90 protein-coding genes, 2 pseudogenes and 1 riboswitch (2 of these 93 only partly in view) are annotated in these 115,343 nt (G+C 72.1%); of the genes and pseudogenes, 28 read left to right on the top strand and 64 right to left on the bottom strand.

Features of this window, described 5'->3' with window-relative positions; all coding sequences use genetic code 11:
• Positions 1–2,017, bottom strand: the 5' portion of a protein-coding gene (locus ACIODU_RS16955; protein ID WP_401768220.1) for a polynucleotide kinase-phosphatase. Its footprint begins 281 nt before the window's first position; only the first 2,017 of its 2,298 coding nucleotides appear in the window; its start codon is at positions 2,015–2,017; its stop codon lies off the left edge, out of view.
• 186 nt (positions 2,018–2,203) lie between these two features.
• On the opposite strand from ACIODU_RS16955, the pseudogene ACIODU_RS16950 reads away from it, so the two are divergent.
• Positions 2,204–2,803 (top strand): annotated as a pseudogene (locus tag ACIODU_RS16950) (DinB family protein).
• Positions 2,804–3,086: 283 nt separating this feature from the next.
• Positions 3,087–4,274: a serine hydrolase domain-containing protein gene (locus ACIODU_RS16945; RefSeq protein ID WP_401768218.1), complete on the top strand. Its 1,188-nt coding sequence runs from the start codon at positions 3,087–3,089 to the stop codon at positions 4,272–4,274.
• A 111-nt stretch (positions 4,275–4,385) separates the two neighbouring features.
• Here the strand turns inward: ACIODU_RS16945 and ACIODU_RS16940 are convergent, their stop codons facing one another.
• The 9 genes and pseudogenes from ACIODU_RS16940 to ACIODU_RS16900 all read right to left on the bottom strand — a co-directional run bounded on the left by ACIODU_RS16940 (position 4,386) and on the right by ACIODU_RS16900 (position 14,098).
• Entirely contained in the window at positions 4,386–4,796 is a 411-nt protein-coding gene (locus tag ACIODU_RS16940) for a hypothetical protein (protein WP_401768216.1), read from the bottom strand.
• Positions 4,793–6,940, bottom strand: coding sequence for an integrase (locus ACIODU_RS16935; RefSeq protein ID WP_401768214.1), 2,148 nt, complete (start codon positions 6,938–6,940; stop codon positions 4,793–4,795). Before ACIODU_RS16935 ends, ACIODU_RS16940 begins: the two co-directional genes overlap by 4 nt.
• Positions 6,937–8,313 carry a hypothetical protein gene (locus ACIODU_RS16930; protein WP_401768212.1) on the bottom strand — a complete coding sequence of 459 codons (1,377 nt, stop codon included), beginning with the start codon at positions 8,311–8,313 and terminating at the stop codon, positions 6,937–6,939. The genes ACIODU_RS16935 and ACIODU_RS16930 overlap by 4 nt, the downstream gene beginning before the upstream one ends.
• Before the next feature lie 58 nt (positions 8,314–8,371).
• Entirely contained in the window at positions 8,372–8,668 is a 297-nt protein-coding gene (locus ACIODU_RS16925) for a hypothetical protein (protein WP_401768210.1), read from the bottom strand.
• Positions 8,665–10,197, bottom strand: a complete 1,533-nt coding sequence (locus ACIODU_RS16920; protein WP_401768209.1) for a site-specific integrase — start codon at positions 10,195–10,197, stop codon at positions 8,665–8,667. The genes ACIODU_RS16925 and ACIODU_RS16920 overlap by 4 nt, the downstream gene beginning before the upstream one ends.
• 28 nt (positions 10,198–10,225) lie before the next feature.
• Positions 10,226–10,531, bottom strand: a pseudogene (locus ACIODU_RS16915) (AAA family ATPase); the annotation flags it as partial.
• Entirely contained in the window at positions 10,528–12,165 is a 1,638-nt protein-coding gene (locus tag ACIODU_RS16910; RefSeq protein ID WP_401768207.1) for a 3' terminal RNA ribose 2'-O-methyltransferase Hen1, read from the bottom strand. The gene ACIODU_RS16910 and the pseudogene ACIODU_RS16915, both read right to left, overlap by 4 nt.
• Positions 12,166–12,252: 87 nt before the next feature.
• Positions 12,253–13,164, bottom strand: coding sequence for a homocysteine S-methyltransferase (mmuM, locus tag ACIODU_RS16905; protein ID WP_401768205.1), 912 nt, complete (start codon positions 13,162–13,164; stop codon positions 12,253–12,255).
• 10 nt (positions 13,165–13,174) lie between these two features.
• Positions 13,175–14,098: an LLM class F420-dependent oxidoreductase gene (locus ACIODU_RS16900; RefSeq protein WP_401768203.1), complete on the bottom strand. Its 924-nt coding sequence runs from the start codon at positions 14,096–14,098 to the stop codon at positions 13,175–13,177.
• A gap of 186 nt (positions 14,099–14,284) precedes the next feature.
• Between ACIODU_RS16900 and ACIODU_RS16895 the strand changes: the two genes are divergently transcribed.
• Positions 14,285–15,886, top strand: a complete 1,602-nt coding sequence (locus tag ACIODU_RS16895; protein WP_401768201.1) for a helix-turn-helix domain-containing protein — start codon at positions 14,285–14,287, stop codon at positions 15,884–15,886.
• 128 nt (positions 15,887–16,014) lie between these two features.
• On the opposite strand, the gene ACIODU_RS16890 is transcribed toward ACIODU_RS16895, so the two are convergent.
• The 4 genes from ACIODU_RS16890 to ACIODU_RS16875 form a co-directional block, all read right to left on the bottom strand.
• Complete coding sequence (locus ACIODU_RS16890) at positions 16,015–16,632, bottom strand: DUF6099 family protein (RefSeq protein WP_401768199.1); 618 nt, start codon at positions 16,630–16,632, stop codon at positions 16,015–16,017.
• A gap of 144 nt (positions 16,633–16,776) precedes the next feature.
• Positions 16,777–17,127: a nucleotide pyrophosphohydrolase gene (locus tag ACIODU_RS16885; RefSeq protein ID WP_401768197.1), complete on the bottom strand. Its 351-nt coding sequence runs from the start codon at positions 17,125–17,127 to the stop codon at positions 16,777–16,779.
• A 102-nt stretch (positions 17,128–17,229) separates the two neighbouring features.
• Complete coding sequence (locus ACIODU_RS16880) at positions 17,230–17,625, bottom strand: cell division protein SepF (protein ID WP_356423535.1); 396 nt, start codon at positions 17,623–17,625, stop codon at positions 17,230–17,232.
• Positions 17,626–17,795: 170 nt separating this feature from the next.
• A complete protein-coding gene (locus tag ACIODU_RS16875; RefSeq protein ID WP_401768195.1) occupies positions 17,796–19,985 on the bottom strand; it encodes a glycogen debranching N-terminal domain-containing protein in 2,190 nt (729 codons plus the stop codon).
• 126 nt (positions 19,986–20,111) lie between these two features.
• Between ACIODU_RS16875 and ACIODU_RS16870 the strand changes: the two genes are divergently transcribed.
• The 4 genes from ACIODU_RS16870 (at position 20,112) to ACIODU_RS16855 (ending at position 24,523) form a co-directional block, all read left to right on the top strand.
• The gene (locus ACIODU_RS16870) at positions 20,112–21,167 is read left to right on the top strand and encodes a LacI family DNA-binding transcriptional regulator (RefSeq protein WP_401768193.1); all 1,056 of its coding nucleotides are present in this window, start codon (positions 20,112–20,114) and stop codon (positions 21,165–21,167) included.
• A 154-nt stretch (positions 21,168–21,321) separates the two neighbouring features.
• Positions 21,322–22,566, top strand: coding sequence for an extracellular solute-binding protein (locus ACIODU_RS16865; RefSeq protein ID WP_401768191.1), 1,245 nt, complete (start codon positions 21,322–21,324; stop codon positions 22,564–22,566).
• Positions 22,567–22,571: 5 nt separating this feature from the next.
• Positions 22,572–23,636, top strand: coding sequence for a carbohydrate ABC transporter permease (locus ACIODU_RS16860; RefSeq protein WP_401768190.1), 1,065 nt, complete (start codon positions 22,572–22,574; stop codon positions 23,634–23,636).
• Positions 23,633–24,523, top strand: coding sequence for a carbohydrate ABC transporter permease (locus ACIODU_RS16855; RefSeq protein ID WP_401768188.1), 891 nt, complete (start codon positions 23,633–23,635; stop codon positions 24,521–24,523). The genes ACIODU_RS16860 and ACIODU_RS16855 overlap by 4 nt, the downstream gene beginning before the upstream one ends.
• A 102-nt stretch (positions 24,524–24,625) precedes the next feature.
• Here ACIODU_RS16855 and ACIODU_RS16850 read toward each other — a convergent pair whose 3' ends face one another.
• The 10 genes from ACIODU_RS16850 to ACIODU_RS16805 all read right to left on the bottom strand — a co-directional run bounded on the left by ACIODU_RS16850 (position 24,626) and on the right by ACIODU_RS16805 (position 35,659).
• Positions 24,626–24,880 (bottom strand): hypothetical protein, encoded by a 255-nt coding sequence (locus tag ACIODU_RS16850; RefSeq protein ID WP_356423519.1) that lies wholly within the window; start codon positions 24,878–24,880, stop codon positions 24,626–24,628.
• A gap of 142 nt (positions 24,881–25,022) precedes the next feature.
• The gene (locus ACIODU_RS16845) at positions 25,023–26,156 is read right to left on the bottom strand and encodes a glycoside hydrolase family 19 protein (RefSeq protein WP_356423516.1); all 1,134 of its coding nucleotides are present in this window, start codon (positions 26,154–26,156) and stop codon (positions 25,023–25,025) included.
• Between the two features lie 190 nt (positions 26,157–26,346).
• Positions 26,347–28,455 (bottom strand): penicillin-binding protein 2, encoded by a 2,109-nt coding sequence (mrdA, locus tag ACIODU_RS16840; RefSeq protein ID WP_401768185.1) that lies wholly within the window; start codon positions 28,453–28,455, stop codon positions 26,347–26,349.
• 157 nt (positions 28,456–28,612) lie between these two features.
• On the bottom strand, positions 28,613–29,143 hold the full coding sequence (locus ACIODU_RS16835) for a hypothetical protein (RefSeq protein ID WP_401768183.1): 531 nt from the start codon (positions 29,141–29,143) through the stop codon (positions 28,613–28,615).
• Positions 29,144–29,284: 141 nt separating this feature from the next.
• Positions 29,285–30,250 carry a YihY/virulence factor BrkB family protein gene (locus ACIODU_RS16830; RefSeq protein ID WP_356423509.1) on the bottom strand — a complete coding sequence of 322 codons (966 nt, stop codon included), beginning with the start codon at positions 30,248–30,250 and terminating at the stop codon, positions 29,285–29,287.
• An 88-nt stretch (positions 30,251–30,338) separates the two neighbouring features.
• A complete protein-coding gene (locus ACIODU_RS16825) occupies positions 30,339–30,620 on the bottom strand; it encodes a MerR family transcriptional regulator (RefSeq protein ID WP_401768286.1) in 282 nt (93 codons plus the stop codon).
• A 244-nt stretch (positions 30,621–30,864) separates the two neighbouring features.
• Positions 30,865–31,587, bottom strand: coding sequence for a transglycosylase SLT domain-containing protein (locus tag ACIODU_RS16820; RefSeq protein WP_401768181.1), 723 nt, complete (start codon positions 31,585–31,587; stop codon positions 30,865–30,867).
• 4 nt (positions 31,588–31,591) lie between these two features.
• A riboswitch (cyclic di-AMP (ydaO/yuaA leader) is annotated at positions 31,592–31,749 on the bottom strand.
• A gap of 692 nt (positions 31,750–32,441) precedes the next feature.
• Positions 32,442–33,800, bottom strand: coding sequence for a M14 family metallopeptidase (locus ACIODU_RS16815; protein ID WP_401768179.1), 1,359 nt, complete (start codon positions 33,798–33,800; stop codon positions 32,442–32,444).
• 208 nt (positions 33,801–34,008) lie between these two features.
• A complete protein-coding gene (locus ACIODU_RS16810) occupies positions 34,009–34,935 on the bottom strand; it encodes a DUF3048 domain-containing protein (RefSeq protein WP_401768177.1) in 927 nt (308 codons plus the stop codon).
• A gap of 82 nt (positions 34,936–35,017) precedes the next feature.
• Positions 35,018–35,659, bottom strand: a complete 642-nt coding sequence (locus ACIODU_RS16805) for a CoA-transferase (RefSeq protein WP_401768175.1) — start codon at positions 35,657–35,659, stop codon at positions 35,018–35,020.
• Between the two features lie 104 nt (positions 35,660–35,763).
• Between ACIODU_RS16805 and ACIODU_RS16800 the strand changes: the two genes are divergently transcribed.
• Positions 35,764–36,342 (top strand): hypothetical protein, encoded by a 579-nt coding sequence (locus ACIODU_RS16800; protein WP_401768173.1) that lies wholly within the window; start codon positions 35,764–35,766, stop codon positions 36,340–36,342.
• Positions 36,343–36,427: 85 nt separating this feature from the next.
• Here the strand turns inward: ACIODU_RS16800 and ACIODU_RS16795 are convergent, their stop codons facing one another.
• From ACIODU_RS16795 to ACIODU_RS16780, 4 genes are all read right to left on the bottom strand, one after another.
• Positions 36,428–36,844, bottom strand: a complete 417-nt coding sequence (locus tag ACIODU_RS16795) for a peptidase inhibitor family I36 protein (protein ID WP_401768172.1) — start codon at positions 36,842–36,844, stop codon at positions 36,428–36,430.
• 118 nt (positions 36,845–36,962) lie between these two features.
• Positions 36,963–38,279 carry a sugar efflux transporter gene (locus ACIODU_RS16790; RefSeq protein ID WP_401768170.1) on the bottom strand — a complete coding sequence of 439 codons (1,317 nt, stop codon included), beginning with the start codon at positions 38,277–38,279 and terminating at the stop codon, positions 36,963–36,965.
• A 91-nt stretch (positions 38,280–38,370) separates the two neighbouring features.
• Complete coding sequence (locus ACIODU_RS16785) at positions 38,371–39,555, bottom strand: glycosyltransferase (RefSeq protein ID WP_401768168.1); 1,185 nt, start codon at positions 39,553–39,555, stop codon at positions 38,371–38,373.
• A gap of 124 nt (positions 39,556–39,679) precedes the next feature.
• On the bottom strand, positions 39,680–40,597 hold the full coding sequence (locus ACIODU_RS16780; protein WP_401768166.1) for an aminoglycoside phosphotransferase family protein: 918 nt from the start codon (positions 40,595–40,597) through the stop codon (positions 39,680–39,682).
• 142 nt (positions 40,598–40,739) lie between these two features.
• Between ACIODU_RS16780 and ACIODU_RS16775 the strand changes: the two genes are divergently transcribed.
• The 3 genes from ACIODU_RS16775 (at position 40,740) to ACIODU_RS16765 (ending at position 45,489) form a co-directional block, all read left to right on the top strand.
• Positions 40,740–43,916 (top strand): amino acid adenylation domain-containing protein, encoded by a 3,177-nt coding sequence (locus ACIODU_RS16775; RefSeq protein WP_401768164.1) that lies wholly within the window; start codon positions 40,740–40,742, stop codon positions 43,914–43,916.
• A 95-nt stretch (positions 43,917–44,011) separates the two neighbouring features.
• Positions 44,012–44,437, top strand: coding sequence for a RidA family protein (locus tag ACIODU_RS16770; RefSeq protein WP_401768162.1), 426 nt, complete (start codon positions 44,012–44,014; stop codon positions 44,435–44,437).
• A 44-nt stretch (positions 44,438–44,481) separates the two neighbouring features.
• Positions 44,482–45,489: an alpha/beta hydrolase fold domain-containing protein gene (locus ACIODU_RS16765; protein WP_401768160.1), complete on the top strand. Its 1,008-nt coding sequence runs from the start codon at positions 44,482–44,484 to the stop codon at positions 45,487–45,489.
• A 117-nt stretch (positions 45,490–45,606) separates the two neighbouring features.
• Here the strand turns inward: ACIODU_RS16765 and ACIODU_RS16760 are convergent, their stop codons facing one another.
• The gene (locus ACIODU_RS16760) at positions 45,607–46,842 is read right to left on the bottom strand and encodes a helix-turn-helix domain-containing protein (protein ID WP_356423829.1); all 1,236 of its coding nucleotides are present in this window, start codon (positions 46,840–46,842) and stop codon (positions 45,607–45,609) included.
• 324 nt (positions 46,843–47,166) lie between these two features.
• Between ACIODU_RS16760 and ACIODU_RS16755 the strand changes: the two genes are divergently transcribed.
• The 5 genes from ACIODU_RS16755 to ACIODU_RS16735 all read left to right on the top strand — a co-directional run bounded on the left by ACIODU_RS16755 (position 47,167) and on the right by ACIODU_RS16735 (position 52,113).
• Positions 47,167–47,409, top strand: a complete 243-nt coding sequence (locus ACIODU_RS16755; RefSeq protein WP_401768158.1) for a hypothetical protein — start codon at positions 47,167–47,169, stop codon at positions 47,407–47,409.
• A gap of 243 nt (positions 47,410–47,652) precedes the next feature.
• Positions 47,653–48,717, top strand: coding sequence for a glycosyltransferase (locus ACIODU_RS16750; RefSeq protein ID WP_401768157.1), 1,065 nt, complete (start codon positions 47,653–47,655; stop codon positions 48,715–48,717).
• Between the two features lie 61 nt (positions 48,718–48,778).
• Complete coding sequence (locus ACIODU_RS16745; protein ID WP_401768155.1) at positions 48,779–49,582, top strand: phytanoyl-CoA dioxygenase family protein; 804 nt, start codon at positions 48,779–48,781, stop codon at positions 49,580–49,582.
• Positions 49,583–49,607: 25 nt separating this feature from the next.
• Complete coding sequence (locus tag ACIODU_RS16740) at positions 49,608–50,642, top strand: polysaccharide deacetylase family protein (protein ID WP_356423468.1); 1,035 nt, start codon at positions 49,608–49,610, stop codon at positions 50,640–50,642.
• A gap of 187 nt (positions 50,643–50,829) precedes the next feature.
• A complete protein-coding gene (locus ACIODU_RS16735; protein ID WP_401768153.1) occupies positions 50,830–52,113 on the top strand; it encodes a D-arabinono-1,4-lactone oxidase in 1,284 nt (427 codons plus the stop codon).
• 41 nt (positions 52,114–52,154) lie between these two features.
• Here the strand turns inward: ACIODU_RS16735 and ACIODU_RS16730 are convergent, their stop codons facing one another.
• The 10 genes from ACIODU_RS16730 to ACIODU_RS16685 form a co-directional block, all read right to left on the bottom strand.
• Positions 52,155–52,946, bottom strand: coding sequence for an SDR family NAD(P)-dependent oxidoreductase (locus ACIODU_RS16730; RefSeq protein WP_401768151.1), 792 nt, complete (start codon positions 52,944–52,946; stop codon positions 52,155–52,157).
• A gap of 220 nt (positions 52,947–53,166) precedes the next feature.
• Positions 53,167–54,402, bottom strand: a complete 1,236-nt coding sequence (locus ACIODU_RS16725) for an MFS transporter (RefSeq protein ID WP_401768149.1) — start codon at positions 54,400–54,402, stop codon at positions 53,167–53,169.
• Positions 54,395–55,897, bottom strand: coding sequence for an FAD-dependent oxidoreductase (locus tag ACIODU_RS16720; RefSeq protein WP_401768147.1), 1,503 nt, complete (start codon positions 55,895–55,897; stop codon positions 54,395–54,397). Before ACIODU_RS16720 ends, ACIODU_RS16725 begins: the two co-directional genes overlap by 8 nt.
• Entirely contained in the window at positions 55,894–56,337 is a 444-nt protein-coding gene (locus ACIODU_RS16715) for a hypothetical protein (RefSeq protein WP_401768146.1), read from the bottom strand. The genes ACIODU_RS16720 and ACIODU_RS16715 overlap by 4 nt, the downstream gene beginning before the upstream one ends.
• Complete coding sequence (locus ACIODU_RS16710) at positions 56,337–57,773, bottom strand: aspartate aminotransferase family protein (protein ID WP_401768144.1); 1,437 nt, start codon at positions 57,771–57,773, stop codon at positions 56,337–56,339. Before ACIODU_RS16710 ends, ACIODU_RS16715 begins: the two co-directional genes overlap by 1 nt.
• Positions 57,766–59,208 carry an NAD(P)/FAD-dependent oxidoreductase gene (locus tag ACIODU_RS16705; RefSeq protein ID WP_401768142.1) on the bottom strand — a complete coding sequence of 481 codons (1,443 nt, stop codon included), beginning with the start codon at positions 59,206–59,208 and terminating at the stop codon, positions 57,766–57,768. Before ACIODU_RS16705 ends, ACIODU_RS16710 begins: the two co-directional genes overlap by 8 nt.
• Positions 59,205–60,179, bottom strand: a complete 975-nt coding sequence (locus ACIODU_RS16700; protein WP_401768140.1) for a glycosyltransferase family 2 protein — start codon at positions 60,177–60,179, stop codon at positions 59,205–59,207. Before ACIODU_RS16700 ends, ACIODU_RS16705 begins: the two co-directional genes overlap by 4 nt.
• A gap of 23 nt (positions 60,180–60,202) precedes the next feature.
• A complete protein-coding gene (locus tag ACIODU_RS16695) occupies positions 60,203–60,961 on the bottom strand; it encodes an alpha/beta fold hydrolase (RefSeq protein WP_356423446.1) in 759 nt (252 codons plus the stop codon).
• Positions 60,958–63,000: a non-ribosomal peptide synthetase gene (locus ACIODU_RS16690; protein ID WP_401768139.1), complete on the bottom strand. Its 2,043-nt coding sequence runs from the start codon at positions 62,998–63,000 to the stop codon at positions 60,958–60,960. Before ACIODU_RS16690 ends, ACIODU_RS16695 begins: the two co-directional genes overlap by 4 nt.
• A gap of 152 nt (positions 63,001–63,152) precedes the next feature.
• On the bottom strand, positions 63,153–64,403 hold the full coding sequence (locus ACIODU_RS16685; protein ID WP_401768137.1) for an MFS transporter: 1,251 nt from the start codon (positions 64,401–64,403) through the stop codon (positions 63,153–63,155).
• Between the two features lie 128 nt (positions 64,404–64,531).
• Here ACIODU_RS16685 and ACIODU_RS16680 point away from each other — a divergent pair, with 128 nt between their 5' ends.
• Both ACIODU_RS16680 and ACIODU_RS16675 read left to right on the top strand, forming a co-directional pair.
• Entirely contained in the window at positions 64,532–65,272 is a 741-nt protein-coding gene (locus ACIODU_RS16680) for an SDR family oxidoreductase (RefSeq protein ID WP_401768136.1), read from the top strand.
• A 97-nt stretch (positions 65,273–65,369) separates the two neighbouring features.
• Entirely contained in the window at positions 65,370–66,728 is a 1,359-nt protein-coding gene (locus tag ACIODU_RS16675) for an aspartate aminotransferase family protein (protein ID WP_401768134.1), read from the top strand.
• An 88-nt stretch (positions 66,729–66,816) separates the two neighbouring features.
• Here ACIODU_RS16675 and ACIODU_RS16670 read toward each other — a convergent pair whose 3' ends face one another.
• From ACIODU_RS16670 to ACIODU_RS16660, 3 genes are all read right to left on the bottom strand, one after another.
• Positions 66,817–67,266: a hypothetical protein gene (locus ACIODU_RS16670; RefSeq protein ID WP_401768132.1), complete on the bottom strand. Its 450-nt coding sequence runs from the start codon at positions 67,264–67,266 to the stop codon at positions 66,817–66,819.
• Positions 67,267–67,437: 171 nt separating this feature from the next.
• Positions 67,438–68,346: a UTP--glucose-1-phosphate uridylyltransferase gene (locus ACIODU_RS16665; RefSeq protein WP_401768130.1), complete on the bottom strand. Its 909-nt coding sequence runs from the start codon at positions 68,344–68,346 to the stop codon at positions 67,438–67,440.
• 69 nt (positions 68,347–68,415) lie between these two features.
• Entirely contained in the window at positions 68,416–69,306 is an 891-nt protein-coding gene (locus tag ACIODU_RS16660) for a TauD/TfdA dioxygenase family protein (RefSeq protein ID WP_401768283.1), read from the bottom strand.
• A 204-nt stretch (positions 69,307–69,510) separates the two neighbouring features.
• Here ACIODU_RS16660 and ACIODU_RS16655 point away from each other — a divergent pair, with 204 nt between their 5' ends.
• Both ACIODU_RS16655 and ACIODU_RS16650 read left to right on the top strand, forming a co-directional pair.
• Complete coding sequence (locus ACIODU_RS16655) at positions 69,511–70,350, top strand: glycosyltransferase family 8 protein (protein ID WP_356423434.1); 840 nt, start codon at positions 69,511–69,513, stop codon at positions 70,348–70,350.
• Positions 70,347–71,237: a glycosyltransferase family 2 protein gene (locus ACIODU_RS16650; RefSeq protein ID WP_401768128.1), complete on the top strand. Its 891-nt coding sequence runs from the start codon at positions 70,347–70,349 to the stop codon at positions 71,235–71,237. The genes ACIODU_RS16655 and ACIODU_RS16650 overlap by 4 nt, the downstream gene beginning before the upstream one ends.
• Positions 71,238–71,377: 140 nt before the next feature.
• Here the strand turns inward: ACIODU_RS16650 and ACIODU_RS16645 are convergent, their stop codons facing one another.
• The 3 genes from ACIODU_RS16645 to ACIODU_RS16635 form a co-directional block, all read right to left on the bottom strand.
• The gene (locus tag ACIODU_RS16645; RefSeq protein ID WP_401768126.1) at positions 71,378–72,631 is read right to left on the bottom strand and encodes an ATP-grasp domain-containing protein; all 1,254 of its coding nucleotides are present in this window, start codon (positions 72,629–72,631) and stop codon (positions 71,378–71,380) included.
• 63 nt (positions 72,632–72,694) lie between these two features.
• Positions 72,695–73,906: an acetyl-CoA carboxylase biotin carboxylase subunit family protein gene (locus tag ACIODU_RS16640; RefSeq protein ID WP_401768125.1), complete on the bottom strand. Its 1,212-nt coding sequence runs from the start codon at positions 73,904–73,906 to the stop codon at positions 72,695–72,697.
• A gap of 79 nt (positions 73,907–73,985) precedes the next feature.
• Entirely contained in the window at positions 73,986–75,170 is a 1,185-nt protein-coding gene (locus tag ACIODU_RS16635; RefSeq protein ID WP_401768123.1) for a cytochrome P450, read from the bottom strand.
• A gap of 152 nt (positions 75,171–75,322) precedes the next feature.
• Between ACIODU_RS16635 and ACIODU_RS16630 the strand changes: the two genes are divergently transcribed.
• Positions 75,323–78,331 (top strand): type I polyketide synthase, encoded by a 3,009-nt coding sequence (locus tag ACIODU_RS16630; RefSeq protein WP_401768121.1) that lies wholly within the window; start codon positions 75,323–75,325, stop codon positions 78,329–78,331.
• A 232-nt stretch (positions 78,332–78,563) separates the two neighbouring features.
• On the opposite strand, the gene ACIODU_RS16625 is transcribed toward ACIODU_RS16630, so the two are convergent.
• Positions 78,564–79,817: an MFS transporter gene (locus ACIODU_RS16625; protein WP_401768119.1), complete on the bottom strand. Its 1,254-nt coding sequence runs from the start codon at positions 79,815–79,817 to the stop codon at positions 78,564–78,566.
• A 137-nt stretch (positions 79,818–79,954) separates the two neighbouring features.
• Here ACIODU_RS16625 and ACIODU_RS16620 point away from each other — a divergent pair, with 137 nt between their 5' ends.
• Positions 79,955–81,925 carry an alpha/beta hydrolase family protein gene (locus ACIODU_RS16620; RefSeq protein ID WP_401768118.1) on the top strand — a complete coding sequence of 657 codons (1,971 nt, stop codon included), beginning with the start codon at positions 79,955–79,957 and terminating at the stop codon, positions 81,923–81,925.
• 43 nt (positions 81,926–81,968) lie between these two features.
• Here ACIODU_RS16620 and ACIODU_RS16615 read toward each other — a convergent pair whose 3' ends face one another.
• The 10 genes from ACIODU_RS16615 to ACIODU_RS16570 all read right to left on the bottom strand — a co-directional run bounded on the left by ACIODU_RS16615 (position 81,969) and on the right by ACIODU_RS16570 (position 93,898).
• A complete protein-coding gene (locus ACIODU_RS16615; protein WP_401768117.1) occupies positions 81,969–82,832 on the bottom strand; it encodes an HAD family hydrolase in 864 nt (287 codons plus the stop codon).
• 1 nt (position 82,833) lies between these two features.
• Complete coding sequence (locus tag ACIODU_RS16610; RefSeq protein ID WP_401768115.1) at positions 82,834–83,739, bottom strand: ABC transporter permease; 906 nt, start codon at positions 83,737–83,739, stop codon at positions 82,834–82,836.
• A gap of 3 nt (positions 83,740–83,742) precedes the next feature.
• Positions 83,743–84,636, bottom strand: coding sequence for an ABC transporter permease (locus tag ACIODU_RS16605; protein ID WP_401768113.1), 894 nt, complete (start codon positions 84,634–84,636; stop codon positions 83,743–83,745).
• A complete protein-coding gene (locus ACIODU_RS16600; protein ID WP_356423406.1) occupies positions 84,633–85,637 on the bottom strand; it encodes an ATP-binding cassette domain-containing protein in 1,005 nt (334 codons plus the stop codon). The genes ACIODU_RS16605 and ACIODU_RS16600 overlap by 4 nt, the downstream gene beginning before the upstream one ends.
• 61 nt (positions 85,638–85,698) lie before the next feature.
• Positions 85,699–86,970: an FAD-dependent oxidoreductase gene (locus ACIODU_RS16595; RefSeq protein WP_401768111.1), complete on the bottom strand. Its 1,272-nt coding sequence runs from the start codon at positions 86,968–86,970 to the stop codon at positions 85,699–85,701.
• 55 nt (positions 86,971–87,025) lie between these two features.
• Entirely contained in the window at positions 87,026–87,307 is a 282-nt protein-coding gene (locus ACIODU_RS16590) for a hypothetical protein (RefSeq protein ID WP_401768109.1), read from the bottom strand.
• The gene (locus ACIODU_RS16585; protein ID WP_401768107.1) at positions 87,297–87,830 is read right to left on the bottom strand and encodes an NUDIX hydrolase; all 534 of its coding nucleotides are present in this window, start codon (positions 87,828–87,830) and stop codon (positions 87,297–87,299) included. The genes ACIODU_RS16590 and ACIODU_RS16585 overlap by 11 nt, the downstream gene beginning before the upstream one ends.
• Positions 87,831–87,843: 13 nt before the next feature.
• A complete protein-coding gene (locus ACIODU_RS16580; RefSeq protein ID WP_356423395.1) occupies positions 87,844–88,740 on the bottom strand; it encodes an aminotransferase class IV in 897 nt (298 codons plus the stop codon).
• Positions 88,741–88,812: 72 nt separating this feature from the next.
• Entirely contained in the window at positions 88,813–91,353 is a 2,541-nt protein-coding gene (locus ACIODU_RS16575; RefSeq protein ID WP_401768105.1) for a glycoside hydrolase family 3 N-terminal domain-containing protein, read from the bottom strand.
• 253 nt (positions 91,354–91,606) lie between these two features.
• A complete protein-coding gene (locus tag ACIODU_RS16570; RefSeq protein WP_356423389.1) occupies positions 91,607–93,898 on the bottom strand; it encodes a glycoside hydrolase family 3 N-terminal domain-containing protein in 2,292 nt (763 codons plus the stop codon).
• Between the two features lie 337 nt (positions 93,899–94,235).
• Between ACIODU_RS16570 and ACIODU_RS16565 the strand changes: the two genes are divergently transcribed.
• The 3 genes from ACIODU_RS16565 to ACIODU_RS16555 all read left to right on the top strand — a co-directional run bounded on the left by ACIODU_RS16565 (position 94,236) and on the right by ACIODU_RS16555 (position 100,682).
• On the top strand, positions 94,236–94,853 hold the full coding sequence (locus ACIODU_RS16565) for a TetR/AcrR family transcriptional regulator (RefSeq protein ID WP_356423386.1): 618 nt from the start codon (positions 94,236–94,238) through the stop codon (positions 94,851–94,853).
• 721 nt (positions 94,854–95,574) lie between these two features.
• Positions 95,575–97,755 carry an RNA ligase family protein gene (locus ACIODU_RS16560; RefSeq protein ID WP_401768103.1) on the top strand — a complete coding sequence of 727 codons (2,181 nt, stop codon included), beginning with the start codon at positions 95,575–95,577 and terminating at the stop codon, positions 97,753–97,755.
• The gene (locus tag ACIODU_RS16555) at positions 97,755–100,682 is read left to right on the top strand and encodes a poly(A) polymerase (RefSeq protein ID WP_401768101.1); all 2,928 of its coding nucleotides are present in this window, start codon (positions 97,755–97,757) and stop codon (positions 100,680–100,682) included. Before ACIODU_RS16560 ends, ACIODU_RS16555 begins: the two co-directional genes overlap by 1 nt.
• A 153-nt stretch (positions 100,683–100,835) precedes the next feature.
• Here ACIODU_RS16555 and ACIODU_RS16550 read toward each other — a convergent pair whose 3' ends face one another.
• The 3 genes from ACIODU_RS16550 to ACIODU_RS16540 form a co-directional block, all read right to left on the bottom strand.
• Positions 100,836–101,801, bottom strand: a complete 966-nt coding sequence (locus ACIODU_RS16550) for an LLM class flavin-dependent oxidoreductase (protein ID WP_401768099.1) — start codon at positions 101,799–101,801, stop codon at positions 100,836–100,838.
• A 110-nt stretch (positions 101,802–101,911) separates the two neighbouring features.
• A complete protein-coding gene (locus tag ACIODU_RS16545; RefSeq protein ID WP_401768281.1) occupies positions 101,912–102,565 on the bottom strand; it encodes a hemerythrin domain-containing protein in 654 nt (217 codons plus the stop codon).
• Between the two features lie 134 nt (positions 102,566–102,699).
• Entirely contained in the window at positions 102,700–103,605 is a 906-nt protein-coding gene (locus tag ACIODU_RS16540) for an AraC family transcriptional regulator (protein WP_401768097.1), read from the bottom strand.
• Between the two features lie 304 nt (positions 103,606–103,909).
• Between ACIODU_RS16540 and ACIODU_RS16535 the strand changes: the two genes are divergently transcribed.
• From ACIODU_RS16535 to ACIODU_RS16525, 3 genes are read left to right on the top strand one after another with little or no spacing between them, the layout of a single operon-like run.
• A complete protein-coding gene (locus tag ACIODU_RS16535) occupies positions 103,910–104,737 on the top strand; it encodes an FAD binding domain-containing protein (RefSeq protein ID WP_401768095.1) in 828 nt (275 codons plus the stop codon).
• 15 nt (positions 104,738–104,752) lie between these two features.
• On the top strand, positions 104,753–107,527 hold the full coding sequence (locus tag ACIODU_RS16530; protein ID WP_401768093.1) for a molybdopterin-dependent oxidoreductase: 2,775 nt from the start codon (positions 104,753–104,755) through the stop codon (positions 107,525–107,527).
• Positions 107,524–108,195 carry a hypothetical protein gene (locus tag ACIODU_RS16525; protein WP_401768092.1) on the top strand — a complete coding sequence of 224 codons (672 nt, stop codon included), beginning with the start codon at positions 107,524–107,526 and terminating at the stop codon, positions 108,193–108,195. The genes ACIODU_RS16530 and ACIODU_RS16525 overlap by 4 nt, the downstream gene beginning before the upstream one ends.
• A 50-nt stretch (positions 108,196–108,245) precedes the next feature.
• On the opposite strand, the gene ACIODU_RS16520 is transcribed toward ACIODU_RS16525, so the two are convergent.
• From ACIODU_RS16520 to ACIODU_RS16500, 5 genes are all read right to left on the bottom strand, one after another.
• Positions 108,246–109,088, bottom strand: coding sequence for a phosphate ABC transporter ATP-binding protein (locus ACIODU_RS16520; protein ID WP_356423367.1), 843 nt, complete (start codon positions 109,086–109,088; stop codon positions 108,246–108,248).
• A gap of 41 nt (positions 109,089–109,129) precedes the next feature.
• Positions 109,130–110,050 (bottom strand): sortase, encoded by a 921-nt coding sequence (locus ACIODU_RS16515; RefSeq protein ID WP_401768091.1) that lies wholly within the window; start codon positions 110,048–110,050, stop codon positions 109,130–109,132.
• A gap of 89 nt (positions 110,051–110,139) precedes the next feature.
• On the bottom strand, positions 110,140–111,606 hold the full coding sequence (locus ACIODU_RS16510) for a hypothetical protein (protein ID WP_401768089.1): 1,467 nt from the start codon (positions 111,604–111,606) through the stop codon (positions 110,140–110,142).
• 99 nt (positions 111,607–111,705) lie between these two features.
• Positions 111,706–112,668 carry a hypothetical protein gene (locus tag ACIODU_RS16505; protein WP_356423358.1) on the bottom strand — a complete coding sequence of 321 codons (963 nt, stop codon included), beginning with the start codon at positions 112,666–112,668 and terminating at the stop codon, positions 111,706–111,708.
• Positions 112,669–112,943: 275 nt separating this feature from the next.
• A protein-coding gene (locus ACIODU_RS16500) for a hypothetical protein (protein WP_401768088.1) crosses the window boundary here: on the bottom strand, positions 112,944–115,343 show its 3' portion. Its footprint extends 117 nt past the window's final position; the window shows 2,400 of its 2,517 coding nt (coding positions 118–2,517); the start codon falls outside the window, past its right edge — the gene reads right to left on this strand; the stop codon is at positions 112,944–112,946.

Below are 115,343 nucleotides of genomic sequence, written 5' to 3'. Positions count from 1 at the left end.
GGGCCTGGAGCGGCTTGACGACCATGCCCTCGCCGCCGCGCTCCGTCATCTCCAGCCACCAGTCGGTGCCCGAGCGGACCGAGTCCTCGTCGCCCGTGTCCACGATCAGCCGCCGGGTGACCTGGAGCAGGCCCGTGGGGTCGTGCTCCACCAGCCGGTCCAGCCAGGCGAGCTGCTGGTCGTGGGGGACGGCGGCGAGGCTGCGGCCCCGTACCGCGAGCAGCTGGAACGGCGCGAGCCGCGCACCCTCCAGGCCGTCCGTGGTCCAGCAGTAGCGGCGGTACGCCTCCGTGAACGCGGCCGCGTCGACGGCCCGTTCGCGCTGGGCCGCCAGCAGTCCCGCCGCGTCGACGCCCCGGGCCACGGCGGCCTCCAGCGCCTCGGTGACCGCCGGGAAGGCGGCGCCGGCGGCGGCGCCCACCGCCGCGTACTGGGTACGGAGCAGTCCCGTGGCCTTGAGCGACCACGGCATCAGCTCGGCGTCCAGCAGCAGCCAGTCCGTGTCGAGTTCCCGCCACAGCCCGGCGGCGGTGACGGCGGTGCGCAGCCGCTCCAGGGCCTCCTCGGTGACCCCGGGGTCGTCGAAGAAGGGCCGTCCGGTACGGGTGTGGAGCGCGCCGGTCGGTCCGCGCACGCCGAAGCGCGCCTCGGCGGCGGCCGCGTCGCGGCAGACCAGGGCGACCGCGCGGGAGCCCATGTGCTTCTCCTCGCACACGACGCGGGTGACCCCGTCGGAGCGGTACTGCGCGAAGGCCTCGGCCGGGTGTTCCAGGTACCCCTCCTCGTCCGACGTCGCGGTGGGCGACATCGTGGGTGGGAGGTAGCCGAGCAGGCGGGGGTCGACGGCGAAGCGGCTCATGACCTCCAGGGCGGCCGCCGCGTTCTCCTCCCGTACCGCGAGCCGCCCCATGAGGCGCGTCTCCACGATCCGCTTGCCGTGCACGTCGGCGAGGTCGAGCGGCCGGCCCTCCCGGCCGCCCGGCGCCTCGGTGACGAGCGGCTTGGCCGGTTCGTACCAGACCCGCTCGGCCGGTACGTCGACCAGCTCGCGCTCGGGCCAGCGCAGCGCGGTCATCTTCCCGCCGAAGACCGCGCCGGTGTCCAGGCAGATGGTGTTGTTGATCCACGAGGTGTTCGGCACGGGGGTGTGGCCGTAGACGACCGCCGCGCGGCCCCGGTAGTCCTCGGCCCAGGGGTAGCGCACGGGCAGGCCGAACTCGTCGGTCTCGCCGGTGGTGTCGCCGTACAGCGCGTGCGAGCGCACCCGGCCCGACGTGCGGCCGTGGTACTTCTCGGGGAGCCCCGCGTGGCAGACGACCAGCTTGCCGCCGTCCAGGACGTAATGACTGACCAGACCGTCGATGAACCGCCGCACCTCGGCGCGGAACGTGTCGTCCTCCCGCTCCAGCTGCTCGATCGTCTCGGCGAGTCCGTGGGTGTGCTGGACGTTGCGCCCCTTGAGCCAGCGGCCGAGCTTGTTCTCGTGGTTGCCGGGGACGCAGAGCGCGTCGCCGGACGCGACCATGCCCATGACGCGGCGCAGCACGCCGGGGCTGTCGGGGCCCCGGTCGACGAGGTCGCCGACAAAGACGGCCGTACGCCCTTCGGGGTGGTGGCCTTCCACGTAACCGAGGGTGGTGAGCAGGGTGTCCAGCTCGGAGCGGCAGCCGTGGATGTCACCGATGATGTCGAAGGGTCCTGTGAGGTGCCTGAGGTCGTTGTAACGGCGTTCGAGGACCACCTCGGCGTCCGCCGCCTCCTGCTCGCTCCGCAGGTGGTGCACCTTGCGGAAGCCCTCGCGTTCGAGGCCGCGCAGCGAGCGGCGGAGTTCGCTCCGGTGCCGCTTGATCACGTGGCGGGGCATGCCGGCGCGGTCCGGGCGGTCGGCGTTGCGCGCGGCGCAGACCTCTTCGGGCAGGTCGAGGACGATCGCGATGGGCAGCACGTCGTGCTCCCTGGCGATCCGTACGAGCTGGCGGCGGCTCTCCTGCTGGACGTTGGTGGCGTTCCCTGTCAAGTTCTTCTGTTCAGAGTCACTTCAAGGCTGGACGAGAGCCAAGAGACTACTGGAGCGCCGCCTGGAGCCGAGTGAGAGTCGACTCGCCCTGGGCGGTCTTGGGTGTCGCGAAGTAAGTCCTTGAAACGGCATCCCGTTTAGTCCCGTAGAGCCCGGCTGTCAGTACTGAGTGGAAGACTGCCAGGCATGATCGAACCGAATCCGAAAGCGGATCTTCTCCGATACCTGCAAGACGGGCGTGACGCCCTGTTATGGAAGCTCAACGGGCTCTCGGAATACGACATCCGCCGCCCGATGACTCCCACGGGCACGAATCTCCTGGGGTTGGTCAAACATATCGCCAGTGTGGAATTGGGGTACTTCGGCGACACTTTCGGGCGGCCGTTCTTCGACGAGGAACCGCCGCCCTGATGGTACACGGAGGACGCAGAACCCAACGCAGACATGTGGGCCACTGGCGACGAGTCGCGCGAAGAGATCATCGGGCTGTATCGCCAAGCGTGGGATCACTCAAACAGCACGATCGCGACGCTGGCGCTCGACGCGATCGGGCACGTCCCGTGGTGGCCGGTGGAACGGCGAGAGGTGACGCTGCACCACATCCTGGTGCGCGTGATCTCCGATACTCAGCGGCGTGCCGGCCACGCCGACATCGTGCGCGAGCTCATTGACGGGTCCGTCGGGTACTTGCAGGGCAACGACAACATGCCACCCGGTGACCAAGCATGGTGGGAGGACCATCGGCGCAGAGTGGAGCGCGTGGCGCGAGAAGTCGGCAACAGCTGATCTCGCCCTGCTGCCGCCGACCCCGCCGCCTGTGGGGTCGGCCACGCGTCGTCGCTTACCACGCCGAAGGGCTCGTCGTGCCAGCGCCAACTGGCGGTGCCGTCGTTGTGGATGTGCAGCATGAACTCGCTGCCCGGCTTGCCGACGGGAGCGCCTCCACCTTGGCATCCTCCTGCTGCCGGCGGTGCGGCATGAATCGAGCCTGGTACCGGGGGATATCCCCCATCCCTATCCTGGGGTGCACCGGATCGTCTCCGCCCGGGGGCGGACCTAGCGTTTGGCCATGACTTCGATCTCACGCACGCGCCTCGCATTGATACTGGCTACCGCCATGCTGCTCGCCGCCGAGGGGGCCACCGCCGTAGCCCGGCCTGCGGATTTCTCCGCCGCAGACCAGTTGCGCCGGGACACCGAGGCGATCCACGCCCTCGGTATCAGCGGCGTGCAGGCCCGCGCGATCGCACCTGACGGTCGGCAATCGGTCGCCACCAGCGGCACGGCCGACCTGCGCACCGGCCACCCTGTCTCCTCCGACGGATACTTCCGCATGGCCAGCACTGCCAAGACGCTGGTCGCCACCGTAGTCCTCCAACTGGAGGCTGAGGGCAGACTGTCCCTGGACGACACGGTCGACCACTGGCTGCCAGGAGTAGTGCGAGGTGACGGCAACGACGGCAGCCGGATCACGATCCGCCAACTGCTCCAGCACACCAGCGGCATCTCCGACGACGGCATGCCCGGATATACCACGCCGGAGGAGTACTACCAGCAGCGCCACGACGTCTACCGCCCCGAGCAGCTGGTCGCCCGTGCCATGGCCCACGCGCCGGACTTCCCGCCCGGCGAGGACGAGAACTGGAAGTACTCCAACACCGGCTACGTCGTGCTCGGCATGATCATCCAGAAGGCCACCGGTCACCCCGCCCACCAGGAGATCGAAGGCCGCGTCCTGCGCCCGCTCGGCCTCGACCAGACCCGGTGGACCGGCACCTCCTCCTCACTGCCCCGGCCACATGCCCAGGGCTACCAACTCTTCGGCCCCGGCTCCCTGGTGAACGTCACCGATCAGGTCGCGGTGGACCACGAGACCTCGTTCGCGACGACCACGCGGGATGAGAACCGCCTCCTCCGCGCGCTGCTCTCGGGCCGCCTGCTGCCGCCGCGGCAGCTCGCCGAGATGAAGCAGACCGTTTCCGTGAGCGCGGACGTCCAGCAACTGTGGCCCGGCGGCCGATACGGGCTCGGCCTGGTAGAACGTCCCCTGACCTGCGGAGGAACCTACTGGAGCCACGAGGGCGGGGACGGCGGCTACATCACCCTCAACGGCGTCACCGACGACGGCCGTCGGAGCGCCGTGGTCTCCATGTCCGAGGCACGCGGCGACACCCCGGAACACATACTGGCCCAGGAGAACGCCGCCAGCACCCTGATCGACAACGCGCTGTGCGCCGGGGGCCGCGGCACCTCGTGAGCCAAGGCGTCCGGGCGGCCCGTGGTACTCATGTCCTGGGAAGTCCTCGGCGCCTCTGAGACGGTACGACCGTTGGGTGAGCTGGCTGGCGGCGGCGACATCACGGGCCCGTCAGTCTGCCGACCGGGGGAACGGGACGACGTTGTCGGGAGCGGGCGCGCGTCTCGTTTGCTCGTCACTCTGTTGGGCGAGGACGGCGCTGGCGAGCGTGAGCCTGGTCACCTGTTGGCGGAGCTCCTCGATCTCGGCTCTCTGATCGGCGATGGCCGTCTTGAGCTTGGCGACGGTTTCCCGGAGTCGTTTTTCGGTCTCCGGGACTTGGTGGGTCTCCGTGCGGACGCGTTCGTAGAACTCGTTCTTCAGGTCGACGTGCCGTTTGAGGAGAGCCATGCGGTGGACGTCGGCCTCGGCTGCGAGGGCAACGATGGTGAGGCTGCCGTTGGAAGCGGTGGCCTGTCCGGTCAGGAGCCGGTCCATGGCCTCGCGGATACGCACACGCTCGTCGTGGTGCTGCTGGTTCATGTGAGGGCCTCGGCAAAGTGCGCTGTGCTGTCGTGGGTGTCGGCGGTCTCCCGGAGGCGGTCGGCGTTGGTCCGCAGACGTTTGCTGACCGGGCCGGGGGCGTGGGCAGCGAACTGGTCTAGTTCGTCCGCGCGTTCACGGAGAAGCCGGGCGTGAGTGTCGGTGCGGACGGTGTTTCCGCAGCCGGGTCGGCAGTCGTACTGCCTTGGGGCGGTCGCGCCGGGCTCTGGTTCACACAGAGCGTTGTCGTGCTTGAAGGCGCAGATCAGGAGCGCGTCAGGGTTGTCGTAGAGCACGATGCCGTCGCGGGCGAGAAAGGCGCTGGCCTTCCTTGCGAAGGTGCGGGGGACGATGCGGCCCTCGAAGCGGGGGGTATGGGCAGCGGCGGTCAGGGCTCGGCGGGCTGCGGGCCCGGACACCTTCTCGCCGGCGGCGACGCGGTCACGGAGCCGGGCGGCGGTGTCGGCGGCGGCGAGGGCGGTTTCGACGTCGAGGATTGCGTGGATGCCGCGACGGCTGCGGGCGCCGTAGCCGCTGGATGTACGGGCATCGAGGACGGTGCGCATGTGCCCGTACTGAATGGCCAGCGCGACCAGTCCCCCGGGGCGCCGGGCGACATGCCAGGCCAGCGACCTTCTGAACCGGCTCAGTCCGATCGCGCCGTGCGGGTCCTCGGGGATCATCTGGTCGGATAGGCCCTGTACTTCGGCCTCACGGTTCGCCCAGTCCACGAAGGACTCGATGCGCAGCGTCAAGGTGGACTTCTTCAGCGCGCCCGCGTGGCCGTGGCGGGCCTGAAACTCGTGGTGGGCGGTGCTGAGGAGAAGCTCTCCGTCGGGGACCATGCGCTCCAGCACGCGGATGGCGTGCACCACCGGTGCGATCGCGTCCCAGGGCACTTGGCGGACTTCACCGGCGGAGCTGTGGTTGCCGTCGTCGTCGGTGACGTTCTTGTAGTGGTGGCTGTGGATCAGGTGCCGTCCCTCGGTTCCGTCGACGGCGGGATCGGGGTCGGGACAGCAGCCGGCCCGCAGCCCCTGCACTTCCTGTGGGCGCATCCCGGTCAAGTAGAGCAGGGTGATCGTCGCGGCCGTACCCAAGTGCCGCATCAACTCTGCGGCCTCGTTGAAATCCATGTGTTCGCGCCATGGCTCACCGTTGATCCGCCCTGTGACCGACACCCGCAGGGGACAGGGCCCTGGCTGTGCTGCGGCGATCTCCGCGAGGCCGTACCGATCTACGACCCGCGAGACCTGGCTGTGGCTGGCGCCGGTGAGGGCGGCGATGTAGGTGCGGGCCACCCGAATCTCGCTTTTCACCGAGTTGGCCGGTAGTGGGGTACCGGCCCGCGCCATCGGCAGCAGCCATTCCTCCAGCGCGGCCCAACTGGCTCGCGTGGCCTTGTTGGCAGCGGCAAGGGCAGCCAGACGGCAACGTTCGGCCCACGCCGCCAGGATGTCGTCGGCGAATTCGTCGACGAACCGCATGGCCCAGACCAGCAGCGGACCGAGAACCAGCGGGTCCAGCGGCTCCGTCGTGTTCTCCCCGCCGACGGCCGTGCGGGCTGCGGGAAGGAAATCGTCGACTCCTTCGGTCTCCCACGGAGGCCGAGTGATGCCCGAAGGACGGGCGCTGAGCTGGTCGAACGCCCATAGGTTCGCCAGACGGACGCAGATTATCGCCGCGGTGTCGCGGGACACCTGGTGCAGACGCTCACGCGCATAGGCCCGCCACTCCATCTCGGTGCAGCCACCCAGGCTGGTGATCTGGCGCTCGTGCAGCCAGCGGGCGAGCCGCATCCATTCCAGGCGGGTGGAAAGTCGCTCCGGGCCTCCCGACCGGGATCGGGCCTGGACGCCGCGGGTTTGGAGATAGGTGGGCCTCAGCTCGCCGTTGATCATGGTCCAGGCAGCCAGTTTCATCTGGTCACGCAGGGGTTCCGGGCAGTTCTTCCAGTGGAGCTTGACCAGGCCGGTGCCGGGGTTGTCAATGAGCGGGGCCATGGACCAAATGGCGTCCTGGTAATGGGAGTTCGGATGCGTGTTGCCGGGACTGATCCACTCGGGCAGCACCACGGGGCTGTCCGGGGCGGGCATGGCGAGGACGTACGTGTCGATCTCGGCAGCGGCGCCGACGGCGGTCATGGGGTGAGTTCTCCTTTCACCAGCAGGTGGACCAGGGTGCGGTCCTCGTCGTTCACGCGGGCGAGCGCCGCGTTCCAGGCCGCCGGGCCGACCTTGTCGCGCAGGTCTTCAAGGCGGAGCGCGTGCTGGTTCCACCGCTCGTGCCAGGAACGATCAGGCAGGACGGATCGGAGGCTGTGCAGTTTCTGGTGCAGGTGTGCGAGCCGGGGGTGATGGCCAGGGTGGACACGGGCGTTGGGGCAGGCCAGGCAGAGCAGGAAGTCCGCCCCGCAGCCGCCCTGCGCGTCGGGCCAAGGGCTGGCCGTCTCATCCGCGCAGTCCGCGGTCACGGTCTGCTCGTGGCCGGGGTCCGGGGCATCGGCGATGTCTCCGGCGAACACCACGGCCTGGGCCTGTTCGAGGGCCTCGCGGGCACCGGCCTCGAAGACGCTCTGTGAGGCGCGCTGAACATGCTCGTCGGGCAGCACATAGATGCTCTGGTGGGTGCCCTGCGTGTGCTGTAGGGGGCGGCCTTCCCGCCTCACCGTTGTCCTGCGGGTCCGTTGGAACGGGGCTCCGCCCAGTCCGTGCGTGATCGCCCAGAGCTGGGCGTCGCCGTTACCGATCCCGAAGGACAACGGGCCCACCGGGCGAAGCCGTTCCGTGCGCTGGTGCCGCCGCTTGGGGTAGTGCATGCGCGCGACCATCAAGAAGTCGGTGCCAGGCGCCAGCCGGGCGGCCAGAGCACGACCGTGCGCGGTGGCCTCCAACGCCTGAGTGATCAGTCTGCCGACGGAGTCGGCCCCGGAGTCGGTGGCATTTTCCGTGGAGAACCACCAGCCTCCGCCCTGCCTGCGCTTTTCGACCTGAACCTGGTAGGTCACCGTGCTCGTCGTTCCGGCCGACGGAGCCGTAGTCGGCGCTGGGAGCCGGTCGTAGACGGACAGATTCCAGCCGAACCGGTCGGTCAACAGCACAGCCAAGGCCGTGAGTTCGGAACGGGACGGAAACAGCCTGCCCCATGTGTGCTCCGGGCTGGTGCCACCCAAGAGGCGGCGGTCCTTCAGGCTCTCCGTGCCACTCGGCGCGACCGTGTGCGGGACGTAGCCGGTATTCGCGAGGTGGTCGAGGACCTGGCCGAGGCGCCAGTCACGGCTGCCCTCCGCCAGGTCACCGGCGCGCCAGCGCTCCAGCAGACGTGTGTTCTCGCGAATCCGCAGCAGAGCGGTCCGGAACTGCCGCTGTGCCGCCAGCAGCACCCGCTCCCGCTCCTCCTTCCCGTAGGACTGCTTGATCGGCACCGCCTTGGGAATGCGCCGGGCCAGTTCCTCTCCCACCGTCCCGGCGGCCAGCCGCGGATCCGCCCTCAGCAGCGGCCGGACCTGACGCAGCACACTCTTGCCGCTGTTGGTACCGATGTGCCTCGCCGCCAGCGTTTGAGCATGGCCGCGGTCAGATCCCCCGATCTTCCGGAGGATGCTCCAGCTCGGAGATGAAGCGCGCGAACGCCTTCACCGTGACCCAGGACGCTCGCGCGGTCTCGTGGCTGTTCCAGCCCGCGGATCGGGCGGCGAACACCATTGCCAACGACCGTTGCATCGGCTCGGCGACCGGCAGCTCGGCAAAGTCGAACGCCATCTCGTATCCGGCCTTGTTGACCACCGTCACCACGAGCCCGTCGGGAGCCAGCGGCGGCTCGGTGCGGTGATCGGCCGGCGGCAGGACGGCCCGCCGTCCCCGCCCACTCACCGGGCCGCCTCCAGGACCGCCTCGATGTCCTGGATGCCCTGCGACTCCCGGGCCAGCCTGGCGAAAACATCGTCCAGGTCCTCGACCTGCTGTTCCTCATCACCGGCGGGCTCGGCCGCGGCCAGGATCGACTCCAGTTGCAGGTGTGCGACAGGCGCGAGGTAGTGCCGTTTCGTCACCTCCACGTCCGCGTGCCCCAGGAGGGTCTTCACCAGCCACCACGGATCGCCGAACAGCAGGGCGAAGTCCCGCCGGTCCGCGGCGGTGAGTCCGTAGCGGGTCTCCATCAGCTGGTTCAGCAGGACCAGCATGTAGAGGGCCATCGAGTGGCGCGCGGCATGCGGCGTCGCGTACGGACTCTTGCCGCGTACTTCTGCCAGCCGGAAGTCCCGCTCGGCCTGCCGTTCTTGCACGGTGAGCAGGACTTCCTCACAGCGCAGGTTCGCCGCCCTGAACACGCCGTTCCACCGGTCCGGGGCCATCGGCAGGCCCTGCTCGGTCAGCCACAACCACGCCGGCTCCGGCCCGTCCGGACCCTCCAGGAACAGCCACTGCCGCTCGCGCCAGTCCAGGCGGCTGAGTTCCTCACCGCCGACGACGCCGTCCGAGTCCACCCACTCGATCTTCGGTTTCAGGCCCCGCGTCACCTTCGTGACCAGCCGCATCATGGACAGCCGCTCATAGCGGCCTTCCGCCTGGGCGCGCTGCACCGCCCACGCGCGCTCCGACTCGGCATAGGCCTCGACCTGGCCGACCGCGTCCACCGACGCGTAGAAGACCCGGCTCTGCTTCGACCGGGTGACCGCCGCGGCGACCTGACCATGGCAGAAGCGGCCGAACCGCAGGCGCTGGCTGGGCAGTTCGAAGGTGAGCAATGAACCGCCCTCCTGCCGACGCAAGCCGGAACTGAGCAGCAGTTGGACGAAGCTGGTGTTGCGTGACTCCGTCCGAGACTCCCACCCCGCCGCCTGCACGCCGGTACGGCTGTGGCCGCGCAGCCCGATGTCCGACCACAAGCCCCAGGTCCGCGGTGTCAGCCACATCACGCGCGAGCTCACCGAGTCCGCGGCCCGATCCTCGCGCCGCACGATGTCCACTGGCAGCGGGGACACCTTGGCCCACCGGAACAGCTTGGTGAACGCGGCCGACTCCCGGTTCCATTTCGTCCCACCGATCCGGCGCGGATTCTCCGGAGCCCGGCATCTCCAGTGCCGATAGTCCGCCAAGTCCTGCCGCGTCGCCCGCCTCCACGGAACTCCGCGCGAGGACAGGAAGGTCAAAAGCGGCCGGATATCCGTCGCGTAATTCCGCTTGGTCTCCCGCTCCAGATTCCTGAATTCGGCGGAGCGGACGAAATCCAGCAGATCCCGGTCCACCGTGCCATCCGGCGCCACGAACACCGGATCACCCGGCCTCAGCCCTATCCGGGCGACCGCACTCGGCAGGTCCTGTACCCCGAGGACACCGTCAGTCGGCAGCGTCCCCCACCGGCCCGCATCCGGCACTCGCACCACGTACCACTCGCTCAACTACCGCCTCCTCTGATGCTTGAACACACTCAATCATCAGGGAAGTGGCGTCCACGACGGTGAGCCGGCCGGCCGCGAGCCGCTTGCCGACGATGTAGTGCAGGACGTCGAAGGCGTCGCCGCTGGCGCTCTGGTCGTTCTCGTCGTCGGCGACCAGGCCGCGGCAGAAGTCGGAGGAGACGACCTCGGTGGGCTTGAAGTGGCGGGCGGCGAAGGTGGATTTGCCGGAGCCGGTGGCGCCGATGAGGACGACGAGGGAGAGGTCGGTCACCGGGAGGGTCCGCCGGGCGCCGGTGGCGGGGGCGGGGGCGCGGTCGGTCGTGGTGCCGCTCATGCGGTCGGTCCCTTCTCGGTGGTGGGGGTGTCGGTGGGGGTACGGAGGGTGAAGACGGCCATCTGGGTGGGCGGTCCGACCTCGGGGTCGTCGGGGCCGACGGGGACGTACGCGACCGTGTAGCCGTGCCGCCCCGCCACCCCTTCCGCCCAGTCGCGGAACTCGGCGCGGGTCCACTCGAAGCGGTGGTCGCTGTGGCGTACGTGCCCGGCGGGCAGGGTCTCCCAGCGGACGTTGTACTCGACGTTGGGCGTGGTCACGACGACCGTCGACGGCCTGGCCGAGCCGAACACCGCGTACTCCAGGGCGGGCAGCCGGGGCAGGTCGAGGTGTTCCACGACCTCGGCGAGCACCGCGGCGTCGTACCCCTTGAGCCGCTTGTCCGTGTACGTCAGGGAGCCCTGCGTCAGGGTGACGCGGGCCGCCTGCCGTTCGCCGAGGCGGTCCAGCTTGAGCCGGCGCGCGGCGATGGTCAGGGCGCGTACGGACACGTCGACGCCCATGACGTGCGTGAACCGCACGTCCTTGAGCAGCGCCTGGACCAGCTGGCCCTGACCGCAGCCGAGGTCGAGCACGGTGCTCGCGCCCGCCTCGCGCAGGGCGGCGAGGATCGCCTCGCGGCGCTGGTCGGCGAGGGACGGCTCCTTCGTGTTCGTGGTGAGGGCGGGGGCGGGGGCTGGGGCGGCGTCGGGCGCGGGCGCGGCTTCCGGCCCGGCTTGGGGCAGGGGCGCGGCTTCGGGCGCCGGTGCGGTGTCCGGCTGTACGGTGCCGTCCGCGCCGTCCCCGCGTGCCTCGCCGGCCTCCCACTCCTCGTCCGGGGTCTCCAGGACCGCGTTGTCGAGGGCCTCGACGTCGAGGTCGTCCGCCTCGGCCAGCCTGACCAGCTCCAGGCGCTCCATGGCCCGCCGGGTCAGTCCCCAGCGGCGGGAGAGGTAGCGGCTGGTGATCAGCTTCTGCTCGGGGTGCTCGGCCAGCCAGCCCTCACCGGCCCGCAGCAGCTTGTCCACCTCGTCGGGCGCGACCCAGTAGTGCTTGGCGTCGTCGAGCACCGGCAGCAGGACGTACAGCTGGCGCAGTGCGTCGGCGAGCCGCATCTCGCCCTCCAGGACGAGGTGGACGTAACGCGACTCGCCCCACTGCGGAAACGTCACGTCCAGCGCGACGGGACGCGCCTCGACGGACGTCCAGCCGAGCGGCCCGAAGAGCCGGCGGACCAGCTCGGCGCCGCCGCGCGCCGGCACGGCGGGCACCTCGACGCGCAGCGGCAGCGGAGTCGCGGCGCGCTCGGGCAGCGCCCGGCAGTCGCCGCGCAGGGCGCTCTTGAACACCGTGCTCAGCGCGACCGCGAGCAGCGAGGAGGCGGCGTACGGCCGGTCGTTGACGTACTGCGCGAGCGCCGCGTCGGGCGCGCCGCCCCGGCTCTTGCCCTTGCCCCGCCGCACCAGCGCCACGGCGTCGACCTCCAGCAGCAGCGCGGCGGTGCACCGCTCCGCGGTCGCCTCGGGATAGAGCACATGGGCGGTGCCGTGCGCGGTGGAGAACGCCTGCGCCTTCTCGGGGTGCTTGTGCAGCAGAAAGCCGAGGTCGGTCGCGGGACGTTCCGGGGTGCCGGTCGTACTGATCGTCAAGAACACCCGGTTGAGTATTGCCTGCTCGCGGCGGTACGACGAGAGGTTTTCCGTGCTGGACCGCCCGGGTCGGCCCGGTCGGAGGCGGCCCGGTCAGAGGCGGAGGCGGCCGGGTCGGAGGCGGGCTATCGCCTCGGGGCCGACGCGGCAGCAGCCGCCGATCAGGCGGGCGCCCGCCGCGCGCCAGGCGCTCACCCAGGACGGGTCGAAGGTGGCGTCGCCGCGCCAGGTCCGTGCCGCCGCGTCCCACTGTTCACCGCTGTTGGGGTAGACCACCACCGGCTTGCCCGTCACCTTCGCGGCGATCTCCGTCGCGCGGTCCACGGCGGCGGGCTCGCAGCAGTTGACGCCCACGGCGACCACCTGGTCGTTGCCGGCCGCCAGGGCGAACGCCTCGGTGAGCGGCTGCCCGGCCCGGGTGCGCTCGCCGTCGGCCTCCACGGAGTACGAGAGCCAGACCGGCACCCCGCAGCCCTCGGCCGCCGCCAGCAGGGCGCGCGCCTCGTCCTCGTCCGGCACGGTCTCCAGGGCGAGCACGTCCGGCGCCGCCGCGGCGAGCGTCTCGATCCTCGGCCGGTGGAAACGCTCCAGCTCCGCCACCGACAGGCCGTACCGCCCCCGGTACTCGCTGCCGTCCGCGAGCATCGCTCCGTACGGGCCGACCGAGGCGGCCACCCACACCTCGCGCTCCACCCCCGCAGCCGCCCGGCGGGCCAGGCCGACGCTGCGGGCCAGCAGCTCCGCCGCCGCGGCGCGGTCCGTACCGCGCCGCGCGAACCCTTCGTACGTCGCCTGGTAGCTGGAGGTGATGAGCACCTGTGCGCCCGCCCGCACGTACGCCGCGTGAGCCGCCGCTATCTCCTCCGGTCCCTCGGCGAGGAGCCGCGCCGACCAGAGGGCGTCGGACAGGTCGCAGCCCTGGGCCGCGAGCTGGTTGGAGAGGCCCCCGTCGAGGACGAGCGTCTCCCCGGCGAGTGCGGCGGCGAGCGGACGGGCGGGCTGCACGGTGACTCCCTCAGTTCAGCTGGGACTGGACCTGCGCGGAGATCAGCTCCAGGTGGTCGAGATCGTCCAGGTCCATGACCTGGAGGTAGAAGCGCGAGGAGCCGACGGCCGCGTACTGCCCGATCTTGTCGACCACCTCGGCGGGCGAGCCCGCGAGCCCGTTCGCCTTCAGCTCGTCGACCTCACGGCCGATGGCGGCGGCCCGGCGGGCCACCTCCGCGTCGTCCTTGCCGACGCAGACGATCAGCGCGTTCGAGTACACCAGTTCGTCCGGGCCCCGCCCCGCCTCGGCCAGGGCGGTCCGCACCCGGCCGAACTGCGTGGCCGTGTCCTCCAGCGTGGCGAACGGAATGTTGAACTCGTCCGCGTACCGCGCGGCCAGGCGCGGGGTGCGCTTCGCGCCGTGCCCGCCGATGAGTACCGGCAGCTTGGCCTGGGCGGGCTTGGGCAGCGCGGGCGAGTCGGTCAGCTGGTAATACGTACCGTCGTACGAGAACGTCTTGCCGGCCTCCGTCTCCCACAGCCCGGTCACGATGGCGAGCTGCTCCTCGAAGCGGCCGAACTTCTCCTTGGGGAACGGAATGCCGTACGCCTGGTGTTCCTCCTCGAACCAGCCCGCGCCCAGGCCCAGCTCCACCCGGCCGCCGGACATCTGGTCCACCTGCGCGACCTGGATGGCCAGCACCCCGGGCAGCCGGAACGTCCCGGCCGTCATCAGCGTGCCGAGCCGGATCCGCTTGGTCTCGCGGGCCAGCCCCGCCAGGGTGATCCACGCGTCCGTGGGGCCGGGGAGGCCGTCCGCCGACCCCATGCGCAGATAGTGGTCGGACCGGAAGAACGCGTCGAATCCGAGGTCCTCGGTGGCCTTGGCCACGCTCAGCAATGTCTCGTAACTCGCCCCTTGCTGGGGCTCGGTGAAGATGCGGAGATCCATGCCTTCATCTTCGCAGGGCCGCTGCTAGGGCCCGCACCCTCCCCGAACGCGCTGGTCCGGGCCCCGTACGCGGTGAGTGCCGCCGCCCGGTGCGGGGCAGAAGTCCCCGGGTGAGGACAATCGGTGTCCTGCCGTGGCGGGTTTCCAGGGCCCGGCACGCCGACCGGCGAGGCGAAGGGGCACGGCGTGGGTGTGCGAGCGGTACGGTCCCCGGATTCCCTGCGCGCGGCCGACATCCTCACCATGCACCGGCTGGCCCGCAAGGGGGACGGCGTGCGGCCGCTGCTGCGCTGGCTGGGCCGCCGGACGGGGTGCTGGGCCGGGCTGGTGGACACCACCGGCGCCGTACAGGCCTCTTCTTCACCGGAGCACGACTCCGAGACGGTCGGCCTGGTCGCCGACGGGCTGCGGGAGATGCGGGAGCGGGGGCTCCGTACGTTCCTCGCCGGCTCGTCCCCGGAGCGCTCGGGGGCGCTGCTCGCCGTCGACCTCCCCGGGGACCGGCCCGGCGCCGAGCCGTCCGGGCTCGTCCTCGCCGTGATCGGCCCCGACCCCCTCGCGACGGCCGCCCCGGCCGACGCGGGGCCGCTGCTCGGGCTCTCCTGGTGGGCGAAGGAGACCGAGCGGACCCGGCGGCGCGTGGAGGTCGCCGACGCGCGCGGACGGGAGGCCGTGCTGCACCTGCTGATGTCCGGGAACCTCACCACGGCGCACCAGATGGCGGGCGCCCTCGCCCCGCGCCTCTACGACCCCGCCCGCTTCCACGTGGTCGAGTGCGGCCGCGACCGGCGGGCCGAGACGATCCGGGTCTGCGCCGAACTCACCGGGGGCCGGGCGTGGATCGTCCGGTGTCCCGTCTACTCCGACCACGTGCTGGTGGTCGCGTCGACCACCCCCGTCCCCGCCGGCGCCCGCCCGCTGGAAGCCGCGCTCACCGCCGAGATCGAGGGCTGCGTGGTCGGGACGGGCGACGCGCTGGCCCTGCGCGACACGGCCGTCGGCTACCAACAGGCCTTCCACGCGCTGGCGGTGGCCCGTGGCCGCCCCGAGCGCTGGGCCCGGTTCGACGCCGCGCTCGGGCTGCCCGTCGTGGTGGGCCGGCCGGGCCGCGCCTGGGCCGACCATCTGCTGGCGCCCCTGACGCGGTACGTCCCCGCCCGGGTCGCCGACCCCGACAGCGCCACACTGACCGACACGGTCCGGTCGTGGCTGGCCTTCTCGGCGGCCGCGACCGAGCACCTGAAGATCCACCGCAACACCCTGGCCTCGCGCCTGCGCCGCGTCGAGGCACTGCTCGGCCTGGACCTGAGGCTCGTAAGCGATCAGGCGAAACTCGACCTGGCCCTGCGGATCGGCGCGCTGCCCCACACGACGGAGCACGAGCCGGCGTACTCCGAGCACGAGCCGGCGGACGCGCCGGACGGGGTGGAAGCGCGGGACGCGGCGGACGGGGCGGACGCGACCGGGCCGGTGCCGTCGCCCGCCGCCCAGGACCCCTTCGAGGCGCTGCTGTGCCTGCCCGCCGTACAGGAGTGGGCGCTGACGCAGCTGCGTCCCGTACGGACCGACGCGCCCACCCTGGAGACGACGTTGCGCGCCTGGCTGCGCCACGACACCCGGCTGAGTGCCACCGCGCGGGCGCTCGGTGTGTCGGTGACAGGGACGCGGAAGCGGCTGACGCGGCTCGAACAGGTGCTGCGCCGGTCGCTGCTGCGGGTCCCGAACGCGCGTCACGACCTCTGGCTGGCCGCCGCGGCCCTGAACGGACCGCCGGACAGGAACTTCTGACACCGCCGGGCGGTCCGGCTGTGCAATCCGACTCTCCCCGGTCCGCCGTACGGAACCTAGAGTCGGGCTCGTGTTCACGCCCCCCACGGGGGGTGGGGCGTGAACACCACCACACACCTCACCCCACGTCAACGGCCCCGCCCCCGCCCGTGGTCACGCCGGCGCTCCCGCTCCCGCTCCGCCTCCTGCTGTCTCTGGCGCTCCCGGGTCTCCTTCCGCGCCCGCTCCTGCTCCTGTGCGACGAGCCGGCGCAGCAGGCCCGCCACCCGGTCGCCCGCCTCGTCCGCCGCGTCGATCGCCTCGATGCACTGCCAGTACAACCCCTCCTCGTCCGTCGCACACGCCACCGCGACCAGGGCGATGCCCACCTCGCCCAGTAACTCCGCCAGCCCGGTCAGCGCGCCCCGGGCGTCGGACACCGAGGACAGCTGTCTCGCCCTGCTCCCGTCCCCGAACCGCACCTCCGCGCCGAACAACTCCCTCCCCGGGCCACCCCCGCCCGGGCCGTCGAAGCCCGGACCACCGCCGCCCGCTTCCCGGGCCTCGGGTAAGCCCCAGCCGCGTCCGCCCGTCTCGCCGAGGTCACGCGCCTCGCCCCGCAGCTCCGGCGGCCCGCTCAACGCCAGCCGGTCGCCGATCGCCTGGGCCAGCGCCTGGGCCTGCCAGGCCTCCGCGATGACGTCCCACGCCTCCCCGCTGCCGGCCAGGGCCCGCCGGGTCACGCCGATGAGCCGTTCCGCATCCATCCGCAGCCCCCGTTCGTACGACAATCCTGCCCACTCACTCCACTACCCAGAGTGAGTGAACCGCGACGGAAAGGCCAGAGGAATGCGGAAATCTGTGGACAGCCAGCTGGTTGGGGAAATCTCACTCACTCCGAAGAGTGACGATCACGGGGAGCCGGGGTCCTTCGCGGCGGATGAGGGCGGGAAACGCCCTTCATTCCGCTCGATCTTCGCGGCGAGCGCGTCCAGTACGTCGATCCCCAGCACGTCGCAGAACTGGAGCAGATACGCCAGCACGTCCGCGACCTCGTCCGCGACCCGGTGGGCCGACTCCGGGTCCTCCATCACCCGCGCCGACTGCTCGGGGGTCAACCACTGGAAGATCTCTTGCAGTTCGGCCGCCTCGACGCTCAGCGCCGCGACCAGGTTCTTGGGCGTGTGGTACCGCCCCCAGTCCCGGGCCACCGCGAACTCGGCCAACCTGCGCTGTAGTCCCGCCACATCCTGTTCTGTCACGGACCCAGGTCTACCACCGTCACCCCGGCCGGGCGGCACCGGTCAGGGCGGCGGCCGGACCGCCACGGCCCCGGAAGGACCGCCACGACCCCGGAAAGATCGCTACGGTCCCGGAACGGCCGCCGCCGCGATCCCCTCGACCTCCGTGCCGACCGGCGCCAGCAGGAAGACGTTCTTGTCGACGCGGTGCATCCCGCTGCCGAGGCCGAAGACCACCCCGCTGCTGAAGTCCAGGATGCGCTTGGCCACGTCGAGTTCGGCGCCCGTCAGGTCCAACAGGACCGGAATCTGGGCGATCAGGTGGTCGGCGACCTCGCGCGCGTCCGCGAAGACCTGCACCCTCAGGACGACGAACCGCCGGTGCTCGACGCGGGGTTCGGGCTGCACGGCGCGGTGGTCGACCCGCGAGGGCCACTCGTTGCGGCCGCGCAGCGGGACGACCTGCGCCAGGCCTTCCCACTGCTCGTCGGTGACGTCATATCTCTCGTACCTGCTCACCGGACCACCCCGCCCGCGCGTCGCGTCTGCATCCGGACATCCTCCCGCTCCTCACCCGTTCGGCCCATCAGCGACACGGCTCTGTCGGTGATCGACTCCACGGGTCCCCCGGAACGGCCGGACTCCCGGCCGTCGAGAGCGGAGTGCCCCGCACCGCGGCCCGGAAACCCTCAACGCGGGGTGACCTGCTCGCGCTTCACCTCCAGCCCCGCCGGAGCGTCGATACGCGCGGTCCCGTCGGCGGCGACCGCGATGTCCAGCCTGCCGCCCGCGACGTCGAAGCCCTCGACACTGAGCGGGCGGTACGCCTCCGCGAAGGCCGGCGCGACCGTGACCGTACCGCCCGGGACGTCGGCGGAGAGGCCCAGCACCGACTGGAGTACGAGGACGGACGAGGCGGCGGCCCAGGCCTGCGGCCGGCAGGACGCGGGGTAGGGCGCGGGGACCGCGTCGGTGGCCGTGCCGTGCCCGGCGAAGAGTTCGGGGAGGCGCGCGTCGAAGCCGGCGGAGGCGGTCAGCAGACCCGCCGCGAGCGGCGCGGCCGCGTCCGGGAATCCGGCCCTGACCAGCCCGTGCACGGCGATCGCGGTGTCGTGCGGCCAGATCGAACCGATGTGGTAGCCGTACGGGTTGAACCCCACGGAGTCGCTGCTCAGCGTCCGCAGGCCGTGGCCCGAGTCGAGGTCCGGCGCGCTGATCCGCGCGGCGAGCAGCGCACTCTCCTCGTGGTTGAGCAGACCCGTGCCGAGCAGGTGCCCGAAGCCCGAAGTGACCGAGTCCACCGGCCGTTTGCCGCGGTCGAGGGCCACCGCGGGGTAGGGACCGCGCGCGTCCTCGACCCAGAAGCGCTCGCGGAAACCGACGCGCAGCCGCTCGGCCCACTCCTCCCAGCGGTCCGCGCCGGGACGGCCGAAGGCGCGCAGCAGGTCGGCGCCGCCGCGGGCCGCCTCGTACGCGTACGCCTGGACCTCGCACAGCGCGATCGGGGAGTCGGCGAGACGGCCGTCGCGGTGCCTGATGGAGTCGCCGGAGTCCTTCCAGCCCTGGTTGGCCAGTCCGCGCCCGGTCAGGTCGATGTATTCGAGGAAGCCGTCGCCGTCGGCGTCGCCGTACTCGCTCATCCACGCGAGGGCGGACTCGGCGTGCGGCAGGAGCTGTTCGACCTGCTCGGGGGCGAGGCCCCAGCGCCAGGCGTCGTGCAGCAGCGTGATCCACAGGGGCGTGGCGTCGACCGTGCCGTAGTAGCAGGGCGGCAGCGCGAAGGTGTCGTCGAACCGCTGGGCGGCGCGGCGCACTTCGTGCAGGATCTTGCCCGGCTGCTCCTCGGTGTCGGGGTCGGTCGCACCGCCCTGGCGGCGCGCGAGGGTGCGCAGCGTACCGGCCGCGAGGTCCGTCCCGAGCGGCAGCAGCATCCTGGCCGCCCACAGCGAGTCGCGGCCGAAGAGCGTGAGGAACCAGGGGGCTCCGGCGGCGAGGAACTGGTCGGCCGGGTCGGCGGGATCGGTGAGGCGCAGCCGGTCCAGGTCGGCGGTGGACTGGTCGAGCCAGTGGTCGAAGCGCCGGTCCGCGCTGCGCAGCCGGGGGGTGCGCCAGGGCAGGCTGCCGGCGGGCGGCGCGGGGAACTGGTCGCCCTCGTCGTGGGCCGCCTCGCAGCGCAGGACGGCGGTCCAGGTCTCGCCGGGCGCCAGCGCGAGGTCGTACGTGAGCCGTCCGGCGGCCGGGTCGGTGGCCGTGGCGGCGGGCGTGCTGCCGAGCCGTACGGCGAACGCCTCCTGGGACCAGGCGAGTCCGTCCCCGGTGGCGGTGGCGGGCACGGGCGCGGGGCGGTGCCCTGACTTGACGCGCTCCATCGGCGCGAGGTCGGTGGTGGCGGTGACGATCAGCTTGACGCGGACGTCCTGCCGTCCCGCGTTGGTGACGTCCAGGGTCTCCGCCAGCTGTCCCGGGGTGACGTGGCGGCGGCGGCGCAGGGTGACGGCGGGGTCGGGGGTGTGTTCGCCGAGACCGCGCAGCACGGCCCGGAAGGACGCCCGTTCGGCGCCGTCGAGGGCGCCGCGCACGGGTGCGAGCGCCACCCCTTCGGCCTCGACGGTCAGCCGGGACAGGGCCCGGGTGTCGCCGTGGTAGAAGCCGTCGGCATCAGGGCTTTCCCCGGCGGGGGCGCCCGTACCCGTACCCGCTCCGGGGAGGTCGCCGATCTGTCCGTCGGCCCGCGAGATCGCGAAGCTCGGCGCGTACAGCGTCACGCGGGAGTCGTGCAGGAACGGCTGGAGACCGGACGGCCCCTGGAGGTTTCCGTCCGGCGGGCCGCCCCCCTCGACCGGCTTCGTTATGTCGTGGGTCTTGACAGTGATGTCCAAAACAGCAGAACCTCTCAGGCATTGGAGCGTTCCAAAGAGCCTAACGACGACTTCAGCTCCCTGACAACACCATTGGAACGCTCCAATAACTTCATCCACTCGCCCGCCCGGTTCCGGAGAGAACACATGGTCCGCACCCCCAACACCCCGTCGCCCAAGGCCGGTCCGGTGACCCTGGCCATGGTCGCGCGACGGGCCGGGGTCTCTCCGCAAACCGTGTCGAATGCCCTCAACTCGCCCGATCTGCTGCGCCCCGAGACCCTGGAGCGGGTGCGCAGGACCATCGACGAGATGGGCTACCGCCCGCACCGGGCGGCGCAGACCCTCCGTACCCGTTCCAGCAAACTCATCGGGTACGGAATCCGGCCCACCGCGCCGGGCGCGTCCGCCCCGGTCATGGACCGCTTCCTGCACGCCCTGTCCCAGACCGCCGACGAGGCCGGTTACCGGATCCTGTTGTTCGCCTCACCCCCGCCCGAGGGTCCTGACGCCCTCGACGGGTACGAGGAACTGCTCGATCTGCACCATGTGGACGGGTTTGTACTGAGCGGCACCGACCGGGGCGACCAGCGCCAGGCCTGGCTCCAGAAGCGCGATGTTCCCTTTGTCGGCTTCGGCCGGATGTGGGCGGGGCGTCAGATCGGTGACTGGGTCGACGTCGACGGCGCCTCGGGCACGGACGCCGCCGTCGAGCACCTGGTGGCGCGCGGGCACCGGAAGATCGCGTTCCTGGGCTGGCCGCGCGGCTCCGGCGTCGGTGACGACCGTGCGGAGGGCTGGCAGCGCGCCATGCGCCGGCACGGTCTGCCGGTACGGAGCCGGCGCGCGTACAGCGTGGACGACATCTCGTCGGCGCAGGCCGCCGCCGTACCCCTGCTCGAAGCGGGTGCCACGGCGGTGGTCGCGGCGAGCGACATGCTCGCGCTCGGCTGCTACCACGCGTTGCGGGAGCGCGAGGCCGTACCGGGTACGGACGTCGCGATCGTCGGCTTCGACGACTCCCCCACAGCCGCGCTCCTCTCGCCGGGCCTGTCCACCGTGGCCCAGCCGCTGGAGGCCGTCGGCCGCGAGTGCGTACGGCTGCTGCTGGCCCGGATGGGAGGGCCTGGACGGGCTCCCGAGCGGGTCCTGCTCGAACCGTCGCTGGTCGTACGGGACAGCACGCCGGCGTTACGCGGCTGAACAGCCGTCCCGCCGAGCCGCCACCACTGAGCCACGGGGCCCCGGCGCCCCCGCTCACCCATGCCCTCAGGGCCCCTCGAACGCCACCCCCCTCTCTGACAGCGCGCCTTCAGGGCAGCTGAGCCGCACGTTTCATCCCCCTATGGAGGAATTCATGGCCCGCCACACGGCCCTAGCCGCCCTCGCCACCTGCGCGGCGCTGCTGACCGCGACCGGCTGTTCGTCCGGTTTCGACAGCGGCAAGGAACCCGCACAGGAGAAGTCCAAGCAGCAGAGGCTGACCGTCCTGATCGCCACCTCGGGGGACGCCGAGACCCAGGCCGTCAAGACCGCCGCCGCCGCGTACGCGAAGAAGTCCGGCAACTCCGTGACCGTCGAGGTCGCCAAGGACATGAACCAGCAGCTGGCCCAGGCGTTCGCCGGGAACAAGCCGCCGGACGTCTTCTACGTCAACTCCGACCAGTTCGCCAACTACGCCAAGGGCGGCTCGCTCTACCCGTACGGCGACCAGATCTCGGACGCGGACGACTTCTCGGAGCAGCTGCGCTCCTCGTTCTCGTACGACGACAAGCTGATGTGCCTGCCCAAGGACACCTCCACCCTCGGCCTGGCGATCAACTCCGACCTGTGGAAGAAGGCCGGGCTGACCGAGAAGGACTACCCGACCACCTGGGAGCAGCTGAAGACCGTCGCCGACAAGCTCACGGGCGACGGTGTCACCGGCCTGGTGACCAGCGACGAGTACCAGCGGCTCGGTGTCTTCATGCGGCAGGCCGGCGGCTGGGTCACCGACGCGGGCCAGACGAAGATGACCGCCGACACGCCGGAGAACGCCGAGGGGCTGACGTTCGTCCAGGGCCTTCTGAAGTCCGGTTCGATGAAGTTCGCCAAGGCGGTCGACACCAGCTGGGGCGGTGAGGCGCTCGGCAAGGGCAAGGCCGCGATGACCATCGAGGGCAACTGGCTCGACGGCGGCATGAAGCTCGACTACCCGGACGTGAACTACCAGATCCTGCCGCTGCCCGCCGGTCCCGCGGGCAAGGGCACCCTCGCCTTCAGCACGTGCTGGGGTGTGGCCGCCGACAGCGCGCACCACGAGGCGAGCGTCGACCTGGTCAAGTCGCTGACCTCGGCGAAGCAGCAGCTGGCGTTCGCCGACGCGTTCGGTGTGATGCCGAGCCGTACGAGCGCGCTCACCAGCTTCGCCGAGCAGCAGCCCCGCGCCAAGGCGTGGGTCGACGGCAGCGCGTACGCGCAGGGTCCGGTCACGATCGCGGGCTTCGACAAGGTGCTCAGCCAGTTCAACACCGAGCTCCAGTCGCTGCGCACGGCCGATCCGAAGAAGATCCTGGCCGACCTTCAGCGCAACGGCGAACAGGCCATAGCGAAGGGCAACTGAGCCCGATGTCCCTCCGCCCGACAAGCTCGCGGCGCGGCGGGCGCGACCGGGACGGCGCGTGGGGCTGGCTCTTCGTCAGCCCCATGGTGCTCGTCCTCGGCTCGTTCCTGGTGCTGCCGATCCTCATGGCGCTCTGGGTGAGCCTGCTGCACTGGGACGGGCAGTCCAACCCGTTCTCCGGCCAGGCCGACTTCGTGGGCCTGGACAACTACCGCACGCTCTTCACCCAGGACGGTCTCGACCGCACGCTCTTCGCGACCGCCCTGCGCAACAACGCGTACTACGTCCTGCTGACCGTGCCGTTGCAGACCGGACTGGCACTGGGGCTGGCGCTGATCGTCAACCAGCGGATGCTGCGCGGCCGCGGCCCGCTCCGTACGATCTTCTTCTTCCCGTCCGTCACCAGCTCGATCGCCGTCGCGACGGTGTTCCTCTTCCTCTTCCAGGGAAGCGGTGCCGTCAACGCCCTGTTGTCGTGGATCGGCATCAAGGGGCCGAACTGGTTCGCCGATCCGCGCGGGGTGCTCTCGCTGATCCTCGGCGGGCTCGGCGTCGTCGAGCCCGAGCACCCCACGGGGCTGCTGGCCGAGCACTCGGTGATGGGACTGTCGTGGTTCGAGTGGCTGTCGGGTCCCTCGATCGCGATGTGCACGATCATCCTGCTGGCCGTGTGGACGACATCGGGCACGTTCATGCTGATCTTCCTCGCGGCGCTCCAGGACATCCCGCGCGAGCTGGAGGAGACGGCGGCCCTGGAAGGGGTCAACCGGCGCCAACTGCTGCGGTACGTGACCCTGCCCGCGCTGCGTCCCGTGCTGTTCCTGGTGCTCACCCTGGGCCTGATCTCCACCTGGCAGGTCTTCGACCAGGTGTACGTGATGGGCCAGGGCGCCCCGGGCAACACCACGCTCACGCCCGCGTTCCTGTCGTACTCCGCGGGCTTCGACAACGCCGACTTCGGCCAGGGCTCGGCGATCGCGTTCGTCCTGCTCGCCCTGATCCTCGTGCTGACCGGCTTCCAGCGCTGGGCGCTGCGGGAGCGCGGCGTACGCACCGGGAGGAAGCGATGAGTACCACGAGCGAGAAGCAGGGCCGGCCCGTGCTCGGGCGCTTCCCCGTATCTCTGCGGGTGCTGGGATACGCCCTGGTGGTGGGGGTGGCGCTGCTCTATCTGCTGCCGTTCGCCCTCCAGTTGGTGACCGGCTTCAAGACGGATCCGGACGCCGCGGCGCATCCGCTGTCCCTGCTGCCCACGACTCCGACGACGGCCGCGTACCAACGGCTGTTCGGGCTGAGCGAGTCCGCGGACGGGGTGCCGTTCCTGCGCTGGCTCGGCAACTCGGCGTTCGTGGCCGTGGTGGTGACCGGGGCCCGGGTGCTGTTCGACTCGATGGCGGGGTACGCGCTGGCGCGGCTGCGCTTCCGGGGCCGTTCGGTGCTGTTCGCGTTTGTCCTCGCGGTGATGGCGGTGCCCGGAGTGGCGCTGCTCATCCCGAAGTTCCTGGTGCTGAACACGTTCGGGATCTTCGACACGTACACCGGCATGATCCTGCCGCTGGTGGTGGACGCGGCGGGCATCTTCATCATGAAGCAGTTCTTCGAGTCGGTGCCGCGTGAGGTGGAGGAGGCCGCGAAGGTCGACGGGGCGGGGGTGTTCCGGATCTTCTGGTCCGTCGTGCTGCCGATGGCGCGGCCCGCGCTGATCACCCTGACAATCCTGTCGTTCCAGGGGTCGTGGAACGAGTTCACGCACTTCCTGGTCGCCACGCAGTCCGGTCAGTACGAGACGCTCACCACGGGCCTGGCCCGGTTCGTCTCGGGCGGCCTGGGCGGCGGTACGCAGTACCCGCTCAAGCTGGCGGCGGCGCTGCTGTCCACCCTTCCGGTGGCCGCGCTGTTCTTCTGCTTCCAGCGCTACTTCGTGAGCGGGGCGAACGCGGGGGCCGTGAAGGAGTGAGGCGCCGGACCCCCGCGGGGATGCCGTACGCGTGACAGGCCGGTCGGCGGGGGCCGACCGGCCTGTGCGGTGGTGGGGGGCTGTGGTGCCGGCGGGAACGGGTCAGCCGAGCAGGGCCTGGCCGTGCTTGACGACGTCCGAGCCGCCCTTCAGGACACCTTTGGCGGCGCCGATCTTCTTGCCGAGGAGCCCGTCCGCCACCGGCTTGGTCTTCTCGCCGACGGTGGCGGCGGTCTGCGCCGCGCTGCTCAGGGTGGTGCCGAAGTCGGCCGACTGCGCGGCCTGGGCGGCGGGGGCGACGGCGGCGAGGAGGGCGGAGCCCGCCGCGGCGGTGGTGAGGATTCGACGTACGTTCATGAGCGATACAACGCGCGGGACGCCGGGAGGACACGCGGCGCGGGGGTGACCGCCGCGGATTCCACCCGGGAGAACGCGGAGAGTGCGCGGCTCCCGGCGTTCCGGGGGCCGCGCACTCTCGGGGTGCTTCAGGGGTTGAGCGTCAGCAGTAGAGGTTGGCGCCCGGCGCGACACCCAGGATCTGGGTGAAGCGGTTGTAGGCGTCGACCCGGCTCTGGACCTGCGCCGGGTTCCGGCCGTCGCACTCCAGCGAGCCGTTGATGCTGCGGATCGTCTGGCCGAAGCCGGCGCCGTTGACCATCGCGTTGTGCGGGGTCATCGTGCCCGGGCCGCTCTGGGTGTTCCAGTACCAGAGACCGGTCTTCCAGGCGACGGCGGAGTCGTTCTGGACGAGCCACGGGTTGTTGAGCAGGTCGATGCCCAGCGCGTCGCCCGCGGCCTTGTAGTTGAAGTTCCAGCTCAGCTGGATCGGGCCGCGGCCGTAGTACGCGGCCTGGCCGGCGGGGCAGCCGTACGACTGGTTCGGGTCGCAGTAGTGGGGGTAGTTGGCCTGGTTGATCTCCACCACGTACACGAGACCGCCGGTCTCGTGGTTGACGTTGGCGAGGAAGGCCGCGGCCTCCTGGCGCTGGGTCGTGGTGCTGCCCGTCTTGGTGAAGCCCGGGTAGGCGCTCAGCGCGTTGGTCAGGCCGCTGTAGGAGTAGAACGAGTTCCGGTTCGGGAACATCTGGTTGAACTGGGCTTCACTGACGACGAAGCCGCCGGTGGGCGGGGGCGTGGAGCCGCCGGAGGGCGTGTTCCACTTCTGGTTGGCGCCGCCGGTGCAGGTCCAGATCTGGATGCGCGCGCCGTTGGCGGAAGTGTTGCCCGTGACGTCGAGGCACTTGTTCGCCGTCGGGTTGACGATGTCCTTGGCGCCGGAGATCGCCCACTTCTGGTTGGCGCTGCCGGCGCAGTCCCAGATCTGGAGCTTGGTGCCGTCGGCGGTGCCGCGATCGACGAGGTCGAGACACTTGCCCAGGGCGCGCAGGGTTCCGTCGCCCGCGACGGTCCACTGCTGCGCCGCGCTGCCGTTGCAGTCGTAGAGCTGTACGGCGGTGCCGTTGGCGCTGCTCGCGGCCGCGACGTCCAAGCACTTGCCGGCGATGCCGGTGATGCTGCCGACCGGGTCGGCGGCGGAGGCCGGCACGGTGAGAGTGACCGAGAAGAGAGCCGCCACGGCGAGCGCGACGGCGGTACGGGCAAGGCTGAGACCCCTGAGCGATTTTCTGATCATGTCGACTGGATGTATCCCTTCACGCCATTAAGTACGGTTCGGGGCCGAACCATTACTTGTTGAGAAGCCGTCATGGCGCAACGAGCCGCCACACGCGAAGCTTGCGACGGGAGTCAACCGGCATTGGTCTAGACTTGTCAAGGACTCAACAAACGAACACCTGTCCCGAACACCCTTCTGGCCTGCTGTTTTACGGTTTGTACGGCTCCGTCTTGGGGGCGTCGATCGCGCCGTCGGGGCCGATCTTCGGCAGCGCGGTACGGGGCTTGGGCATCAGGGCCTTCTTGAGATCCTGGTGGCCCTTCTCGTCCAGCCCGTACATCGCCTCGTAGATCTTGCGGACGGCGGGGCCGGAGGCGCCGGATCCCGTACCGCCCTGGGAGATCGTCATCACGATCGTGTAGTCCTTGGTGTACGAGGCGAACCACGACGTGGTCTGCTTCCCGTGGACCTCGGCGGTACCGGTCTTGGCGTGCATCGGGATCCTGTCCTGCGGCCAGCCGCCGAACCGCCACGCGGCCGAACCGCGCGTCGCCACACCCGCCAGCGCCTCGTCGATGTTGTCCCGGGTCGCCTTGTCCATCGGGAGCTTGCCGTCCGGCTTGGGGGCGATCTTCTTCACACTCTTGCCGTCGGCGCTGACGATCGCCTTGCCCACGGTGGGGGTGTAGAGCGTGCCGCCGTTGGAGATCGCCCCGTAGATGGCGGCCATCTGGATCGGGGTGACGAGCGTGTCGCCCTGGCCGATCGAGTAGTTGACGGCGTCACCGGCGCGCATCTTGTTGCCTTCGAGGCAGCCTTCGTACGCGATCCGCTCCACGTACGTGCCGTTCTTCTTGCCCTGCTTGCACCAGGCCGACTTGTTGGCTTTCCAGAAGTCCTGCTTCCACTGCCGGTCGGGCACCCGCCCGGTGACCTCGTTGGGGAGGTCGATGCCGGTCTCCTTGCCCAGACCGAACTGGTGGGCCGTCTTGTAGAACCAGTCGGCGGGCTTCTTCTTGGGGTTGTTGCCACCGTCCTTCTGCCACTCCTGGTGGGCCAGGCCGTAGTAGACGGTGTCGCACGAGACTTCGAGGGCCTTGCCGATGGTGATGTCGCCGTAGCCCTGGGACTCGAAGTTCTTGAAGACCTGGTTGCCGATCGAGTACGAACTGGGGCACGGATAGCTGCCGTTGAAGTCGTAGCCCGCGTTGACGGCGGCGGTCGAGGAGACGACCTTGAAGATGGATCCCGGCGCCGCCTGGCCCTGGATCGCCCGGTTCAGGAGGGGGAAGTTGGAGCTCTTGCCGGTCAGCTTGGCGTAGTCCTTGGCCGAGATGCCGCCGACCCACGCGTTCGGGTCGTACGTCGGCTGCGACGCCATCGCCACCACCCGGCCGGTCTTGGCCTCCATCACGACCACCGCGCCCGAATCCGCCTTGTACTTCGAGCCGGTGACGGTGTCGAACTGCTTGCGGGCGGTCTTCATCGCGTTGTTGAGCTCGTACTCCGCGACGGCCTGGACCCGCGCGTCGATCGACGTGATGACGTTGTCCCCGGGCCGGGCCTTCTGGGTCTTCGCCTGTCCCAGGACGCGCCCCAGGTTGTCGACCTCGTACCGGGTCACGCCCGCCTTACCGCGCAACTGCTCGTCGTACGTACGCTCCAGGCCCGAGCGGCCCACCTGGTCCGAGCGCAGGTACGGCGAACTGGTGTCCTGCGCCTTGGTGATCTCCTCGTCCGTGACCGGCGAGAGATAGCCGAGCACCTGCGAGGTGTTGGCCTTGCCCGGCGCGGCGTACCGCCGTACCGCCGTGGGCTCGGCGGTGATACCGGGGAAGTCCTCGGCGCGTTCACGGATCTGGAGGGCCTGCTGGGTGGTGGCCTCGTCGGTCACCGGGATCGGCTGGTAGGGCGAACCGTTCCAACAGGGCTGCGGCGTCTTGGCGTCGCACAGCCTGACCTTGTCCACGAGATCCTGGGCCTTCAGGCCCAGGACGCCCGCGAGCCGGGTCAGTACGGCCTTGCCGTCGTCCGGCATCTTCGTCAGGTCGGTGCGGCTGGCCGAGACGACCAGCCGCGTCTCGTTGTCCGCGAGCGGCACCCCGCGGGTGTCCAGGATCGAGCCCCGTACGGCCGGCTGGACCACCCGCTGGGTGTGGTTGTTCTTGGCCTCGTCCGTGTATTCCTGGCCGTTGCGGATCTGGAGGTACCAGAGGCGGCCGCCGAGCGTGAGCAGCAGGGAGAAGACGAGCAGCTGAATGACGACGAGACGGACCTGGACCCGGGGAGTCCGTCCCGTCTCCGGTATGTTGCTCACTCACGTCTCCCAGATCGCGCCCTGCCGGCGGCCCGGTTCGGTGGCCGGGCGGCCGATTTCCTCAAGAATCCCACAACCCGCGCCGGCGCCCGGACTCCCTTGCGGGAGCGGCCGCCTGACGATCCGTCACGTCACTTCGACCCCGCCGCGCGGACGGTCAGGCTTCCTCGAAGTAGGCGTCCAGCACCTCGTCCAGCTCCGCCGTCCACTCGTTGAGCGCGCTCCGGGCCGGCGCGTCGACGTCCACGTGGTACTGGCGGCGCGTGATCGTGTGGACGGTGACGGTGAACCGGCGTCCGAAGCGGGGAACCCCGACCTCGACCGCGCCGATCTCGTCCCAGCGGAAGTCCGCCGCCTCGTCGTCCAGGGTGAAGCGGACACCGTCGCGGTCGGCGGTGATGGAGGCGCGGCGGTCGCTGACCTCGAAGGCGGGGCCTTCGGAGGCGTCGGCCGGGGCGGCCTTGTCGGCGGTGTCGCCGGTGGGCGCGTCGCCGGACTCCGCCGCCGGTTCCGCGTCCGCCGGCGTGATGGCGTCGGAGACGGACCCGGACGCGGCCGTCAGCTCGCCGGGCCGCTCGTCCGACGGCTCGGGTGCGTCCTCGGCCGCCTGAGGGGCCGTCTGCTTCTGGGGCTTCTTCGCTTCGTGCTCCGGAGCACTCTCCTCGTCCTCAACAGGGCGGGGGACCATGAGCCCAGGGATAAATCCCGGATCAGTCCCCGCGGCGTGTACGGGCTGGCTGTTCGGATCGATGCGCTGGTCCACGGGCGCAGTATGGCCGACGAACCTGTGCGGGGGAACGCCGGGCCCCCCGCGGACCCCTCCAGGGACTCAGGGTCCGGAACCCGGGTCCGGGTGGACCGGGTCCACCATCCCCGCCCTCGCGGCCTCCAGCTGGGCGGCGAAGGCCACCCCCAGGAAGAGCGCGATCCCGGTGAGATTGGCCCAGAGCAGCAGGGCGACGAAGGCGGTGAGGGGCCCGTACACGTCCCCGAACGATCCGCTCCGCTCGACATAGAAGGCGAGCAGCCAGGTGGCCACGACCCAGAGCACCAGATGGACCGCCGAGCCGAAGGCCAGCCACGTGTAGCCCGGCTGGTCCCTGCGGGGCGACCAGCGGAAGATCACCGCCGAGGCGACCCCGGCGAGGGTCACTCCGACGGGCACCTCCAGCGGGCCCCACCAGTCGAGCCACTGCCGCGACCAGCCCAGCGCCTCCACGACGGAGTCGCCCACCGCCTCCCCCGCGACCAGGACCAGGAAGCCCAGGGCCATCGGCACGCCCGCGCCGAGCGCCAGCAGCAGGCCGCGGCCGTACTTCGCCGGGAAGGGGCGGTCGCGCTCCACTCCGTAGATGCGGTTGCAGCCCCGCTCTATCTGGCCCATGGCGGACGCGAGGTTCAGTACGGCGAACCCGAGCCCCATCCAGATCGCGACGGCGCCCGAGACGTCGGCGCCCGCGCTGCGGCGGGTGCCGTCGAGGGCCTCCTGGACGACCTCCGCGCTGGCTCCGGGAACGATCTTGGCGAGGGTCAGCTCGATGATCCGCCCGATGCTCTCGGTGTGGACGGTCGCCGTCACCCCGACCAGCGCGATGGTGAACGGGAGCATGCCGAGGACCACCTGGAAGCCCAGCGAGCGGGCCTGGCTGAACCCGTCCGCGTACCGGAAGCGGGCGAAGGCGTCGAGCAGCAGCTTGCGGCCTCCGTAGCGGCGCAGCGCCATCAGCGCCTCGTCGCCGGACAGCTCTTCCCCGATCATGTCCCGCGTCTGCGGTACGTGTACGACGGTCCCCATGGCGCCCACCTTCCCCGCGCATGATGTCAGGACACGGGGAGATCGCGGAACGGCGTCAGGAGGAGGGCCCCCAGGACCGCGGCGACCCCTATGACCGCGGCGACCCCGACGACCCGGACCCGGACGCGCGCAGCTCCTCGTTGATGCGCCGGGCCTCTTCGAGCTGGTCCTCCAGGATCACGATGCGGCACGCGGCGTCGATCGCGGTGCCGCCGTCGACCAGCTCCCTGACCCGGGCGGCGAGGCGCAGCTGGTACCGGGAGTAGCGGCGGTGGCCGCCCTCGGAGCGCAGCGGGGTGATCAGCCGCGCTTCCCCGAGGGTGCGCAGGAACGCGGGGGTGGTGCCGAGCATCTCAGCGGCCCGCCCCATCGTGTACGCGGGGTAGTCGTCGTTGTCCAGGCTGTCGGTGAGACTCCGGCTCTTCGGGTTCCGGTTCTCGTTCCCGGGCTCGCCCTGGGGCTTGTTCACACTCCGGACTCTAACCACACCAGCAGACAATGTCTACTGCGACCATAGTAGATTATCGCTCACCCGAGCGGGAGGTAGCGGACACGCGAACGGGCCCGCTCCAGGGTGCGGAGCGGGCCCGTCGGGCGCGGGTGCGCGGAGTCGATCAGTACGGACCGTTCACATTGTCGATCGAGCCGTACTTGTCGGCGGCGTAGTTGCACGCGGCGGTGATGTTGGCGACCGGGTCGTAGCTGTTCATCGACGTACCGGACACGTGGTAGGCCTGGAAGGTCGGGTCGATGACCTGGAGCAGCCCCTTGGACGGGATGCCGGCGGCGGCGTTCGAGTCCCAGTTGTTGATGGCGTTCGGGTTGCCCGAGGACTCCCGCATGATGTTGCGGTAGATGCCGTCGTAGCTGCCGGGGATGCCGTGCGCGGCCATGACGTCCAGCGACTCCCTGATCCAGCCGTCCAGGTTGTTCGCGTACGTCTTCGCCGCGGCCTGTACGGCGGGGGCGGGGGCGGGCGCGGTGGTCCTGGCGGTGGTGGCGGCGGGCGTCGCGGCCCGGCCGCCGAGGGTCAGCCTGAGACCGGGGTGGATCACCGACGGGTTGGCACCGACGGCCTTCCGGTTGTCCTGGTAGAGCTTCTTCCAGCCACCGCTCAGGGAGTGGGTACGGGCGATCTTCGCGAGGGAGTCGCCGGCGACCACCGTGTAGGTGGTGACACTCCTCTTCTCCGCGGTGACGGTGGTACCGGTGGCGGCGCTGGCGGTGTGAGCGGCCACCAGCGGAAGGGCGAGCGCGACACCTCCGGTCCCCACGGCGACAAGGCGCCGGGCGAGCGGGCTGATCCTGGAACGACGGTGCTTACCCTTGATGGGCATGACGAAATCCTCTCCGTCGCCTGCGAGGTGAGCTGTCGGGTTCGGGCTGGAGATGCCCGGCCGCACGTTCCGTGCGACTTCACCCCGAGCCGGTCCGGTGACGGATCGGCGACTTACCTGGGTCCCCCGCTCCTGCCGTACGTGAGTGGGTGAGTGTGTTTCCGGACAGCGGCAGGATTCGGCGATCCACCCGGAGTGGGGTGAACGTAAGCGAGAAAGCCGCGCCGAAACAAGTCCTGAATTCACACCGAGATCTCATCCGCGATTCAAAGCGGCCATGACCCGGTGTGCCGACCCGGGACGGGAAAGCCAACTTTCCCTGGACGTGAGGGAAGTGACCGAAACGTGAAGGAACGCGCCCGGGGCGCGACGTGACACACATCACCGTACCGACGGGATCACCCCCACCTTCACACCAGGCAGAAGGCAGCAACTCACCCGAATAGGACACATATCAGCACCCGGAAAAACGACTACAAAACGGCCACATGGGCTGCCGTCCCGTCTCGCACGACGCCCGACCGCGCTCGGAGGCCGACCGCGCTCTTCCCCTCCGCGGGACCGGCGCGAGGGGAACCGAGTTCTGCCGCTAATTGCCGGATGACGAATGGTGAGGTCGAAGTCGGCGCGACAGCACAGGTTTTGGCGAATGCCTTTCCCCCGGAGTGGCGCGAACCCCCGCTCGGCTGGGACGCCGTGCCCGACTGGGAGAGGGATCACGGAATTGCGCTGCCCGAGCCGTATGACGCACGCGGCCGCCGCGGCACGGTCGGGAGAAACCGTGGCGCGGCGGCCGGGGAGCAGGGTGGGTCAGGGGCGGGTCGCGTACGGATCAGGTACGGACCGGTCCTCGGTCAGGCGCAGTACTGGGCCTGTTTGCCGATGGAGCGGTACATGCAGTCGGCGTTCTCCACGAGTTGGAGGACCGCGTCGCGGTTGCGGGACGTCTCGCGTTCGATCACCTCGTCGGGCGGGTAGAAGCCGCCGCCCGAGGAGCCGGCCGGGTACATCTCGAAGGTGTAGCTGAAGATCTTCTGGGTGCCCCACAGCCAGTCGTCGATCGAGCCGTCCGTGATGTAGAGGTCGCTCGACTGCTCCGCCGTGTAGCCGTTGCTCGCGCCCATCTTCCGGCCGACGGCGGCGAAGGCGTCGCGGTCGTCCTGGGTCAGTCCCGGCGCGGTGTCGGCGTTGGTCCAGCCGAACGGCCAGAGCACCAGCTGACTGTACGTGTGGAAGTCGATGGCCGCCTTGATCTGCTGCTTGCCTCCGACCACCCGCGAACGGACGAAGTCGGCGACGACCTTCACCTCGGGGGCGGACTCGGCGGCCCGGCCGCGGTACGTCTCGGAGCTGGCCGTGCCCGAAGAGCCGCCGCAGCAGCCGAACTTGTAGTCCCAGTTGCGGTTGAGGTCGGTGCCGATCGCCGTCGAACCGGTGTTGGGCTGGCGGTTCTTGCGCCAGCTGCGGTACGAGCCGGAGGCGACGTCGTACTCGCCGCCGTCCGGGTTGAGGTCCGGCACGATCCAGATCTCGCGGTTGTTGACGGCGCTCGTGATGCGCGAGTCGGAGCCGTACCCCGCGCCCAGTTCCCGTATCAGGTACAACGCCATCTCGACCGTGAGGTGTTCACGCGCGTGCTGGTGGTGGGTGAACAGGATCTCGGGCTCGGCCTCGTCCGTCGCGACGTTGTCGCTGATCTTGACGGCGATGATGTTCCGGCCCTCGTAGGTCCTGCCGATCACCCGCTTGGACATGAGGTTCGGGTACTGCTGGATCCGCTGGTCGATCTCCGTGTTCATCTCCGCGTAGTTGTGGTAACGGGAGTCCGCGGAGGGGAAGTCGAAGGGCGCGACGGCCGCCTTGCCGTTGTTCCTGGCGGGCGGCGCGGGGAGCGCGGTGAGCCGGTGGCCGAGGGCGCGGAGGCGCTTGGCCTGCGTGGTGTCGGCGCTGACGACCACCGTGTGGTCGCCGACCTCGTCGATCGACACACCGGTCGCGAGGAGGGCGGTCCGGTCGGCGACGGTGGAGGGACCGTTGATGGTGTACTGCCGGATCACCTCCTCGGTGGCGGCGGCCGACGCGAGGTCCTTCGCGCCGGGCGCGCCGGAGGACGTCGCGGTGGCGGTGAGCGGCGCCGCGACGGCGAGCGCCACCAGCGCCGCGAGGGTGGCGGTCCTTCTGGCGGTCTTTCCGCCGTGGATGCGTAGTCGCATGCTCTCTCCTGCTCGCGGGGGAAGTCTGGGGGTCTCCCCATGCGACGCATCGTGGGACCCTGGCATGAACCCGTCAAGGGACGGTCTTCGGCCACCGCTTTCCGGCGGTACGGAGCGTCAAGTGGCGCGCGGGCCCGGCGAGTTCGGTTCGGGTCAGGTCGGTTCGGTTCGGTTCGGTTCGGTTCGGTTCGGTTCGGGGACGAACGCGTCAGGCCGGTTCCAGGACGATCCACGTCCTGCCCGGGTGCAGCCGCATCGTCGTGCCGCTCCCCGACCCCCCGTCCCGCGTGTACGTCGTGCCCGCGCCCTCCGAGGGCCTGCTCCACCGCACGGTGTACGACCGGCCGTCGCGCAGCACCACCCCGGAACCGCTGCCCACGGTCTCGGAGAACGGCACGAATCCGGTACGGCTCCGGAACCGCGACTCCCTGACCTTCACGCGCTGCACGATCACGTTGTCGGCCGTCCAGGGGGACTTCGTACCGTCGAGAGCGACCGTGTACCGCGACCCGTTCCACGTGAAGGTGAAGCGGGAGTGCGGCATCGACGCCGTGGTCGTGGTGTTCGCCGTTCCGCCGGACGGCGTCTTCGCGGAGAAGCGCAGCCCGATGTCCTTCGCCTCGCCCGCGCCGTCGGTGAGGCCCTTGGGATGGATGAACTCGTTGTGCGGGGCAGGCCGGTCGCGGTCCCGGAAGAAGGCGCTCGTGCCCGTCCTGGCGACGATGTCCGAATCCTCCAGCACGGGCAGCAGTTGGCTCTGCGCCCCGGAGAACGCGAGCGCCGGCCGGTCGTACTCGGCGAGGATCTGGAGATCCGTCTCGCGGGCGCTCCGTACCGGGCCGATCGTGTCCGGCAGGTGGTCGCTGTCGAAGACGGCCATGAGCCGTGAGAGCCCGCCCTCCACCTCGATGCCGTACACGAGGTCGGCGCTGTTGAGACCGACCTGCGGGCGGGCCGCCGCCACGTTGTCGATCTTCACGGCGAGCACCCGGCCCGCGCCGCCCGGCTCACCGGTGAGGACGGACGTGGACGAATCCCCGCTGCCGCCGTCGTTGTCCGACGACGAGCAGCCCGCGGCCAGCGCGACGACCAGCACTCCCGCCACGCCGGTCCCGAACACTCTTCGACTGTCCACTGACGCTCCTCAGGTTCGTACCGCCGGCCCCTCCCCCTGAGGATGATGACGCGCCGTCGCCCGCCGGGCGGGGAGCAACGCCCTACGGCCGGCCGTGGGCCGGGAGGACGCGGTCCACGTGGATGCCCGGGACGTCGACCTCGGAGCTGTGCAGCGGCTGCTTGTCCATCGCGTGCGTCTGGACGAGGGTCAGGCCGCCGGCCTTGGCCATCCTGGCGTCGGTCCCCGCCGGCCCGGAGCCGAGGGCGAGGTTGCCCGCACTGTCCACCCGTACGGCCCTGATCAGCGCGGCGTCACAGCGCAGCGCCTCCTCGCGCCGGTACTTCACGTGCCCCTGGGAGGGGTGCGACGGGTCGTCGTCCGGGCCGTCCGGGGGGATGGGGGCGAGGAAGGCGGCGATGCTGGCGTCCGCCGCCTCCAGCCGCTCGTTCAGGTCCGCCGGAGGCAGCCACCGTACGGTGATCTCCCCCGTGAGCCCTCCCGCCCGCCCGCCGTCCCCGGCGCAGGTCAGGCGGGCCACACCACCGGCCGCCAGCAGGGTGCGTACGGGTTCGCTGAGCAGCACGGCCTCGGAACACACCACGTGCAGTCCGGTCAGACCGGCCTCCCGGACCGCGTCGACCAGCGCCCACGGCAGGGTCTCGGTGTCCTCGCCGCCGATCGCCACCGCGGAGCCATGGGCGATGCCCGCGACCGCGTCGGCACCGGAAGCAGCTCTTTCCATGGCTCCAGTACACCACCGCGGGTCCCGCGCCACCTGGGGAGCGGGGCCGCGGGTGGCCGGCGGCGAAACGGGGTGATTTCCGGCTCCCTGTACACTCCGCGCTCATGGTAGGCGAGAATTATCACGATTTCTTCCTCGGATCGGCGAGTGCGGTCGGGGCATTGATCGGCCTGTTGTTCGTCGCGATCTCCGTGACCCCGAAGGCGGTCACCGGCAAGTCGGAACACCACAAGGAACGGCTGAAGGCGGCCACCGCGATGTCCGCCTTCCTGGACGCGCTCGTCGTGTCCATGGTGGCGCTGATGCCCGGCGACAACCTCGGTACGGGCTCGTCGATCATGGCGGTCGCGGGGATCCTCTCGACCGCCGCGCTCGCGGTGACCGGGCTGCGGGCGGGGGTCCTGCGGGACCCGGCCCGTCCCCTGTTCCGCTGGGCGCTGCTGATCAGCGCTTTCCTCGCCCTCTACACGATCCAGCTGGTGAGCGCCCTCCAGATCAACGGCACCGCGTCCGACGCGACGCACGTGAAGACCCACGCCATTCTGGTGATCTTCATGTTCATCATGGGGATCAGCAGGGCGTGGGAGCTGGTGGGAGGCAGTTCGCCCCGGTTGATCGCCACCTTCAGCCGTCCCGGCCCGGCGGAGCCGTCCGGCCCGGACGAGCAGGGCGACGCGGCGTGAAGGACGTGCGCGGGCCACGGTCCTGACCGAGTGGATCCCCGTCACCCGCACCGTATGCGGGTGACGGGGATCCAGGTGACGGCGGTCAGTAGACCCGTACGCTCACCGCACTGACCGTGAGGGGGCTGAGGCTTCCGGCGACGTTCAGGGAGGCGCCCGTGCAGTTCTCGCCCGCGTAGAGCGTCGCGGCCCGGGAGTTGGTGTTGACGGCCGAGAAGGCGCGGCCGGCCCAGCCGTGTTCGGCCAGGCTCACGCAGGCGCTCGTCGCCGGGGGGAGGGCCTGGACCGTGAACCGGGCACCGGCGTACCCGGCCCCCTCGAACAGACAGAGCGTGTTGCTGAATTCGCAGGAGCCGGCCAGGGCCGACTGGCCCGCCGGGGCCGCCTGGACCGTACCGGCACCCGCCACGAGCAGGAGGGCGGCGGCGGCCGTGGCGGTCAGGGCGCCGGACCGGCCGGGACGCCGGGTGCCGAGGCGGGTGAGAGCGCTGAGGGAAAGCATGGTGGTGCCCTTCTGTGAGGAGTGTGTCGGTGTGATTGATGTGATCGGCGATCAGTGTGATCGGTGATCGGTGGGGTCGTACGGAGGTACGGGGGTACGGAGGTGTCGGGCCCGGCCGTCAGTCGGTGGGCCCGGTCCCGCCCGCGCCGGTGGCGAGGAGCACCGCGGCCAGTCCCGTCAGGGCGGCGCAGACCCAGAAGACCTGGGTGTAGCCCGTCCAGGTGGCCACCGTCCCGGTGACCAGGCCGCCGAGCAGTGTGCCGGTCTTGAAGGCGCTGGAGTAGAGGGACGAGGCCACGCCCAGCCGGGAGGGCAGGCGGTCCTGGAGGATGACGACGGGGATGCTGAGGACCACGGCGGTCCAGAGCGCGTTGGGGATCTGGAGCAGGAGCAGGGCGGTACGGCCGGACGCGAGGGGCAGCAGGCAGAAGAAGACGGTGGCCAGTGCGGAGGCCGCGACGACCAGGCGGCGCTTGCCGAGCTTCTCGGAGCGGGCCCCCACCCACACCAGGGCGGGGATCTCCAGGGCGGCGCTCAGGCCGAGGAGCCAGCCCACGAAGCCCTGGCCGAGGCCGAGGTCGCGGGTGACGAAGAGCGCCAGGTTGATCTGGTACATCATGTTGGCCGTCAGCAGCAGCACAACGGCCGTGAGCAGGGCCGCCGTTCCCCGGTCGAGCCCGGCGAACGGGTTGCGGGTGGAAGGGGCGGTCGCGGCGGACTCACCGCCGGTCGGGCCGTCGGTCATGGTGCCAGTCGTGCCGTCGGCCGTGCTGTCGGCCGGCGCCGGGCGCGCGGCCGAGGGCAGGCCCCACCGGCTCAGCGCCGAGGCGACGAGCGACAGCGCGGCGGCCGCCAGGTACATCGCGGTGAAGCCCTGCCGGGCGATCAGGGTGAAGGCGAGCGGGGGTCCGATCACCCAGGACAGCGAGGTGATCGAGCGGAGGAAGCCGGTGAAGAAGGCCGCGCCCTGGCCGCGCGAGTCGGCCAGTTGCCTGCTGTACGCGAAGAGTTGGGCGAAGCTCGTACTGCCGACGCCGAAGCAGCACACCCCGGCGGCCAGCAGCAGGTAGTAGTCGCGCAGACCGGCGTAGGACAGCCCCCCGATCGCGAAGAGGAGCGTGCACAGGGCCAGCAGGCGCCTGCGGTCCCGTGCCCGGTCGGAGAGCACACCGATGACGAGGTCGACGCCGATCTCACCGACGGCCCGTCCGGCGAAGAACAGGCCGATCATCAGCGGGGTCGCGCCCACCTCGTCGGCGAGGAAGAGGCTGGCCGAGGTCGAGACCATCGCGCCCGACACCCCGACGGCTCCGGTGACCCCGACGAGCCGGCCGACCGCGCCTTCGCGGAGGAAGGACAGCCGGGCGCCCTTCGCGGCCGGGGACGCGGACGAGGCGGCGGAGACGTCGGAGGTCGGATCGGGTTCGGCGGTCATACCGGCTCTTCCTTGGTCCGGGCCGCCGGGGCGGCAGTGGGGGACGCGACAGCGGGACACACGATGCCACTCCGGCGACGGCGCCCTCCCGTCAGCCCCGTTCGGCGCCCGCCGGCGTGAGGACCTTGTGCGCGACCCGCTCCGCCTCGCGGAGGACGGCCTCCCGGTACCGCTCGCTCAGTGCGGTGACCGTGGGCAGGACGCGGCACTCCTCGACGCTCTTGTCGCCGTAGGGCAGGGCGAATCCGGCCAGCGGCAGCACGTCGAGCGGGGAGCGCGGGTCGAACAGCGCGTCGGTCTCCGGGGAGGGCCGGAGCGCCCCGCCCTCGGTCACGGCACCGACCACCAGACCGGTCCTGCCGTTGATCGTGCCCCGTACGACTCCGAGCGCGCGGCCCTTGCCCCCGGCGGCCCCGGCGAGTTCGCGCTCCACGTCCGGGTAGATCCGGTCCGTCTCCAACCAGCCGAAGACAAGCGCCAGTTCGAGGTCGAGGCGCGGCCACTTGCCGAGGTAGTAACGGTTGTTGACGTGGGCGGTGGCGCCGTTGACGGAGAGGTCCCGCGCGTGGGGCAGGTGCAGTCCGACGACGTCCTCCCGCAGGACGATCGGGGTCCCCGTCGAGGCGACCCGGAAACCCCACTCCTGGTCCTCGGGTCCCCATCCGTCGAAGCCCTCGTCGAAGAGGAGTCCGTGGCGGTGGAGCGTGTCGGCGGACAGGGCGAGGAAACCGCCCCGGGCGAACACCCAGGGAAAGCGGGCGATCGCCGACTCGTAGGCGGGCGACCAGCGTTCGTCCAGGACCTCGGTGGTTCCCGCGTCGAGCGCGGCGAGGGCTTCGCGGTAGTGGCTGAACGGCAGCGCCTCGACCACGTCCACCTGGCTGTCGACCACTTCGTCGTAGCCGATCATCTGGCCCACGACGCAGATGCTCTGGCCGTGCGCGTAGTGGCGGTCGTAGAGGTTGCGCAGGCAGTTGGGGGGCAGCACCATGTCCGCGTCGAGGAACACGTACACCTGACCCGTGGCCTGTCTGATCGCCAGGTTCCTGGCGCGGCTCAGGTTCCACTTCTCGTCCGACATGACGGTGACGATGTCGAGCCGGTCCATGAACTCCTGGCAGGTGGCGACGTACTCTCCCGAGTACTCCAGCGCGCCGACGACGACCTCGAACTCGGAGCGGTCCAAGGTCTGTTCCGCCAGCGCGGCGAACACCAGCCTGATGTTGTCCAGGCGTTGTTTGTAAGGGATCACGACACTGAACTTGGGGCGACCCATCTCTGCTCCTCGCGTGGCTGCCGGAGATCTCCCCGGGGGGAGGCGGACCCCAGCTTGGCACAATATTGCCAAGCTGGGCAAGTGCGGGGCAATCATCAGGGCCGCCCACCTCGCCGGAGCGTCGCTACCCGAGGTCCGCGATCAGTTGGTCCAGGACGTGCAGCGCGGCGGCGGCGCGTACCGGGTCCTGGTAGTACGGGTCGTCGGGCACGGGCAGCGAGCCGGCCAGCGCCCAGCCGCGACCGCGGGCCCAGGTCGCGTCGTCCACGCCGAGCGCCGCGCGGTAGACGCCGCGCACCTCGTCGGGCAGGAAGTTCCAGGCGGGCAGCAGGTCCACGGCCGGGTCGCCGGCGGCCAGCGTCCCGAAGTCGATGACCGCGCCCAGCCGGCCGTCGGCCAGCAGGATGTTCCCCGTCCCGAGGTCGCCGTGGATCCAGACCGGCGGCCCCGCCCAGGCGGGAGCGGTGAGCGCAGCCTCCCACACGGCGTTCAGCGCGTCGGTGTCGACCAGGCCCTTCATGGCCTCCAGCTTGGGAAGGACGCGCGCCTCGGACGCCAGGGAGTCCCGCTCGTCCCCCATGGGCACGCCGCGGAAAGCGTTGCTCCACTGCGGTCCCGGGGCGCCCGTGGCGTCGACCGCCTGGAGGGCGGAGACGAAGGCGGCCAGCTCGGTGGCGGCGCCGGCCGGGTCCACGAGGGCGGCGCCCGACGCGTTCTCCCCCGGCAGCCACCGGTAGACCGACCAGGAGAAGGGGTAGCCCTCGGCCGGCTTGCCCATCGCCAGCGGCTCGGAGACCGGCAGCGGGAGGTGCGGCGCGATGCGCGGCAGCCACTCGTGCTCGCGCTCCACCTGCCCCGCCCAGCACGGGAAGCGCGGCAGCCGTACGGACAGGTCGTCACCCAGCCGGTACGTCGCGTTGTCCATGCCGGGTACGGGGATCGTCGCCAGGGGCAGGTCCGCCCACCGCGGGAACTGGGCCGCGAGCAGGCGGCGCACGAGGTCCGCGTCGATGGGCACTTCGTCCGTACTGGTCGATGACACGCGTATCTCCTCGGTAGGGGGCGGGGGCGGGCCGACGGATATTGCCAAGCTAGGCAACATCATGACAACCTATCACCTCACCCATTGACATCCGTACGGCCTCCCGGCCGTACGCCGCCAGCATCCAGGGGAGTGGGACGGCGTGCAACCAGACCCGAAGTGGACCGCGGGACGGCCCGGTGCCACCCCCGACGAAGGCCTGCACGAGACGTTCGCACGGACGGCGCGGGCCCGCCCGGACGCCGTGGCCCTGGCGGGGGTCCGCCGGAGCATGACGTACGGGGAGTTGGACCGTACCGCCGACGCCTGGGCGGCCGGGCTGGTGGCCGCCGGGGTCGCGCCGGGCGCTTTTGTGCCCGTCCTGCTGCCCAGGGGGCCGGAGTTGGTGGTCGCGCTGCTCGCGGTGCTCAAGGCGGGCGGGGCCTATGCCGCGCTGGACCCGGACTGGCCGGCGCGCCGTCTGCGCGAGGCGACGGCCGATCTGGCGGCGCCCCTCGTGGTGGCCCGGTCCGCCGCCGGGACCCCCGACGGGCACGGCCTGCCGGTGTGGACTCCGCCCACCGGTCCGGTGGAGGCGCCGCCCGGTTTCCGGCCCGCCGAGGTGGCGGGCACCGACCCGGCGTGTGTCTTCTTCACGTCGGGGACCACCGGCCGGCCCAAGGGGGTGGTGACGCCCCACCGGGCGACGGCCCGCCTCTTCGCACCGGACACCTTCGCGCGCTTCGGCGCCGGTACGGTGACGCCCCTCGCGGCCCCGCCGCCGTGGGACGCGTTCTCGCTGGAGCTGTGGTCCGCCCTGCTCAACGGCGGCCGCTCGGTGGTGGTCGAGGACCCGTACCTCTCCCCCGCCGCACTGCGGGACGGGGTGTCGGTCCACGGGACGGACACTGTGTGGCTCACCAGCAGCCTCTTCAACATGATCACCGACGAGGACCCGTCGGCCTTCGAGGGCGTGCGCCAGGTCATGACCGGCGGCGAACGGCTCTCCACCGCCCACGTCAGGCGCTTCCTGCTGCGGCACCCGGGGATCGTCCTCCTCAACGGCTACGGACCGGTCGAGAGCACGGTGTTCGCCACGACCCACCGCATCACCCCGGCCGACTGCGACCTGCCCGGCGGCATCCCCCTGGGCCGTCCGGTCCCCGGCACGGCGGTCCATGTCCTGGACGGCGCCCGGGTGTGCGCTGTGGGCGAGACGGGGGAGATCTGCGTCGCGGGCGAAGGTCTCGCGCTGCGCTACCTCGGGGAACCGGCCCTCACCGAGGCCGCGTTCACCCGGGTGACGATCGACGGCGAGACCGTGCGGGTCTACCGGACCGGGGACCTCGGCGTGTGGGGCGCGGACGGGCTGCTGCACTTCCGGGGGCGGGCCGACCGGCAGGTGAAGATCCGGGGACACCGGGTGGAGCCCGCCGAGGTCGAGCGCCAGGTGGAGCGGTGCCTGCCGGCCGTACGGACCTGTCGTGTGCTGGCCAGGAAGGACGCGGCCGGTACGGCGCAGGAGTTGGTGGCGTTCTGCGTGCCCGCCGAGCCGGGGGATCCGCTGGAGGGCGCGATGGGCGTCCTCGCCGGGGCTCTTGTCCCGTACCAACGGCCCTCCCGGGTGGTCACGGTGGACGCCCTTCCGCTGACGGCGCGGGGGAAGCTGGACGAACGGGCCCTGCTGCGGCTGGTGTCGGACGCGACGGCGGGCGGGCCCGGTTCGGGCGCGGGGGGTGGGGACCCGGTGGGCGCCGGTGACCCGGCCGGTCTCGGTGAACTGGCGGATCTCGGCGACCTCGGCGACCTCGGCGACCTCGCCGATCCGACCGTGCGGGCGGTCGCCGAGACGTTCGCCGCCGTGCTCGGGCGGGCGGACGTCCCGTACGGCACCCCCTTCGTCGCGCTCGGCGGCACCTCGCTCGGCGCCGGGCGGGTCTGTGCCCGGCTGGCCGCACGGCTCCACCGCCCGGTCCCGGTCGCCACGCTGTACGAGCGGCCGACCGTCGCCGCGCTCGCCCACTGGCTCCGCACCACACCGCCGCCCGACGACCTGCCGGAGGCGCCGCCGGAGACCGGCGACACCCCCCTCACCCCCTTGCAAACCGTCTATCTGACGCGGCAGTTGCTCGCCCCCTCGGACCTGACCGCCCACTGCGTGCTGGCCTGGCTCGTGGACGGGGACCTGGACCCGGCGGCCCTGGAGACGGCGGTCGCCGAGACCCACCGGCGCCACGAGTCCTTGAGCGCCGCGTACGTCCTGGACCCCGCGCCGTACGCGCTGCTCGTGGACGCTCCCCCGCCCCGCGTCGAGATCCTGCCGCCCGCGCACACCGTCGACAGCGCCGTTTCCGTGGTACGGGCCGCGCTCTCCGCCGAACTGGACCCGGAACAGGGCGTGTTGTGGCGGACCGTACTGGTCCCGGTGGCCGGGGGGCGGGCCTCGGTGTTCGGGGTCGTGGTGCACCACGTCGTCTTCGACGGCTGGTCGGAGTCCGTCCTCGCACGCGACCTCGCGGCGGCGTACAACGCGGCGAAGGGCGGCGGACGGACGGTCGGGCCGCCGCCTCCCTCGCTGGCGGCGATCCACCAGGAACGCGCGCGCTACCGGCGGCAGGCCGCGTCGGCCGCCCATGAGGACTACGTACGGGACGAGTTGACCGGCGTACCGGATCTGCGGTGGCCGGCCGGACCGCCGGATCCGGCGCCGGGAGGACCCGGCCGCGCCGACGTGCCGCTGTCGTCCGCCGTGCTGGCGGGCGTGGACGACCTGGCCCGCGAGGCGGGCGTCACCCGCTTCGCGGTGCTGTTGTCGAACTGGGCGGCGGCCCTGGCGGAGGTGACCGGTCAGCGCGACTTCGCCGTGGGCGTCCCCGTGGCGCAGCGCGACGGGGCCCGGCTCGACGATGTGGTCGGCTGCCACATCGGCATGCTGTGCCTGCGGTTGCGCGGTGCCGCGCTGGGCGGTGGTACGGACGCCGTCCGCGCGGCCTCCCGTGTGACCGCGCGTGCCGTCGCCGCGCGGGACGTCTCCCTCGGGGAGATCCTCAGCCTGACGGGCCGGCCCCGCATCGGCCGCCCGCCGCTCTACCAGGTGCTGTTCGCGCTCCAGGACAACGCGGTCCCCCGTCTCCAACTGGACGGCGTACGGACCGACTTCCTGCGTCAGCCCTATCTGGATCTCCCGCTCGAACTGCACACCGAACTGTGGCCCGACGAGCACGGCGGGCTGCGGGTGGAGGTCTCCTTCCGCCCGGAGGCGGTGGCGGAGACCACCGCGCAGGAGATCGCCAAGCGCTTCACGGACCGGCTGCGCAGCCTGTCGCCGGGCGTGGTGTGACGGTACGGGGCCGGGGGCGACGGAAGACCCGGCACAGCCCGGCACAACAGGCCCCAGGAACAGGTCAGGAACAACGGAAGGTGAAGGACATGGTCATGAAACAGCGCCGGCTCACGCACATCTCGGCCCCGGAGGGCGTCGAGCCGAGCTCCGGCTACACCCACGTGGTGACGGGACCGGGGCGGCTGGCCGCGCTCGCCGGTCAGATGCCGTTCGACGAGAAGGGCGCACTCGTCGGCGAGGGCGACCCGGCCGCCCAGGCACGACAGGTCTTCACGAACATGCGGGCCTGTCTGGCCGCCACGGGGGCGACCTTCGACGACGTCATCAAGCTGACCTACTACGTCACCGACGTGGCGTTCGTGCCGGCCGTCCTCGCCGTACGCGACGAGTTCATCGACACCGCGCGCCCGCCGGCCAGCACCGTGGTGCAGGTCGTGGCGCTCTTCCGGCCCGAACTGCTCCTCGAAGTGGACGCGTTCGCACTGGTCGGTGACACCGCCGGCACCGCCGCGCGCTGATCCGGGAAACCACCCACGCCACGACCAGAGGAGCACCGACCACCATGACCGTGACGACCACCGCCCCACGACCACACCCCTGCACCGGGCAGATACCCCCGTTCGACGGCGAGTTGGGGGCGCCGCTGCGCGCCATCCTGGCGGAGCTGCCCATGCCGCTGACCCCCGCGCTCGTCGCCGACCGGCGGCGCAGGAGCCTGCGCGGCCGGCTCACCGACGACGCGATCCGCCGGGACGGGGCGTTCACGATCGAGGAACTGGCCGTGCCCGCGACGGCCGGCCGGCCCGAGATCCCCCTGCTGCTCTGCCGGCCGGCCGGGACGGCCGCGCCGCGCGGTGTCATCTACCACACGCACGGCGGTGGCATGGTGGCCGGCAGCCACCGCAGTACGGAGCTGACGGGCGAGCTCAACCGGGCGGAGGAGCTTCGGCTCGCCGTGCTGTCGGTGGACTACCGGCTCGCCCCGGAGCACCCGGACCCGGCCCCGGTGGAGGACTGTTACGCCGGTCTGCTGTGGCTGGCGGAGAACGCCGCGCGGCTGGGGCTGCCGGCGGACCGTACCGTCGTCAGCGGCAACAGCGCGGGCGGCGCGCTCGCCGCCGGGCTCGCCCTGCTGGCCCGGGACCGCCAAGGGCCGCCGCTGCTGGGGCAGTTCCTCCAGTTCCCGATGCTCGACGACCGGTGCGACAGCTTCTCGGCGCGCCAGATGGGCCGGGTGGGGCTCTGGGACGGGGAGTCCGACGCCGCGGGGTGGACGGCGCTGCTCGGCGACCGGCGGGGCACCGACGACGTCTCCTGCTACGCGGCTCCCGCCCGGGCGGACGACGTCTCGGGGCTTCCGCCGGCGTGGGTCGAGGTCGGGTCGGTGGAGGCGCTGCGGGACACGGCCGTCGCCTACGCGTCCCGGCTCTGGCAGGCCGGGGGCGAGGCGGAACTGCACGTGTGGGCGGGCGCCTTCCACAGCTTCGACGAGTGGGTCCCCGACGCGGTCGTCTCCCGGACGGCGCATCTCGCGCGGGTCGGCTGGCTGCGGCGCGTACTGGCCCTCTGACCAGACACTCATCCCCCCGTCCCCCACCCTGATGTTTCCGGTGGGGGACGAGGGGATCCGTTGTTCCCGGCCGTTTCCCGGCCGCCCTCGGGGGGGGTGTGCGCCGTCCCGGGGGACTCAGCCCCCGGCCGCCGGCCTGCGGCGGCGGGACGTCTCCAGCGCGCCCGCGAGGATGCGCCAGATGTCCGCCGCGAGATCGATGTTCGACGCCTGCCTGGCCTCCTCGCCCAGCTCCCTGAGCCGGCCCAGGCCCCGCTCCTCCTCGCCCTCCAGAAGCAGCAGCTGGCTGTCGAGGATGCTGAGCCTGATCCGGTCACGGTAGGTCATGCGCATGTCGTCGCAGTTGAGTTCGTCGTGCGCGGCGCGGGCGTCCTCGTACCGGCCCTCGTGGAAGGCGAGATAGGCCTGGAGCATCAGCAGCTCCTGCCGCATCACCGATGTACCGACGAGGGCGAGCGCGCCCTCCACCTCCTGGAGGTACGCCCGCCCGAGATCGGTGAGCGGCGGCTCGGTCTGGAGGCAGAGCGAGGCGGTGGCCAGCCGGAGCCGTACCCAGAGAGTGAGGTCGACCCGGCTGTCCAGCTCGTTCATCGCGCGTTCGAGGAACTCGCGGGCGCGCTCGTGGTCGCCCTGCCGGAAACGCACCGTGGCGGCCGACCAGAGCGCCTCGGTCCGCATGACCTCCGAGCCGCCGTTCTCCACCAGGGCGACCAGTTCGTCCACATGGGCCCTGGCGTCGGGCAGCCGGCCCGCCTCGGCCTCGGCCGCGACGAGTGTCTGCAACGCCGTCCCGACGTCGGAGACGGACAGCTTGCCCTGCGTGGCCAACTGGTAGGCGTGGGTGGCCATGTCGATGGCCCGGGTCACCTCGCCCGTCGCCCTCAGCAACCGGGCGAGCTGGGACTGGGCCCTGCACTGCAACTCGGGGAGCGCCAGTTCGTCGGCGATCGTGACCAGTTCCTCCAGGGCGGCCCGCTCCTCGGCGTGCTCGCCCCGGCGCTGCCAGTGCCGGGAGATGATCCACAGGGCCTGCCAGCGCAGCAGGAGATCCTCGTCCTCCGCCTGGTCCAGCGCGATGATCAGGCGTTCGACCGTCTCGTCACTGTCGGAGGAGGTCGCCAGGGACAGGGCCTGGGCCAGCGAACCACCGCTCGGCGGCACGTCGAACGCCGACCGCTCCACGGCAAGTTTCTTGACAAGGTATGTGACAACACGCTCGGTGGGTTGTCGCGCACCGGACTCCAGTCGTGACAGGTACCCGGTGGAGATTTCCTCCCCCGCCAGAGCGGCCTGGGAGAGTCGGCGCGCCCTCCTCAGCTCTTTGAGGCGACGACCGAAATAGGGCTGTTCCATCATGGCGGTCCCACTATTCACGGGGATCCAGATACACACGGATCCAGTTTTCGGCCGACGGTCGACCTCCTGCCTCAGCGTCTCAGACACCTCAGAAGAGTCACCATTATGCCTGACGGTCACTGTAGCGGCCACACTGCGTACTGACAAAGTTCCGGACCGGTTGGCAATTGATCTCCCCGGCGCGGGATCACCCTGAGTCACACTTTGGCAGATGTTAGGCAAGTACTTGCCAAACACCTTTTCCGGTTACTAGCTTTATTCCTCGTCAGCACCCGGCGTCGCAGCGCCGCCCGAGTCATCCACGGATCCACTGGAGTTCCCATGCGCAAGTTCACCGGCACCTCGTCCACCTCGGCCGTCGCGGCGTTTTTACTGACACTGCCGGCCGCCACCGCTCTCCTGGCGCTTCCGCTCGCCGCCGCGGTGGCTGACATCGACTGGCCGGGGAACGGCCTCAAGGTCGCCTCCGCCTTCGACACGACGGGCAGCATCGACTGGCCGGGGGCGAACCCCGTGGTCAACCCGGCCGGCGCCCCCGGTACGGACGACATCGACTGGCCGTAAGGCCCCACTCCGGGAGACGGGACCCCCGCCCGTTTCCCCCGTTTTTCCTGGTTTTTCCGTTTCTCTGCTTCTCTGCTTGCCTGCTTCTCAGCTTTTCCCCCGCTCCACCCGGCTCCCCAGTGCCGACCCGTCGAGGACTCTCCGGCGTCGCCGCCTCCCCCCTTCTTCCGGTTCTTCTTCCGGTGTGCCGTGCCGACCGCGCGCACCTTCCCGCTTCACCCGCCCACCTCTCAAGGAGCATCGATGTCCACTGAGCAGCAACTCCCGGTGAACACCCCCACCGTCGCGGTGATCATCCCGGCCCGTAACGGCGCCGCGTACATCGACCGCGCGCTGGCCTCCCTCGTGACCCAGACGGTCACCCCGAACGAGGTCGTCGTCGTGGACGACGGCTCGGACGACGACACCTACCACCGGGCGCGCCGGTGGGTCGACCTGCTGCCCCTCAAGGTCATCCGGTCCGAACCGAAGGGCACGTGGCACGCCCGCCGCACCGCGATCGAGGCGACCGGTTCGGAGTTCATCCTCCAGCTCGACGCGGACGACACCCTGCTGCCCGGCGCGGTGGCCGGCATGACCCAGGCGTACGCGCGGCAGCCCGGCCTCATCGCGCCCCGGCGGTTCCTGCTGGTGGAGGGCGAGACGGAGAACATCCCGCGCCCGGTCGTCGAGCGGCTGCCGGACTCCGAGGATCAGTACGTCTACATGCTGGTGCGCAACTACATCGGCGTCGGCTGCCTGTACAGCAGGAAGGACTACGAGGCGGTCGGCGGCTACCGGCCGTGCCGTTACGCCGAGGACTGGGACCTGTGGCTGCGGTTCGCCGCCGCCGGCATCCCGATCTCGCTGCCGACGGAAGCCACGTACGTCTACAACATGCACAGCAAGAACATCTCCACCAACATCGACATCGGCGCCACCGACCTGGAGATCCTGCGGCGCTTCCTCGACGCGGGGACGGAGACCCACCGCCGTACCGCCAAGCTGGCGTTCCTCCAGCGCGCGGGCATCGACTACGTCGAGGAACTCGACAAGGCCACCGTCGCCGAGGCGTCGGTGGACCTGGCCGCGCTCGGCCTGGTCGAGGACGAGCACCTCCAGGTCCGCAGGGACACCGACCTCGGGCACGTCCTCGTCGGCAGCTCGGCGGCCGGGGACGGGCAGCGGCTCGTCGTCGTGTCGCCCGACGGGAGCCAGACACGGCTCCGTTCCCTCGTGGCGGCCGGCGGAGTCCTGGAGGCCAACGAGACCGACCAGCCGTCCCTGCGCTGGGAGGGCTGCGACCTGACCTGGTTCGGCTGGCACTGACCTGCCCCGAACCCGACCACAACGCACCACAACAGATCACGACAGAGCGGAGTCCGACCTCATGACGCTAGAGACACTGACCCTCGCCGCGCCGGCTCTGGACGGCGCCGACCTCGACCGCTTCGAACGGCTGGGCTATCTGGTCCTCCCCGGTTTCCTCCCCACCGAACTGGTGTCCAAGGTCAAACCCGAAGTGGACAGCTGGGTGGACGACGGCCTGCGGACCCGGTCCATCGCCTCCGCGACCCACCCGGAGATCCACGGCGTGCCCCCGGTCATGGAGCTGGAACTCCCCGGACACGGTGAGCTGATCAACCACCGGCCCCTGCTGTCCCTGCTCGCGCAGTTGATGGGTCCCTCGTTCGTCTTCCACCACCTGCACAGTGACCGCCAGGCCCCCGGCATCGCCGGAAAGGCGTGGCACCACGACTACGAGCAGACACCGCAGACCGACCGTGCCCACAGCATGATCCACACACTGCACTACCTCGACGGGCTCTCCCCCGACACCTCCTCGCTGGTGGTGCTGCCCGGCTCGCACCACGAGGTGGCGGAGAAGACGGCCCGCGGCCACCTGGGCACGCGGGAGCTGCCCGGTGAGGTGGTCATCGACCGGCTGCCCAGCGGGTCGACGGTCGTCCTGCACTCGGCGCTGTTCCACGCCCGCCGCCCCCGGCCCGACAGCCCCGGGAAGCCGCGGTACTTCGTCGACGCCTCGTACTGCCAGACCGGGACCCTCTGGCCGCCGGTGAAGCCGTACTGGCGCCACATGCTGCGCCGGGCCGGGGAGTTGGGGCTCGACGGCGGCGGGTGGCCCGAGCTGTTCGCCGAGCGGCACTTCACCGAGTACGTCAAGCCCGTCTGAGCGGATGACATCGAGGGGGAACAGCATGCTGTACGCGGGAGTCGCCTGGAGCGCCGCCGGGTACGAGGTCGAGACGGTCGACGGGGACGGCCGGCGGATGACGTCCCCGGTGTCGTTCGACGCCCGGCGCACCGATGAACTCATCGGCTATCTGCGGGGAATGGACCACCGGCTCGTCACCGTGGTGGACAGTACGAACGGGATACTCGACGGCCGGATGATGGCCGCGGGGCTGGACGTGTACCGCGCGGACCCCCATCTCCTGCCGCCGCGGCCGGTGTTCGGCTCGGTGGGCGCCGGGGAGCTGGCGCGGACGGCGGCCCGGCGCGGGACGGTCTCCCTCGCCAGGCTGGAGAGGAACCGCGGGACGCAGACCGGCCGCGAGGAGCTGCTGGGGGAGTGGATCGCCTCGGCGGAGGCCGAGTTGGCCGCGATGACCACGGCGGGACTCTGTCTGAGCCACGGCCCGCGCGACCGGCGCGAGATCGCCCTGACCTTCGACGACGGTCCGCTGCCGCCGTACACCGGGCGGATACTCGACGTCCTCGAACGGTACGGCGTACCCGCGACGTTCTTCTGTGTCGGGATGAACGCCCGGGCGTACGGCGAGGAGATCGTCCGGATGCGGGAGCAGGGGCACGGGGTCGCCAACCACACGTGGTCGCACCCGTTCCTGCCCGATCTGACCCGGGCCCAGCTCGTGGAGCAGATCGACCGGACCGGGGAGGGGATCGCCGAGGCCGGGGGCGGTGCCGTGCCGGCCCTGTTCCGGCCGCCGTACGGGTCGCGTACGCCGGAGGTGATGGGGTGGCTGGCCGGGACCGGCGCGCGGACCGTCCTGTGGGACGTGGCGCCGGACGACTGGGCCATGCCCGGTACGGACTTCATCGCCTCGACGATCCTCGATGAGGCGCGTCCCGGATCGGTGGTCCTCCTGCACGACGGGGGCGGCGACCGGTCGCAGACGGTGGACGCGCTGCCCGCCGTCATCGAGGGCCTCCTGGAGCGTGGTTTCCGCTTCGTCCTGGTCGACGACATGGTGCCGGCCGCGGTGGTGTGACCACCGTCCACGGCAGTGGTACGACCGTCCGTGGTGTGCGTGCCCACGACCGCCGCGGACGTGTTCCTGGTGTCACCCGCGTTCCCGCCGGCCCGGTGCTCCGTACCGGGCCGGCGGGCGCGGGCCTTTTCCCGATGCGGCGCCACGCGCCCCGGCGCCGTCCGTCCCGCTCATTGGAGTCGAAGCGATGACACAGCTCGAAGCCACCACAGACCTGCCGCGGACGAACTGGGCCGGCAACGTGTCCTACGACGCCGGCCGGGTCCACCGGCCGCGCACCCTGGACGAGTTGCGGCGGCTCGTCGCGGAGCGCACGAGGATACGGGCGCTCGGCAGCGGTCATTCCTTCAGCGCCGTCGCCGAGGCGCCGGGGGACCGCGTCCTCGTGGACGGCCTGCCGCCCGCGGTCCGCCTCGACCGGCAGGACGCGACGGTGACCGTCGCCGCGGGTACGCGCTACGCGGACCTGGCGTTCGCGTTGCAGCGGGCCGGGTTCGCGCTGGCCAACCTGGCGTCGCTGCCGCACATCTCGGTCGCCGGTTCGTGCGCGACCGGGACGCACGGGTCGGGCGACGGCCGGCGCTGTCTCGCGTCCTCGGTGGCGGGGCTCCGGCTCGTGGGCCCGGAGGGCGATCTGGTGGAGCTGCGCCGGGACACCGACCGGGACACCTTCGCCGGGTCGGTGGTCGCGCTCGGCGCGCTGGGCGTGGTCACCGAGGTCACCCTCGACGTGGAGCCGACGTACGACATGACGCAGCGGGTCCGCGTCGGGGTGCCGCTCACGGAGGTCGCGGAGCGGTTCGACGACGTGTTCTCGGCCGCGTACAGCGTCAGTGTGTTCACGGACTGGTTCGGTGACGAGACGCAGGTGTGGCTCAAGGACCGGCTCGACCGGAGCGGGAACGAACAGACCGGCGGCTGGGCGGGCGGGGAGCCCGCGCGCGTACCCCTGAACCCCGTGCCCGGCATGCCGCCGGAGTTCAGTACGGAGCAACTGGGCACCGTGGGGCCCTGGTTCGAGCGGCTGCCGCACTTCAGGCCCGAGCTGACGCCGGGGGCCGGGGAGGAGTTCCAGTCCGAGTACTACCTGCCGCGCGAGGCGGCTCCCGCCGCCTTCGCGGCCCTGCGCGGCATCGGGCACCTGCTGGCGCCGGCGCTGCACATCGCGGAGGTCCGTACGGTCCGGGCGGACGACCTGTGGCTGAGCCCCGCGTACGGCAGGGACTCGGCCACCTTCCACTTCACCTGGATCAAGGACGCGGCGGCCATCACCCCGCTGATCGGCGCGGTCGAGGAGCTGCTTGTGCCGCTGGGGGCCCGTCCGCACTGGGGCAAGCTGACCTCGCTGAGCGCGTCGGAGATCGCCGCGGGGTACGAACGGGCCGTGGAATTCGGGCGGTTGGCGCGGAAGTACGATCCGGCGGGGAAGTTCTCCAACGGCTTCCTGGAGGCGCTGTTCCCCGAGGGGTGAGACCCGGGACGGCGACTGTCGTCCAGCCCCGGGCCGTCCGCTCACCGGGACGCCCGTTGTGCCTCGACGATCCGGTCGACGGCGGGGTTCGGACCACCGCGGCCGGCCGACCTCTCCGCGTAACCGGGGAACTGGCCGGCCACGGCGCAGCGCAGCCGCAGTCTGGCCGGCGCGACGTTGACCTCGCACCGGTTCTCCTCGATGGCGCGCAGGACGGCGTCCGCCACCTGGCCGGGGCTGACCGTACCGACCCCGCTCGGCACGTCGGCCCCGGTCGCGGCGAACATCCCGGCCTCGCGCACGAAACCCGGCTGGATGAGCGACACACCGACGCCGGTGCCGTGCAGGTCCTGCCGGAGGCTGTGGGAGAAGCCGCGCAGGCCGAACTTGGTCGCGGTGTAGAGGGAGGAGTACGGGGTCGCGGCCTTGCCGGACAGGGAGCCGACGAAGGCGAGGTGGCCGCTGCCCGCGCCCACCATGCGCGGGGCGAGGAGCCGCGCGAGCAGGATGGGCGAGCTGAGGTTGACGGTGAGGGCGCGCTCGATCTGCGCGGGGGTGTAGTCGAGCAGGTCGCCGCTGGCGGGCAGGGCCGCGTTCGCGAGGAGGATGTCGACGTCCCCGCAGCGCTCGGCGAGGGCGGCGACCTGCCCGGGGTCCGCGAGGTCGGCGACCACGGGACGGGCGCCGAGCTGGGCCGCGAGGGGGTCGAGGGTCGCGGCGTGACGGCCCGTCACCACCAGGCGCGCGCCCTGGGCGGAGAGTTTCTGCGCGAGGGCGCGGCCTATGCCGCCCGTCACGCCGGTGAGCAGAACAGTTGCGCCAGCGATACGCATCAGGGCGACCTCCCGGTCCGTGGTTCGGGCCTCTGCCGACGCACAGAACGATACGCACCTGGCAACTCCACGTCCATCATCTTGCCAGAACTTCCCAGGAGTTGGACGACGTACGCGCAGCTCCGGGACTCGACTCCGGTACGTGGATCGGAGGCGCCGGACTTCATTTGCCAGACGTCCGGCGCTCCTTGGCAAGGAAAGGGCATTCCGGGGAAGTGGGTCAGAGGGCCGCCTTCGTCCGGCCGGTCGCGCGGTGGATCCACAGGACGAGCGCCAGGCAGACCAGCGCGGTCGCGCACAGCAGCACCGGCACCATCCGCGGCCCCGACCACTCGATCACCCCGCCGAACGCCGGTCCCGCCGCGACACCCCCGATCATCGAAGCGGCGATGACGTACGCGCCGGCCCGCCGTGCCGTGGGCACGGTCCGGTTGAGCCAGGTGAGGCCGGTGGGGAAGATGGGGGCGATGAACAGGCCGACTCCCGCGTACGCGTAGGGCGCGGCGGCCGGGACGGTCGCCAGCGCCAGGCAGCCGACCATGCCCACGCAGCTGACGGCCACGATCACGGGCTCCGACAGGCGCAGGGTGAGGGGCACCACCAAAAAGCGGCCCACCGTCATCATGAACCAGTAGACGGAGGTGGCGGAGGCCGCGAAGGCCGATCCGTACCCGACGGTCTCCAGGTGGGTGGGCTCCCAGCCGCCCACTCCGGCCTCCACGGCGACGTGCAGGACGTACAGCGCGACAAACGCGGCCAGGACGCCGCCCATGCTGCGGCGCAGCACCGCCGCGCCCGTGGCGTCCGCCGCGTCCGCCGGGACAGGTGCGACGGGCGAGCCGCCCCGGTCGCTGACCCCCCGGAGCGAGAACAGCAGCAGCGCCGAGACCACACCGAAGGCGGCGAACACCGCCATGTAGCGGCCGGGGCCCAGCAGTCCGATGAGCGCGGGGCCGGCGACGGCGCCGATGCCGAAGTGTGCGTTGAGTACGTTGAGCATGGCGGCGCCCCGGTTCCCGAAGCCCACCGCGAACAGCTGGTTGAGGCCGTAGTCGATGCCGCCGAAGCCGAGTCCGGAGACGAGCGCGGCGAGGAGCGCGGCCGGCCAGGACGGCGCGAGGGCGAAACCCAGGCTGCCGAGCGCCATGAGCGCGTACGAGGTCCCGAGCAGCGCGCGGTTGCCCACTCTGCCGTGCACCCGGTTGAAGAGGAGGACACCGGCGACCCCGCCGGTGAAGTGGGCGCTCAGGGCGAGTCCGGCGGCGGAGGGCGTGAGCCCGTACTCCTGGCGCAGGGCGGGGATGGCGGGTCCGTACAGCGACTGGAGTGCCCCGATCAGGGCGAAGCCGACGCACGAGGCGATCAGGGCCGTCGTGCTGAACATCCGTACCCCCGGCGCCTCTTGGGGCCGGCCGGCCTCGGGTGCCGTACGGCTCGTGAGCGGCGGCTCAGTCATGGTTCCTCCCTGACGACTCGGCGTAGCGGGCGGCGATCTCGTGGGCGAAGGCCATGATCGTGCCCTGCGGGCTGATGCCCGTGACCCCCGGCAGCACACTGGCGTCGCAGATCCGCAGCCCGGTGAAGCCGTAGGGGCGGCCGTCGGTGTCACACACCCCGCCGCGGTCCGCCGCGCCCATCCGCGCGGACGCCATGCCGTGCACCGACACCAGCTCCCAGTCGGCGGGCCGCACATTGTCGCAGAAGGTGTCGGCGTCGGCCGGGGTACGGAGCGGTGGCGCCGACGACACCGGGGGCAGCAACTCGGTGGCTCCGGCGGCGAACAGCACCTTCGCCGTGGCGCGGAAGGCGTCGCGCAGGGCGGTGTGGTCGCCGGGGGTCATGCCGTGGCGCAGCAGCACTCCCCCGCCGGGCGTGGCCCGGACGCGTGCGGTGCCGTCCAGGCGTACCTGGGTGGTGTACACCCCGAGGCGGTCGAAGTCGGCGAGGAGGCGTGCGGTGTCCGCCGGTCCGCGTCCCGCCACGGCGGCGGCCAGCGAGCCCCGGGACACGTTGGACGGCATGATCAGCACGCCCCGGTCGCCGAACTCCTGGACCTGGACGGTGAAGAGGGTGCCGCGCTCGGCGCGGACCTCCTCGGTGAACCGCGCCACGGTCCGCAGATTGACGTGGAGGGCCAACTCCCGTCCCACCAGGCGCCGGTGGATGCGGCTGCGTTGCAGGAGGGCGGGGGTGCCCAGCGGTCCCGCCGCGAGGAACACCGCGCGGGCCCGGTGGACCGTACGCCCGCCGTCCGCGTCCACGGCCAGCACCCCGCGGACGGCGGCGCCGTCGTGCAGGACGCGCAGGACGCGCGTGTCGGGCCGTACGGTAGCGCCTCGCGCCTCGGCGAGGGGCAGGTAGCTGACGGCCATGCTCTGTTTCGCGCCGCTCGGGCAGCCGGTGGTACAGCGGTTGCTGTGGCGGCAGCCGCGGACCGCGCGCCGGGCGTGCTTCCAGTGCCAGCCGAGCCGGTCGGCGCCCTCCGCCAGGAGCGAGGAGTCGCGGTTGCCGTCGCCGTGCCGCTGGACGGCGACGCCGAGGCGGTCGGTGACGGTCCGCAGATGGGCCGCCAGGTCGGCGGCGCGGTAGCCGTCGATGCCGGAGTGGTCGGCCCAGCGCCGGAGGAGCGCGGGCGGGGGTTCCCACAGCAGGCCGCCGTTGACGACGGTGGTGCCGCCCACGCAGCGTCCTTCGCCGTACGGGAAGGTCGGCGCGCCGACGACGGGGATCAGTCCGCCGTGACGGTACAGCGCGCGCATGTTCTCGGCGGGTCCGGCGGCCGCGATGCGGGCGGTGTCGACCCTCGGGCCCTCCTCCAGGACCGTCACCTCCAGCCCGGCGGCGGCCAGTTCGAGGGCGGCGACGCTTCCGCCGGCGCCCGAGCCGACGACCACGACGTCCGTGTCGACGGTACGGGCCCCGCGGATCCCGCCACGGCCTGTCGCTCTCATGCCGATCCCCTTCCGTTGCCACTGCCACTGCGGTTGCCACTGCCGCTGCCGCTGCCACTGCTGCTGCCGTTGCCGTTGCCGCCCGTACGCCGGTCGAGCGCGCCGAGCAGCGCCAGCGCCGTACTCGACCGGACCACCTCGGTGAATCCGGGCAGCGCGGTGAGAGCGGCCATGCCCCGGCGCGCCTGGTCCGGGGAGGCGCGGCGCAGGGAGCGCCCGGTCCTGAGCCGGTACGCGACGGGCAGGGCGCGCAGGGCGACGGCGTATCCGGCGCGGTAGGGCAGGGGCAGGGTGCGCAGGGTGCCGAGGACGTGGTTCTCGGCGGCCGCCCGGGCGCCGGGTTCGGCGAGGCAGGGGTAGTTCCTGAGCCAGTAGGTACGGAGACCACTCGCCCGGAGGGCGCCGCGCATCGGTGTGTTGGGCAGCCGTGTGCCGGGCATCACCGCGCCTTCCCGGCGGCCGGGGCGAAGCGTTCCACCACGAAGTCCGTGAGCAGCCGCGCCGCGCCCCGGGCCAGCACGGTGTCCAGGGCCCGCAGGAAGAGCGCGACTTCCTCCTCCCCCGCCACCAGCGGGGGCGAGACCATCAGCGCGATCCGCCGGTTGGAGCCGAAGAAGGTGAGCACGCCGTGGTCCCGGTAGAGCGCGGCGATGACCGCGCCGGTGAGCAGCTTGGCGAAGATCTGGGGGTCCCCGGCCAGCGGCCCGGGCAGGATCTTCCGTACGGCGGGGGGAAGTTGGGGGCCCTGTCGCAGATACACGCCGTGCAGCGCCCCCCGTCCCGCCGTCCCGGTGATCAGCGCCGGATACCTGGCCGCGAGGTCCGCGAGGCCGGCCGACAGGAGGTCGCCGAGCTTGCGCGCCCGGCCCGGGAAGTCCTCCTCGACCGCGACCGCCACGGCCTCCAGCGCCGTCGCGGTCTCCTCGCCAAAGCCGTAGTAGGTGGTGCTGTGCAGGGTGGCGTCGCCGAGGTTGTCGTAGGCGGCGCGGAAGACCGGCTCGCGGGTGACGTACCCCGAGATGGAGGCCTTGCCCCCGCCGAACGACTTCGACATGGTCACGACGTCGGGGACCAGTCCGGGGTGACGCATGAAGTGGAACAGCTCCCCGGTCTTGCCCCAGCCGGTGTACACCTCGTCGAAGATCAGGACGATGTCCCGCTCGGTGCAGATGCGGCGCACCTCCCGCAGGAATCCGGCGGAGCATTCGCGCAGGCTGGAGGCGCTGAACGGTTCGAGCACCACCGCGTAGACGTCGCTGCCACCGCCGGTGCCGGTGTGCCGCTCCAGGGCCAGTTCGAAGGAGGCTAGGTCGTCGTAGGCGAAGGAGTCGGTCCCGGGGATCCGGGGGAAGTCGAAGTGGATCTCCGGGGAGGCGGTCAGGCTGCCCGCGCCGAGGAGTTTGCCGTGGAACGCGATGTCCGTGTGCAGGACGGTGCCCCGGCGTCCGCGATGGTATTTGTACGCGAGTTTCAGGGCGCCCTCGACCGCCTCGGCACCGGAGTTGGGGAAGTAGGAGATGTTCAGGTCGCCGGGGAGGAGCGCGGCGAGGTTGTGGCTGAGGGCCGCCACGTACGGCGAGAAGTAGTTCTTGTGCACCTCCATCCGGTGCCGCCGGCGGAACCGGTCGCGGGCGGCGAGGACGCGGGGGTGGTTGTGCCCGTGGTTGAGCACGCCCACCCCGCCGGTGAAGTCGAGGACGCGCCGCCCGTCCTTCAGCCGGATCCAGCAGCCCTCGGCGCTCTCGGCGAGGTCCCTGCCGAAGCCGAACGCGCCGATCAGGGAGACCTGACTGCGGCTGACGTACCGGCCGTAGAGGTCGTGGACCTCGCCGATGGAGAGGTCTTCCGCCTGGTCGAGGGTGAGCAGTTCAGTCACGGGAGGCCTCCGCGGCACGGGCGGCGGGCAGGGTGCGCAGGCGGTCGGCCATCAGCCGGCCGGCCGACCGGCCTTCCCGTACCGCGTAGTTGGTGCCGCGGTCCTCGGGGAACACCTGGGCCATGCTCGCCAGGTAGAGACCGGGCAGCCGGGTCTCCAGCGGGGGCATGTCCTCCCGGTAGCCGGGGGTGATCACGGGCTGGGCGTGCTCGGCGCGCCACACGTGGTAGTCGTCCACCCAGGAGCGGTCGAAGCGCGGGAACATCCGCCGCAGGTGCGGAAGGCTGTGGGCAAAGACCTCCTCGTCGCTCATCCGGTACAACTCGGCGTCGGCCGGCAGGTATTTGGAGAGGTAGACCACGTGTGTGCCGCCGTACCGGCCCGGGTCGTCCATGTTGGTGTGCTCGATCACCCCGACGTACGGGAACGACGGGTCGTTGACGTTGAGCCAGTAGGTGTCGGAGAGACGGCGGTTGTTCTCCAGGACGAGGCAGACGTTCGCCAGGTACGGGACGCGGCGCAGCTGCCGGAGCAGCGCGGGGGCGGCGGGGTGGGGTTCGGCGCCGTACGGTCCCGACTCCAGCAGGGTGGCGGCCTGTTCGGGGGCCACGGTGAGCAACACCTGCCGGGCGGAGAGGTGTTCACCCGCCGCCGTGCGTACGCCGCTGACCCGGCCGTCCTCGAAGGTGACGGAGTCGACGGGCGTATCGGTGAGCACGTCGACACCGAGCGCGGTCAGCCGTTTGTGCAGGGCGGTGAGGAGGGTCTCGCTGCCGCCGCGCAGGTAGTAGAGGGTCTCGCTGCCGGACTTGGTGCGGCTGCCGCCGCGCAGGTGCAGCTTGGTCCACATCCAGGTGGCGCCGACCTGGTCCGCGTAGTGGCCGAACTTCCCTTCGAGGAGCGGGCGCCACACCACGTCGTACACCCGGCGTCCGCCCAGCGAGACCAGCCATTCCTCGGCGGTACGGTGCTCCAGCTCGCGCCAGTCCTTGACGCGCTGGGCGCGCAGCGCGAGGAGGCCGAGCCGCAGCCGGTCGCGGAGCGGGAGCGGGGCGAAGCGCAGCAGGTCGGTGGGCCGGGAGAGACGGTAGATGGAGTTGGCGTAGAACATGCCGGTACGGGTGACGTGCGCCTCGACGGCGTCGGACACCCCCAACTCCGCGCAGAGGCGGAGGATTTCCTCGTCGGAGGCGAACCAGTGGTGGTAGAAGCGCTCGATGCGCCGGCCGCCGCCGACGTCGAAGCTGCCGGCCAGGCCGCCGATCTCGGGGTCCCGCTCGACGATCCGTACGCGGTGGCCCTGCGTGGCCAGTTCGAGGGCGGCGGACAGGCCGGTGAAGCCCGCGCCGACGACGATGACGTCCGCGGTGCCGCCCGCAGTACCGTCCGGGCTGGCGTCCTGGATGGGTGCGGGATTCCTCAACTCGCCGTTCACACGAACTCCTTGATGGGTCGTCGCGGTTCGCTGCCGTTCGCCGTACGCGGCTCGGGGGTCCGCCGGGCGACCAGATAGGGCGGCCGCCCCTGGACCTGCTGGAAGGCCGCGAGCAGGTACTCGCCGAGCACGCCGCTCGCCAGCGACTGGAGTCCGAACACCCCCAGGGGCACGGCCCGTCGGACGCTCCGGCGGGCCGCCGCCACACCCGCCGCGCCCAGCAGCGACGCGGCGCCGATGTACGTCGGCAGGCGCAGGGGCAGCGCGCTCCCGCTGGCGAGCAGACCGCTGCGGGAGAGGGCGAGCATCTTGCGCGGGGTGTACTTGGTCCCGCCCGCGAGCCGGGCGTCCCGTTCGTACTCGATGCTGGTCTCGGCGAAACCCGACCAGCTGATCGCCCCGCGCAGGAACAGGGCGCGCTCGCCCGACAGGCCGGTCAGGAAGTCGACCACCTGCCGGTCGAGCAGCCGGAAGTCCCCGGTGTCCAGGGCGACCGGGCGCTCGGAGAGTCCGGCCAGGATCCGGTAGTACGCGTACGCCGTGGCCTTCTTGAGGTGGCTCTCGCCGTGCCGCGCGGTCCTGCGCGCGGAGACCACGGACCAGCCGTCGAGCCACGCGCGCGCCATGCGCGGGATCAGTTCGGGCGGGTCCTGGAGATCGGCGTCCATCAGGACCACCGCGTCCCCGGCGGCCTCGGCGAGGCCGGCCAGGCACGCGGCCTGGTGCCCGAAGTTCCGGCTGAACCGGACGGCCCGCACGGTGGAGTCCTGGGCGGCGAACCCCTCGATGAGGGACCAGGTGGAGTCGGAGCTGCCGTCGTCCACGTAGATGATCTCGTGCGGCAGGTCCCGTACCGCGTCGGTGACGCGCCGGTGGGTCCGGTCGAGCACCTCCTCCTCGTTGTAGCAGGGCAGGACGATGCTGATGAGGTGGTCGTGGGGCCGGTCGGGGTTCCGTTCGTCGGTGGTCATGGTGCCCTCCGGGATGGGGCCGCTCAGTGCTCGGCGGGGGCTGCGACGGAGTTGAGGACCAGGGCGTACGGGGGCTCGGGGACCAGGTAGAAGTGGTCGCCGGGCACCCGCAGTTCACGGAAGCCGCCGCCGGTCAGTTCGCTCCACGGACGCCGGTCGGCGTCGGGGTCGTCGTCGCCGACGATCGTGGTGACCGGGCAGCGCAGGAGCGGTTCCGGGCGCGGGAGGTACGAGTGGAACATCTGGCTGTCGCCCCGGATGTACGGCAGGACCAGCTCCTGGAAGACGGGGTCGGCGGCCAGTTCGGGGTCGGTGCCGCCGAGGGTGATCAGCCGGGTGACGACCTCGGCGTCGTCCTCGTCGATCTCGGTGGCGGGCTCGGGGGGCGGGTAGGCGGCGTCGCGGGAGCCGGAGGCGATGAGGTGCGCGGGGGTGAGGCCACGCGCCTCCAGGGCGCGCGCCGTCTCCAGGGCCACGGCGGCGCCCATGCTGTGCCCGAACAGCACGAGCGGCAGGCCGGGCACGCCCGGGAGGGCCGCCACGGCGTCGGCGGTCGCGCGGGCGAGTTCCCGCAGGTCGGTGGGGACGGGCTCGGCGAGGCGCTCGGCGCGCCCCGGGTAGCGGACGGCGTGGACGCGGACGCCCGGCAGGTGGTGGCCCCAGTCGCGGAAGAACGAGGCAGAACCGCCCGCGTGGGGGAAGCAGACGAGCTGCCACCGGGGGTCCGCCACCGGGACGGCGCACTGCAACCAGGTCGAGGGGTGGTGCGTCGCTTCGCTCACTTCGCTGTCTCCTGTTCCGTACGCTGCCGCTGGGCCCGCAGGACGCGGGCGCGCCGGGCGGTGGCCTGCCGGGAGGCCGTGAGGACCGCGTCCGACTCCGTACCGCTGTCGCGGATCAGCGCGACCTGGGCCAGGACGGTGGTGTGCCGGAAGAGCGCGACGACCGACGGCCGCTGTCCGGTGTGACGCTCCAGGGCCTCCTGGAGCTGGAACATGGCGAGCGAGTGGCCGCCCATGTCGAAGAAGTTGACGTCCGTGGGGACGGACGTGCTCTGGAGCACGTCGGCCCAGGCGGCGGAGACGCGGGCGGCCAGCTCGGCGTCGGTGTGCTGGGCCGTGCCGGTGTCGGTGTGCTGGGCGGTGTCCGTCTCGGTGTGCCCGGCCGCGTCGGTGCCCGTGTCGGTGTGACGTCGGCCGGCGGCAGCGGTGGGGGTGTCCTCCGCCGCGCGTGCCGCCAGTGCCGTACGGTCCGCCTTGCCGTTGACCGTACGGGGAAGGTCGTCCAGCACCGTGACCCGGGCCGGGACCATCACGGCGGGCAGCCGCAGCGCCAGCTCCTCCCGCAGCGCCGCGCCGTCCGGACCCGACGGGGCGAGCACGAACGCGGCCAGTGCCGTGTCCCCGCCGACCGGGACGACGACGGCCTCGCGCACTCCGGGAAGCGCGCACAACTGAGCCTCGACGAAGCCGAGTTCGACGCGCTGGCCGCGTATCTTCACCTGGTGGTCGCGGCGGCCGACGAAGTCGAGCGTCCCGGTGTCGTTCCAGCGGACGAAGTCGCCCGTACGGTACATGCGCGCGTCCGGCGCACCCGCGAACGGATCGCCGACAAAGGCACGGGCGGTGGCGTCGGGACGGCCGAAGTAACCGCGGGCGACGCCGGCGCCGCCGACGTACAACTCCCCTTCGGCGCCGCGCGGTACGGGCCGCATCAGCTCGTCCAGTACGTAGAGCCGGGCCCCCGGCACCGGGCGTCCGACGGACACCGGCCCCGCGCTGTCGAAGCGGTGGTAACTGGCCCACACGGTCGCCTCGGTGGGGCCGTACTCGTTGACGAGGGACACCGGGTCGCCGTGTGACGCGAAGTGGCGCGTGACCAGCTCGGCGGGGAGCGGTTCGCCCGCCACGATCACGGTACGGAGCGAGCACAGCCGTTCCGCGCCCAGCCGCTCGGCGGCGTCGAGCATCACCCGGTACAGCGAGGGGACGCACAACATCTGTGTCACCTGGTGCCGTTCGACCAGTTCCACGAGCCGTTCGGGGTCCCGGACCTCGTCCGCCGTGGCCACCACCAGGCGGCCGCCCGCCGTGAGGGTGCCCCACAGGCCGGCCACCGAGGAGTCGAAGGCCAGCGGCGAGACCAGGAGGAAGACGGGCTCGCCCGGGTAGACCGTACGGCGGGCGAGGGTCGAGGCCGCCAGCTGGCCGTGTTCGACCAGGACGCCCTTGGGCTCACCCGTGCTGCCGGAGGTGTAGATGAGGTACGCCGGGTCCTGCGGGCCGACCCGGTGGGCGGGCGGGTCCGCCGCGTGCGGCCCGGGCCGGGCGGCCTCGCCCTCCGCGTCCACGAGCGGCAGCCCGAGATCCGACAGGCGCGCCCCGACCTGCGAGGTGACGACGACGGCGCCCACCCGGGCGTCGGCCAGGATGTCGGCGACCCGCCGGTCGGGGTGGGACGGGTCCACGGGGACGTACGCCGCGCCTGAGCGCAGGATGCCCAGGACGGAGGCGACCATCGCCGTCGACGGCTCGGCGACCACGCCGACCCGGGAGCCCGGACCGACCCCCCGCGCGGCGAGTCGGGCCGCGATCCGGCCGGCCCACGCGTCCAGCGCGCGGTAGCTGAGGGCGGTGTCGCCGCTGTGCACGGCGGTACGGGCCGGTTCCGTACGGGCGTAGTGCGCCACGAGTTCGTGCACCGGGGTGCGCCCGGACAGGGGCAGGGGGGCGCCCCGGCCGAGCGCCGTCAAGGCCTCCTGGTCCCTCGCCCGGGTCTCCGTCCGGCTGGGCAGCAGGTCCGTTCCAGGTGAATCCGACATCAGAACTCCTCCGCGGGTCGTCGTTCGGTCGTCGTTCGGTCGTCCATGGCTCGTCGTCCGTCGTCTGTCATGCGTCGTCTGTCATGCGTCTGTCGTGCGTCGAAAAGGGGCGCCCGAGGCACACTCTTGGCAACCCCGTGCGTACGGGCCGGTCACACGCGCCGCAGCCCCGTGCTCACCGTCACGGCCAGCACCACCAGCAGCCCCGCGAGCGTCATGGTCAGCCCGAACCCGTCCGCGAACAGGCCGACCAGCATGGGACCGGCGAGGAACCCGCCGTACGTCAGGGTGTTGACCTTCGCCAGCGCGGCGGTCGCGCTGCCGGTCTCGCCGTCGGCGGTGCCGTGGCCCACCGCGCTGAAGATGATCGGCACGATCACCGACAGCCCCGCGCCGTGCAGCCCGAACCCCACCACCGCGACCGCGGGCGTGGGGCTGAACACCACGACCGTGAGGCCGGCCACCGCGATGGCGCCGCCCCACCGGACCAGGACGGAGGGACCGTACTTCCGGTTCAGCCGGTCCCCGACCAGCCGGCCGCCGGTCTGGCAGAAGCTGAACGCGATGTACGCGAGGGACGCCGTGGCCAGGGTCGCGCCGAGTTCGTCGCGCAGGAAGATCCCGCTCCAGTCCCCCACCGCCGACTCGGACACCAGCACGACGGTCCCGGTGAGCCCGAGCACCACCACGCGGGGCGTCCAGCCGTCCCGCCAGCCCACGCGCTCGCGCTTGCCGTCCGCCTCCTTCTTGCCCCGGTCGGCGGAGCCCGGCAGCATCGAACGGCCCGCCACCGCTCCGATGGCCGCCAGTACCACGCTGACCAGCAGGAAGTGCTGGGTGAAGGAGAGGCCCGTCTTCACGGCGATGCCGCCGAGGACGGCGCCGACCATCGTCCCGATGCTCCAGGCCGCGTGACAGCTGTTCATGATGGGGCGGTCCAGGGCCCGTTCGACGGCGATGGCGTGCGCGTTCATGGAGACGTCCACCAGGCCGTTGACCGCGCCGAACACCAGCAGGGCCGCGCCGAACTGGACCCGGTCGCCGGCGAGCGCGATCCCGGCCAGCGAGAGCGGCAGCGCGACCATGGTGGTGCGCGCGATGGGCCCGCTGCCGAAGCGCGCGACCAGGGCCCCGGCCGTCTGGAGCGTGACCAGGCCGGTGACGACCGGCAGGAGGAGGAAGAGGCCGAGCTGGCCGTTGGACAGCGCGTACTCCGTCTTCAACGACGGCATCCGCAGGTAGTAGTTGGCGAAGAGCAGTCCGGCGATCAGGAACGGCGCGGGCGCCGCCCAGCGGGCACGGCCCGGCGAGACCGCCCCTCCGCTCGGGGCCGCCGGTTCCACCCGGTCCGCCTCGGTCACCGAAGTGGCCCGGTCGGGTACCACGTCCTCAGGCACGGTCATCGCGGGCCCACCTCACTGTCGGCCGAAGCACGGGGCGGCTTCGGGCACTTGAAAGCCTGTCAGGATGACAACACCTTGCCCTATAGTTGCCATCTCTGGCAATGTCGTCTCGCGAAAGGACCTCACCGATGACGAGTCCGGGTCGGGTGGCCCTGGTGACGGGGGCGAACAAAGGGATCGGCAAGGCGACGGCGCGCGCGCTGGCCCAGCGGGGCCTGACGGTCCTGCTCGGCAGCCGGAGTCTGCGCCGGGGCGAGGAGGCCGCACACGAACTGGCCTGGGAAGGGCTGCCGGTGACGGCCCTCCGGCTCGACGTCACCGATCCCGACGGGGTCGGGGCGGCGGCGGAGCACATACGGAACGAGCACGGACGGCTCGACGTCCTCGTCAACAACGCGGGCCTGTTCGTCGGCTCCCCGGCGGTGGAGACGACGCCCGACCGGATGCGTGACATGTTCGACGTGAACGTCTTCGGCGTCGTGACCGTCACCCACGCCTCGCTGCCCCTGCTGCGCCGCTCCCCCGCGCCCCGGATCGTCAACGTCTCCAGCACCACGGCCTCGCTGACCCTGACGCGCGACGGGGCCGAGCTGCCCGGCGACGCGGACCGGCGCTTCGCGTACACCAGCTCCAAGGCGGCCCTCAACATGCTGACCCTCCAGTACGCGAGAGCCTTCGCTCACGACCCCGGCCTGGCCCACCTGAAGATCAACTCGGCGTCGCCCGGCTACACCGCGACGGGCATGAACGACTTCCGGGCGCCGCGCTCCGCCGAGGAGGGAGCGCGCGTCATCGTGGACCTGGCCACCCTGCCCGACGACGGGCCGACGGGCGGATTCTTCGACGACCGGGGTCCCGTGGCCTGGTGACACCCGCTACTGATCCGCTCCCCCGACCGCATCCAGCACCCCGGACCCAGAAGGAACGCCTCCACACGCCCCCACATCCCTTGGAGTCACCAACGCCATGGACGCAACCCGGACCACCCCCGCACCCCGTCCGCCCCGTCCGCACCCCACCGCCGAGTCCCGGCCCGAAGAGGCCCGCGTCGAAGAGGCCCGGGCGCGCGACCGGCGGCACGTGTGGCACACCTGGTCGCCCCTGGCGGCCGACCGTACGGCGCTGATGATCTCGCACGGCGCCGGCCACCGCGTGTGGGACGTCGACGGGAAGGAGTACCTCGACGCCGCGTCCCTCAACTCCACGTGCGGGTACGCGCGTCCCGAGGTGATCAGGGCCATCGGTGAACAGGCCGCCCGGCTGCACCACTTCGACCTCTCGCTCGCGAGCCAGGAGCCCGCGGGGCTGCTCGCCGAACGCCTGGCCTCCTACCTGCCGCCGGAGTTGACGAAGACCCTGTTCGTCAACAGCGGCTCCGAGGGCTTCGAGGCGGCGCTCATGATCGCCTCCGCCTACTGGTCCCACCTGGGCCGCCCCCGGTCCAGGGTCGTCGGCTTCGCGCGCGGCTACCAGGGCTCCACCCTGCTCACGCGCAGCATGTCGACGCTGCCGCGCAGCCGGCACCTCCTCCGGCCGCCGCTGGACGCCACCCTGGTCGAACTGCCCCTGCCGCCGAAGGAGTTGCGCCGCCCGGAGTCCGCGCCGCTGCTGCTCGCCGCCTTCGAGCGGGCCCTGTGCGAGGACCCGGAGGACCCGCCCGCCGCCGTGGTGGTCGAGCCGTTCCTGAACGTCGGCGGCGCCATCGTCCTGCCGCCCGGCTTCCTGCGGGGCCTGCGCGAACTGTGCGACGCCACCGGCACGTTGCTGATCGTGGACGAGGTGTTCACCGCGTACGGCCGCTCCGGGCGGATGTTCGCCTCGCTGCGCGAGGACGTCGCCCCGGACATCCTCGTGTCGAGCAAGGGCCTCAGCGGCGGGTACGTACCGATCGCGGCGGTCACCGTCCAGCAGCGCGTGCACGACACGTTCGGCGAGGACCCGGTCATCGGCGGCCTGCGCTACGGCCACACCACCTCCGGGCACTCGGTGGCCTGCGCCGCCGCCCTCGCCACCCTGGACGTGGTCGAGAAGGACGGTCTGGTCGAGCGGGCCGAGCGGCTCGGGGGCGTCCTGCTCGACCGGCTGGCCCCGCTGGCCGCCCACGAGCAGGTGGTCGACGTGCGGGGGCTCGGGCTCATCCTCGTCGTGGAGACCGCGTCGCCGGAGACCGCCGCGAGCGTGGTGGTCCGGGCCAGGGAACAGGGGCTGCTGCTGCGCCAGGCCGGCCCGTCCGTGATGGCCGTACCCCCGCTGGTGATCGACGACGAGGGCGCCCGCGCGGTGGTCGACGGTCTCGCGGGCGCGCTGGCGGACACGGTCGCGTAGCCGGCGGTACGGAAGGGGCGCGCGATGGCCCCTGGGCGGCGGGTGCCGCTCAGGGGCCGACGCGCGTCTTCCCGCGGGTCAACTGCCGCTAGATGCCCTGGGACGCCATCTCGATCGCGGACCGGTAGTTGGCCGCGCCGGTGACCACACACGCCCGGTACGTACGGTTGTCCCGCACCGCCAGGAAGTAGTCCTTGACCTGCTTCCAGTACTGCCGCAGATAGCTCGGGCCGGGGAAGAACGCGGGCGGCCTCGGCACCAGCGCGAACGCGCGGGAGCATTCGAGGATCTCGTTCGTCACGGTCGAGAGCACGGCCTCGACCTCACTGTTCATGTTCCATCCGGCGGCCAGCTCGGGCGTCCAGATGGTCCCGGCCACCTCCCGCAGGTGCGCCTGCTCCTCGGGCGTCGGCTCGCTCTCGGCCCCGAACGCGACGGCCGACACGGCGGGCCCGGACGCCGACGGGTGTGCCTGCGCCGTGGCCGCCGTACCGACGGACAGCGTCGCCAGTACGGCGACGAGTGCGATCGCGGACACGGAACGGGATCTCTCCGCCTTCATCGTTCTCCCTCGGTACGTCGATGCCCGGGGCGCGCCCCCGGGCGGCACCCAAGCTGACATGTGCCGATTCGGACGGTCAACGGGGCCGAACGCGCCGTGCCGGAACCGGCCAGTCCCGGAGCCCCGCCGCCCGAAACGGACACCCCCCTAGACGACGCTCCCGGGTCCGCCCAGGTCCCGCGCGAGCCGGCGCAGGTGCGGGCCGTACTCGGGGTCGGCGAGCGCCACCGCGAACTGCGCCGTGAGGTACGCCAGCGGGTTGCCGGTGTCGTACCACGTCCCGCGCATCACCTGCCCGTACGCCGCGTGGCGCCGTGCGTACGCGTTGATGGCGTCGGTCAGGTAGATCTCGCCGGTGCGGTGTTCGTGCCAGCACCGCGTCTGTTCGCGCAGTTCGTCAATGATGGCGGGGGTGATGACGTACCCGCCGATGGCCGCGTACGCGGAGGGCGCGTCCTCGGGCTTGGGCTTCTCGACCAGGCCGGTGATCCGCAGCAGCCCGTCGTCCAGGTCCTCCGCGACCACTGGCACGCCGTAGCGGCGGGAGTCGGCGGGGTCCATCGGGATGAGGGCGAGAACAGGGCTGTTGGTCGTCTCGTAGGCCCGGATGAGCTGTTGGGCGCGCGGGACCTCCGCCACGAACACGTCGTCGGGCCACAGGACGAGCATCGGCTCGTTGTCGAAGTTGCGGGCCGCGTTCAGGACGGGGGTGCCGTTGCCGTACGGGCCGTGCTGGTCGAGGTAGGTGATGTGGCCGAGCCGGGACAGCTCGGCGACGTCCTCCACCGCGTCCGCGTAGGCCGGCTTGCCGTCGATGCGCAGCTGTTCGGCGAGGGCGGGGTTGGGCCGGAAGTGCTCCTGGATCATGCCCTTGCCCCCGGAGACCACGATGGTGATGTCCGTGATGCCGGACGCCACCAGCTCTCTGACGGTGTGTTCGATGACGGGCTTGTCACCGATGGGCAGCATCTCCTTCGGTGTCGACTTCGTCAGCGGCAGCAGGCGCGAGCCCAGGCCGGCGGCGGGAATGACGGCCCTGCGGATCGTCGTGGTCATGGGACCCTCTCGGTTCGACGGGCGGAGGCTCGGTTCGAAGGGCGGGCGCCCGGTCCGGCGGGCGGACGCTCAGGCGACACCGGCGCTGTACGTGGAGGTGTCCCCGCTCACGGTCACGCTGGGGCGGCCGTCGGTCCCGACCGGGACGGAGCCGACGACCGTGCAGCGCTCGGCGCGGCGGGCCTCGGTGCCGTAGTCGTGGATCGCGTAGTGCTGGGTCGCGCGGTTGTCCCAGATGGCCAGGTCGCCGACGCGCCAGGTCCACCGGACGGTGTGCTCGGGCCGGACCACGTACTCCTGGAGGATCCGCATCAGGTCGCGCGAGGTCTGCGGGCCGAAGCCCACCGCGCGGCGCGCGAAGCCCCCGAGGAGCAGCGACCGCTCGCCGGTCTCCGGGTGCACGTGGACGGCGGGGTGCTCGGTCTCGTACAGCGTGGAGATGTACTCCGCGCGGGCCGCGACCGTCTCGTCGGTGTAGTCGGAGTCGTTGCTGTGCACGATCCGCAGGCGGTCGGCGAGCGCGCGGAGGGGTTCGGGCAGGCTCTCGTACGCGGCGACGGTGTTCGCCCACATCGTGTCGCCGCCCACCGGCGGGACGACCTTGTTGTGGAGGAAGGCGAGGGCCGGCGGGCGTTCGACGAAGGTGAGGTCGGTGTGCCAGTGGTTGGCGCGGGTGCCCGCGCGGGAGTCGATCTCCCGTACGGCGGGGCGGTCCTTGGGGGCGCTGTAGACGGGGTGGCCCAGGGTCAGGTCGCCGAACCGGCGGGCGAACGCGGCCTGGCTGTCGTAGTCCAGCCGCTGGCCGCGGAGGAACACCACCTTGTGGGCGAGGAGGGCGCGGCGGACCTGCGCGACGGTCTCGTCCGCGAGCGGTCCTGCCGTGTCCACCCCGGTGAGTTCGGCGCCGATACCGCCGGCCAGGGGGACGATCCCCACGTCGGTCAAGGGCAGGTGGGTCATGGTCACGGTGCACGCCTTTCTGACGGTCCTCGGGAAGGGCGGGCGGGGTGCCCGACGGCAAGTTTGCCAGCCATTGCCCAACGTGGCAACGGTATCGAGCCGCCAGGGTCGCGCCATTGTGCCAAGTTGAGGCAGAACATTGCCAGGGCATGGCGCGGCTCGTAGAGTGGCGATCACGAACCCCCGAGAAGCCGAGGAGCGGTCATGGGACAGCAGGATCTCCACGTGGTGTTCGCGGTGGACCAGAACTACGTCGACGCGGCCGCCGTGGTGGCCCATTCGATCGGGGCCGGCCTGCGCGACACGAGCAGCCGCCCGGCCTTCCACGTCATCGACTCGGGACTCGGGGCCGACGGCAGGCGCTTCCTCGCCGACGCCCTGGGCCGGGTGGGGGACGTGGACCTGTACACCGTCCCCGACCGCCTGGAGATGGCCACCCCGCGCAAACACTGGACGGCCGCCACCCTGCACCGGCTGCACATCGGCGACGTCGTGCCCCGCGACATCGGCCGGGTCATCTACCTCGACGTCGACACGCTGGTGCTGGACGACCTGACGGAGCTGTACCGGTACGACCTGGCGGGCAACACCATCGGCGCCGTGATCAACGAGGTGGCGCCGGCCCGGGTGCTGACCCTGGGCGAGCGGGCGAGCCTGAGCCAGACCGGCGCCAAACCGCCCGGCTACTTCAACGCGGGGGTGCTGCTGATCGACATGGACCGGTGGCGGGCCGAGAACACCACGGAACGGTCCCTGGACATCTACCGGACGTACGGGAAGGACATCCCGACGCTCGACCAGGACATCCTCAACTACCTGTACGCGGAGCGCTGGACGCCCGTACCCGACAAGTGGAACAAGCTCATCGAGCACCCGGTCCACGGGCGTTTCGGCAGCGGCCGGCTCGACTACCTGACACGCCGTGAGGGGATCATCCACTTCATCGGCGGGGACAAGCCGTGGGGGGACGTGTTCCCCGACAACGCGCTGCGGCGGCTGTACGAGGAGTACTCCTCGGTGCTCGCCCTGACGGGTTCGTCGTGACCGTCGTCCGCCTGGTGTCGGTCGTGGGCGGGGACACCTCGCTCCTGCCGCACATGCTGGCCCACTACGAGGGGCTCGGTGTCGAGGCGTTCCACGTGATCCGCCATGTGGAGAGCGGGTTGGACCCCACCCTCGCGTCGTCCGTGGAGGCTGTCCGGGACGCGGGGCACGACTTCACCCGGCTCAGCGTCGGGCCGTGGCACGAACACCTCAACCCGCGGCTGATCCGCGAGACGATGGCAGAACACCCCGACGACTGGTGGGTGGTGGCCGACCTGGACGAGTTCCAGGTCTACCCGGACTCCCTGAAGGAGACGGTCGCCCACTGCGAGCGGCACGGATTCGACTACGTGGAAGGGGCGTTCCTCGACCGGGTGGCCGCCGACGGCTCCTTCCCCGATCCCGAACCGTACGGCTCGGTGCCGCTGTGGCGGCAGTACCCGCTCGCCGGCCTGGTGACCCTGCGGCTCATGGGCGCCCGCCCGACGAAGGTGCCGCTGGCCCGGGGCCGGGTGGAGCTGGGGTACGGGCAGCACAACAGCTGGACCGGCCGGGGCGCCCCCGCCGAGCATGTGTACGCGCAGGTGCACCACTTCAAGTGGACCGCCTCGGCGCGCGAGCGGCTGGCCAGGCGGGTGGCCGCGTACTCCTCCGGGGAGTGGCACATCAACAACGCCAAGATCATCGACGAGTCGCGGGCGTTCCTGGACCATGTGGCGGCCCACCAGGGCCGTTTGAAAGTGGACGATCCCCGACTGGACTTCCAGCGCTGCGCGTTGGAGTACGGCGACTACACGGGCTGGGCGGACCTGGCCGCGACCCTGAGCCGGCAGTACGTGGAGTTCGACGCGGCCCGGGCGGCGACGGGGCGCCGGGAGGCGGGCTGACCGGGAGGCCCGCACCCCGACTGGCCGCCCCGGGCAGGGCGCCGACCTCTCCGTACGGAAAGCGGACCGTACGGAACAGGAGGCGGCGCACTCCCCGGGGCGTTCCCGTGCACGGCAGTTGAGGAGCGGTCCCGCCGCTGTCAGTGCGCCACCGCCACCGCCGCCGGCTCCACCTCGAACGACAGCAGGGCCGTCACCTCCGCCGCCAGCTCCCGCGCCTCGCGGGGCGTGGCCGCGCCGACCACCACAAATCCGGCCCGGTCGCCGGAGTTCCGTACGGGAGCGATGACGTCCCCCGGCACCACGCCCAACTCCGCGCGCAGGACGGCCGGATGGGCCAGGACCCGCTCCCAGCCGGTCACCCCGACCAGCCGCCCCGGCTCCGGGGCGAGGAACGCGACGGCGGCGGCGCGGGTCGGGGTGAGGTCGCGGACGTGGTCGCGTCCCAGCACGTCGTCGTAGAGCAGGCCGAACAGCTCAAGGCCGGGGATGGCGTGGGACAGCAGCAGGTGGAGCCAGTCGCCGCCGGGGCGCGTGTGCACCTCGCCGAGGACGATCCCGGCGTCCGTCACCCACAGTTCGGCGTGGAAGACGCCGAAGCGCAGGTCCAGCGCCGTCAGCGCGCGGACCACCTCGTCCTCCACCTCCCGCCGTACGGAGTCGGGCAGTTCGGCGGGAAGCACATGGCCGATCTCCACGAAGTACGGCGGCGGCAGCTTCTCCTTCGCGGTGATCGCGAGCACCTTGGGGCCGTCCCGGAGGAGGACGCCCTCCACACTGAACTCCGCTCCCTCCACGAACTCCTCCACGAGGAACGGCTCGCTGGTGGGAAGTTCCTCCACGGCGCGCGGCAGGTCGGCGGGCCCGGTCACCTTCCGTACCCCGACACTGCCCATGCCGTCCCGCGGCTTCACCACCCAGGGGCCGTACGACTCCGCGAGGAACGCCTCCGCCTCCCGGAGGCCGGCGCACAGCCCTACCCGCGGCTGCCGGAATCCGGCGGCGGCCAGGGCGGCCCGGCAGGCGTCCTTGTCGCGCACGCGCCGGACGGCCTCCGGTGTGTTCCCGGGGGCGCCGGCGGCCGCCGCACACCGCGCGACACTGAGCTGTACGGGGTCCCGCAGCCCGAGGACCAGGTCGAAGGTGTCGCCGGCCGCGAGGCGTTGCCGGGCCCAGGCCTCGGACAGCACCGGATCGTCCGGGTCGACCGGGGAGACGTCGTCGGCCAGTTCGGTGACGGCGGGGGTCGCGGCGAGTACTTCGCTCCTGCCGGTCACATGGGTACGGATCCCCCGGGCGCGCGCCTGGGTCAGCGCGGCGGTGACGATGTCCAGGCTGGACGCGAGCGGGCTCGCCCCGCCGACGAAGAGCAGGTGGGGAGGGAGAGGGGTCATGGATGCTCCTGAATGAGGGCCGGACGGGGTCAAGTCGTCTGTGGACAGAGGCAGTCGGGCGTCTCAGGGCGAGGTGAGCACGCTCTGTTCCGCGAACCAGCCCGCCAGCCGGCGGATGCGGTCCGCCGTGTGCGCCTCGTCCTTGCCCTCGACCACCGCCGTCCCGGCAAAGACGCTCGACGCCTGCGCCGCGTCCGCCAGCAGGTCACCGGGCCGGGCCTGGAGGGACACGTACCGTACGCCGTCCCGGGCGGCCACCTCGTCGTCGGCCGGGCGGGACACGAGGCGGCCGGGGGCGGTGGCGAGGAAGACGTCGCCGAACCGGGTGGCGGCGGCCGTCGGGGTCGCGGCGGACGGGAGGCCGAGGACCGACCTGGCCCACTCGTCGTGCAGGTCGACGCCGTGCTGGAGGCGGATCATCTCGTCGAAGGACCCGCCCGGAATCCGGCCGCCGCACTCCCCGAAGACGAGGGTGTCGCCCTGCTCGAAGACCTCCAGGTGGAACACCCCGTCGTGGTGTCCCAGCGCCGTCATCACCCGTCCGGCGACCGCCTGCGCGCGGGTGTAGAGGTCCGGGCACTCCTCGGGGTGCTGCATCACGGACGCCACGATCCCGCCCTCGCGGATCGCGATGACGTTCTGGAGGTAGCGCCCGACGGACGTGAAGACCACCTCGCCGTCGCGCACCACGCCGTCGATGTGCAGTTCCCCGCCGTCCACCCACTCCTCGGCGAGCCAGGGCGCGCCGACACTGTCCTGCGCCAACTGCCGGGCGATCTCCTCCCGTTCGGGGTGACTGTGCCAGGTCCGTACGCCCCGGGTGGAGGAGTCGGCAAGCGGTTTGAGCACGCCGCGTACGGAGGGGAAGCCGGCCAGGTCGCGGGGGCGGACGATCACCCGGGAGTCGGCCACGGGGATGCCGGCGGCCCGGATGCGGCGCTTCTGGAGGTCCTTGTCGCGCAGGGCCAGCGCGTCCACGGGCTTCATGGGGCTGCGGGCGCCGCCGAGCACCGCCGCGTTCACCAGGGTGAACTCGAACTGGCTGGTGACGACGTCGAACCGCTCGGCGTCCAGCCCGTGGCGGACCAGGCCCGCGAGGGTCGACTCGGTGTCGGACGGGTCGTGCACGGCGACGGTGTGGGCGTCGTCCAACAGGTCACCGCGCCGGTCGAGTTCGCCCGCCGTGAGGACACAGGTCACCTCGGCGCCGAGGCGGTGGAGGGCGGTCACCGCGTCGGGCCGCCAGCCGATCAGGAGTACGTGCGGGTGGGCCATCTGGGCTTCTCCTGGGGAGGGTCGAGGGTCTGTGGGTCTGTGGGTCTGTGGGTCTGTCGGTACGGGTGGACAGGGATGGTCAGCGCCCGGCGAGGGACAGCGGGATGCTCTCGGGGCCGGCGACATGGATCGAACGCAGCCGTACGACCGGGCCGTTCAGCTCGATACGGCCGACGGTGTCGAGGATCTCGGTGAGCAGGATCCGCATCTCGGCGCGGGCCAGGGTGCTGCCGATGCAGAAGTGCTCCCCGGCGGCGAGGGCGATGTGCCGGTTCGGCGCGCGCCCGATGTCGAAGCGGTCGGGGTGGTCGAAGATCTCCTCGTCGCGGTTGCCCGACGGCACCCAGACGACCACCCGCTCGCCCGCCTCGATCCGCTGTCCCCGGACGACAGTGGGTGTGGTGACGGTACGCATGCTGTGGGTCGCGCTGGAGGTCCAGCGCAGGATCTCCTCCCCGGCGCCCGGCAGCAGGCTCCGGTCCTCGCGCAACCGGCCCAGCTCGCCGGGGTGTTCGAGGAGGGCGAGCATGCCGCCCGCGAGGGCCAGCCGGCCGTTCTCCGTCGCGCCGACCAGGTTCTCGCAGTTGAGAAGGATCTCCTCCTCGGTCAGCGGCTCACCGTCGATCGTGCCGTGGACCAGGGAGGTGACCAGGTCGTCGGTGGGGTGCTCCAGCCGTTGGTCCATCAGGTCGACGAAGTACGCCATGAAGCGGTGGTGCGCGGCCAGCGACGTATGGGCGAGGAACGCCTCGTTCGTCCATTGGAACAGGTCCTCGTGGTCCTCCGGGGGGACGCCGAGGATGCGGCCGATGACGTACAGCGAGATCCGGCCCGCGATGTCGTGGACGAAGTCGCAGGAGCCCTGTTCGACCGCGCGGGCCAGGACCGCGCGGACCGCGTCCCGCATGTACCCCTCCAGCTCGCGGACGGCCCGCGTGCTGAACCAGTCGGCCATGAGCCCGCGCAGCGCCTTGTGCCGCGGCGGGTCGGTGAGCGCCAGGGTCGTACCGCCGCCCGGGTCCTCGCCCATGGCCACGGGCCGCAGCAGGACACCGCGCGCGGAGCTGAACGTACCGGGATCGCGGTAGACGGACCTGATGTCGGTGTACCGCGTCAGCGACCAGAACGCGGGCAGGTCCCCCGCCTCGTGGTGGTGCACGGGCGCGTGCGCGCGCATCCACCGCCACACCTCGTGGGGGTCGCCGGTGGCGTGCAGTCCGGGGTCGACGAGCTGTTCTGGCCTCAGGCCAACGGTGACCGTCATGACAGGGCTCCTGGGGGACGCGTGGTACGTACGGTCCAATGTGAGGCAATAGGTTGCCACATGAGTCACAGTCAAGGCAATCTGTTGCCAACAGAGTGCTGTCAGGACACGCCCCGGCGCGGACGGCACCGCCCAGCGACCGAAGGGGAAGCATGTCCCGTGACCGTTCTCTCGACATCGCCGTCACCGGCCTCGCCGCACGGTTTCCCGGCGCGACGGACCTCGCGGAGTGGTGGTCCGCCCTGGTGGCGGGGCGCGTCCTGACGCGGCGGCACACCCGTGGCGAACTGCTCGACGCCGGGATGCCGCGGAGCCTCCTGGACGACCCGGACTTCGTCCCCGTCCATGGTCATCTGGACGACGCGGACCGCTTTGAGAACACGCTCTTCCGGGTCAGCCCCCGGGAGGCGGAGATGATGGACCCGCAGCACCGCCTGATGCTGGAGGTCGCGTGGGGGGCACTGGAGGACGCCGGGTGCCGGCCCGGGGACACCTCGGTCACCGGGGTCTTCGCGTCCGCGAGCAGCAGCGGTTACCTGCGCGCCATGGTGGCGGGCGGCGGGCTCGACCCGCTCACCCTCGAGGACGCGCTGCACGGCACCGAGCCGGACTTCATGGCGAGCCTCCTCTCGTACAAACTCGGCCTGACCGGCCCCGCGGTGGCCGTGCAGACCGCCTGCTCCTCCTCGCTGGTCGCCGTTCACCTGGCCGTGCAGGCGCTGTTGAACGGGGACTGCGACCAGGCGCTCGTCGTCGGGGCGGGCATCGCGCACCCGCAGGGCGGGCATCTCCACGTGCCGGGCGGCATCCACTCGGCGGCCGGCGCCTGCCGCCCCTTCGACGAGAGCGCCGACGGGGTGGTCGCCGGGTCCGGGGTCGCCTGTGTGGTCCTGCGCCGGCTGGACGACGCCCTGGCGGACGGGCCCGAGCCGTACGGCGTGGTGCTCGGGACGGCGATCAACAACGACGGCGCTTCGAAGGCCGGTTACTACGCGCCGTCCGTGGACGGCCAGGAGGCCGTCATCCGGGCGGCGTTGGCGGCGGCGGACGTGGACGGCGGGTCGCTCGGGTACCTGGAGGCGCACGCCACCGGGACGCGCGTGGGCGACCCGATCGAGTGGACCGCCGCGTCGGCGGCGCTCGGTGGTACGGGGGCGGGCCCGGGCACGATCGCGGTCGGCGCCCTCAAGGCCAACACCGGCCACCTGGACAACGCGGCCGGGGTCGCCTCGCTCATCAAGGCGCTGCTGGTGGTCAAGGAGGGGGTGGTGCCGCCGGTGGCGGGCTTCTCCCGGCTCAACCCGCTGCTGGAGACGGAGGATTCACCGCTGTACGTGCCCGCCGAGGCGCGGGAGTGGCGGGGGCCGCTGCCGCGCAGGGCCGGGATCAGCTCGTTCGGCGTCGGCGGGACGAACGCGCATGTGGTCGTCGAGCAGGCGCCGCCGGTACGGGGCGCGGAGACCGGCGGCGAGGAGGACACGGGTCGTCTCGTCCTGCTGTCCGCCGCCGATCCCGGGGCCCTCGCGCGGTCCGCCCAGCGGCTCGGGAGCCATCTGCGGCGTGAGTCTTCTGCACTCGGTCCCATGGTCGGGGAACCGGCCCTGGCCGACGTGTCGTTCACCCTCGCGGCCGCGCGCGCCGAGCTGCCCGTACGGCTGGCGGTGGCGGGGCGCACCGGCGCGGAGATCGCCGAGCGCCTCGCGTCCGGCGCGGGGGTCGTACGGGACGAGGTCACGACGGGCGGCCTGCCGGCCCCGGCGCTGTTCCTCTTCCCGGGGCAGGGCTCCCAACACCCCGGCATGGCACGGCCGTTCGCCGAGGCGCTGCCCGGCTTCGAGGACGCCCTGCGGGACTGCCTCGCCGCGTTCGACCCCGCGACGGCCGGAGTCGTACGCCGCGCGCTGCTGGACGAGTCGTTCCCGGCGGCGGAACTGGAGGCCACCGAGCTGGCCCAACCCGCCCTGTTCGCCGTGGAGTACGCGGCCTCGGTCGCGCTGCGGGCCCTCGGTGTCGCCCCGGCCGCCGTGGCGGGTCACAGCCTCGGTGAGATCACGGCGGCCTGTGTCGCGGGCGCGCTCGACCTGGCCGACGCGGCCCGTCTGGTGACGGTACGCGGCCGGGCGATGGCGGACTGCCCGCCGGGGGCGATGCTCGCGGTGGGCTGCGACGAGGCGTCGCTCCGTACGCTGCTCGCGGAGAGCGGGCCGGAGCTCGAACTCGCCGCGCACAACGGCCCGGAGAGCTGTGTCGTGGCGGGCACCGAGGACGCCGTCGAGGCGTTCCGTACCCGGCTGGGCGCGGGCGTGCCCACCACGCGGCTGCGGACGAGCCACGCCTTCCACTCGGCGCTCGTCGAGCCCGCGCTGGCGCCGCTGTCGGCCGCGCTCGCGGGGATCACCCTGCGGCGGCCGGTGCTGCCGTTCGCGGCCAACGCCACCGGGGAGCTGGTCCCGGCGGGCGCCCGGATCACCGCGGACCGGTTCGTGGCCCAGGCGCGCGGGACGGTGCGGTTCGCCGAGGCGATGGAGACCCTGGCGCGGCGCTTCCCGGGAGCGGTCGCCGTGGAGGTCGGCCCGGGGCGGGTGCTGTCGGCCCTGGCCGTCGCCGCCGGGCTGACACCGGTCGCGCTGTCCCCGGGCCGTACCGCCCGGCCGGGCGAGGAGGTCCTGACGGCCCTGGGCACGCTCTGGGCGAAGGGGCTGCCGCTCGCGCCGACGGCACTGAGCGGCCCGGGACGCCGCGTACACCTGCCGGGATACGCGTTCGCCGGGCCGCGCTGGATGGCCCCGGAGGCCCGTCCCCGCGAGGCCGCGCTCCCGGGGGCGCCCGGCCGGACGCCGGACGCGGCGACGACGGCGACGGCGACGGCGAACGGACAGCTGCCGGACGTACGGACCGAGGAGGCGCCGGCCCCCGCGGAGGACCCCGCGGCCGTCCTCGCCGGGCTCTGGGCCGACCTCCTCGGCCACACCGGCCTCACCGCCGACGCGGACTTCTTCGACCTGGGCGGCGACTCGCTGGCGACCACGCATCTGGCGCGCCGGATCAAGCTGCGGCTGGGGGTCTCCGTATCACTCCGCGACCTCCTGATCGGCCGCACGCTGGGCCGTCAGACCGAGATCGTCCTCGGCCTCCTCGACCGGCCGGTCGTCCGAAGCTGAACCCGGACCGGCAGCCCGGCCCGGACCTGGGCGTCGCTGAGGACGGCGGCCCCCGGGTCCGGCTGGGCGTCGCCGACCAGGAGGCCGCCCAGGACCGCCACCGTTGACAGGAGCCGTCGTCGTCCCCTGCTCCGACGGCACGCCGACTACGCCGACTCCCCCTCCGGCGCCGGGAAAACCCGGTGCCGGAGGGGGAGTGGGGTCCTGAGGTGTCGTCCGAAGGGCTGCCCCGTCAGGTACGGGCCGTCCCCGGCCGGATCAGGAACGCCAGCAGCCCCGTGCACACCAGCGTGACCACGCCCAGCACGTCCCAGTACAGCCACGCCTCGCCAGCGTCGTGGAGCATGAGGAACAGCGACCCGCCCGCCAGCGACCCCAGCGCCTCCCCCGTGGACCAGCAGACCTGCCGCAGGTGCATGACCTCCAGGCTGGAGCCCACCCCGAGGCCCGCGAACGCGGTGCTCATCATCGGCGCGAACATCATCTCGGCGAGGGCGAACACCAGGACCGCGACCCCCGCTCCGAACAGCGGCGGCAGGCCCACCCCGAGCAGCAGCATCGACACGCCGAAGAGGATGTTGGCGCGGCCGAGGACGGCGAAGGGCGTCTTCCCCGCCGCCATCAGCTTGCTGATCAGCGCCGTGACCGCCGTCTGGAACAGGACGATCGACACGGCGGGCGCGGCGATCAGCACCGAACGGGCCGCCGCCGACTCGAAGTCCCGGCCCACGGACAGCGCGAACGCCGAGTAGAACTGGGCGTACACGAAGGTGCCCAGGGTGCTCACCACCACCAGCCGCAGCATGGCGGGGGTCCGCACGACCCGCAGCAGGACCGCCCTGCTCACCGGCCACGTGCCGGAGGTGGCGGGCGGCCTGCGGTGGGACGGGATGCCGGGCAGCATGACCGCGCCGGCCGCCAGGTAGCAGAGCGCCACGAACCCCATGAGCAGCCGGGGGTCGGAGTCCGTGTAGAGCAGGTTGGCGACGAACGGCCCCAGCGTCGCGCCCGCGTTGACGGCTATCTGGAACAGGGAGAAGATCCGGTTCCGCCCGATGCTGTCGTGCACGACCTCGGCGATGAGCACCCGGGACAGTGTGAAGTGGACGCTCACGCCGGTACCGGCGAGGACGAGCAGCGCGCACAGCGCCCACGCGGTGCCGGCGTACGGCAGCGAGCCGAAGGCGACGGCGGAGAGCAGGACCCCGCCCGCCATCCCGGTGCGGTATCCCACCCGGTGCAGCCACCGGTTGAGGGCGAGGGCGGCGAGCCCGGCGGACGCGGTGTAGCAGAACAGCCCGGCGCCCACCACGGCGGTCCCGGACCCCGGCGCCCGCGCGGCGAGCAGCAGGCCGAGCACGGGGAAGACGGTGAACAGGCCCAGGCTGCCGAAGAGATGGTCGAGCGAGAGCGCGGAGCGCAGGCGGCGGGGGGCCGGCACCGCGGGCGCGTCGAGGGGGCTGAGGGTCCCCGGCCGGGGGGTCATGGCCGGTCCCCCGCCTTCACCCACCGTACGGAAAGAGCGCGTTCCGCCATGTCGATCAACTCCTTGATGGCATCGCTTGCCTGAATGCCCGACACAGTGTCAATATCTTGCCAAGCTTGTCAATCGGGAGGCAGGACATGGCACACGGACATCGGACGGCACCGTACGGAAGCTGGCCGTCCCCGCTCGGCGCCGCCGACGTCGCCCGGGGCGAGGCCCAGCTCGACTGGGTGGGTTTCGTCGGGGACGAGGTGTGGTGGACCGAGGCCCTGCCGGAGGAGGGCGGCCGCGCCGCCCTCATGCGCGGAGGTCCCGACGGCCCCGAGGAGGCGCTGCCCGGCGGCGGTTGGGACGTACGGACCCGGGTGATCGAGTACGGGGGCCGCCCCTGGCTCGCGGTCTCCGGCCGCCCCGAGGACGGCGTCGTCTTCACCCACGCCGGGGACCAGCGTGTGCACCTCTGGCGTCCGGGGACGGAGCCGGTGCCCCTCAGCCCGCCCGGCGCCTGGCAGGCCGAGCTGCGCCACGCCGACTTCGCGGTGCGCGGCGACGAGGTCTGGTGCCTGCGCGAGCGGGTCGAGGACGAGGAGGGCACCCGGGTCACCCGCCACCTCGTGGCGCTGCCCCTGGACGGCAGCGCGGCCGACGACCCTTCGCGGGTACGGGAGTTGGCGGCCAGTCACCACTTCATGAGTGGTCCCCGCGTCGAGCCGGGCGGCGACCGGGTGGTGTGGCTGGGCTGGAACCACCCGGACATGCCGTGGGACGCCACCGAGCTCATGGGAGCCGCGATCCGGGCCGACGGCACCCTGGGCGAGCCGGCCGTCCTCGTCGGGGACCGCCTGGCGGTGACGCAGGCGGAGTGGGCCGCCGACGGCTCGGGCACGCTGTACGCGCTCGCCGACCCGGACGGGTGGTGGAACGTCCACGAGCTCGCGCCGGACGGCGGCCTCCTGCGCGCCCTGTGCCCGCGCGAGGAGGAGTTCGGCGACGCGCTGTGGCGGATCGGGCTGCGCTGGTGCCTCCCGCTGCGCGACGGCACGCTCGCCGTCGTGCACGGCACGGGCACCCGCACGCTGGGCATCCTCTCCCCCGACGGCACCCTCACCGACCCGGAGGGCTTCGCCGGGGCGGGCGCGGAGTGGTTCTCGCTCGCGACCGACGGCCGGCGCGTCGCCGCCGTCTGCGCCGGGCCGCGGCAGCGCCGCAGTGTGGTCCTCGCCGACCCGGCGGACGGCAGTGTGCGGGTCGTACGGCCGCCCTCGGGCACCGCGCTCGACGCGTGGGCGACCACGCCGTACCGCCGTGCCTTCCGCGGTGACGACGGCCAGGACGTGTACGCGCACGTGTACCCGCCGTACAGCCCCACCCACACCGGGCCCGACGGTGAACTCCCGCCGTGGGTGGTCTTCGTGCACGGGGGCCCGACGAGCGGCACGCCGCTGGTGCTCAACCAGGAGATCGGCTTCTTCACCAGCCGGGGCATCGGTGTGGTGGACGTGCAGTACGGCGGTTCCACCGGCTACGGCCGCGCCTACCGGGAGCGGCTGCGCGGCGACTGGGGGGTCACGGACGTGCGGGACTGCGCCGCCGTGGCCCGGGGGCTGGTGGCCGAGGGGCTGGCCGACGCGGGCAGGCTCGCCATCCGGGGCGCCAGCGCAGGCGGTTGGACGGCCGCCGCGTCGCTGTGCGCCGAGCCGGAGCTGTACGCGGCCGCCGGGATCTACTATCCGCTGCTCGACCCGGTGATCTGGAGCGCGGGCGGGACGCACGACTTCGAATCGCGGTATCTGGACGGGCTGATCGGCCCCTGGCCGGAGGCGAAGGACCGTTACGAGCGGCGCTCCCCGCTGGCCGGCGCCGACCGTATCCGCGCGCCGTTCGTCCTGCTCCAGGGGCTGGACGACCGCGTCTGCCCGCCGGCGCAGAGCCTGCGGATGGCGGAGCGGATCGCGGAGACCGGCGGGGAGTGCCGCTACCTCCGCTTCGAGGGCGAGGGCCACGGATTCCGGAAGGCGGGCAACACCATCACCGCGCTCCACGCCGAACTGGAGCTGTACGGCGACGTGTTCGGCTTCACGCCGTCCCTTCCGGCGGCGTCCTCGTAAGCGGGGGGGCCGTACGGGGGATCCGCCGTACGGCCCCCGGGCCTCACCCGTCCAGGAAGCGCTCCAGGACCACCGCGATCCCGTCCTCGTCGTTGCCCGGGGCCACCTCGTCGGCCGCCGCCCTCACCTCGGCGGGCGCGCCCGCCATGGCCACCCCGTGCGCCGCCCAGCCGAGCATCGGGATGTCGTTCGCCATGTCCCCGAAGGCGATGGTGTCGGCGCCGCCCAGGCCCAGGCGGTGGGCGGCGAAGGCGAGGCCGGTGGCCTTGGTGAGGCCCTTCGGCAGCAGCTCCACCTCGCCGGGGCCCGCCTTGACGATCCCGACGAGGTCCCCGGCGACCCGTACCGCGACCGAGGCCAGCTCGTCCTCGGTGAGGGTCGCGTGCTGGACGTAGAACTTGCGGACGGGGTGCGCCCACAGCTCCTCCTCGTCCGCGTCCGGGACGAGCGGGGTCTCCCCTGCGAGGTCGTGCAGATAGCCGGGCGCGGCCACCACCACCCCGTCCAGTCCCGCCCGGTCGGCGGCCAGGGTCAGCGGTCCCGTCTCCGCCTCGATCAGGGCGACCGCCCGTCGGGCCAGCCGCCGGTCCAGCGTGACGGACGTCAACTGCCGGTGCGCGGCGGTGTCGTACACCTGGCCGCCCTGCCCGCAGACCGCGAGCCCGGTGTACCCGAGGTCCGCGAGGACGTGCCGGGTCCAGGAGACGGACCGGCCGGTGACGACGATGTGCCGCGCGCCCCGCTCGGTGGCGCGGGAGAGGGCGGCCCGGGTCCGCGCTCCGATCGTACGGTCGGAGCGCAGGAGCGTGCCGTCCAGGTCGGTGGCGATCAGGGTGTACGGCAACGGGTCCACGGCGTCGGTCACTTCGGCCTCCGTCGCTCGGGTACGGGGTCGCGCGCCGGTCATGTCAGCCTCCGTTGCTCTGGTAGTGGCGCAGGTTCCAGTTCCAGAAGCGCTTGGCGACCAGGAACAGCAGGACGCACACCGCCGGCGACCACTGGGCGAGCCAGGCGAGCGGCCCGTGGTCCGGTTCCCTGTCCAGCAGGACGAGGACCGGGAAGTACGCGACGAAGGCCAGCGGCAGGAGGTACGTGAAGATCCCGCGCAGCACGACGGGCAGGATCGACAGCGGGTAGTTGCCGATCGTCGCCATGATGTCGTCGATCCACTTGCCCACCCCGTGGGCGAACGGCGAGCGCAACAGCAGCGCGGCCAGCGGGAGTTGGACGGCGGCCTCCAGGAAGACCCCGCCGGCGATCGCGGCGCCGAGGTAGAGCACGGCTCCCGCGGTCCAGTCGACGGGGGCCTGGGCCACGGCCATGGCGCACACGGTGACGCCGACGAAGAAGTCACCGAGGGCGTTGATGTTGAAGCGGCTGATGAGGATCTGGGTGAGGACGGACATGGGGCGGAGGAAGTAGCCCTCGACCCGGCCCTCCTCGACCAGTTCGAGCAGTTGGTCCGAGAGGTTCCCGAAGACCATGGTGAACAGGCCGTGCGACATGAGCCGCATGCCGACGATCAGCAGGACGCCGCCGTTGGGGAAGTCGCCCAGACCGTCGAAGCGGGTGATGAGGACGGCGGCGAAGGCGAGTGTCGAGGTCTGCCAGAGGATGCCGAAGATGATCTCGAACGCGAAGTCGCCGGGGTATTCGAGACGTCCCCGGATGTTGACCGCGGTGGTCCGCAGGATGATCCGCGTGACGCGGACCGTCCGGCGGACGCGGGCGCGGGCACCGGCACCGGCGCTCGTGCCGCCGCGCGGCCCGGCGGGCGGCCCGGCCGGCCGGGGCGCCTTGACCGTGGTGGTCATGGTTCAGCCTCCCTGTGAGGTGACGCGCCGGGCCGCACGCGACCAGACGAACTTGGTCAGCACGGCGAGAGCGACCACCCAGCACACCTCGCGCAGCAGGTTCTCGGGCGCGTCGGCGAGCGGGATGCGGCCGACGTAGATCGAGATGGGCACGTTGATGGTGGCGGCGAACGGAAGCACCGACGCCGTGGTGAGCAGCCAGCCCGGCAGGAACCACAGGGGGACGAACACCCCGGAGAGAAGGTCCTGCACGAAGCTGTACATGCGGGTCAGGCCGCTGTTGGAGGTCAGCCAGAAGGTGGCGAGGTCGACGAGCTGGCCGAGGTAGTAGAGGATCATCTGCCCGAGGACGAGGCTCACGACGAAGACCAGTCCGACGGTGGCGGAGGCGGGCGGCCGGATGACCCCGGTCGCGAGGGCGATGAGGTATCCGACGAGGGCCCACATCGCGCCGTACCCCATGTCGCCGACGGCCCGGTACATGTAGTAGCGGCCGGGTGAGATCGGCCGGAGGAACCAGTAGATGACCGTGCCCTCACGGGTGCGCTGCGGCAGGTTGTCCTTGGTGACCATCCGGTTGCTCCACCGGATCCGCCCGACGAGGATCGCGAGGGCCGCGTACGTGACGGCCTGGTGGACGTCGAGTCCGGCGACCGACTCCTTGCCCTGGTAGACGGCCGTCCACAGCAGGTAGTACAGGTAGACCTGGACGCCCATCATGAACGGGGCGAGGAAGAACCGGCCCCGGTAGGCGATCGTCTGGTAGAGCGGCACGATCCGCCAGATCCGCCAGGCGCGTCCGCCGCCCGGTCTGCCGCCGCGCCCGCCGCCGCGCCCGCCGCCGGGCCTGCCGTCCGCCCGGCCGCCGCTCGCTTCGGTGGTGACCGCGGCGCTCACGGGACGAGGATTTCGTTCTTGGCCTCGTAGGCGTTCCGCATGAGTTCCTCCAGGTCGGTCTCCTCCACGGTCATGCCGACCACGGGGAACCCGGCGATCAGGGCACGCACCACGTCCTCCGGTGTGTGGCCGTCCTCGGGGGCGAGTGTGGCGCGGGTCCCCTCGTGGGAGAGGACGCGCGCGCCCGCCACCCGTACCTCGGCGACCGGTTCCCCGAAGGTGACGTTGACCGTCCGGCCCGCGCCGTACTGGAGTTTCATGCGGTCGAGGGTCCCGTCGAACACCAGCCTGCCGTGGTTGATCAGCAGGACGCGCTCGCACAGCCGGGCCACGTCGGTCATGTCGTGGGTGGTGAGGACGACCGCCCGGCCGCGTTCGTGGACCTGCTGGAGGAGGAAGGCGCGGGTACGTTCCTTGGCGACGACGTCCATGCCGATCGTGGGCTCGTCGAGGAAGAGGATCGCGGGGTCGTGGAGGACGGCGGCCGCCATGTCGCAGCGGACGCGCTGGCCCAGCGACATGAGCCGTACCGGTGTGTCCCAGAACTCGGAGATGCCCAACACCTGGTCTACGTCGTGGAGTTGGCGCTCGTAGTCGCGGGGGGCGATGTCGAAGATGTCCTGGATCAGGCCGAAGGAGTGCCGGGCGGGGAGGTCCCACCAGAGCTGGGTCTTCTGCCCGAACACCGCCCCGATCGACCGGGCGTTGTCCGCCCGGTTCTGGTGCGGGACACGTCCGTCCACGTACACCTCGCCGGACGTCGGGGTCAGGATCCCGGTCAGCATCTTGATGGACGTCGACTTGCCGGCGCCGTTGGGGCCGAGCAGGCCCACCAACTCGCCCCGGCCGACGGTCAGATCAAGGTCGGAGACCACGGTGCGCTCGTCCCTCGCCGGGCTCATGAGCGACCTGAACGTGGCGAGGCGCCCGGTGGTCGGGCGCCTCACCTTGTACGTCTTCGTCAGGCCACGCGTCACGATGGCCGCCGATTCGTGCGGCATTACGGTTCCTTTCGGTGGGGGGTGGGTGAAGTGGGTGGGGTGGTTCACTGGGCAGGGTGGTTCAGTGGGCGTAGAGCGAGCTGAGCGCGGCGATGCCCGGAAGGTCACCGAGGAGGTCGGGGTCCTTCAGGGCGTGCAGGTCGGTCTCCCACAACTCCCCTGCGGAGGTGACCAGTACGGAGTCGGCGGGGGCCGGGCCCGGCGGCGACGGGGGCGACGACACGGGCGCCGTCACGCGGTCCCACTCGACGCCGGTGAACGGTATCCCCAGCACCCCCGACACCGACTTCACCGCGCTCTCCGCGGCCAGGGGCGCGAGCGTCAGTTTCGACGGGCTGACGACCACCGCCCGGCCCCCGAGGAAGTCGTGGCTGAACTCGTCCGCCACCGTGCCGCTGCTCGGCAGCAGCCCGGACTTGACCGCCGCGTACCCGGATATCAGCCGCACGCCCGCCAGCGGGCCCGGCCGGACGACCCCGCGCAGGGTGGACAGGACGCGGTGCGCCCACCACCCGGCCAGCTGTCCCCCGGCGCCCCGCGCGCTGTCGAACGACTGGAAGTCGGAGACGAGCCAGGTCGTCCCGCCCTCGTGCCCCGTCCGGCCCGCGACGAAGAGTCCGTGCTCCTCGCGCTCGGGGAAGACGGCGCTGATGACGGGCAGGTGCCCGCGCAGCACCAGCATGAAGGACTTCCTGCACCGCACGACGGGCGGCAGCCCCGAGCGGGCGAGGACGCCGGGCGCGCCCGCGCCGGCCGCGACGACCACGGCGCGGCTCGCAATCGTCTCCGTCACGCCGTCCGGACGGACCAACTCGCTGATCACACCGCCCGGTTCGCCGGCGGTCCGGCTGATGCTGCCCCGCGCGAGGTCGATGCCGGTGGAAGCGGTCAGCTCGCCGAGGCGGCGCAGGACGGGGCCGAAGTCGTACGTCTCCTCCTCGCTCCGGAACGAGGAGACGAAGCCGTCGCCGAGCCACGGCGGCGGTTCCACGGGGCGGACCGGGAGGCCGGCCGCCTGCCAGTGCTCCTGGGCGCGGCGCAACGCGTTCGGGTTGGAGAACGACACCACCGAGCCCGCCGTGACCGGCGCCAGACCGGCCGTGAGAGCGCGCCAGTGGTCCCGCGCGCGGTCGAAGAGGAGCGGCAGGCGCGGCTCGTTCGGGCCGAACGCGTAGCCCCGGTGCAGGTATCCGTGCGACTGCCCCGACTGGCCGCCGCCGAGCCGCCGTTCCTCGACCAACAGCACCCGGGCGCCGCGTGCGGTCAGTCCCAGTGCCGTGAGTATTCCCGCCATGCCCGCACCCGCGACCACGACGTCATAGCTGCGTGTCACTGTTGTCCCTGTCCTGGATTCGGGCACCGACCTGGCCCGGGCGGGTCCGCCCCGTCTAGGCCGTGTCCGCGAACGGGTTGACGTGTTCGACCGAGGCGACCAGCCCGGACGCCTCCGAGAGGCCCACCAGCCAGTGCTCGCCCCGGGCGGTCTCCAGCAGCAGACCGGTGTTGCCGCGCCGCGTGACCGAGCGCAGCGGACCGAGCCCGGCCAGCAGCAGCCGGTCCTGCGCGTCCGACGACGCGCCGGGGTGCCGGGCCACCACGTTCCCGCTGACGAGGCTGATCCGTACGTCGATGAAGAGCGAGACCGCGATCTCCATGGTGTCAACGGTCATCGTTCAGCACCTCGGCCAGGGCCAGCGCGGCGAGTGTGGCGGAGTCCTGGATGCCGCCCTCGCGGGCCAGCCGGCGCAGCTCCGGCCACGACAGCGTCCGTACCGTCATGCTCTCCTCGAACGGATCCCGCTCCGTGGCGCCGGCCTCCGCGACGGCCCGCGCGCTGTACGCGTGGCATGAGGTGGTCGAGAAGCCGCTGCTCTCGGCGAAGGTCCCGAGGTGCCGCAGGTCCGTCACCCGCAGGCCGGTCTCCTCCAGCACCTCGCGCCGTGCGGCGGACTCGGGTGACTCCCCCGCCTCGATGCCCCCTTGGGGGAATTCGACGCTGCGCGCGCCGCCGAAGGTCTGCCGGGGCAGGTCCACGACGACGAAGCGGTCCTCGTGCCGTACGACCACCAGGACGGAGTCCGGCTTGCTGACCATGAAGTACGCGTGCCGGTCCCCCAGGCCGTCCTCGTACCGCTTGCGCAGGACGGAGAACCAGGGATTGCGGTGGACCGTCTCGCTTCCGATCTCACGCATGGCCCCCACCGGCTCAGGCCGGCGGGGTCAGATAGGTCTTGGACAGGGGATGCCCGCCCCGGCACAGGTCGTCGTAGGCGGCGGCCAGTTCGCGGGCCCGGTCGGTCGCCCTCGGGTCGCGGGGGGCGACGCCGTCCGTGCTGTCGACCAGGCGGATCCCCAGCAGCGTCCCGGCGAGGAGGACCTGTCCGTCGTACAACTCCTCGCGCAGGACGCGGCGTTCGGTCACCTGGTGGCCGAGGTCGCGCGCGATGTCGAGGAGGATGCGCTTGGTGATGGAGTCCAGGACGCCGGTGTCCACGGACGGGACGACGATCTCCCGGTCGCGGACGATCAGGATGGCGGCGCCGTCCGCCTCGGCGACGTGGCCGTCCTCGTTGAGGATGAAGATGTGCTCGGCGCCCCGCTCGGTCCTCTCCCGCTCGAACACCCGGAAGTCCAGGTACGATCCGCCGGACTTGGCGAGGGGACCGATGGGTCCGCCGAAGCGGCGGTGGGCGCTGACCACGGCACGTACCTGCGGCGGGGCGACCGGGGCGAACTCGAATCCCCCGATGTACATGGCCCCTTCGCTCTCCGGCGCCAGGGTCGACCGGCCGCGCGCGGCGTAGAACGTCGGCCGCAGGTAGACGTCCTTCCCCGGGTGGTGGGAGGCGACCTCGGCCAGTGCGGCGAAGACCTCGTCCCGGGTCTCGGGCGCCGGGATGTCGGCGATGCGGGCGGAGTTGAAGAGGCGGTCCACGTGCTGCTCGGCGGCGAGCATCAGGTGGTGCTCACGCTCCGCGTCCCAGAACGCCGTCATTCCCTCGAAGACGTTGGCGCCGCGCAGCGCCAACTCGTCCCAGACATGGACCCGTGCGTCCTCCCAGGGCACGACGGATCCGTTGAACCACATGACTCTGTCACCCATGACTTCCCCCAGCCGTTCGGTAGTTCAGTCGTTCGGTCGTTCGGCAGTGCGGTCGTTCGGCAGTACGGTCGTTCAGGCGTTCCGCGGCGCGGCCGCCAGCTCTATCCCGCTGATCTCCAGGCGCGCCTTTCCTTCCGTACAGACCAGGAAGGGCACGTCGACATGAGCGAAGTCGATCCCCGCGTCCGCCAGTTCGGACAGCGGTACGGAGATCCGCGTCCACTCGCCGGCGGGCAGCGCGGCCAGCCGGGCGGAGATGTCGAGTGCGGGCTGCCGCGGATAGTCGTTGTGGCAGGCCAGGTGGAACGGATCGGTCGGCGGCTCGACCACCCGTACGTCGAACGACAGCGACCCGTCCCGCGCGACCAGGTCCCGCAGGTCGGCCGGCCGGCCTCCGTGGGCCTGCGCGTACACGAACGTCCTGGTGCCCTTGAAGGTCAGGGACACCCCGTCGCGCCCGCCCGGCGTCGCGACCGGTTCCGTCGTGACGAAGACGGTCTCGTGCCGGCCGTCCGAGGGGATCGGCTGGGGTCCGTTGGCGGTGGCGCTGACCTCGAAGAGGTACGCGGGGTCGCCGGGCCCGACCACCAGTGTGTCGCCGGTGAACAGCTCGGCCGGCGGGGCGTCGTCGTCCTCGTCCAGCGGCAGCGGGTACGGCCCCGGGCCGTCCGCCGGGGCCGGGCCGCGCAGGGTCAGCCCCGACCCGTACGGGAAGAGCGGCGCGTGCTTGCCGACGGGCTCCTCCTCGCCGGGCGGCACCTGGTAGTCCGGGATGTGGGGCGGGACGCGGTGCGAGGTCGTCGTACGCCGGCCGCGCGGCCAGCTGAAGCTCAACCGCCCCTGGAAGTCGTACGGTTGCTCCCCCTCGGCGGGGGCGAAGAGGAGGTCGGTGATGCCCTGCGCGGCCGGTCCGGGGAGCCAGGCCGCCACGAAGGCATCGGAGAGGTTGATCTCCTCCGTCACATAGAGCGGACGGCCGCTGAACAGGACCGTGACCACCGTCGCGCCCGCGGCGCGCAGTTCGCGCAGGATCTCCAGGTCGCGGGCGTAGGACGGCTTGAGCGCGGCGTACTCGACGGTGTGCCACGGGCTGATGGACCCGAGCATCTCCGCGTAGGTGTCCTCGCCGATGCCGACCACGACGACGTCGTGCTCGGACACGTCGGCGTGGTCCAGGAGGGGGTCGACCGTGCACCGGCCGTCGCCGACGACCTCGGCGACGGCACCCGCCAGCGTTGCCCCGCCGGGGAAGTCGTCCAGCGTGACGTCGTCACCCTGCCAGGTGACGGTGAAGCCGCCCGTCTGCTTGGTGATGGCGTCGGCGGCGCTCCCGGTGACCAGGACCTTCGCGGTACGGGCGAGGGGCAGCACGGCGTTCTCGTGCTTGAGCAGCACGAGCGACTTCCGTACGGACTCCCGGGCCAGCGCCCGGTGTTCGGGAGCGCCCAGGATCTCCTGCCGCCCCGCCAGGGAGCGGTCCTGGGGCCTGGGCTTGTCCCACAGCCCGGCTCGCATCTTGACCCGCAGGACGCGCAGGACGGCGTCGTCGATACGCGACATCGGGATGTCGCCGGAGTGCACGCGCGCCAGCGCGTCGCGGTAGACGGCCTGCCACTTCTCGCGGGACGAGATCATGAGGATGTCGACCCCGGCCTTGATCACGTTCCCGGCGTCGCCCTGGGAGCAGCCGTCCACGTACGGGTGGGCGTCCCAGTCGCCGACGACGATGCCGTCGAACCCGAGCGCGTTCTTGAGGACGTCGGTGATCAGGTAGGCGCTGCCGTGGGCGCGCTCCTCGGACCGGTCCTCGCTCTCCCACCCGCTGTAGGAGACCATCACGGACTGGGAGCCGGCCTCGATGCCGGAGAAGAAGCCCATGGCGTGGATGTTGCGCAGGAGATCTTCGCTGCACCGCGCGATGCCCCGGTCCTCACCCCCGAAGGTGCCGCCGTCGCCCACCCAGTGCTTGACGCAGGAGATGACCCGGGAGTCGGTACGCAGCCCCTCGGCGTCGCCCTGGAGGCCTTCGACCATCGCACGCGCGTAGACATGCACGATCTCGGGGTCTTCGGAATAGCCTTCGTAGCAGCGGCCCCAGCGCAGGTCCCTCGGGGTGGCGACCGTCGGGGCGAAGGTCCAGTCGATGCCGGTGGCGGCGATCTCGCGCGCGGTGACCGCGCCGACGCGCCGGATCAGGTCCGCGTCGTGTGCCGCGCCGAGACCGATGTTGTGGGGGAAGATCGTCGCCCCGTGCACGTTGTTGTGGCCGTGCACCGCGTCGCTCGCCCACATGAAGGGGATCGTGAACGGGCGGTCCTTGTACGCCTCTTGCGCCGCTTCCCAGAAGCCGCCGACGGTCTCGGCCCAGGCCCCGGCGCCCGCCCGCCGGTCCCCGCCGGGCCAGCGCCCCGCGCCGTTCAGGGCCGAGCCGATCCGGTACGTCCGTACGTCCTCGGCGGTGAGCTCCACCAGGTCGGGCTGGATCATCTGCCCGATCTTCTCCTCGACCGTCATGTGCGCGAGGATGCCGCGGACGGCCTGTTCCAGCGCCGGGTCGGGGGCGATGTCGGACCGTAACGACGGCCACGCCGGGAGATGCGTCAATGGGTTCACGTACTTCTCCTAAACGTGCGGAAACGCCGTGCGATACCGGGGGCCGCCCGACGGATCGCGGTCCTCGTTGACCGGCTCGGGCTCGACGCGGATGAACCCTCGCATTCGACTGATGCCTTGTCAATCTTGTTTGTACAAAGCTCATTTGGGGCATCCGCCCCGTTCACCAGCGCTCTGACCTGCGGCGGAGTGCCGGGCACGCCGAATCGGCGGCCCCCTTTCCCGCGCCGGGAAGGGGGCCGCCGGAAGCGGGTCAGCCCTCCACCGTGAAGCCCGCCCGGAGCAGCGCCTCCTCACGGGAGGAGGGGCCGACGAGCAGCTCGAAGGCGCCCGGTTCGACGATGCGGTCGCCCCCGGCGTCCACAAGGGTGCACGCGGAGACGGGCAGCTCGATGAAGACCTCGCGCGACTCGCCCGGTGCGAGGGACACCTGCTGGTACGCCTTCAGTTCCTTCTCGGCCCAGGTGACGGACGTGACGGTGTCGCTGACGTACACCTGGACGGTCTCCAGCGCGGGACGGCTGCCCGTGTTGGTCACCACGACCCGCGCGCGCACCGCGTCGGCCGCCCCGAGGGTGGTCGTGAGCACCTTGAGGTCCGAGTACTCGACGGTCGTGTAGCCAAGGCCCTCGCCGAACACGAACGCCGGGCTCTGGGTGAGGTCGGCGTACCGGCTGCCGTGCTGGCCGCGCACCTGGTTGTAGTACGTGGGCTGCTGGCCGGCGTGCCGGGCGAAGGAGATCGGGAGGCGCCCCGACGGCTCGACCAGGCCGAGGAGCACCTCGGCCACCGCGCGGCCCCCGAGCATGCCCGGGTTGAAGGCGTGCAGGATCGCCGCCGCGCCCAGCGCGGAGGGCGGCAGGACGAGCGGCTTCGAGCTGATCACCACGACGACGAGCGGCTTGCCCGTGGCGGCGAGCGCGTCGAGCAACGCGACCTGTCCGCCGATGAGTTCGAGGGTGGCGGTCGACCGGCCCTCGCCGACCAGCTCGATCCGGTCCCCCACCACCGCGACGACGTAGTCGGCGGCCTCGGCCGCGGCGACGGCCTCGGCGATCAGGGCGTCGTCCGGCTCCACGGGGACCACGACGTGCGGCCGGGGCTGCCCGTCGGGGAAGAACTCCCCCTCAGGGTCCGGGCCGACGGTGACGATGTCGGCGCCGCGCGCGTACGACACGGTCCAGTCGGCGGGCACGTGCTCCCGGAACCCGTCCAGGACGGTGCGGATCATGTCGCGCGGCTGGCCGTCCGGCAGCCAGTCGGCCTGACCCGACGACCCGGCCCAGTCGCCGAGTTGGGTCTGCGCGTCGTCGGCGTTGGGCCCGACGACGGCGACCGTACGGGGCGTGGCGCCGGGCTCGGCGACGGCGCGGCCCTCCTCGCCGGCCCGGAACCCGCCGGCGAGCGGGAGGGTGCCGTCGTTGGTGAGCAGGACGAGCGAGCGGCGGGCCGCCTCCAGGTTCAGCTCGGCGTGCCCGGCGCTGCCGATGATCTCGGCCTGCCGGGCGGCGTCGGGGCGCCGGGGGTTCTCGAAGAGCCCCAGCTCGAACTTGAGCGTCAGGACCCGCCGTACGGCCGCGTCGATCTCCGCCTCCTGGAGCGTGCCGGCCGCGACCGCGTCCTGCGCGCCCTGGAAGAACTGGGGCGTGGTCATCACCACGTCGTTGCCCGCCCGGACCGCCGCGGCGGCGGCCTGCGCGTGGTCGGCGTACACCCGCTGCTCCCACACCATGCGGCCGACGTTGTCCCAGTCGGTCACCAGCGTGCCGGTGTAGCCCCACTCGCCGCGCAGGACGTCGTTGAGCAGCCAGTCGTTGACGGTGATCGGCACGCCGTCCATGGACTGGTAGCCGAGCATGAACGTACGGCAGCCCTCGCGTGCGACCCGCTCGAACGGGGGCAGGAACCACGAGCGCAGCTTGCGGCGCGAGATGTCCGCCTCGCTGGCGTCCCGGCCGCCCTGGGTCTCGGAGTAGCCGGCGAAGTGCTTGGCACAGGCGAGGATCGCCGTCGTGTCGGCGAGCCCGTCGCCCTGGTAGCCGCGGACCATGGCGGAGGCCAACTCGCCGATGAGGAACGGGTCTTCGCCGAACGTCTCGCTCACGCGGCCCCAGCGCAGGTCGCGGGTGATGCACAGCACCGGCGAGAACGTCCAGTGGACGCCGGTCGCGGCGACCTCGACGGCCGTGGCCCTGGCGATGCGCTCCACCAGGTCGGGGTCCCAGGTCGCGGCCATGCCGAGCTGCGTCGGGTAGATCGTGGCGCCCTCCCAGAAGGAGTGCCCGTGGATGCAGTCCTCCGCGACGAGCAGCGGGATGCGCAGGCGCGTCCGGTCGGTCAGCTCGGCCGCTTCGAGGACGCGCTCGGGCGAGGCGTGGAGGATCGACCCGGCGTACATGTCCTCGATGAGGCCCCGTACCCCGTCCTTGGCGTTCAACTGGAGCATCTGACCGACCTTCTCGGGCAGGGTCATACGACCGACGAGGTCGTCGACCCGCTCCGCGACGGGCAGTCCGGGGTCGAGGTAGGGCGGCAAGGAGCCCACAGCAGTTCCTTTCACAACGTCGAATGGGTGTGTCGAGCGGACACCCGGACGCGGCGGCGGCGGTACCGCTTCACGTCGTGTCCGCGGCGGAAGGACCCGGTGGGGGAGCCCCGCGACGTCGGTGGTCGTCGTCCTTCGCCGGTCACCGGGTCAGGCGTGGGGCAGACCGCGGTCGTGGTCATGGTCGGTGGTCTCCCGGGTCGGAACGGCTTGCTCAGGCCACTCCGACTCACGGTAGCCCAATACCGACCTAGTGGTAAGTATGTAGGTGTGCGAGTCTGCTCGGGGCTGTCCGGCCCCGGGCTGTCCGAGGGGACCTGACAGGGGAGAGTGACGAGTGACCGCCGAACCGCACCGCGGCTACGCCAAGGGCCGTGGCTACGCGAAGGGCCGCGCGAAGCGGCGTGAGATCATCGATCACGCCATGGCCCTGTTCGGCGAGGTCGGCTACCGCGGGGCCTCACTGCGGGAGATCGCGTCGCGCTGCGGCATCTCGCACCCCGGTCTGCTGCACCACTTCCCCACCAAGGAGTCCCTTCTGTTCGCGGTGTTGGAGCACCGCGACGAAGTGGACGGCGAATGGCTCGCGTTGGGCGGCGCGAAGGGGGTCGACCGGCTGCGGAGGCTCGCCGACCTGGCGGAGCTGAACGCCACCCGCCGGGGCATCGTGGAGCTCTTCTCGGTGGTCGCGGCGGAGGCGACCTCCCCCGAACACCCCGCGCACGCCTACTTCGTGGAGCGCTACCGGAACTCGGTCGCGTCCACGGCACGCGCGTACGCCCAGGCGTCCGACGAAGGCGCCCTGCGCACCGGCATCGCACCGGACGCGGCGGCGCAGCAGCTGATCGCCCTGATGGACGGGCTACAGGTGCAGTGGCTGCTCAGCGGCTGCGCGACGGACATGGCGGGGGTGCTGCGGGCACACCTGAGGACGCAGTTGACGGTGTCGCTGTAGGGGGCGCTGCGGTACGGGCGCGGCCCCGGCGGCCGGACCTCCGCGACGCCGGCGGCCAGACCCTCCCGCGGTACGGGCGCCGCCCCGGCGCGCCCGAAAATCGGTGGAGCCCCGCGTCCGTCTTCCCTTACGGTGCTTCCGCCCACCGTCACCCCGTCGAGGACACCCCGTTGAACTCCCAGTGAGACACCCCGAGCGCTGATCCACCGAGCACGCCGCACGTCCGCGGCGCGCTCCCTCCCGCTGCGGTCCTCTCCCTGGAACTGGTGCCTCACCGTGTCCTCATTCCGGCTCTTCGCCGTGCCCGCCTGCCCGCCCCTCGCGCTCCGCCGCTGCCCCGGCTGCGCCCCCGGGCGCCCCCACACCCCCGGCCTCGCGGCCACCCCGGGCCGCGACGCGCGCGGCCCGGTCCGAACCGACCGCCCGGCCTGGCAGTCGCCGTACGGTCCCCCACCGCACCGGCCCCACCGCGGCCGGTGGGCGCCCGCACCGGTGGTGACCACGTCCCGGCCGGCCGCCCGGCGCGGACACCTCGGCGACCGCTGCGACTGACCGGCGCCCCGGGCGGCCGGCCACCGATCCGTCCGCCCGGGGGCGGAAATAATGCACGGGCCGCTGTCAGTGGGCTCGGCTACAGTCGGCCTCTCGTCCTCGGTCACGTATCGGTCAGGTACCCGCGAACCGGGGCCAAACCGCTTCGCTGGGGGGGGATTGAGGCAGCATGCAGTCCGAACACGCCGGCCCGCCCGGTGACGAGCCCGGCGACGAGCCCGGCGGCGTCCCCGGCCGGTCCGTGCGTCCGGCCCCGGTCGTGACCGTGGCCACCACCCGGCGCGTCCACTACCCCCGTACCCCGCACCTGCCCTGGTCGCCGGGGGCGACGCCTGACGACATACGGGTGGCCGGTCTGCCGGGGCTGCGGGACCGCGAGGTCGTGGTCACCGAGAAGCTGGACGGTGAGAACACCACCCTCTACTCCGACGGCCTGCACGCCCGGTCGCCCGACTCCGGGCACCATCCTTCGCGCGCGTGGGTCAAGGGCTTGCAGGGCCGGATCGGCGCGGCGATCCCCGCCGGGTGGCGGGTGTGCGGGGAGAACCTGTACGCGCGGCACTCGCTCGCGTACACCGCATTGGACAGCTGGTTCTACGGGTTCTCCGTCTGGGACGGCGAGCGGTGCCTGGAGTGGGACCGTACGGTTCTGTTCCTGCGACGGCTGGGGATTCCGGTGCCGCAGGTGCTGTGGCGGGGTGTCCTGGACGAGCGGGCCGTACGGTCGCTGCGCACGCTGCGGCTGGACGCCGCGCGGCAGGAGGGGTACGTCGTACGAACCGTAGAGGGTTTCGGGCGGCGGGAGTTCGCGGAGCGAACGGCCAAGTGGGTACGGCCCGGGCACGTGCGCACCGACACCCACTGGATGTACGCCGAGGTCGTCGAGAACGGCCTGGGCCCGTCCGCCGCGCTGTGGGCGGTACGGTCGGGCGCGCCACCCCATGTCGCGGCACTCGCGGCGGGGGTGGGGATGGAGCTGTCGGACGGGGCGACGGCGAAAGCCTCGGCCGCCGGGGCGGGAGCAACGCGGGCGGCCACGACGGGCTCGCCCCCGACGGGCCGGGCTCGGTCGGCCGCGACCGGGCCGGCACTCCCGGCCACGGCAGGAGCGACGCACTCGACCACCGCGCGGGCAGCGCACCGGGCCAGGACGACCGGTGCGCGGTCAGCCGTCGCGGACGGGGCGCACCCGGCGGCAACGACGGTGGCGCGGTCAGCCGCGACGCGATCAGCCGCCGCGCCGGCAGACGCCGCGCGGGCGGACGCCCCGGCCACGGCCGACGCCGCCCCCGCGGCGCTCTCCCGCGAAGCCCTCGCCGCCGACGTCTCCGCCAGGCTCGACGTCCTCGGGCGGTCCGGTGACGAACGGCTCGCGGGCGTCCTCGCCGCCCTGTTGCACGACCACCGACGGCCGTCGCTGATACCCCGGTTGGCCGCGACGCTCGGCATGCCGCTCGCCCGCCGGGTCGCCGACCTGGTCGGCCTGCACACCAGGCCGCACCGCCCCCACCCCGACGACGAACGGCGCACAGGACTCGGACACTTGGCGCTCGCCACCGATCTGGGCGTCCTGCACGCGGTCGCCGGCGCGGTGGCGGTCGGCCTGGGCGCCGAGGCGCGCGAGCAGGCCGACTGGTCCGCGCTGCACGCGGAGGAGGCCGGACTCCTCGGCGAGGCACCGCTGGAACCCCTGCGTTCCGGCCTGCGCGACGCCCTCGCCGGCCTCGGCGACCCCGACGCGGCCGACCGGTGCTGGGCCGAGGCGCGGGAGGCGTACGCCACCGGGCGCGTGACCACCACCGACGCGGCCGCGGCGGCGACCTGGCGGTGGCGGAACGGCGACTTCCCCCGGCTGATCCACCTGGTCGGCCCGTCCGGCAGCGGGAAGAGCACCTTCGCCGCCCGGCTCCCCGGGGTCGACACCCGCGTCTCGCTGGACGACCTCAGGCAGGCCCGCGGCTCCCGGGCCGACCAGCGGGCCAACGCGGACGTGCTGCGCGAGGGCCTGCACCGGCTCGACACCGCGCTGGCGTCCGGCCGTACGACCGTCGTGTGGGACGCCACGTCCCTCAGCCGCCACCAGCGCTCCCTGGTGCACGCGGTGGCGCGCCGCCGCGACGCGCTGATCACACAGGTGGTCGTCCTGGTCGGCGAGGAGGAGCTGGTACGGCGCAACGCCACGCGCGCCCACCCGGTGCCCCCGGAGGTGCTCACCGGACAACTGCACCGGTTCGACCCGCCGTACCCCGGCGAGGCACACCGCACGTGGTACGTCGGGCGGACCGGGACCGTGGAGGACACCGACGGCAGTCTGGGCGGGGACGGCGCCCCCGCCGGAAACGAGACGTGATGCGTACCAGCGACGAGATCTACCACCGGGTCCGCTGGGACCCCCGCTTCGACCCGGCCCGGTTCGTCCTGGGGATCACCCAGCGCGGCGCCGCCCCGAAACGCGTCCCGCTGCCCGCCTTCGTCCCCGGGGGCGACATCCCGTGGCACCGGGTGCTGTTCGTCGAGGCCGACGGGGAGGTGATCTGGGACCGCGCCACCGGCGTGGACCGCATCGACGTGTCGGACGCCGGCCGGGCACGGGACCCGCGCGTCCTGCGCGCGCCCTTCTTCACGGCCGGCACACCGTACGCGTGGGACGCGGCGGCCGGGTGGCGCGCCGCGGACCGCCCGCCCGCCGCGTCCACCGTACGGACGGGCGCGGAGCTGCGCGTACTGACCTGGAACACCCTGTGGGACCGGTACGACAGCGACCGCGTCGACACCGCCCGGCGCCGGCCCCTGCTGCTCGCCGCGCTGGAGGAGTCCGACGCCGACATCATCGCGTTGCAGGAGGTGGAGGCCGGGCTGCTCGCGCTGTTGCTGCGCGCCCCCTGGGTCCGCGCCGGCTACACCCTCGGTACGGATCCACGCGGCAAGGACATCGACGGCACCGGTCTGCTGCTGCTCAGCCGGCTGCCCATGCGCGAGGCGGGGCGGCATCCGCTCGGCCCGCACAAAGCGGTGACCGCCGTCGTCGTGGAGACGGCGGGCGGTCCGCTCGTGGTCGCCACCACCCACCTGAGCAGCGACCACTCCGACAACGGCCCGGCACGGCGTCAGGGCGAACTGACCTCGCTCAGCAAGGGACTTGCCGACCTCACCGCTCCCCTGATCCTGCTCGGCGACTTCAACGACGGCCGTGACGGGCCGGAAGGACCGGCCGCCGCCCTCGGGCTGCGCGACTCCTGGACGGAGGTGCACGGGCCCGGCGACCGCACCCCGACCTTCGACCCGGGTGTCAACCCGCTGGCCCGGATCTCCTCCCTGTCCGGCCGGGCGTCCCGGCTGGACCGGATCCTGTTGGGGGCGGCGGGACTTCGCGCGACCCGTGCGGCCCTGCGGGGCGACACACCGGGTCCCGGCGGGCTGTACATCTCGGACCACTACGGCGTGGAAGTGGAGGTGCGCCTGCCCCCGGTAAGCCTGCCCCCGGACCAAACCGGACCCGCCGGCACCAGCTCCTCCGACCCGCTCGACCTCCCGCCCACCGCCCGTACGGCGGTGGCCTGGCTCCCGCCCGAGGAGGTGTGGCCCGCGATCCAGGACATCAGACGGGAGCACGACCCGCAGATCCACCGCTGGCCGCCGCACGTCAACCTGCTCTTCGGCTTCGTCCCGGAGTCGGCGTTCGAGCGGGCCGTACTGCTCCTGGCCGAAGTGGCCGCCGCGACAACGCCGTTCACGGCCCGGCTCCACGGCGTGCACACCTTCGGGCACCGGGAGGACGCGACGGTCTGGCTCGACCCGGCCGCCGGAGGACCCACACCCTGGGCGGACCTGCACGCCGCCCTGGAGCGCCGCTTTCCCCGCTGCCGGGGCCGCGCGGAAGGCTTCACCCCGCATCTCACCCTGGGCCGTACCCGGGATCCGCACCACGTCGCCGCACACTCCGCCGACCGTCTGGGCGACGGCGTCTCGGCGCGGGTGGGCGAACTGGTGGTGCTCTCGCGCCGGGGAGACGAGCCGATGCGCCCCCGGGCGACGATCGCGCTGGGAACGGGCAAGGTGAGCTGGCTGCCGGAACAGCCGCCCACCCCATCCCCCACACTCACCGCGCCCCGAACAAAGAACCACGCCACACAGATCACACAACACCTCGCGCGCGCACTGCCCGGCGGAGTCCTGCACGTCGTCGGATCACGACGCATGGGCGGCGCCCACGCCGGGGCGGACCTCGACCTGATCGCGGCCCTGCCGGGCGCCGTCGACCTCGCGGACGTCCGGGCGCGGGTGGCCGCCGCACTGCCGGACGCCACCCGGCTGCGGCAGGTGACGGGCGCGCGGGTGCCGGGCCTGCGGCTGAGCGTCGGCGGCCTGGACGTCGACCTCGGTGTGGTCGCCACCGGATCGCTCGCGCCCGCCGAAGCGGTCTCCAGGCGTGCCGAGTTGGGCGAGGCGGCGGCGGTCGCGCTGAGCGCGGTGAGCGACGCGGACGCCGTACGAGCCGCCGTCGGCCACCACCACAGCGGCTTCGCCCTCCTGGCCGGCCAGGTCAAGCAGTGGGCGAAGGCGCGCGGTCTCGACTCCGCCCCGTTCGGCGGGCTGCCGGGCCTGGCCTGGTCCGTACTGGCGGCCCGCACCACCCGCGAGGCGGGCGCTGTTCCCGCCGCCGACCTGCTCAGGCACTTCTTCGCGACGTGGGCCGCCTGGGACTGGCGCGACCCGGTCGCTCTCACGCCCACCGGCGCCACCACCGCGCCCACGCCCCCGGTCCCGATCCCCGCCGCCCCGGTCCGGATCCTGACCCCGACCGCCCCGGTCCGCCTGTGCACCGCACAAGTCGGCCCCGGCTTCCGCGACTTGCTGTCCCAGGAGCTCTACCGGGCCTGGGACATCGTGGAGACCGCGGCGGCCACCGGCACCGATCCGCTGCCCTCACTCCGGACTCCCCCGCCCCTGCACCGCAGGCACGCCGCGTGGCTGGTCCTGACCGTACGGGCCCCGGAGGAAGGGGAGTTCGAAGAGATCCTGGGCCGCTTCCGGGGCCGCGTGCGCGCCCTGCTCACCGCTCTCGAAGAGACCGGGACACCCGACGCCCACGCCTGGCCCCACCCCTTCGAAACGGGCCCGGCGTCGGCGACGTACGCGATCGGCCTCGGCGCCGTACCCCCACCCGCGTCCCACCTCGCCGAGATCACCACAAGGTGGAGCAGGGGCCTGCCCGGCGTGGAGATCCGCACGGCGGAGGGCGGCGCCCTGCCCACACCGCGGCCGGGCGCGTACTGATCGACGTCCCCGTTTCTTCCTGCTCGTCCCTCAGGACGGAATCGGGAATTCTCCGCGTCCGTCATGCGCGCCACGAAATTCAGTGAATTTCCTTGGCGTTCGCGAATGGCACGACCCGTACATGTCCCTTACGAAGGCCCGCGATGGCTGCTTCTACGGTACGGGCGCTGCCGGCGTCACCGGCGCGGCGCCGTTCCCGCGCTCCGCCGCCACGATCGCGCGCACCGCCGGGGCGACCTCCTCCGCGAACCGGCGGATGACGTCCGGGGATTCCGCGCGGTAGAGGAAGAACGCGCTGATTCCGTGGGACAGGGCGAGGTCCGCCAGCTGCTCGACCCACAGCCGCGGCGGCCCGTCCAGGAAACCGGTAGCGGAATCGGCCCCTGCCCCTGACCCTGACCCGGAGCCGGAACCCGAAGCGGACCCCGAGCCCGACGCGAACCGCCCCTCGATGTTGTACCCGCGCCGCACCTCCCCCGGCGAGCGCCCCGCCGCCAGCGCGGCCTCGTCGATGACCCGGTTCGCCGTCGGCAGGTGTTCCGGCGGCAGGAACGGCGAGCTGGGCACCCAGCCGTCCGCGACCGCGCCCACCAGACGGAGCATCCGGGGCTGGTACGCGCCCAGCCAGATGCCGAGGTCGTGCACGGGACGCGGCCCCGGCCTCACCACGGCCAGCCGGTAGTGCGCGCCCTCGAAGCTCACCGCGTCGTCCGAGGTCCACAGGGCGCGGATGATCCGTACCGCCTCCTCCAGTGCCTCGACCGATTCGCCGGCGTTCCGCCGCGGACCGCCCTCGGCGACGATCAGGTCCCACATCTGCTGGGCCCCCGTGGCAAGGCCGAGTTCGAACCGGCCGCCGCTGAGGATGTCGAGGGTCGCGGCGGTGCGGGCGAGGGCGGTGGGCGGGCGCAGCGGGAGGTTCGCCATGTTCGGCATCACCGTGATGCGCTCCGTCCTGGCCACGACGGCGGCCAGCAGGGCCATCGTGTCGAGCCGTTCCGGCCAGTACGGATGATCCGAGAGCGTCACCACGTCGAGTCCGACGGCCTCCATCAGACCGGCCAGGGCGAGGACGTCCTGCGGGCGCTCGGCGGGCGGTTCCAGCAGGGCCCCGAACATCAGGTCGTGACCGTAGTCGCGACCGTACCGACGGGCGGATTCGCCGCCGCGTCCGCTGCCCCGTTCGCTCCCGCTCCCGCTTTCGGCGCCGCGCGCGTGCCGGTCGCCGGTCATCGCCGTACCCCCGTCCGCGGCGGCGTGGCGGTGCCGTACACCCTCACCGCGTGCTGGGCGAACGCCTGCCCGGCGAGGTCCGCGATGGCCGGACGGATCTCGGGCGGCATCCCGGCGACGACGTCCCTGACGGTGTCGGGGTCACCCTCGTAGGCCATCATCCCGAAGATCAACGCCATGTGTTCCGGCGCGACGTCGGCACCGCCCTCGGCGACCATCCGCCCCCACTCGGCCGCCGTGATGTGCTTCTCGATCAGCGGAAGGGCCTGGTCCTCCTCGATCGCGAGGTGGTCGGCCAGCAGGTCCGACAGCCGCCCCAACGCGTCACCGAGGGCCGCGCCGTCCGCCGGGTCGACGGTGACCCGCCAGATGGCCGCCCGGTCCCGCACCTCGTCGTTGGCCCGCTCGATCGCCTCGTGCTGGTCCTCCATGACCCGTACGACCGCCGCCGCCTCCGGGCCGCCCCTGGTGAGCAGCCGGGGCCACAGGTGCACGTCCTCGCCCTGGTGGTGATGGCGCAGGACGGTGTCCACGAGGTCCAGATGGTCGGCGACGGTCCGCGCGCGCTCGGTGTCGCCGCTCGCCACGCCGCGTACGAGGGCGGGCGCGAGGCCGATCTCGCGGCGGAACATGGAATGCGCCATATACATATCACGCACATCGGCGTAGGGCTCGGTGGTCATTTCGTTTTCCTAGGAGTGTCCGCGTTCCTCGAGCTTTCCGAATAGGAACACTAACAGGGCTCCACTCATTTCCCGGGAAATTGTCCGGCAAGCGAAATTGATTATCCGCGGAGCGTCCGCAAAGGCGTCTGGCCGTACGTGGCCTCGTGCGCGGCGGCGAACCGGCCCAGATGACGGAAGCCCCAGCGCCGCGCGACGGCGGCGACGGATTCGGCGAAGGGATCCGCCGCGCGCAGTTCTTCGTGCGCCCGGCGCAGCCTGACCTCACGTACATAGGCCATCGGCGACATTCCCAGATGCCGCCGGAAACCGTTCTGGAGCGTACGGACACTGACGTCGCAGGACGACGCCAGCAGCGCCACGGTCAGGGGCGCCCGCGGGTCGGCCTCGATGAGGTCGACCGCCGCGCGGACGGCCGCCGGTCGCGCGGCGCCCACCGGGGTCCTCAGCTGTTCGGAGTACGAGTGGGTCGCGGCCAGGAGAAAGCCGTTCACCATGCTCTCCGCGAGCGGGGCCGCGACGAGCGGCTGGTGGAGCAGGCTGTCCGGCGCGGTCGACTGCCGGTTCACCGACAGCAGCAGGTCCGCCCAGCCGCGCCCGAAGCCCGCGGCGGTGTTCATGGTGTGCCCGAAGGTGATCCGTGCCGGTGTGCGGTCGCCCAGGAGCCGGGCCAACGCGGCGTTCATGGACGGCAGATCGAACCGTACGCACAGCGCGTGGTAGCCCGCGGCCCACCGGCCGGTGAACGATCCCCCGCCCGGGCGGAAGACGGCGGTGGCCTCGCGGGTGTGGGTCAGATCCACACCGCGGTGGCGGGAGTCGAAGCGGCCCGCGAGCGGGAGGTGGACGTAGTAGTGGGCGCCGACGTCGTCGCAGGTGACGGCCCAGTCGTGCGGGAAGGTGACGTCACCGAGGCCCACGGGGCCGACCTGGACCTCACGGTACGTCGAGGCGAAGCGGGCTTCCGTCGTGCCGATCGTGTCGATCGTCGGGGTGTGCAGGGGCACTGTCCCTCCTCGGGGCGTCGATGCCGTTCCGAGAGTGAAAACGTGTGACGGGGCGGGCGCGGTTCACCGCGTACGCCGACGGTGTTGGTTCCTCGTGTACGGAGCCGACGACGCCCGCCGTCCAGACGCGACGCCCGCCGTCCCCACGTGACGCCCGCCCTCCCAACGTAACGCTCCGGGAGCCCCCGGCGCGGCGCGCCCGGTGTCTCCTGGCCGGTCCCGCGGGGTGCGCGCCGGGAAAGTCCGTGTTTCCGTGTGATGAACCAGCCGACCCGAGCGCCCCCGGATTGATTCACTGACCGTCATGGACCTGAACACGGTGATGGAGGTACGGGACGCGCGCGATCCCGCGCCCTGGCTGCCCGGTGATGCCTGGCTGGGCGGCGGGACACACCTGTTCTCCGAGCCGCAGCCACACCTGCGGCGCCTGGTGGACCTGAGCCGCACCGGCTGGACCCCGGTCACGGTCCACCCGGACGGCGCACTGGAGATCGCCGCGACCTGCACCATCGCCCAGCTGTCCCGGTTCGCGAAGGAGCTGCGCGCCGGGGCCGCGCCGTTGTTCGAGGAATGCTGCCGTGCCTTCCTCGCCTCCTTCAAGATCTGGAACATGGCCACGGTCGGCGGGAACCTCTGCAACGCCCTCCCGGCCGGCCCCATGATCTCCCTCACCGCCGCGCTGGACGGAACGTGCCTGCTGCGCTCCCAGGCCGGTCTCCTGCGCCGCGTCCCGGTCACCGGCTTCGTCACCGGCCCGGGCCGCCACGTGCTGGCCGAGGGCGAGCTGCTGCGGTCCGTCACCCTGCCCGCCCGGGCCCTCGCGTGCTGTACGGCCTTCCGGCAGGCGTCGCTGTACGGTCTCGGCCGCTCGGGCGTGCTGGTCATCGGCACGCTCGACCCCGCCGGCCGCTCCCTCGCGCTCACGGTCACCGCCTCGACCGTCCGGCCGGTCCGGCTCTCGTTCCCCGGGCCGCCCACGGCGGACGAGGTACGGACCGCGATCGACGGGGCCGTCGCCGCGGACGAGTGGTTCGACGACCTCCACGGGCTGCCGGAGTGGCGGCGGCACATGACGCTCCGGTACGCGGAGGAGATCCGCCGCGCGCTGTCACCCGCCGAGCGACACCACTGAGCACAGGGAGCACGCATGACCTTCGGGATCGAGGTGAACGGCCGGCCGTTCACGCGCGAGCCGCGCCCCGGCCAGTGCCTGCGCACCTACCTGCGCGACGGCGGCTGGTTCGGTGTGAAGAAGGGCTGCGACGCGGGCGACTGCGGTGCCTGTACGGTCCATGTGGACGGCGAGCCCGTGCACAGCTGCCTCTACCCCGCCTTCCGCGCCGACGGCCGTACGGTCACCACGGTCGAGGGCCTGGCCGCCGAGGGCGGTGAACTCCACCCCGTACAGCGGCGGTTCCTGGACGCGCAGGGTTTCCAGTGCGGCTTCTGCACAGCGGGGTTCCTGATGACGACCGTTGCCCTGGACGAAGAACAACGCGCCGACCTGCCACGGGCGTTCAAGGGCAACCTGTGCCGCTGCACCGGTTACCGGGCCATCGAGGACGCGGTGCACGGCGTGTGCCACGCCGAGGCCCCCGCGCCCGGCGGGGCCGTGGGCCGCAACCTGCCGGCCCCCGCCGGGCCGCAGGTCGTGACGGGCACCGCCCGCTACACCTTCGACGTCGACCTGCCCGGGCTGCTCCACATGAAGCTGCTGCGCTCCCCGCACGCCCACGCCCGGATCGTGGCCGTCGATACGTCGGCCGCCCTGCGCGTCCCGGGGGTGCACGCCGTCCTGACCCATCACGACGCTCCCCGGCGGCACTTCTCCACCGCGCGCCACGAGCACCCCGAGGAGGACCCGGCCGACACCCGCGTCCTCGACGACACCGTCCGCCACATCGGCCAGCGTGTCGCGGCGGTGGTCGCGGACAGCGAGGCCGCCGCCGAGGAGGGCTGCCGCCGGGTCCAGGTGACGTACGACGTGCTGCCCGCCGTCCTCGACCCGGAGGAGGCGATGCGTCCCGGCGCGCCGGTCGTGCACGACAAGGACCGGGCGACGGCCCGGATCTCCCGTCCCCTGGACAACGTCGTCGGCGAGACACACGTCGAGATCGGCGACGTCGAGGCGGGCTTCGCCGAGGCCGACGCCGTGTACGAGGACACGTACCCCACCCAGCGTGTCCAGCACGCCAGCCTGGAGACGCACGGAGCGCTCGCCTGGTTCGACGAGGACAACCGGCTGAACGTACGCACCAGTTCGCAGACGCCCTTCCTGACGCGGCGGGCGCTGTGCGCGCTGTACGACCTCCCGGAGGAGCGGGTACGGGTGGTCGCGGGCCGGGTCGGCGGCGGCTTCGGCGGCAAGCAGGAGATGCTGGTGGAGGACGTCGTGGCGCTGGCGGTGCTGCGGCTGCGCCGCCCGGTGAAACTGGAGTACACCCGCGCCGAGCAGTTCTACGGCGCCACCACCCGGCACCCGTTCACCGTCCGCCTCAAGGTCGGGGCGCGCCGCGACGGCACACTGACCGCGATGCGGCTGCGCGTGGTGTCGAACACGGGGGCGTACGGAAATCACGGCCCGTCGGTGATGTTCCACAGCGTCGGCGAGTCGCTGGCGGTCTACCGGGCGCCGAACAAGAAGGTCGACGCCTTCTCCGTCTACACGCACACCGTCCCGGCCGGCGCCTATCGCGGCTACGGGCTGGGCCAGGTCATGTTCGCGGTCGAGTCTGCCCTGGACGAACTCGCCCGCCGACTCGGCCTGGATCCGCTGGAGTTCAAGGCGAGGAACATCATCGGGCCCGGAGAGTCGCTGGTCACTCCCGGCGGCTGGGACGAGGACCTGCACGTCGCCAGTTACGGCCTCGACCAATGTCTGGGGGTGGTGCGAAGCGCGCGGGCGGAGCCGCTGACCAAGGCCGTTACCGACGCCGTGCCGGACGGCTGGCTGGTCGGCGAGGGCGCCGCTCTCGCGATGATCGCCACGGGCCCTCCCGGCGGCCACCTCGCCGACGCCCGCGCCGCCCTGCTGCCCGACGGCACCTTCGATCTCGCCGTCGGCACGGCCGAGTTCGGCAACGGCACCACGACCGTCCACCGGCAGATCGCCTCCGGCGAACTCGCCACCACCGTCGAACGGATCACAGTCCGGCAGTCCGACACCGACGTCGTCCGCCATGACACCGGCGCCTTCGCCTCCACCGGCATCGTCGTCGCGGGAAAGGCCACACTGCGCGCCTCCCGCGCGCTCGCCGGCCTGCTCCTCGACTTCGCCGCCGGCCAGTTGAGCGTCCCGCGCGCCGACTGCCGGCTCACGGAGGAGGCGGTGGTCCACCCGGGCGGGCGGCTGCCCCTCAAAGAGTTGTACGAGGCGGCGGAGGCGCGCGGAGTCACCCTGGCCGCCGACGGTCACTTCGGCGGCACTCCCCGGTCGGTCGCCTTCAACGCCCAGTGGTTCCGCGTCGCCGTCGACCCCGGCACCGGCGAGATCCGCATCCTCCGCAGTGTGCACGCGGCCGACGCGGGCACGGTGATGAACCCGATGCAGTGCCGCGGCCAGGTCGAGGGCGGAATCGCCCAGGCCCTGGGCGCCACGCTCTTCGAGGACGTACGGATCGACGCACGCGGCGAGGTCGAGACCGCCGCCTTCCGCAGCTACCGCGTCCCCCAGTACGCCGACGTCCCGCGCACCGAGGTCCACTTCACGGACACCGCCGACACCATCGGCCCCCTCGGCGCCAAATCGATGAGCGAAAGCCCCTTCAACCCGGTGGCCCCCGCCCTGTCCAACGCCCTGCGAGACGCGACAGGCCTCCGCTTCACTCAACTCCCCCTCACCCGCGACCGGGTTTGGCTGGCGCTGGACAGGGCGGGGGTGACGGCCCCACACCACCGTGGGCGCGGGAAACTGGACGAGTGACGACCGAACGGACCCTCGCGTCCTCCGAAGCCATGCACCACCACCTCGTGGACGAACTGAACCTCGCCCTGCGCAGGGTGGGCATGTACGGGGAACTCGGCACCAGCATGTGGTTCCTGATGCGCCAGCTCCTCGTCCTGGAACAGCGGCCCGGGGTCTGGGACGAACAGAAGGACCGCTGGGAGCGGCGCGGGCTGTGGGGCCCGAAGGGCGTGGAGGGCGCGCTCGCCCGCTACTTCCCGTCACACCTCACGTACGCGGCGTCCTCCGTCTACACCGAATTCGCCCGCACGGAGGGCTGGTTGACGCCGGACCGCATCCTGGACGCGGAGACGTACGCCGAACTGCGGGACACAGCTGGCCCATGGGCCGCGGAGGACCGCACGTGGGCCGACGTCACCGCGGCCTTCGGCCCCCCGTCCGTCCAGATCGGGGGCGACAACCCCCGCTACAGCAAGACCCTCTGCTACGTCACCGACGACCTGACCCGGCCCCTGGTCGCCTTCCACCTGTGGAACGGCACCGACCCGGGCCAGGAGAAGTGGCCGAGCCACGAGGACCCCCTCCTGCTCGCCGTACGATCCGGCGACGGCGCCGTCGCCGACACCCTCACCTTCACCCCCCAGGGCCGGAACCGCCGCCCGAAGGACGACGGCTGGAACCAGTGACGCTGACTCGTGCACGCGCCCAAGGCCGGCGGTCCTCCCCCGGGCGGCTGTCAGCCGAAGCGGCCGTTCACGTAGTCCGATGTCCGTTCGTCGCGGGGGCGGTTGAACATGTCGTCCGTCGGGCCGTGTTCGACGATCGCGCCCGGCGTGCCCTGTTCCGCGAGGAAGAAGGCGCAGGAGTCGGAGACGCGGGCCGCCTGTTGCATGTTGTGGGTGACGATGACGATCGTCACCTCGTGCTTCAGTTCGTGGATGGTCTCCTCGATCCGCCGCGTCGAGGTCGGGTCGAGGGCCGAGCACGGCTCGTCCATCAGCAGGACACGCGGGCGTACGGCCAACGACCTTGCTATGCAGAGGCGTTGCTGCTGGCCGCCGGAGAGTGCGCCGCCGGGCTGGCGGAGGCGGTCCTTGACCTCGCGCCACAGGCCCGCCTTCGTCAGGCACTCCTCGACCAGGTCGTCCTTGCCGTCCCGGGGGGCCTTGATGGCGTTCAGCTTCAGGCCGGCGAGGACGTTGTCGTACAGGGTCATCGCGGGGAACGGGTTCGGCTTCTGGAAGACCATGCCGATCTCCCGGCGGGCGCGGGTGATGCGCCGGCCCCGGTCGTAGATGTCGTCGCCGTCGAGCAGCACCCGGCCCGCCAACGAGGCCGAACCGATCAGCTCGTGCATGCGGTTGAGAATCCGCAGGAAGGTCGACTTGCCGCAGCCGGACGGCCCGATGAGGGCGGTGACCTCCCGGGCGGGCATGGTCAGCGAGACCCGGTCGAGGACCTTGTGGTCACCGAACCAGGCGGAGATCCCCGCCGCCTCCAGCGTGGCGGGACCTCCGCTGGTCAGACCCCGCACCGGCGGCAGGGCGAGTGTGTCGAGTAGGTCCGGGGTGGTGGTCATCGTCTCGTTCGGCTCCTCTGTTCTCATGGCGGGTCTGAAGTTCACAGCAGGTTCGGAAGGAGGCGGGTCGCCGCCGACGCGACGGAGAGACCCGCCGCCGCCAGCACGGGCACCGCGCAGATCCACGTCTGCCACCGGCCCCACACCCGGTGCGCCCAGACGGTGAGCAGCGCGACGGCCAGCAGCACCTGCGACCAGAGGAAGACCGCGAGCCAGGCGCCGCCGTCGCCCGCGAGGGCCTCCTCCGACGCGTCGATCCGCCCGGACCGGGGCGGGGCGGGCTGCACCGGGCTGGTCAGCTCGGCGTCCACCCGCAGGAGTCCGGAGGGCGTGTACGCGTCGCCGGTCGCCGTGATGAGTGTCAGGCGGCCCTGCCCCGCGCCGATCGGCGGCGGCAGCGGGTCGCCCGGGCGCCGTACCCCCGTGACCCGGTACGACGCCTTCCCCTGACCGGTCGTCACCTCGACCACCGCCCCGGTGGGAAGCCGGTCGAGGTGCACGAACGGAGAGCCGTACCCCCACTGCCTGCCCATGATCAGGGAGGTGCCCGCCTGCCCCGGCAGTACGGAGTCCCGGCGGTGTCCCGGCCCGGACATCAGGACGCCCGAGGTGGTGCCCTCGGCCACCACCTCGCGCAGGCCCAGGACCGGGATCTTCAGCAGCGCGACCGGCGCGCCCATCGCGAGCGGCTTGTTGTCGTACGTCCGCTGCCCCACCGGGGCCGTCCCGAGGGCGAGTTGCTTGCGCAGCTCGTCGTACGCCACCTCCTGGTCACGCGCGTGCTGGAGATGCCCGACGACCGTGAGGCTCGCGACGAAGCCCAGCAGCACGGCCGCCAGGACACAGAGGATCGCGCCCAGCAGCGCGAGCCCCGGTTTGGCGGGCGGCCGTGCCCGCGTGGCGGGCTCCGGTCGCTGGGGTGTGGCCGTCGCGAGGGGCGGCGGCGGGGACAGCACGGTCACGGGGGTGCGCTCCTCGCGAGGCGGAGAGGTGGGATGGAACGGGTGAGAGGGGTGAGAAGGGTGAGAGGGGGCTTGCTCAGTGGCGCGATTCAGTGCCTCGGAGCCGTGAAGCTCAGCAGGCCCCGGCGCCGTACGAACAGCACACACGCGGCGCCCGCCGTCACCAGCGACAGCGCGCCGAGCCCGGCCGCGAGCGCGTCGGTGCCGGTGCTCGCCAGCGATCCCCCGCCGTCGGAGGAGCCGCCGCCACCGCCACCGGACGTACCCGCGCCGCCGTCGCCGCTCCCGCCGGCGTCCCCGCCCGACGTACCGCCGTCCGTGTCGGTCGGCTCGGGCGCGGGGGACTCGCCCGGGTCGTCCGACGGGTCCGGGTCCGGGTCGCCCGCGCCCCCGACCGTGAAGACGAAGGCGACACTGTGACCGTCCGCCGCGTCCTCGGCCAGCGTCAGCGTGTGCTCCCCGTCCACGATGTCCTCGGGGACGGTGAAGGGGTACTTGTCGACCGTGCCGTCGGCGTTCGCGGTCGCGTCGGCGAGCGCCGCCCCGGAATCGGCGAGAGCGACCTTGACCTTGGCGTCCTTGGCGTACCCCCGGGCGGTGACGTACACCTTCTGGCCCGCTTCGAGCGTCGGGTTCGGGTCGAGGGCCGTGCCGGCCTCGTCGATGACGTCGAGATCGGCGGGCTCCTCCGGGCCGGTGGGCGTGCCGCTGGGGCTCGGGGAGGGCGCGGTGACGGGGACGCCGAGCGTGCCGGTCGACTCGGTGAACGCCTCGGTGTCGGTCGGCGTGAACACCGCTTCGTACAGGGCCGGGTTGGCGTTCGCCGGCAGCGTCGTGCTGACCTTGGCCCTGCCCCCGGCGACCACGGCGGTGCCCAGCTCGGCGGGTGTGCCGTGCGTGCTGCGGAAGACGACCGATCCGGCCGCGTCCTCCGGCGTCACGGTGGCGGTGAGTTCGATCGTCGCGCCGGCCTGGCCCTCCGCCGGGGTGGCGGTCAGCTCGGTCTGGGTGGGCCGTACCTCCACCAGGCTCCAGGAGCCCGCGGTCACCCGGACGACGGCGCTGAAGTATCCGTTCACGACGTTGTCCACCGGCGCGCAGCCCGCCGCCAGCACGTAGTCACCGTCGAGGATCTTCCCGTTGGCGTCCGCCCGGTCGATGAAGGCGGCGGCCTCGTCGAGCGAGACGTTGAGCAGCCCGTCCGGGCCGGTCTTCGAGAGGTCCGCCACCACCGGTCCTGCCCCGTCGTAGGGCGCGCCGTCGATGGTCGTCACGAGTCGCTCCCGGTACGAGCCGTCCTCGTTGGACAGTTCGACCCGCAGGTTCTGGTACGGCGAGGCCGGGTCGACCGGCGCCGGGCAGGCCGCGCTCGTGGTGAGGGTCCCGGACAGCGGGTCCGCGGTGTTGCCCGTGGCGGGCGCGAGGGTGAACGTGCCGATCGGTTCGTCGGCCCGTGCGGGGGTGGACAGCGCCAGCACCGCCGCGAGCATGCCGAAGAGCAGTGCGCAGCAGGTCAGCAGGCTGACGGGTGATCTGTGTGGTGCCAGGCGGTACATCTGTTCTCCCCCACGGGATGGTGTCGGTTGTCGGATACGCCGTGGAGCCGGGCACCCCTGCGGGTGCCCGGCCGTGGCGCGGTCAGGGAGCGGCGGTGATCAGCGCTCGCCCTTGAGCGTGGTGGAACCGCACGCGGAACCGAGGCCGCCGAAGCCGTAGTTGGCGATGGCGGGGGTGGTCACGGCGTTGCAGACCTTGGACGTCGGGCCGACGAAGGTCGTCGAGACCGGCGCGACGGTCAGCTTGTTGGTGGGGACGACGTTGTAGACGTCGCGCAGGTACGGGAAGCTCGCGTTGAGGGCGGTGCCGATGCGCGGCGCCTGGCCGTTGACCGAGCCGAGCAGCGCGGAGCCGCGGCGGTTCGGGACACCGGCGATGCCCCGGCCCTGGGCGTAGTACTGGGCGACCGAGTACGGCGCGATGTCACCGGCGGTGTCGAGCACGGTGCCGTCGTTCTCCTGCGAACCGCTGGTGACGCAGGCACCGGGCGTGGTGACGCCGATGGAGCTGAGGAAGAACTGCCGCGTGCCGGAGCTGGCCTGGGGCAGGAGCGGCGTCAGGGCGACACCGTTGAGCGAGGTGAGGGTGCACTCGTACACACCCTTCAGCTGCGCCGTCGTCAGGTTCGTGGGCAGGCCGCTGCCGCTGCGGTACGCGTAGGAGACCGCGTCCTTGGCGAAGGGGATCCAGGTCAGGTCCGTGGTGGTGGTGTCCGCGGGGGTACGGGAGGAGCGGGCGAAGTCGAGGCAGCCCGAGGCGGTGTCGACCGCGGTACGGAGCGCGTCGATGCCGGCCGAGGAACCGTTGGGCCGGGGGATCACACAACCGGTCGCGCGGGTCTGGATGGTGGCCGTGCCGGTCGCGTTGTACGAGGCGATCGTGGCGCCGCTGTCGACCGTGTTGCCGAGGCCGTTCAGCACGTCCTGGGTGGTGTCGGAGCCGGTGCCCGCGAGGATGCGGGGCCCGGACGGGTCGGCGGACGCGGGGGTGGTGAGCAGGCCGAGGCCGAGGGCGGCCGTGCCGACGAGGGCACCGATACGGGCGTAGGACTTGACGTTCACTTCTGTTCTCCTCCGTGGAGTAAGACAGCAAGGAATGGACGTACAAGAAGAATCCGGATTTCGCAGCCACCGACCCGTCGGCCGGCCACCGCAAACCATTCCTTACGGAGCTGCTGACGGCCACCAACTCCGGCGGCGGATCAGGTTACGTGCGCATTGCCTACGCATCTCCAAAAAGATCGGCGACAGGGAAAAGGAAAGGGAATTCCTCTCCGAAGAGCCATGAAGAGCTATGAAGAGCCGTCAAGTGTTCAGGTGTTCAGGTGTTCAGGTGTTCAGGTGGACCGGCGTACCGAGAGCCGCAGCAGTACGGGCCCCGCCAGCGCGGCGGCGCCGCCCGCCACCAGCACGCCGAGCAGGGCCCAGCGGATGGCGCCCAGCACCCCGCCGGGGGTCACCCCGCCCGACTGCGCGACGGTCTTCTTGTCCGTCGCGGAATCGGCCCCCGGGGCGGTCGGCGCGCCGCTCCCGGGCCCGGCGCCGGAGTCCTCACCCGCACCGCCGCCGCTGCCGGCGCCGTCGCCGGAACCGGCCGTACCACCACCGGCGGCTCCCCCGGCTCCACCGGAGCCGGAGCCCAAGCCCGAGCCCGAGCCCGACCCGCCGCCCCCGCCGTTCCCCGAACCCCCGCCCCCGGACGAGGCGCCGTCCCCCGACGCATCCGCCTCCGGGTTGCCCTTCTCCAGGCGGTCCGCCGCGGCCTCGGTCTGCCGCCGGAGCGCGGCCGGCAGCGGTACGTACCCGGGCGGAAGCTCCCCCGGCCCGTACCCGGGCACCTGCCCCTGACCTGCCGCGTACCGCAGCACGCGCGCGTAGTCCTCGCGCACGGGCCTGTCCAGGTCCGTCGACGCGGCCGCGTAGGTCAGCATGGTCAGCGGATAGGCCCCGCCCCTGGCCTTGCCGGGGTCGGCCGCCCTGACGCCGGCCACGGCCGTGTCCTTCATCGTGCCGACGGCCTTCAGCATCGACGCGTCCGTGGGCTTCACGAACCGGCCGTCGGACGTCCGCAGCGCGGCGACGCCCAGCTGGTAGCGCGCGGCGGAGGCCGTGTCGACGATGCCGTACGCCCGCCGGCTGCCGTGTGTCGGCGGGACGCCGACCAGCTTCACCCCCTCGGGCGCCGAGGTGTCCTGCTCGATGCGGGACTTCCCGCCGTTGCTCCCCCGGCGGACGAAGAGCGCCCCCTGGTGCATGTCCGCCACATAGGGCGCCCAGTCCAGCTGGCCGTACGTGATGTGCTTGCCGTCGCTGGTGAGTTCGGTCTCGGTCGGATCGACCTTGGGGAAATCGACGGGGGCCTTCGAGTCCAGGTTCAGTTTCTTGTAGTACGGATTGACCTTCGTGCCCCACGGGTCCGCTTCGCCCTTGAGGAAGGCACGCGCCTCGGGATCGCTCTGGAGATAGCGCCAGACAATACCGTTCACGTCGGAGACGTCCCCGATCAGCATGATCGCTCCGGCGTTCGCGAGCGGATTAAGCGCGCCTTCCTTGAACTGCGGATTCAAATCCAGGAATTCCGGGTCCACGACGATCGACGCCGCGTTGCCCACCAGGTGCGCGGGGACCGTGGACTCGGCGCCCGTCATCAGCCGCACGTCGTTGATGTAGGACGCGGTGAGGATCTTCGCCAGCAGGCGCGGGGTGATCTTGATGTCCTCGACCGCGGTCTCGCCCTCCCGCTCCCAGAAGAACCCGACCGTCAGTCCGCTCAGCGCCACCGGCGCGTGCACCACGGGCGCGGCGCCCTTCGGCGCCCTGACCGGGTCGATCGTGAAGGCCAGCCCGGGCGCGGAGTCCGTGGGCTCGGTGATCTGCGACCGCGCGAAGTCCTCGCCGGACTGGCTGAACGTGAACCGGGTCTCCCCGCCGGCGCACAGCCGGGACTGCCAGGAGGTGAGGGCGTCGGTGACCATCTCCGAGCCGATCATGCGGCGTTCGGCCTTGTCGAGGGCGCAGCCGTCGCCCACGGGCTGGAAGCCCATCGGGAACACCAGCCGCTGGGCCCAGTTGGAGGTGGAGAGCGGGGAGCTCTGCAACATCTGGTTGTTGCCCCCGGTGCCGTCGACGTCGTGCTCGCCGCGCGGCACCACCACCAGCCAGCAGTTCCGCACCTTCTGGGACGCACCGGTCCCCAGGCGTTCGCCGCAGCCCAGATGCGGGGCCTCCCGGGCGGTCTGCACCGGGAAGACCAGGTCGCCCGTGCCGTCGGCCCGGGTGATGCCGAACAGCTCCTCGTTGGTGTCGAGGTTGCTGAAGTACGTGAAGTCGCGGCTGCCGGTCGTGGCGGGTTCCCCGTTGGCCGGGCGGAACGGCACGAAGGACTCGGCGGTGCCGTTGTTCACGTACTCGGTCTCGGCGGGGTCGCCGTCGAGCTGCCGGAGCGCGACCAGGCCGCCGCCCTTGTCCCCCTTCTTCGCCACCCCGAACACACACTGCTCACGGTCGGGACCCTTCGGGTCGTCGCCCCAGCACTGCATCACCTGGAGGTAGTTGTACGACGGGTACCCCGTGGTCGGCTTCCCGCCCGTCCAGCTCACCCGTACGCCCTGCGAGCGGAGGTCCTTCGTCTGGCCCACCGTCACCTTGAGACTGGAGAAGTCGTCCAGCGTGCCCTTCCTGCCCTGGACGGTGAGCGCCGAGGACGCGCGCTCCTGCCCCGCGGCCTGGGCCTCGTC

It is taken from the genome of Streptomyces sp. NPDC088261 (assembly GCF_044740805.1).
GTDB lineage: Bacteria > Actinomycetota > Actinomycetes > Streptomycetales > Streptomycetaceae > Streptomyces.
Note: the sequence above shows the minus strand (reverse complement) of the source record. Positions and strands in the feature narration are given on the sequence as shown.

Coding starts and splice junctions, on each gene's coding strand:
- ACIODU_RS16945 (WP_401768218.1), top strand. CDS start 3,087: ATGACTTCGATCTCACGCACGCGCCTCGCATTGATACTGGCTACCGCC.
- ACIODU_RS16940 (WP_401768216.1), bottom strand. CDS start 4,796: ATGAACCAGCAGCACCACGACGAGCGTGTGCGTATCCGCGAGGCCATG.
- ACIODU_RS16935 (WP_401768214.1), bottom strand. CDS start 6,940: ATGACCGCCGTCGGCGCCGCTGCCGAGATCGACACGTACGTCCTCGCC.
- ACIODU_RS16900 (WP_401768203.1), bottom strand. CDS start 14,098: ATGGATCTCCGCATCTTCACCGAGCCCCAGCAAGGGGCGAGTTACGAG.
- ACIODU_RS16890 (WP_401768199.1), bottom strand. CDS start 16,632: ATGGATGCGGAACGGCTCATCGGCGTGACCCGGCGGGCCCTGGCCGGC.
- ACIODU_RS16870 (WP_401768193.1), top strand. CDS start 20,112: ATGGTCCGCACCCCCAACACCCCGTCGCCCAAGGCCGGTCCGGTGACC.
- ACIODU_RS16865 (WP_401768191.1), top strand. CDS start 21,322: ATGGCCCGCCACACGGCCCTAGCCGCCCTCGCCACCTGCGCGGCGCTG.
- ACIODU_RS16860 (WP_401768190.1), top strand. CDS start 22,572: ATGTCCCTCCGCCCGACAAGCTCGCGGCGCGGCGGGCGCGACCGGGAC.
- ACIODU_RS16855 (WP_401768188.1), top strand. CDS start 23,633: ATGAGTACCACGAGCGAGAAGCAGGGCCGGCCCGTGCTCGGGCGCTTC.
- ACIODU_RS16850 (WP_356423519.1), bottom strand. CDS start 24,880: ATGAACGTACGTCGAATCCTCACCACCGCCGCGGCGGGCTCCGCCCTC.
- ACIODU_RS16845 (WP_356423516.1), bottom strand. CDS start 26,156: ATGATCAGAAAATCGCTCAGGGGTCTCAGCCTTGCCCGTACCGCCGTC.
- ACIODU_RS16835 (WP_401768183.1), bottom strand. CDS start 29,143: ATGGTCCCCCGCCCTGTTGAGGACGAGGAGAGTGCTCCGGAGCACGAA.
- ACIODU_RS16830 (WP_356423509.1), bottom strand. CDS start 30,250: ATGGGGACCGTCGTACACGTACCGCAGACGCGGGACATGATCGGGGAA.
- ACIODU_RS16825 (WP_401768286.1), bottom strand. CDS start 30,620: ATGGGGCGGGCCGCTGAGATGCTCGGCACCACCCCCGCGTTCCTGCGC.
- ACIODU_RS16820 (WP_401768181.1), bottom strand. CDS start 31,587: ATGCCCATCAAGGGTAAGCACCGTCGTTCCAGGATCAGCCCGCTCGCC.
- ACIODU_RS16815 (WP_401768179.1), bottom strand. CDS start 33,800: ATGCGACTACGCATCCACGGCGGAAAGACCGCCAGAAGGACCGCCACC.
- ACIODU_RS16805 (WP_401768175.1), bottom strand. CDS start 35,659: ATGGAAAGAGCTGCTTCCGGTGCCGACGCGGTCGCGGGCATCGCCCAT.
- ACIODU_RS16800 (WP_401768173.1), top strand. CDS start 35,764: ATGGTAGGCGAGAATTATCACGATTTCTTCCTCGGATCGGCGAGTGCG.
- ACIODU_RS16795 (WP_401768172.1), bottom strand. CDS start 36,844: ATGCTTTCCCTCAGCGCTCTCACCCGCCTCGGCACCCGGCGTCCCGGC.
- ACIODU_RS16790 (WP_401768170.1), bottom strand. CDS start 38,279: ATGACCGCCGAACCCGATCCGACCTCCGACGTCTCCGCCGCCTCGTCC.
- ACIODU_RS16785 (WP_401768168.1), bottom strand. CDS start 39,555: ATGGGTCGCCCCAAGTTCAGTGTCGTGATCCCTTACAAACAACGCCTG.
- ACIODU_RS16770 (WP_401768162.1), top strand. CDS start 44,012: ATGAAACAGCGCCGGCTCACGCACATCTCGGCCCCGGAGGGCGTCGAG.
- ACIODU_RS16765 (WP_401768160.1), top strand. CDS start 44,482: ATGACCGTGACGACCACCGCCCCACGACCACACCCCTGCACCGGGCAG.
- ACIODU_RS16760 (WP_356423829.1), bottom strand. CDS start 46,842: ATGGAACAGCCCTATTTCGGTCGTCGCCTCAAAGAGCTGAGGAGGGCG.
- ACIODU_RS16755 (WP_401768158.1), top strand. CDS start 47,167: ATGCGCAAGTTCACCGGCACCTCGTCCACCTCGGCCGTCGCGGCGTTT.
- ACIODU_RS16750 (WP_401768157.1), top strand. CDS start 47,653: ATGTCCACTGAGCAGCAACTCCCGGTGAACACCCCCACCGTCGCGGTG.
- ACIODU_RS16745 (WP_401768155.1), top strand. CDS start 48,779: ATGACGCTAGAGACACTGACCCTCGCCGCGCCGGCTCTGGACGGCGCC.
- ACIODU_RS16740 (WP_356423468.1), top strand. CDS start 49,608: ATGCTGTACGCGGGAGTCGCCTGGAGCGCCGCCGGGTACGAGGTCGAG.
- ACIODU_RS16735 (WP_401768153.1), top strand. CDS start 50,830: ATGACACAGCTCGAAGCCACCACAGACCTGCCGCGGACGAACTGGGCC.
- ACIODU_RS16730 (WP_401768151.1), bottom strand. CDS start 52,946: ATGCGTATCGCTGGCGCAACTGTTCTGCTCACCGGCGTGACGGGCGGC.
- ACIODU_RS16725 (WP_401768149.1), bottom strand. CDS start 54,402: ATGACTGAGCCGCCGCTCACGAGCCGTACGGCACCCGAGGCCGGCCGG.
- ACIODU_RS16720 (WP_401768147.1), bottom strand. CDS start 55,897: ATGAGAGCGACAGGCCGTGGCGGGATCCGCGGGGCCCGTACCGTCGAC.
- ACIODU_RS16715 (WP_401768146.1), bottom strand. CDS start 56,337: ATGCCCGGCACACGGCTGCCCAACACACCGATGCGCGGCGCCCTCCGG.
- ACIODU_RS16700 (WP_401768140.1), bottom strand. CDS start 60,179: ATGACCACCGACGAACGGAACCCCGACCGGCCCCACGACCACCTCATC.
- ACIODU_RS16690 (WP_401768139.1), bottom strand. CDS start 63,000: ATGTCGGATTCACCTGGAACGGACCTGCTGCCCAGCCGGACGGAGACC.
- ACIODU_RS16685 (WP_401768137.1), bottom strand. CDS start 64,403: ATGACCGTGCCTGAGGACGTGGTACCCGACCGGGCCACTTCGGTGACC.
- ACIODU_RS16680 (WP_401768136.1), top strand. CDS start 64,532: ATGACGAGTCCGGGTCGGGTGGCCCTGGTGACGGGGGCGAACAAAGGG.
- ACIODU_RS16675 (WP_401768134.1), top strand. CDS start 65,370: ATGGACGCAACCCGGACCACCCCCGCACCCCGTCCGCCCCGTCCGCAC.
- ACIODU_RS16665 (WP_401768130.1), bottom strand. CDS start 68,346: ATGACCACGACGATCCGCAGGGCCGTCATTCCCGCCGCCGGCCTGGGC.
- ACIODU_RS16660 (WP_401768283.1), bottom strand. CDS start 69,306: ATGACCCACCTGCCCTTGACCGACGTGGGGATCGTCCCCCTGGCCGGC.
- ACIODU_RS16655 (WP_356423434.1), top strand. CDS start 69,511: ATGGGACAGCAGGATCTCCACGTGGTGTTCGCGGTGGACCAGAACTAC.
- ACIODU_RS16645 (WP_401768126.1), bottom strand. CDS start 72,631: ATGACCCCTCTCCCTCCCCACCTGCTCTTCGTCGGCGGGGCGAGCCCG.
- ACIODU_RS16640 (WP_401768125.1), bottom strand. CDS start 73,906: ATGGCCCACCCGCACGTACTCCTGATCGGCTGGCGGCCCGACGCGGTG.
- ACIODU_RS16635 (WP_401768123.1), bottom strand. CDS start 75,170: ATGACGGTCACCGTTGGCCTGAGGCCAGAACAGCTCGTCGACCCCGGA.
- ACIODU_RS16630 (WP_401768121.1), top strand. CDS start 75,323: ATGTCCCGTGACCGTTCTCTCGACATCGCCGTCACCGGCCTCGCCGCA.
- ACIODU_RS16625 (WP_401768119.1), bottom strand. CDS start 79,817: ATGACCCCCCGGCCGGGGACCCTCAGCCCCCTCGACGCGCCCGCGGTG.
- ACIODU_RS16620 (WP_401768118.1), top strand. CDS start 79,955: ATGGCACACGGACATCGGACGGCACCGTACGGAAGCTGGCCGTCCCCG.
- ACIODU_RS16615 (WP_401768117.1), bottom strand. CDS start 82,832: ATGACCGGCGCGCGACCCCGTACCCGAGCGACGGAGGCCGAAGTGACC.
- ACIODU_RS16610 (WP_401768115.1), bottom strand. CDS start 83,739: ATGACCACCACGGTCAAGGCGCCCCGGCCGGCCGGGCCGCCCGCCGGG.
- ACIODU_RS16600 (WP_356423406.1), bottom strand. CDS start 85,637: ATGCCGCACGAATCGGCGGCCATCGTGACGCGTGGCCTGACGAAGACG.
- ACIODU_RS16590 (WP_401768109.1), bottom strand. CDS start 87,307: ATGACCGTTGACACCATGGAGATCGCGGTCTCGCTCTTCATCGACGTA.
- ACIODU_RS16585 (WP_401768107.1), bottom strand. CDS start 87,830: ATGCGTGAGATCGGAAGCGAGACGGTCCACCGCAATCCCTGGTTCTCC.
- ACIODU_RS16580 (WP_356423395.1), bottom strand. CDS start 88,740: ATGGGTGACAGAGTCATGTGGTTCAACGGATCCGTCGTGCCCTGGGAG.
- ACIODU_RS16560 (WP_401768103.1), top strand. CDS start 95,575: ATGCAGTCCGAACACGCCGGCCCGCCCGGTGACGAGCCCGGCGACGAG.
- ACIODU_RS16555 (WP_401768101.1), top strand. CDS start 97,755: ATGCGTACCAGCGACGAGATCTACCACCGGGTCCGCTGGGACCCCCGC.
- ACIODU_RS16550 (WP_401768099.1), bottom strand. CDS start 101,801: ATGTTCGGGGCCCTGCTGGAACCGCCCGCCGAGCGCCCGCAGGACGTC.
- ACIODU_RS16545 (WP_401768281.1), bottom strand. CDS start 102,565: ATGTATATGGCGCATTCCATGTTCCGCCGCGAGATCGGCCTCGCGCCC.
- ACIODU_RS16535 (WP_401768095.1), top strand. CDS start 103,910: ATGGACCTGAACACGGTGATGGAGGTACGGGACGCGCGCGATCCCGCG.
- ACIODU_RS16530 (WP_401768093.1), top strand. CDS start 104,753: ATGACCTTCGGGATCGAGGTGAACGGCCGGCCGTTCACGCGCGAGCCG.
- ACIODU_RS16520 (WP_356423367.1), bottom strand. CDS start 109,088: ATGACCACCACCCCGGACCTACTCGACACACTCGCCCTGCCGCCGGTG.
- ACIODU_RS16510 (WP_401768089.1), bottom strand. CDS start 111,606: ATGTACCGCCTGGCACCACACAGATCACCCGTCAGCCTGCTGACCTGC.